Below are 115,343 nucleotides of genomic sequence, written 5' to 3' on the forward strand. Positions count from 1 at the left end.
ACAGCCACCATCTGACCGAAGCAGCGTTAATTTCCCAAAAAATCAAGGCTCCTGTCAAAATGGTCTATACCCGTGAAGACGATATGACAGCAGGCGTTTATCGGCCTACTTACTCTGCTACATACCGCGCGGCATTGGACGAAGACAACAAACTTCTGGCCTTTCATGTGAAGGCGGGTGGGATCCCAGAATCACCACTACATGCCAATAGATTCCCTGCTGGAGCGATAGACAATTACCTGGCCGAAGGCTGGCAGATCGACTCCAACATTACCATCGGTGCTTTCCGGGCTCCTCGGTCCAATTTTATTGCAGGGGCGGAACAAAGCTTCTTGGATGAGCTGGCTGAAGAAATGGGAAAAGACCCGATCGAATTCCGCTTGGAACTGCTGAAAAGAGCAGAAACCAATCCTGTCGGTGAAAACAACGACTACGATCCCAAGCGCTATGCGGGAGTACTGAAATTGGTAAGAGAAAAATCAAACTGGCCCAGTGCACCTGCAGGTACTTCCAGAGGTGTATCCGCCTATTTCTGTCACAATTCCTACGTAGCGGAAGTGGTGGACATCAGCATCAAAGACAACCAACCAGTAGTGGAAAGTGTATACGCAGCGGTAGATTGTGGCGTTGTGGTCAACCCCGATGCTGCCGCCAATATGGGCGAAGGAGCTATAGTGGATGGAATCGGCAATGCATTCTATGGAGAAATGGCCTTTGAGGACGGCGTGCCTACCAAGACGAATTTTGATAAATACCGTATGATCCGGCACAGCGAGTCCCCCAAGAAAATCGAAGTGCACTTCGTGGAGAATAATGAAAACCCCACGGGCTTGGGCGAGCCGCTCTTCCCCCCTATTTTCGCAGCCTTGGGCAATTCCCTGTACAAAGCAACGGGCAAACGGTTTTATGATCAGCCGTTCCAGCCACAGCTATTGCAGATCGAAAACCTGAACATGTAGCCTGATCCCATCTGTTAATGATCAACCTGATTATCCTTTCTAAATTCAAGTATCCTTGTACGCTGATAAAAAAATATACTTAGATTACAATTCCACCACTCCCTGTGATGAAAAAGTGGTCGAGGCAATGTTGCCGTATTTTAGTGAAAAATTCGGGAATTCATCCAGTTCAAGTCATTCTTTTGGGTGGGATGCAGAAGAGGCCGTTGATATCGCCAGGCAGCAAATAGCCGAACTGATCAATTCAAAACAAAGCCAGCTCTACTTCACCTCAGGGGCAACAGAAGCCGTCAACTTGGCGCTATTGGGAACCTGCGAGGCGATCAGAAGTAAGGGCAGCCACATCATTACCTGTACGACGGAACACAGCGCCGTCTTGCGTACATGTCAGGAGCTCGAAAAAAGAGGGTTTAGCGTCACCTTTCTAGATGTGGACAGCAATGGAAAGTTAGATTTAGAGGCATTTCAAAAAGCCATCAGGCCAGAAACCATTTTGGCCTGTATCATGTATGCAAACAACGAAACCGGCTTAATGCATCCTATCCAAAAAATCGCCCAAATAGCGCATGATAACAATGTATTGGTCATGAGTGACATCACGCAGGCGGTGGGGAAAACCCCTCTTGATATTGAACATTCAGGAATTGATTTGGCGGCATTTTCTGCCCATAAAATTTACGGGCCAAAAGGAATCGGAGCCCTATATATCCGCAACAGAACACTTACCAATATATCTCCTGTCCTCTTTGGAGGAGGACATGAAAAAGGACTCAGACCCGGCACCTTGAATATTCCTGCAATAGTGGGTTTTGGCAAAGCTTGTCAACTATGCATGGAAACAATGACACAGGAAAGTCGTCGCTCGAAGGAGTGGAGGGACAGGATCGAACGTGAATTAGTGGCATTGGGGGAGGTAAGAATCAATTCAGCCAGTGAACCTCGCTTGCCCCATATGTCCAGTATAACCATTGACAATATCAACGGCAGCAAGTTACTTCGACAAATGGGCAACTTGGCGATCTCTCAGGGTTCGGCTTGTAGTTCCGGCACCTTAGCTCCCTCCCATGTGCTATTGGCCTTAGGACATTCCAAAGAAGCCGCCCTGTCCTCGATAAGAATCGGTCTGGGAAGACCCACTACTGCCCAGGAAGTTGAGACAACGATAGCCACCATTAAATCAACCGTCAAACGTTTAAGGGAAGTGTTGGTATGAGGGAAATTGAAAATATATTTTTGGCATATAAAAAAGCAAAGTCAACTGGATTGGATTGCGTCCTGGCCACGGTGGTACATGTGGAAGGTTCTGCCTATAGACGTCCGGGAGCTAGGATGTTGGTGGATGAACAGGGGCTTATGACAGGGGCCATTAGCGGAGGCTGCCTGGAAGGCGATGCCCTAAGAAAATCCTTGCATGCCCTCCACCAAAACCGCAATAAGCTCATCACCTATGATACCAGTGATGAAACCGATGCCGTCATCGGTGCCCAGTTGGGCTGTAACGGGATCATACAGGTCCTATTTGAACCAATTGACTATTCCAATCCCACCAACCCTGTTGAACTCTTAAAGGAAGCGCTGGAAACCAATGATGAATCCGTGTTAGTGTCCTTGTTCAATCTCCAAAAAAGACAGCACCAGATGGGCACATGCCTATTATTTAAGGACAACCAAAAAACCATAGGGGAATGCAAACATCCCGAGCTCTATCAGCGGATAAAATCAGACGCTAGATTTACCCTTGCAGAACACACATCCTGCTTCAGGACATATCTATCCAAGGAAAGCGAAGTACAGGCCTTCTTTCAGTTGGTACCCCAGCCGGTCCATTTGGTCATTGTGGGGGCGGGCAATGATGCACGGATATTGGCCAGTATGGCCGACTGCCTGGGATGGAATATCTCCGTAACCGATGGCCGTGCCACACATGCCAATAAAGAGCGGTTTATCGGTGCGTGCCAAGTGATCGTTTCGGAACCTGAAAAAGCACTGGAATCCTTGGATATCAATGCCAATACGGTATTTGTCCTCATGACCCATAACTATAAGTACGATCTGGCAGTCCTGGAATTGCTGTTGCTCAAGGAACCCCTACCCTATATCGGCATCCTTGGTCCCAAAAAGAAATATCACCGTATGCTGGAGGATTTGGCCTCAAAAGGCATCCATCCAAACTCCAAACAAAAAAGCAGGATTTATGCCCCAATAGGACTGGACCTGCATAGCGAAACACCGGCAGAAATAGCGCTGTCTATCCTTTCGGAAATCCAAAAGGTTTTGGTTGGTTCGAGTGGTGACCATTTGAAAAACAAAAAAGAAAGAATTCATATTGATGAAGACAATGAATTTCGACTGGTACAGTTAGAAAACTCCTAATCCAGCACACCAACTACCACAAATACACGAATTTAGCTGTTCGGGATTTGTAATCCCTAACCGGGGTAAAGGGGATTTAAAATCCCCCTAGACCATTTATGAAGAGCACGGACATCAACAAGCATATAGTTTTTCAGCAATTTACATCCGTTAGCCTGCCGGCTATGGTCTAGCGGCCAGATGGAATCGAAAACAGCAGTGTAGCGACTGATTTTTGAAGTAGTTTGCGGATCGTAATACCTGTGCGCCGTGACGTGGATCGGCTTATGCATATTCCGGGTTTAATGCCGTTTAGTTAAGGGGATTCCCTTCTTTTCATATACCTAAAAGTCCTTTTTTTGATTGACTTTGGCGGGGGAAACCTGATCATCTTGGTGGATTTTATCCTTTTCCTTTTTTCCCCCGAAAGCCTTCGGGGCAGGCTATTGATGAAAAAAGAAAGAAAAAATCTAGGCCAGTGGTATTCCTGTTAAAATGGAACATGGATTTACCCTGCGACGGGGATCTGTCACCCATTTTAATTTCCAGCCGATGGCTACGACCTAAAAGGCAGTGGGTCTCGCTGTTCCACGACGCGAGCCAACTCCCTTTCTTAACGGCCTCCACCATTGGCTGGAAAACAGGCATACCAAGGGCCGTCATAAGGAAACGATACCTTTTTGGGACTTATTAACTGAATCCGCCTTGCAGGTATTGGGCGTTAAGAAATAAAAAAGTGGGTGGGCAAGAAGGCAGGCTTGTTTGACGAAATACTAGTCAAAAAGAATGTTGGCTGCTAGAAAAGGAGGAGTTTGCCTGCATGAGGGAAGGTTTTAATTTTAGGCCAATAGATGCACAGCGGCGGGGTTTTTTGGTTACTTTTTTGACCTGCAGCAAAAAAGTGACAAAGGTAAAGAGATGAAAACCATCTTGGAATTTAGCAGAAAAACAATAGAACCAATATTTCCAGGTACACACTAACTAAACGGCATTGATTCTGGGTTTAATGAACCAACCTAGATAATAACAAAAAGGCAACTTTTACTTAACCTATTTCCCAATATCAAGCGGGACATTTGTAGGTTATGAGATATCTAGTTCGCATTCTACTTCCTGCTTTTTTATGGGCCTTATTTATGGGAGGCAAAGCTGGTGCACAAACCGAAAAAGACCTCTTCAAGAAATTAGATTCAGCTCAATTACTCACAAAAAGTAATCCTGAACAGGCCTTTGCTTTGGCAACAGCGATGGTAGAGCAAAGTGCCCATCTAGAGAAAAAAACACTTCTCGGTAAAGCCCAGCTGATCAGAGGCAAGATCCTTTTGCAATTTGGTCTCTTCCAGCCTGCCTCTGAGGCGCTTTACGAAGCAGAACATATCTTTCAAACCAATAAGCATCACTTGTCGCTAGCGCAGGTAAATAATGTACTTGGAGAAGTATATTACAAAGTAAAATCCCCCAAGGATGCATTGGCCCGACACGAAAAGGCCTTAGAGATTTACCAAAAACTCACTGATAAAGAAGGAGAAGCAGAGACAAAGGGATTTATCGGAGGGATGTATGAAAAAATGGGCAACTACCCCAAGGCGTTGGCTTACCAGCACGAAGCGCTGAAGATTTTTGAAAACCTGGAACTAAAAAGCCATTTGGCTTTTGTACGGGAAAATATCGGAAGTATCTATGAAGACCTGGAACAATATGATTCTGCTTATTCAAATTTCGAAAAAGCCTACAGACTCAATGTTGCCATCGGTGATAGCCTTGGCTTGGTAAGCAACCTGAACAACCTCGGCGATGTATTCCGTAAAACCCGAGAACCAGAAAAGGGCTTGGCCTACTCGCGCAGAGCCGCCGAAATAAGTGCCAGATTAGGTTATCTGGACCAACAGACCAGCGCTGTGGTCGATATGTCCAAAGCTTATGCAGCCCTACAGGACTACAGAAACGCCTACAACTACCTGGAGCAAAGCCGTCAACTCAGTGAACTCGTCTATTCTGAAGAATCTGCCCGGCAACTAGCCATTCAGGAAGTACAAAACCACCTTTACACCAAAAACCAACAGATCAGCCAGCTGGAACAAATGCGCGCATTTGATGCCAGTGTAAAATGGCTTTTGGTCTTTCTTGTCGGATTGATGTGCGTGTTGGGCTGGGTGGTCTTCAATCGTCAAAAACTAAAAATAAAAAGCAACAAAGAGCTCCTGGAACAGCAACAGAAAACCTTGGAGATAAAAGAACAACTGATCGCCACAGAAAAGGAAAACACCCAACTGCTGGAATTAAAAATTGAAACCGAAGAGCAGGCCCATTCAAAATCCCTTACCGCCCAGACCCTGCATTTGATCGATAAAAACCAAATGCTCGAAGGTATCCAAGTCAAACTAAAAAACATCTTGGAGGAAAACCCCAAAGACCAAAAAAAGAGAATCAGAAACCTGATCAAAGAAATTGACTTTAATTTTTCGCATGACACTGACTGGGACGATTTCAAGCAAAACTTTGAAAAAGTCCATCAGGATTTTTTCCGAAACATACAGCAAAGGACTGGAGGACTTACCCCTGCAGAGATGAAACTCGCCAGCCTAATGCGCCTTAACCTTAGCTCCAAGGAAATAGCTTCTACCCTTGGGATCTCCTTGGACAGCCTTAGGATTTCACGTTACAGACTTCGGAAAAAATTAAGGCTTGAAAAAGGAGACAGTTTACAGCAATTCATCCTTTGTATATAGTTTACAATTTGTTAATCCAGTTTTAACAATACACAAAACATTGACAACCAATAAGTTAATTAGATGTTAGCGTTTTATGTTTAGATTTTGTTAACGGTCATTATCCACGTTGTTGCCTAAATGATTACAGTAATTTCTAGTCATCCGAGGTACACCATCTTAAAATTGTGACACCAAAAACATTCAAAACTTATGACAAGAAGTAAACTAATCTATGGACTTTGCTCTCTAAGTATCCTCGCAGGATCATGCAGTGAGCCTAGCCAACAAAAAGAAAATGCAACTGGCCAAAACCCCGTCAAGCCCATCTATGTAAGTGACTCCGTCATTCATGACACGGACGATCCTGCCGTCTGGGTAAACCCAGCAGATCCGGCAAAAAGCCTGATCCTAGGAACCGATAAAGATGCGGATGGAGCGCTTTATGTTTTTGACCTAAAAGGAAAAGCCATAGACTCTCTGATCGTACGGAATATTCAACGGCCAAACAACGTAGACATAAGTTATGGTCTGAAGTTAGGGGATCGCACAGTGGATTTTGCGGTTACTGGCGAACGGCTAACATCCAAACTCCGGTTTTTCAGTCTCCCAGACATGAAAGAAATCCATGCCGACGGAATCGAAATCTTCCAAGGAGAAACGGGAACCGAATACCGTGACCTAATGGGAGTAGCGGTGTACCACAACCCTCAAAATGGCAAGCAGTATGTGATCGCAGGCAGAAAGAACGGACCTCAGGACGGCTCCTATCTGTGGCAATATGAAATAAAAACTGCTGACGGAAAGCTTGACCTTGAACTGGTTCGGAAATTTGGTGAATTCAGCGGAAACAAGGAAATAGAGGCTATTGCAGTGGACAATGAGCTAGGGTACATTTATTACTCCGATGAAGGAGTAGGCGTAAGAAAGTACTATGCAGACCCAGCAAAAGGCAACGAACAGCTGGCCTTATTTGCCACGGAGGGATTTACCAAAGACCATGAAGGTATCAGCATTTATAAAATAGATGAAGAGACTGGATACATTTTGGTTTCTGACCAAGAAGCGAACCTCTTCCATGTATTTCCGAGAGAAGGATCGGCTGCCAACCCTCATGAGCACAACCTGATCACAAAGATACCAACCAGTACTGTTTCAAGTGATGGATCCGAGACCATCAGCAGGGCACTAGGTCCCGACTATCCACATGGAATCTTCGTGGCCATGTCTGACGACAAGACATTCCAGCTATATAAGTGGGAAGACCTGGCCAGAGACCTCCTAAAATCAAAAAACTAACCTATCAACCTCACTATTATGAAAAATCAATTACTGAGAACATTTACTTTGCTAGTTGTTTTTTGCCTGGGGCATCAGGCGATATTGGCACAAGGAGCATTACGAGGAAGGGTAATCGACGCCCAAAACCTATCGATGCCTGGAGCAAATGTAATTTTACAAAACACCATTTTGGGTACTGTCACCAACCAAACAGGCGATTACACTATCGTAGATCTTCCGGCAGGTAAATATGATGTTTCTGTATCCTATTTAGGATATGGGTCAGTAGTCCATACCGCCGAAATCGAAGACGGAGAAACTACCATATTGAATTTCAAACTGGATCAAAAGACGATAGAAAACCTGGAATTTGTGGTGATGGGAGATCGGCTAAAAGGCCAAGCAAAAGCCCTCAACCAACAAAAAAACAATCCAAACATCACCAACATCGTGTCCTCAGACCAAATTGGCCGTTTTCCGGATGCCAATATAGGAGATGCGCTGAAACGGATCCCGGGTATCACCATGCAGAATGACCAAGGTGAAGCACGCGATATCATCATTCGTGGTATGGCTCCCCAGCTCAACTCTGTAACGCTAAATGGGGAGAGGATCCCCTCTGCAGAAGGAGACAACAGAAGAGTGCAAATGGACCTGATCCCCTCGGATATGATCCAGACCATCGAAGTAAACAAGGCCGTACTGCCCAGTATGGATGCGGATGCCATCGGAGGCTCTGTCAACTTGGTCACCCGTAAAGCCCCAAACGACCTTAGGGTTTCAGGCACACTGGGATCAGGAGTAAACCTACTCTCGGACAAGCCGATTTGGACTGGTGCCATGATCCTAGGAAACAGGTTTATGGACGGAAAATTAGGAGCCATTGTATCGGCATCTTATAATAATCATAATTTCGGTTCTGAGAATATCGAGTCGGTATGGTACGACTCCGATAATGGCGTAGGTTTGGAAGAGTTCGAAATGAGAAAGTACCTTGTTCAAAGGGTACGACGGTCAGTATCCCTGGCATTGGATTATGAGATCAACCCAAATCACACCCTACTCTTCTCAAGCATGTACAATCACCGGGACGATTGGGAAAATCGCTTTGCCATGAAAGTGGACAATCTAGATGACGTTTTTGACGATGCCAATTATGAAGAGATCTCCACAGGCGTATTCAATACCACTGGCGCCCGAGTGGAGTACGAGACGAAAGGCGGCTTGGATTATGATAGAAATAAAGCAAAAAGACTGGAAGACCAACGCGTCCAAAACTTCACTTTGGGAGGTGATCACCTTTTTAACAAGCTAAAAATGGATTGGTCAGCCACTTATGCCAAGGCATCGGAAGAAAGGCCCCATGAGCGTTATATTGTCTACCGTCAAGAAGACCAAAATGTAAACATCGACATTAACAATCCAAGAAAACCGTTTGCTTCCTTGGTCAACCTGTCGGATAATTTGGCGTTTGGGCTGGACAACTTATCTGATGAGTATCAGTATACCTTTGATGAAGACTTGAATGCCAAACTGGACTTTAAATTACCCTATAGTGACAAAGGCATACTGCAATTTGGCGGACGCTACAGAGGAAAATATAAAAACCGAAGCAACAATTACTACGAATATGCTCCAGTAGATGAGGACGCCTTTGGCGCTACTTTGGGTGACGTCCCCTATACTGACCAATCAGACCCTAACTTCCTACCAGGAAGCCAATACCAAATCGGGAACTTTGCTGATCCGCAGTTTTTGGGAGACTTGGACTTCAGTGATCCGAGCCAATTCGAAGGTGAGGCGATTTTTGAGGAATTTTTACCTGGTAATTATTCCGCAAATGAAACCATCACAGCAGCCTATGCCATGGCCGATCACCAGTTGACCCAAAAGCTTTCTACCATCGTAGGTCTTCGTTGGGAGCATACACAAATAGACTACACCGGTAATCTGTACGATGTGGACAATGAGACCTTCAGCCAAACCACACAGGATGATAGTTATTCCAATTTTATGCCTGGTGTGCATTTCAAATATGATGCTGACCAAAACACCATCATTAGGTTAGCTTGGACCAACACCATCGCCCGACCAAATTACTATGACTTGGTACCCTATGCGGAGTACGTAGCCGAAGATGATGAGCTATCACGGGGAAATCCTGATCTTTTGCCTACTATTTCCATGAACTTTGACCTAATGGCAGAGAAGTACTTTGACAATGTCGGGTTGATTTCATTGGGTGGTTTTTATAAGGATATTGACCAGTTTGTATATGAAAAAACTGACCTGGACTATAGTGACCCGATTTTTGGAGACGGACTGGAATACACCAGACCTGAGAATGGTGGAACGGCCGCTGTCTATGGACTGGAAGCATCCGTCCAAAAACAAGTTTGGAAAGGACTGGGCATTTATTTGAACTATACCTTAACACAGTCTGAGACCACTGGGATAGAAGGCCGAGAAGAAGACAATCTGGAACTACCAGGCACTGCCCAGCACATGTTCAATGCTTCCCTTTCGTACGAAACCAAAAAGCTGGTGATAAGAGCTTCCCTGAATTATGCGGGTGATTATCTCGATGAGCTGGGCGGAGAACAGTTTGAAGACCGTTATTACGATGAGCAAATGTTCTTGGATGTAAATGCCTCTTATGCCTTTACGCCCAAGTGGCGCTTGTTCTTTGAAGGCAATAACCTCACCAATCAACCTTTAAGGTACTACCAAGGCATTCGATCTAGGACCATGCAAGAAGAATACTATAACGCAAGATTGAATTTTGGTGTGAAGTTCGACTTGTTCGAATAGATTAAACCATTACTATCACCTAATATTAGCTGTCCTGTCTTTTCTCTGTCAAGGCTCCACATCCATGAAGAAAAGACGGGACAGCTTTTTTTACCCGCATTTCAAGACATCGAAAAAAGTAACGTCCACAGCTAACTTATTAGACATCCACATTAGGAAGGCACAATAGAGGAAATTCAGTGATCAATATGCCCTATACTTTTCAATGGGACCTTTACGCCAACTGGAGGAATGTATCGAAAGCCTTAAAAACGATTCTAATTTTAAAAAAAAGCGTGTTTGCAGGATAGTTTCTCCCAATGGTAACTGAATACACAGAGAGTTCGACTGGGGGAGTTGCCCTTGTTTCCCATGTGAACAGCACTAATTCAGCCTCTCACCTCCCTCCTCATAAAAAGGAAGTAAGACAAGGCAAAACACAGCACGGTAGCGGCCACAAGACCACTCACTTGAGGCCACACGATCATCAGGCTATCTTTCAATGACAATGGAGAAGGAATAGCCCCAGCCATTTGCTCCATCGTGACTGGCCCTAAACTACGGACAGAGGGAATCAATAAAGTAGTGGTGGCGTCAGTAAAAAGCTGACTGGGAGCCAGCCGAAGAAATGACATGACCATTTCTCGATACCTAATCACCTGCGATTGGGACAGGGCATTTACATCTGGACCAAATGCCCCTACCAATCCTTCCACTACCATTTGGTAAAACACCGTAAAAAACAACCATACACCTATCAAAGAAAGTGCGGAGGTGGACGGTTGCCGAAAAAGAATGGAAAACAAAATGGCCAGTGCCAACCAAAACCCCACGTATATGATACATAAAAATGTAAAACCCAAAATCCTAAAGACCTCTTCAATACTGACCAATATTCCAGTCATCAGTATCCCCGCACCAATCATCAGGAGAACAAGACTCAGCAGGAGTACACCTATGAGAAGTATCGAACCGGTAAACTTTGACAACAGCAAATTGTCCCTGTATACGGGCTGAGCCATGACCCGGGTCAACGTTCCTTTTTGTTGTTCAGAATTGATCGCATCAAATCCAAGTCCAATTCCCAATAGAGGTCCCAGAAAACTGAGAAACACATGAAATGGAGGCAACGTCCCCTCAGTAGTGGTAAGCAGTTTCAGGTACAAGAACAACTGATCAGTATCCTTAACCTTGGCAATAGCTTCGCGGATATTTCCAAATGCTACTGATGTGGTTCCTAAGAATGTAAACAGAATCAGCAGCAGTAGAACTACAAAACGCCAGCTTCGCAGATGATCTCCAACTTCCTTCGCCACCATCACCCAAAATGCACTTGGCTTAGCATCCCCTTGATAGAAAGTGCTTTTATTGAATGTAGATATTTCAGCATTCATGGTATTTTGTTCTCTATTTTATTGTTTTCAAAATAGGTTTGGTAAATTTCTTCCAAGCCATACTCTTTGTTCTGGACAGCTGTAATGCCATATCCCTTTTCCACAAAAAAACGGACGATTTCGGGAGTAATATTATCCTTACTGCCTATTTCCACCGAATGTCCGTCGACTGTCACTTGCAGAACAGCCGTCATCCCCATGAGCTCCTCCTTTTCTTGGGAGGAGACAGGAAGGGCTTCTTGCAAGGTCACTTTTACAGAATGGGGATTTTCCGAAAATAGCCGTTTGGCCAAATAATCTATACTCCCCTCTCCCAAGAGAGTACCTCCCACAAAAATGCCCACACGGTCACACACCTTCTGAACTTGGTAAAGGTGATGGGAGGACAGCAATACAGTCAAGCCCCTCTCTCTGCTCAGCCTGGAGATAAGAGCCAAAAACTCCCTCACCCCACTCGGGTCTATCCCCAAGGTAGGTTCATCCAATACCACCACCTCAGGGTCCTTGATAAGTACCTCAGCCAATCCAAGGCGCTGCTTCATCCCTCGCGAAAAAGCTGATGCTTTTTTGTGTATCACTGCTCCCGATAGACCTACGGTTTCCAATACTGATACAGCCCGCTCTTCTATCTCGGAACGAATAATCCCATTCAGCTCACCTATGTATTTTAGGTTTTCAAGAGCGGTCATATTATCATAAAAACCAATGCTATCCGGCATATATCCTACCCGTCTTTTTACCGCAATGGGATCTATAGTGGCATTGATCCCACATACGTGGGCAGTGCCTGAGCTGGGCTCAGCCAATCCCAGCATCATCAGTATAGTGGTGGTCTTGCCGGCTCCGTTTGGCCCTAACAACCCGAATATTTCCCCTTTTTTGATCCTAAGGTCCAAGCTGTCCACGGCCTTGAACGAACCATAATATTTCGTCAGGCCATCAAGGTTTATGATTGGTTTTTCCATAGGCCGATTATCTTCTTCCAAACTTCCGAACCAAATAATAAACCAATCCTATCGCCATCAGAATGACCATGATGCCAATCCAGCCCGAAAGCAGGGAAGTAGTTACCGTCATTCTATAGCTCGCCTCACTATTGGTTTCATCTGACTTGGCGGTAAACCTCGTGACATAATCCCCAGGCAGGGTCTTGTCTGGAACTGTTAAGGTCACTACGACATCGGCGGTTTTTCCAGGCGCCAACTTTTCAATAGAGGAAGGTGAAAAAGAAGCCTCCCATTTGGGTGGGGTTCTAGAGGAAAGCGAAACACTTTCCAACGCCAAGGACCCGGTGTTTTTTACCTGAAGGTTTATCTCTTTTCGCTTACCCTCGGTAATTTCTCCACTAAGTCTCCCAGATGGTGTGCTCAGCTCCAATTCATAAGCCCCTTCGACAACTGCCTCAAGCGAAAGCCCCAAGGAATCCTGGCCTGCAATGGCATATACTGAAATAGGGTAAGTAGAAGGCTCCGAGCCATGGGCGGGGTTTACTTCGATGCTGACATTTTCCGATTTCCCTTCTTCCAGTTTAAGGGAAGTGACTTGTTGGCCACTTACTTTAAACTTGACCCTCCATCCATCTGGAGCTTTTACGTTCAGGTCATATTGCATCGTTTGTCCTGAGCTGTTCTTAAGGGTAGCTTGATAGCGGAAGGTTTCATTTACAGGTGCCTCAATGTTTACCAAACGAGCGGTAAAAGAGGATGATCCTTCTGGTCCTTGCGCAGCCCACCCCAACGGTGAAGAAAAAAGTACAAAAACCATCATGAGTAAGAACAAATACTGCATGCCCATTTTGGGCTTTCCATTGTTAAAACTATCTACTGACATAATTTAACTAAATAAGTGAAAGATATTAATAGATTAATAGTGACGCTTATCCAATTCAACAGAGATAACTCCAAGAATAGTAACCCCAATTTTATAACTGAAAAAAATTCAATGCAAAAAAATTAACATTTTTTAACCTAGTTTATGCAGTAGAAACCGTAATAGTCTGTTCCAACTGATGTCGAGAAGAACTGAAAGTGTAATCAGTTGGTGGGGAGGTGTGAGCCTAGTACCGCTACAGACCACCCTGCCTGGCCTCCCATAGCCGTCAAGTTAAGGCCTGTAAGTCACTGACATATATATTCTTATTGATATCTGTGCTATCCACAAATGGACTAGGGAGATTGCAAATCCCCATTACACCGGTTCGGGATTACAAATCCCAAACAACTAAGTTCGTGCATTTGTGGCAGTTGGTGTGCTGATAGTCGCTGAAACTGACAGCTATGGTCTAGCTGCCAGGTAGAACCAAAAAACTAAAGCGAAGCGACTAATTTTAAAGTAATTTCAAATCGCAATACCTATGCACCGTGGCGCAGATTTAGGGTGAAAGAGCAATAAACTGAAAAAAAGCCACCCATACTAGTGGACGGCTTTTTCACTGTTAAGCTTTCGGGTTATATAACCACGATGCCTATTATAAAGGGCCGGTTTCTCACGCTCCTTTTTCATGAGCGGCTCTCTTAGCATATTCGATTCCAAGGCCCAATTTCGCAATTCATTAGCTTCTTGCTCATTTAGTATTCCCAAGGCTTTTTGATATTCTTTTTTCCATAGCCTATCATCAAAACGCACCTTTTCCAATATTAATTTATAATAATCCAGATAAGATGTTTTCATAGTAATTTCTGTATTGATGGTTAAAATTATCATTACCGGTAGGCCAATAATATACCCTACCGCCAATCAAGATCATAAAACCAAGCAAAACGGGGCGGTGAATGAACCAGTCGTGATATCCAATTACACTTCAACAGCATAACAAAAAGTTTTTTGACTACACTTTTCCTTATACGATAACCAGCCAAAAACGATTCGTAATTTCGTGAAATTTTTGAACGATTCCCATACCTTACCAAAAGGAGCTTTGCAAATCCGCTTAAGGCAAACGCAATACCTGCCCACCAATAAAGCAAGAATAAAACAACCTCCCACCTATTCCGAAGATCCTACCATAACAATACAGCACTGTTGACCGAAGAAAATCACTTATCTTACCCTCCATATTATTTTCATTCAATCCGGTTTATACATTAGAAATCGTGATAGCCTGCCCCAGCGGATGTCTGAAAGAGCTGAAAGCACAAGAAAATCAGCTGGTTTGGAGGTGTGAGTGTCCGCCGCAGCGGACCATGTCACAATACCTGTGCACCGTGGCGCAGATAGGCTAATGCATATTCTGGGTTCAACATAAAACCAACCTATTCTTAGGTTGTCAAAACAGCTGTATATATTATGCGAACACTTCTCATCCCACTGGTCCTTTTCCTTCTTTCTTTGAGCCCGGCATTAGCCCAAGAAGACCTATTTCCAGATGGATCTCCCATACCAGAATGGTTCAGGGATACGACCCCTACTGATATCAATACCCTTGGCCAGCATTACCGCATCACCGATTTTGGTGCAGTTCAAGACAGTGCGGCCCTGCAGACCGAGACCATCCAGGGCGTCATAGACCAGGCCCATGCACAAGGCGGCGGAGTGGTCATCATTCCGAAAGGCACCTTTCTTAGTGGCTCGCTGTTTTTTAAACAAGGCACCCACTTGTACCTGGAAAAAGGTGCTGTCCTAAAAGGCAGTGATGACATCAGCCATTTTGAACTTCTCGATACACGCATAGAAGGGCAAAACAGAAAGTACTTTGCAGCCTTGGTCAATGCAGATGGGCTGGATGGCTTTACCATATCCGGTAAAGGCACACTTAACGGAAACGGACTGAGGTACTGGAAAGCTTTTTGGCTCAGGAGAAAATTCAATCCAGATTGCACCAATTTGGACGAAATGCGACCCAGATTACTTCATATCTCCAACAGTAAAAACATCCAAGTATCTGGCATCAGCCTGATCAATTCACCATTTTGGACCTCCCATTACTACAAATGTGAAAATGTAAAAATACTGGACCTGTACATCTATGCTCCCCACAAACCGGCGAATGCCAAAGCCCCTAGCTCTGACGCTATTGACCTGGATGTCTGCAAAAATGTCTTGGTCAAAAACTGTTTCATGTCTGTCAATGATGATGCCATTGCTCTTAAAGGAGGCAAGGGACCCAATGCGGACAAAAACCCCGATAATGGTGGCAATTATAATATCATCATAGAGGATTGTGAGTTTGGTTATTGCCATAGTGCCTTGACCTGTGGAAGTGAATCCATTCATAATAAAAACATTATTCTCAGAAGGACTAAAGTCTCCCATGCCACTCGCTTACTATGGCTAAAAATGCGACCTGACACCCCTCAAAAATACGAACATATCCTCGTCGAGGATATCAAGGGAAATGCGGCAAACATGCTTTATATCAAACCTTGGACACAGTTTTTTGACCTAAAGGGCGAAAAAGGTATAAAGCATTCCTCTGCAAGCAACATTGCATTTCGCAACATCGAGCTAGAGTGCAAAAAAGTATTCAATACCCAAGCCTCTGAACAATACCTCATCTCCGGTGTGACGATGGAGCATATCAACCTCACTCTTCCTTCGGCACAAGACCTCCGTTTGGACTATATAAAACCGCTTACTTTGAAAGACATTAAGGTCAATGGGAAGACAGAAGTCGAGTAGCCTGTCGGATGAATACTAAGTCTCCCCCACTCACCATCATGCCAGACGGTACTGTGTAGAGACCCGATCTTTTTTACCCAATTCCATTTGGTTAAGCAAATACAGGCGGTGCCAGACCGAGTCGTGGCCCAACATTATCTTTACTTTCTGAAGGGGCTTAAGCCCCTATTTTTTTCAGTTGTATTTCCCCTAGAAGAAAACACAGAGCAAACGCATTTAAAAAAAAATGTTCCTATTTGCATTTATATCTGCCGTTCCTACGGAACTTACCCTTTTGTGTGTTATCATTTTTGGTGCAGGTTGTCACCTGCACCTTCTATATGACCCTCCGCCAAAGGCGGATGAGGCAAGATGCTCAGTTGCTAACGCCTATTCAGGGTTTAACCTCAACCAAATCAACTAATCATTCTTTCAGCCCATCCAGCCGTTCGGCAATCTAGTGTCAAGCTAAACCTACGTGTAATCCGGTGTGTCTTTTGGCCTATCTCTCCGTTGCAAAAAGACTTCCTTAGCTACGGATAGGGGCGTTTTTTGCGCCTTGACCTCCTCCAAAATACACTACCGCCTTACCCGTCATTTAAGCGTTGACTTGACCCTAGGCTACTGCGGTTTCCAATGTACAAATCGGGGCTAAGTGCCAGCGGCACGATGAATTTTGTAACCTGCGGATTCATCCGCAGGAGCTTAAGCTCTCCTCAACCTCCCGAAGGAGTGCCAGCGGCACGGATGATAGCTATGCCTACACGAAAATTGTTTCCCTTCAAAACACTAAACGCGTTTGCCCTAGAAGAAAACATGATACGCACTGACATTTAGCGGGAATTAATTACCTTTAACTTGGTTTAACTCGGAATATGCATTAACCTATCATACTATTTTTTGATCATGGAAAAGTCACCATCAGATGCACGCCAAACAGTAGCGGAATGGGTCTACCACTTTGGAGACAACTTATTTTCATGGGCATTTCACAAAACCAATGATCGTAAACTAGCGGAAGACCTGGTTCAGGACACCTTCCTATCGGCATTAAAGTCCTTTGCCAGTTTTGAGGAGAAAAGCAGCCCTCAAACATGGTTATTCAGCATCTTGAACAATAAAATCATAGACCATTACAGAAAAAGCACCAACAAGGAAACCGGTGACCTCCACTATCATCACTGTATCAAAATAACAGATGGACTTTTCGATAACAACGGAAATTGGACCAAAAACGGTCTGGAACAAGCCTGGGAGCAAGAAGAACACCTATTGGACAATCCTGAATTTCGCCAAGTCATGGATAGTTGTTTGAATGATTTGCCCGAAAATTGGCACCATGCGTTGGTTTCAAAATTCCATTTGCAAAAAAAAACAGCAGAAATCTGTCAGGAACTTGGAGTTTCCACGTCCAATTATTGGCAGATTATCCATCGGTCAAAGCTATTGCTCAAAAAATGCCTTGAAAAAAAATGGTTTTCAACGTTTAAATGATCCCTTATGCGGTTAATGGAAAAAATCATATTGTCCTGTAAAATGACTACAAAACTGGTGGAAAAAGAACGCATCACCCAATTGAATTTGCGTGAAAAACTCCAAATGAGAATGCACCTCTTTATGTGTACTGCCTGCAAGGCCTATATCAGACAAAGCAAGGCGCTGGAGAGAATCATCAGCAATTGGGCGCAATCGTCAAAAACACCAACGCGTACCTTTACCTTGTCGGATAATGCCAAGAAAGAAATCATAAAAAAAATAGCAGCTTCAGATTAATTATCAGGTATTATTTATCTGCTCGTCTAATTTCTCGATAAACATACAATGAACGAACCATGGACAACACACTGCTGAGCAATTCATTTTTTATCTACAGAGCACTTCTCGGCACCGTCCCACCTAAATTTTACATGAAATGAAACTACCTAATCAATGCATAGAAAACTTGTCCCAGATCAGCGAACTACTGGAAAAGTTATCTCCAGACCAATACAGGCGACCTTGCTCCATACTGTCCGGTGCGTCGATTGGCCAACATGTCCGCCATATTCTGGAATTTTACCAATGCCTTTTGTTTTCGGAGGACAACAGCACCTTTAGCTATGATGACCGCAAAAGAGTCAGTTTCTTGGAATACGCTCCTTCTGAAGCCATTAAGCTACTCGAAGCCATTGTTCATAAATTGAAACAACTCAAAGAAGATGCCCCGCTTAAACTCATCGCCAATTTTGACATTACCGATGACAGCTGCCACCATACCCTTGACACTTCCCTTTTTAGGGAATTGGCCTATAACCTAGAGCATAGCATCCACCACCAAGCACTGATAAAGATTGGTATGAAAGAACTAAAGCTTGACATCCATCTTCCTGATCACTTTGGCATGGCTCCAGCTACTTTCAGAAACAATAACCAACTTCAAGAAACTTCAACCCAGAATATGCATTAGTCGCGGCCTGATCCGCCACGATGGATGCCTCTATCAGCAACCAACCTGATTTTATTGCAGTTTCAAACCTTCCCGATAGCGGACAGGCGATAACGATTGCTAATGCATAAACCAGGTTCAAAATCCTAAATTAAAGACCATGTGCACTGTCACCTATATACCACTACCTAGCGGCTTTGTCCTCTCCTCCAATAGGGACGAGCTCACACATCGAGCGGCCTTGCCCCCGATGTGGCACAGCCCTGGCGCGGCACCATTACTATTTCCTTATGAGCCGACCTCTAAAGGTTCATGGCTAGCGGTCAGCAAACAACTGGAAGTCCGGTGCCTGCTAAACGGTGCCTTCGAAAATCACATCAAAAAACCCAACTATCGAAAAAGCAGGGGAAAAATGCTAGTGGAGAGCTTTAACTCCCCAGCATTGGAGGCCTTCGTGAACGAGTACAATTTTGACGGGATCGCCCCTTTCACACTGATAGATATCAATGAAACAGGCCTCTCAGAAATACGTTGGGACGAAAAGAAAATAACCGTTAATAAATTACCTTCCGATCAAGCCAAAATCTGGTCATCAGCCACACTTTACCCTCCTCCTGTCCGTAAAGAAAGGGAGAGCGCATTTACCCAATGGCTTCATAAAAACCGGGCTTCGGAGGACGTTAACATTACAGATTTTCATCTATCTACCCACGGTATGGATGCCACGAACGACATCCTCATGGCTCGTCCTTCCGGCATCAAGACCACCAGTTTTACGCAGTTCAGAAAACAAGGAAACCACGGCTCATTAACCTTTAGAGACTTAGAAAAAGCTACTATCTCAACGACTCAATGGAAAAGCAACAATCTCTCCACCGTACACTAGGTTTTGCCCTTGTCTTGGCATGGCCCAACACCTATTGCAAACAAGCTGGTGCATGGTATGACCCTATCATGAAATGGGCTGGTTTTAACAAAAATGGCTATTATAAAGCAGGTCATGCGGCGATTGTCCTTATCTGTCCAGAAAGTGGAAAATGCCATTATTTTGATTTTGGGAGGTACCACGCTCCTTTTGGTCATGGCCGTGTCAGAAGTGCCGAAACTGATCCAGAACTTACTATCCTCCAGACCGCTCAAATCATTGGTGACCACATCCACAACCTCCACGCCATTTTAGAGGAGCTTTCCGAAAATGAAAGTTGTCATGGATCAGGGCCTTTGCATGCTTCAGTAAGCCGAATATCTCTCCCCCAAGCCCTCTCCAAAGCAATCAACCTTCAAAAGAAAAGTCCTCTCCCTTATGGGCCATTTGTCCCGCAAGGCAGCAATTGCTCGCGCTTTGTCCAAAAGGTACTTTTGGCCGGATTACCTTTTTTGTGGCATCGAATAAAACTTACTTTCCCCTATTCCATCACCCCAACACCTGCTACCAATGTTCATGCCGTTGGAGCTCCTTTGATAACGGAAAACGCAATAGCCTCTTCACTTCCTCAACACATCAACCTAAGCGAGACATTGCTACCACCTCCCTACGCTAACACACTTCCAAAGAATGCCCACTGGCATAGTGGTGAAGGGGCCGGAAGCTGGTTTCATATCGAACAATGTGAAAATGGATTCCTGATCAGCAGGTATTCGGCCGGAGGAGTTTTAGAGTTTCAGGATGTCTATCAAAAAGCCCAAAACCTACCGTTTTACGTAAATCAACCTTTTAAGGTAGCTTACCCCAGTCACTACGGGCAAATCATCCTCACCCAGTCTACCCGAGAAGTTGTCTTTCTACCCTTGAGCGCAGATAGCGATAATACAGTCCCAAAAACCAACTCTTCTCAGGGCAAAGGCTTTTAGCCCCACATTCCAACACGTATAAAAACAGCATCCCCTTTTGACAAGCACATAGACAACCACATCAGACACCAAAGGGCTAATCCCATTACTTTTTGATCCTATCTGGCTATCAGCTACTTACCCGAGCCAAAAATCATTTGTGTTTCTTGCCCCAAGGAGTTCTTTTGACCATATAGTTAAGTGAGTTTACATAAGAATCCGAGTCATTGCCAAATGCTTCCCTGCTGTCTGCATAAACATTGCTGCCTTGGTCACTGAATACCTTCAAGGAAACGCTACAATCATAATTGATGGTGGTAGTCGCACTTCCGCCCGAATAGGTAGTCGTCTTGGTTTCTTTTCTGTTTTTTTCCTTTTCCTTCTCGGTAGAATAAGCACTTCCCGTGGTAACCGCCCCTTTATTTTCGATATCTGTACTTCCAAACACGACATACTCTACACCTAGCAATACCGCTATTTCCTGAGGATTGGCAGCTGTTGCCAAGTGATGGCCATCTATCCCGTTTTGTTCCAAGATCGAATTGGTAATCATGGGATCCTGAACGGAGATCAAAGAAGTATTTTTTCTGAATGAGTTGGCACATTCATTCTGCGCCTTTGACCGGAGGGCATCCACCATCATCCCTTGATCATTGGTAATGATCTGAAACGGCAGCACCGCCAGCTTGTTTCTTCGGTCCTCAGGGGTGGAGGCTGGACGTTGGGAAGCCGTAGGAACGGCGCTTGGAGCGGCCGGTTCATTGATCGTCTCTGTCCTTCCGCTGGCAAACTCGATCTTATTGATCTCGTCCTTGTTCACTTCATACTCAAGGTCTTCTCCAGCATACTTAAATTTGATAGAGCTGGAGCCAATACTGGTCACTTTTCCTTCCATTTTGGAACCATCCAACTTCACGATTACATCATTTTTTTCTTCTTGTGCTATAGCTTCGAGATGAAATATAGTCAGACTCATTACCATCATCGCCGCAATCAGCAGGTTAATTGACAACTTCATAGCATTTTTGTTTTATTAGGATCAGATAATTTCAAAATCTCATGGCCAGACCAAGTCCATACCCGTTGAACTGAACGTTTAATTGCGGGCGATAGGAAGTGGCGGACTGATACCCAGCATTATGATAATCAATGGCTTCCTTGGCATTTTTATCAAACCATTTGGTAAATGGAATCGATAGAAGGGCACAACCTGCCCCAATATAGGCCAAGGTCCAGTTAGGGTCACTGTCCTTGCTAAAGGAATCCACCACAGGATACCCCACCAGCACTCCTGCAGTCGCAGTCAACAACGTGGACATCAACAAGTTTTTCCCTAGCGGCTTCACATAATCCTGCATCCCTGGGTCATCCCTGAACAGCTTAAAAAGCTGTATGGGTTCCATTTCAATTCCACATTTTTTGTAGACCTTTTTCTTGAACAGTCCCTTTTCAAGAATCTCAATAGGCTCTACGCTAACACTTTGTGCCCTGACCTCTCCTATAGTCATCCCCGTAAAGAGTACGAAAACGACAAGGAATACTTTAATTTCAGTTCTCATGATATTGGTTTATATAAACAGTTTGTTGGTGACACAGACATTAAAAAGATTACATTATTCATCTTTCTCCACACACTTAAGCTACCTAACACCTAATAAAAATAATATAATTTAGGTGAAAAACACATTTTAAATCTGAAAAAACACCACTTTTTTTTTTTGGAGTAAGTGAAAAGGTGGAAGCATGAATCTTATTTCTTTTATAGCCTAAGTTCGGTTTAAAAACCGTCTCCGTACAGTAGTCGGAACAAGCACTGTCAAGGATTGGGCGTAATTTGAAGGCAGGAACTGCGTCGGAAGGGATGACCAGTTAGGGGCATTAGCTTGGTAATGGAAAGTGGATAAAGTAACCCAACAGGGTCGTGGTATTGAGTTAAAAACTCAATGCTAGTGGTTCCGCAGCACAGCTGTCGGAACAACGGGTCACTCCGCAGTTTATTAATATCTGCCGAAGGTCCCTTTTAACACGGCTCTTTTCTGATCCAACCAGCATTAATTTTTGGGACTAAGGATCCAGTGGCTCGTCGCGATCTATCTGAAGGGACATGATGGAAGGGTTAAATTCCAATATGGTGTTGGATATCCTCTTCCCATTGGTATAGGTGTGGTAACCCAATTCCCGCATACACCTCTCCAGCATGTTTTCTATAAAATGGCTTTGGGCGGGAGTGGTTACGGTAACGGATGGCCTGTCCATGGGAAATCCGTACCGAAACATTATCCTAGCGGCATTTCTCATATTAGTGGTGGTATGCCGTGCATGGGGTTCTATGATGATGGCCGACTCGGGAACACCTAATTTCCTCAGGTACCTTTTCATTTCTACAGCTTCATTTTTCTGTACCTTATAAGGGTGGACATACCCACCGGACACCATGATAAATGGCGCCCTGCCTTTTTCAAATTCCAATGCGGCCAATTTACACCTCAATACGCCCCCGGAACTAATACTATCGAGATAGTTGTCCGTTCCTGCTCCTGGGATCAATATCAACGGGTACTCATACACCTCCCACTTTGTCCTTTTGGCCTGACGAAAAGCTGCTTCGTTTTCATGTTTTGTCATGGGCTCAAAATCCCCTGCCCGCTCCATTCTCGCCATCGCCAAAGCATCCATGGCATACCCCAAGGACGGCTCAAAAAACAATTCTGATTTTTGGTACTGGGCATAGGTCAGTTCATTTAGGCCCTGGATATTGGCCTTGTAGCTGTACTTGCCCAAGTCCATTCCAAGCGAATCAATGTTCGGGTAATTCGGTGCTTTCCCCATGGCATAGACACCAATGATATGATTGATAGTGGAAGCATCCAGTCTCCAGGCATTTGCTAGGTACTCAACAGGATCGCTGCTCGCTTGCTGCTGGTACATTCCAGAAGGGACTAAATGTCCAGCAACCAAATCCAACAGCTCTGGGTGGTTTTGGGCCAGTTTCTCCAACCTTCCTGCTATCGTCTCCATCTCCTCAGGGGTAAAGGGCATTGGCCGGGGATAACACGCCCCATCTCTTCCGCAGTCTTCTAAAGTCGCTGCCAGTTCAGAAATTTTGGAAGAGGACACCTTGGAAAGCACCGTATCCGATTCGATGATTCTCCTTACTTCTGGCAGTGCCTCTATGAGACTTAGCAGATACACATTTTTTGATTGGGTATAGGATGCTCCTTTTATGGGCTGGTATGACCTGTCTGGGCCAGTTTGGGTCCACCCATAATGGGACAGTAAAAACAATAACACTATTATTCCTGACGTTTTCATAATCTCATGACAATTTATCGGTTAATAAAATAGTGTCAAGTCAAACCTAAACCTACATGTAATCCGGTGCGTCTTTTGGCCTATCTCTGTGTTACAAAAAGACTTCCTTAGCTACGGCTAGGGGCGTTTTTTGTGCCTTGACCAAGTCCAAAATCCACTACCGCCTTACCCGTTATTTAAACGTTGACTTGACACTAGGGCTGTCTCACTGGCCAGAAACCATGCTTGGGAGACAGCCCTTTGTTGTTGGTGTTAGTAATTTGGATTTTGCTCTACTTCTTCCTCAGGCATGATGTCCAAATAAATCTGGGGAATAGGAAAGTACTCGTGTTTTCCTTCCACAAACCTTCCATTTACCAGATGGGAGCTGACTTCTTTTTCAGTTTCAAAATAACCGTTCATCGTCTCGGCAGCTACACCCCACCGTACAAGGTCAAAAAAGCGATGGCCTTCCATGGCCAGTTCTAACCGTCTTTCCAATCGGACCAATTCCCTGGCGGCTGACGCACTGGTCCAGGGCTGGTCATAAGTGGACAATTGATAATTATCGGCAGGTTCCTCGCTATCCAGTTTGGTAACAGCAGCACTCTGCGCTGCCCTTCCCCTTACTAAATTCACTGTGGCCCGAGCTCCTTCCAAATCTCCCAATTCCACTTGCGCCTCTGCTTTCCACAGCAATAAATCGGCATACCTTATGACGTAATAGTTCAGGGCATTAACATAAGGCCAAGCTTGGACATAAAACTCAGAAAGGGCAGATACAAGCCTCTTTTTGGGGCTATTCGGTCCATAAGTAGCTTGGTCCCGCGCCCAAGAAGCTTCATAAAGTACCGGTAGATCCAAATAAGGAATTCCCGGCCTTGCCAAGGTATGGTCCAGTCTCAGGTCAATATAATCCCCACTAGCCAATTCACCGTCCATAACAGGCAAGCCGTTTTCATTGGTTTCAAAACTATTGATCAAGTTTTGGCTTGGTCTATGAAAACCATATTGAGGATAATACGGTCCTCCCGGGGCTGAGAGGCGGTCACCGATACTTCCATTGTAGTTGCTCGGCTCTCCGTCATTGACAGAGTGCTGAACGGCAAAGATAATTTCTTCGCTGTTGTCATTTTCAGGCAAAAACACCTCACGGAAATCAGGCAAAAGGGCATATTTGCCGGAGGCAATTACCTCATCGGCAGCCTCTAGGCACGCCTGCCACTTTCCTTGGAAGGCGTAAGTTTTGGCCAGGTAAGCCTTGGCAGCAAACTTGGTAGCACGACCAGCATCAGCCTGATCTACTGGAAGGAGGTCAAAAGCTGCATTAAAATCACTTTCTATCTTTCCCCAAAGCTCTTCGTCATTCAGCTCCTTATTGCCTACATAGTAATCATCCACAGTGGACGAAGTTTCATCTATAAATGGAACATTATTATAGATCTTCTTCAGCTCAAAATAGAAATGACCTCTCAAAAACCTTAATTCGCCTTCCCTGATACTTTTACGCTCAGGATCAAACTCCTCACTCTCCAACAAAAGGCGAAGGGCATAATTGGATCGCTTCACACCTTCATAGAGTGCCAGCCACTTACGGCTAATATCCGTAATGGTAGGATTGATATTATAGATCTCCATCTGATGGATTTGATTTTGGTCACCTGTACCGCCTCCGCCTTTATAGGCATCATCGGACATTACATCGCCAAAACTCCAATTGGATGCGGGAGAATTAAAAGCACTCGAAGCACCGTCAAATTGACCATTCAGGATGCTGTAAGAAGCTATAATGGCCCTTTCTATATTTTCAGTTTTGCTCATTTCATCTGGAGCTACTTCACCATAAGGCACCTCCTCCAGGTATTCGGAACATCCGTAAAAACCGAAAGCAGCACCGAGCATAAGTGCATTGAAAGCAATTTTTATTGTTTTAATCTTCATGACTTGTCATCTTAAAATTTCACATTAAACCCAAGCGTAAATGTTCTGGAAGGAGGATAAATCCCCCGGTCTACCCCGATATCCAAATTCCGGTTATTGGTGGAGTAATTTTGGAGGCCGATCTCTGGGGTCATTCCGGAATAACTGGTGATGGTAAACACGTTGGAAGCCTGACCATAAATTCTCATTTCCAAATCACCTCCCATTAGGCTTGGCAGTGAATAGCCTACCTGTAGGTTGTTCAATTTGAAATAACTGGCATTTTCCAAATAATACGATGATGGCCTGATGTTTTGGTTTTCATCATCCAAGGATAATCTTGGAATATCCGTATCGGTATTTTCCGGTGTCCAAGCGTTCAGGACTTCCTCGGACTTGTTATAGGCGGACTGGTTAAAAAACGTATTGTTATACTTGGTAAGGTTATATATCTTATGGCCAAAGGCGCCGTTGAAGAACAAGCCCAGGTCAAACCCTTTATAGTAGAAATTGGTGGTGAAGCCAATAATGGCTTTTGGGTGTGGCGAACCAATGGCCGTCCGGTCATCTGCATCGACCACCCCGTCTTCATTGATATCCCTAAATTTCAAATCACCTGGTTGGGCATCAGGCTGTGCTCCGTAGGCATCCACTTCTTCTTGATTTTGGAATATCCCCATGGACTCATAGCCAAAGAAAGTCCCGATAGGCTGTCCCACCATAGTACGGGAAACTTCCTGACCGAAATTAACACTATGAAGGGAAGAACTCGGAATCCCCAAATAATCCACTCCATCTGCCAGTTCGACTAACTCGTTTTTATAGAATGAATAATTCAATCCAGTGGTATAGAAGAGGTTGCCCACGTTTCCATTATACTTGACTCCCAGTTCAAAACCCCTGTTTCTCATTTTTCCGCCGTTGATCCAAGAGCCGTCATTGGTACCGCCGTAAGTAGGGGGAATCGGAGCGTAAATAAGCAAATCATCCGTTACTTTGTTATAATAATCTGCCGTGACCTGAAGCCGCTCATCAAACATGCTCAGGTCTACACCGACACCGCTTTGGGTAGTAATTTCCCAGTTGAGGTTTTCGTTGGCTACCCGGGTTTCGACTAGCCCGATGCCTACACTTTCCTGACTGCCATTCACGGCATAGTTGGAGTAAGTGATGTTATTTTGAAAACTGGCCAACGTAGAATAGGAAGGCACCTGCTGGTTGCCGGCCTGTCCCCAACTAGCTCTTACTTTCAGTTCGTTGACATTGTCCCCAAGGTTCAAAAAGTCTTCATTGCTTAATCTCCATCCTGCACTAAAAGCTGGGAAAATATCCCATTTATTATTGGATAGTCTGGAGGTCCCGTCATTCCTCAAGGTCACCGAGACCAAGTACTTTTCTTTCCAATTGTAGTTTACCTTACCGAAGAATGACAATAAATTCCACTTGCTCGCATAGCCTGAATTTTGCTGGTTTTCGGTGCCATAATTGAGATAATGAAAGTTATTGTCCTCATAAAGGAACTCCTGCCTTGAAGCACCTTTGGCTTCATAATAATTTTCGATGGATTCTTGTCCCAACAGCACATTCAACGTACCATCTCCCAACACCTTATTATAAGTCAGGGTATTGGTCCATGCCATTTGATAATAAAAAGAGCTGTTATCGGACAGACTGTTGACTACATTTTGGGATAACATTTCGTCGTACATCGGAGAAAAAGCCCTTCTGTTGTAGTTTTCATAGTCCAGTCCGAGATTGGACTTAAAAGACAACTCTTCGGTCAAGGCCACATCTGCAAACACATTGCCCATTAACTTTATCCTGTTCTTGGTGTTGTCCTTGGCCCGGTAAAGGCTCCCAAGAGGATTGGCACCGTCATTTAGGGGATTACCGCCAAACTCCCCATTGATATCATACACAGGCACTATGGACGGAAACCGGTAGGAACTATAGATTATACTCCCCAATGCGCTATTGGTGGTCACATCATTGGTCTGGGTCAAGGAAGCATTGAAATTATGGCCGATTTTAAGAAAATCCTTCACTTTATAGTCTGCATTGAACCGGGCAGAGTAGCGATCAAATCCCGTGTACTTCACTACTCCTTCTTTATTGAAATAGCCTAAGGTAAACACCTGACTTCCCTTATCTCCTCCGCTGGACAAGGTAAGGTTATAGGATTGGACGGGAGCCGCTTGAAAAATCTCCTGCACCCAGTCAGTGTCTCCAGAAGGCAATGTCTGTTCATCATCTAGCCATTCAGGTATTACGGGGCCATTCGGATCAGCACCATACACATCACTAGTAGGGGATTTGCCATCATTCTCAAAAGCCTCCCAAAGCTTATCCCCATATTCTTGGGCTGAGAGCATTTTGGGTAAATTAAATACCTGCTGTACCCCTGCATAAGCATCGAAAGTCACTTTGGTCTCTTCCGACCGGCCTTTTTTAGTGGTAATGATCACCACGCCGTTTGCAGCCCTAGATCCGTATATAGAGGATGCAGCCGCATCCTTGAGCACCTGAAGGGATTCGATATCTTGCGGATTGATGGTATTCAGGCCATTGGTCACAGGCGTACCATCGATGATGTACAGCGGATCATTGTTGTTTACAGTACCAAATCCCCGAATCCTGACGGTGACATTACCACCAGGGCCATTATCGGAAAGCACCTGTACACCGGGTGCCCGACCTGCAAGCATATTTTCCACACTTGCGGACGGAAGGCTCTTCATTTCATCCACATTGACCACTGACACTGACCCCGTTAGGTCTTTCTTTTTCTGGCTATCGTAACCCAACACGACTACTTCTTCCAGCAATCCCTCTTCCTCACGTAGATAGATGGTCAGGGAGCTTTGATTACCGATTGTCACGGTTTTGCCTTCATACCCCAAAAAGGAAACCTCCAGTTCAACAGCTCCCTCAGGGACATCAATGGAAAAATTACCATCCAGATCGGTCACGGTTCCCTGGGAGGTTCCTTTCACGATCACCGTGGCGCCTACGATCGGCTCATTTCGCTGAGCATCCACTACTTGGCCACGGATTTCCTTGTCTTCCTTTTCGACCACTGCTCGGGCTGGGTTAGGGACATCTACGGCCGTCACATAGATATTTTGCTCTACCCTCCTGAACTGAAAGTCACACTGCTCGGTAATCGCTTTGAGTACTTTGCGCAGATCTGCCTCCATATGAAGATTGATCTGCTCCTTGGAACGGTTTACAGCCTGATTATAGGCAAATTCAAAATCAGTCTGCTCCTCCAGCATGGCTAATACCTCCCGAAGAGTAGCATTGCTCGCCTTCAGGCTCACCTGGTACTCAGAAAGGTTCTGACTATTGGACGGGTTGGCGAAGAGCACTTGCATAAAGAGCACCTGCACCATAAAAACCCGAAATGTGTGTTTACTTAATAGCACAATTCGTTTGCGTAAATTAATTTTCATAGTTTTAGTTGTTAAATTCTCAAAATCTCCGGGAACTTTTCCCGGTCTCGGCCGGACTGTTGGCGCAGTCCGGCCTACTTTTATTGGTTTCAGGAAAGGAATCGGGATTTCACATAGGCATAGATGATTAGGATTTTCTACATGATTTATAGGTAATGACAATGCTGTCATCAGCTTGTTTTTCATATTCAAAATCTACCAGCAACTGGAGCCCACTTAGTATAAAGGTCAGGCCGTTGTTTTGGTAGGCTGCCTTGATCATGCAGCTACCATCCTCGTAATTTTTCAGTATGATGTCGGTATGGTAATACTGCTCCAATGTGGCCACTACATCATCAAAAGGTACCATATCAAAATCCAGCTTGCCAGACTTCCAGCCGATAACCTTGTCCGCATCAAAGGGCTGCTTCAACAAGGATGCTGTAGCCCCGTCAAAAACCACCGCCTCATCGGGCAGTAAGAGCACCCTGTTATCAGGTAAATCATGCTGAGAGACTTGTACTTTTCCGCTTTTGACGGTCACCATTTCTTGCTTCCCGTTATAGGCATTTACGTTAAAGGAAGTACCCAGCACCTTGGTTTCGAGCCCTTCCGACCGTACCAAAAATGGACGGACAGTATCACGCTCCACCTCAAAAAATGCTTCTCCTTCCAAGCTTACTGTCCGCAGCCCTTCGCCAAATTCTTGAGGATACGTCAAGGTGGTATTGACATTTAGCTGAACGGTACTGCCATCGGGCAGGGTGATCTTGGCCCGTTGGCCAGCACCTGTGGTCTTTACGATCAGTGGAGTAGCTGGAGCATCGCTTGAGGAAAGGTACCATAGCCCCGCCCCTCCAATAAGGAATACCAATACTGCTGCTGCCACCTTCATCAACTTCCAGAACACAGTAGTTGGAACAGCCTCTTCTACTTGGATGCGTGAATGGATTTTCTCCTGAATGCGCTTCCCCACGCTCTCTTCCTCCTCCTCTTCCCATCCGAAGGGCGCTTGACCATCATGTATCCTTGTCCATATCTGCTGGATCAGCCCGTCTTCTTCCGTGCTGGTCTTGCCTTCCTTCTGGCGCCACAATAACCTCCTGAAATCTTCCTTGTTCATTACTCTCTTTGTGCTTTTGCAAGACAGTAACCTGGACGACTAGAAATACCTGCTCAAAAAATCAACTTAATGAAAGCTTAATTTTAACGATCTAGAGGTAAAGAAAAATTAACACCAAGATATACATATGCTCCAAATCTGCCTTTAGAGATTTCAATGCTCTTTGCAAATGTCCTTCTACTGTCCTTGGGGAGATATTAAGATTGGCGGCTATTTCCTTAGCCGTATAGCCGTGCTTTTTGCTCAGGTAAAAAACCTCCCTGCACTTAGGAGGAAGCTGCTCGATCCGCTCCTCCACTACCTTCAGTAACACCACGTTATGGCCTACTTCTGGTTCATCAGTCACCAAGATATCTTCGAGCTGGACAGTGTTCCAGTCAAGATGCCATTTTTGGTTTCGAATGACATTGGCCACTTGGTATTTCACGGCCCGAAAAAAATACCCCGAAAGATGCTGGATTTCCCTTTTGGGTGCATTTTCCCACAATTGGACGAATACCTCTTGTACCACATCTTCGGCCTGCTCCCGATCCTGGAGCATCTTAAAGGCATATTCAAACAAACGCTTCCAAAACCTGTCAAACAGCTGATCAAAGGCTTCGTGATCTGCCTGTCTCACTTTTTGGTACAATTGTTCATCGCTGTGCAGCTTCATACGGGGGAATAAGTATCCACCAAAACAAGTCAAACGGTTGATAAGAAGCGAAAAAATGGGGTTAAGGTTTGATTAAGTCACCAAGGAGGTTTTGGATAAACAGTATGTGATAAGCTGTTTGATTATAATTTCTTCATTTGCTCATAAAAAATTCAGTATTGAATTCATTTTCCTATTGACAAAATCTATAAAGATTGTTGACGAATGGTTAGTCGAATTTAATGTTTTAGAATACCTTTGCGTTAATTTAAACTTAATCTAAATAAGTAAAAGAAAAAGAAGCCACGCAGCTGCCACTGCATGGCTCTTCAAAATACTACTTCTTAATTCTCCAATTAAAAAGCTATGCAATATAAAAAAATATTGTTGACAGGCTGTTTCTTTGCCTTTGTATGCTGCCTATTACAAGCGCAACAACAGGTAAAAATCACCGGTAAAATCACCGACACTTCGGGAAATCCCCTCCCGGGAGTCTTGGTTCGCGAAACCTCCTCAAACAAGGGCACGGTCAGCAATGCAGAAGGGGAGTTTGATTTTTCAGGACAACCTAATGAGACATACACATTGGTATGTACATTTTTGGGTTTCGAACCGCATCGGGAGACCTTTACCCTAAAGGCCCATCAACCTGCATTAAAAATCACCCTATCCGAGTCCCAGCATGACCTGTCGGAAGTGACCGTCACCGGCAAGTCCATCATTCAGGAGATTGAAGAAAAGGCATTTAACGTCGATGTCATTGACGCCAAAAAATTATACAATACCAACCTGGATCTTGGGCACGCCTTGGACAGAGTATCTGGCATTCGTGTCAGGGAATCGGGTGGCGTAGGGTCCAATATGAACCTTTCACTGAATGGTTTTACAGGCCGACAAGTAAAGGTATTCATTGACGGAATCCCCATGGATAATTTCGGCTCATCCTTTCAGCTCAATAATATCCCCATCAACCTGGCCGAAAGGATCGAAGTGTATAAAGGGGTGGTTCCCGTAAGCCTTGGCGCGGACGCCCTTGGTGGAGCCATTAATATCGTCACGAGAAAATCCGTCAAGAGTTTTCTGGACGCTTCTTATTCCTATGGTTCCTTCAACACGCACCGAACCGCTATCAACACCGCCTATGTGGCCCCATCAGGGTTTACCATCGAGATGAATGCCTTCCAAAACTACTCGGACAATGACTATAAGGTCACCGTGGATGTGGCCGACATCAACACTGGCCAGTATTATCCTCAGCAAACGGTAAGGCGTTTCAATGACCAATACCATAACGAAACCCTCATCACCCAGATAGGTGTCCAAAACAAATCCTATGCAGACCGATTGCTATTTGGGATTACTTTGGGCAAAATGTACAAAGAAATCCAAACTGGAGCACGGCTGGTAAGTGTCTTTGGTGACTGGCACCGCAAAGGGGGCATTATCATGCCTACGCTTAAATACCAAAAAACAGACCTTTTTACCAAAGGACTTAACGTAACCCTGAATGCCAATTATAACTTGGGCACAGAACAAAACATCGACACGGTACACCGTAGGTACAACTGGTTTCAGCAATACCGGGAGTACGACACACCTGGAGGGGAAAGGAGTTACTCCATGTACAAATACCAAAACAATAATGCGGTAGGGTCTTTTGCGGCAGATTATAGCATCAATGAAGCACATACCCTTTCGCTAAGCAATACCTTCAACTCCTTTAGCAGGCAAGGAAGCGACCCGCTCTTTCCAGACCAAGACCGCTACCAACAGCCTAGAGAGACCATGAAAAACATACTTGGTTTAGGATATCGCTACCAGCCCAATGCTGATATTAGCATTGCTGTCTTTGGGAAACAGTATTACCAATCCAATTATTTTGCCAAGGCCTATAACCCAACAGGGGATTATGGAGATGTGGCATATATCAATACGCGCGAGGACTTCAACTATACTGGATATGGCCTAGCTGCCACTTATTTTGTCAACCCCAATGTCCAACTTAAGGCCTCAGCAGAAAAGACCTATCGCCTTCCCGAGCCCCAGGAGCTTTTTGGGGATATGGTCAACCTAGAAGGCAATGTAAGCCTAAAGCCAGAAAGCAGCTATAACTATAACTTGGGTATCTTCTATAACAAAACATGGACCCCAGATCAGCGCTTGGAGATCGACGCCAACCTACTGTATCGGGATGCCAGGGACTTTATCCGCGCCCGATTAAACACCAACCAATCCATGCAGGTAATGGACAACCTCTTCAATGTGACCAATGCAGGACTGGAAATGGATGTCAGGTATTTGCACAATCAAAACTTCACTATCGGAGCCAATCTTACCTATCAAAATCTTCGGAACAATACAAAATTTGACGAAGGACAAACCGTGGAAAGTGTGGTATACAGAGACCGGATTCCCAATATGCCCTATCTCTTTGGCAATGCCAACGCTTCCTATACCATCAATGATGTCTTGGGGGAGCAAAAAAATGTGGTGATCGGTTATAACCTGCTGTATGTACACGCATTCTACCTCTACTGGCCAAGCTTGGGAAGTGACAAACTGGATATTCCCAAGCAAATCAGCCATGATATCAATGTCACTTACACCTTCGGCAATAACAATCGCTTCCAGTTTACTGCCGAATGCCGAAACATCCTTGACAGTAAACTGTACGACAATTTCAGCCTGCAAAAACCGGGACGAAACTTCAGTGGAAAAATCAGATATTTTATTTATTAATTACCTAAAATTATGAAAACAAAATTGAACTCTTGGCTAGGAGCCAGTGCGCTAGCGGCCTTCACCCTAATGGGATGCACCAACGACGATGGACCTGACGGTCCAGGCTATGTTTCGGAAAGGTTTGTCATTGCTTCCACGCCAACAGCCTCTGACGGCGTAGCCGATTACCTTCTTACGGCAGAATCCCTTACTTCCGGTACTATCAGTACGGTAGGGAACGGCATCGAGCAGGATGGGACCTATCGGTATTACATTACTATCAACAACAAGTTCTTCAGCTTGCTTTACGGTCAGGGCAATCCCGGTGCTGTGACCACCTATCAGCTGAACAACCAAGGAGAATTGGCAAAGTTGTCCGACTTTCAGGCTGAAACCGTTCAGGCATTTGCCGAAATCGACGACGATCTATTGATGATGAAAATCCCTCGATCAGGTGCTGAAGATGCGACTTGGTATCAGTTGGACACCGACCTGCTCCAGATCACCAATGATGGGCTTACCAATGTAGTCGACGTAGCAAACAATGGAGAAAGGGCTCATTTCACCTGGCTTACCCAAGTGGGGGACAAGGTATTTGCCCCATATATGAGCATCAAGGGGTGCTGTGACGATACTTTTGGCACCAATAATCCCGACAGTGCTTGGGTGGCCGTCTATGACTACCCCTCCATGGAACTCGAAAAAGTCATTAAAGACGACAGGACCAGCTATATCGGCCGCTACTTTACCGAAGGCCTTACCGAAGTAGAAAATGGAGATGTTTATGCTTTCTCCTCCAGTGTAGCCACTACCAATGGAGATGCATCATCTTCCCTCCCATCTGCATTTGTAAGGATCAAAGCCGGAGAGACTGAGTTTGATGATAGTTACTATTTCAATATCGAAGAGGTGGCTGATGGCTACCATGTCACTGACAAAACCTACCTGGGCAACGGTAAGTTTGTCGTAAATATGCACAACGAAAAGGGTGCCTATACCACTGGCGCCAGACTGGGCATCGTGGACGTATATGAGGAATCTTTCAAATGGGTAAGTGGCACCCCTGATGCTGCATCTGTCCTAAGAGTCACCACTAATAATTATTCCCTGATGGACGGCAACACCGCTTATATCGGCTTCACCACTGAACAAGGAAGCTGGGTATATGAAGTGGATGCCAATGCTGCCACGGCCACACAAGGCCTCAAAGTAGAAGGTGGCACGATCACGGCCATCAGCAAACTGGATGTTGCTGAATAATTGACCTCAATAAGCTGCCAGAAAAGGGATTACATTTTCTGGCAGCTTTCCCTTTCACCCATCCCCTGTTTTCCACATACCTTATGAAACCATCTAAGCCGCATAAAAACACAAAGAAAAACCGTTCACTTTTTTATCGCATATCTGCGTGGCTGCACCTTTGGTTGGGCTTGGCTTCCGGTATCGTGGTGGTCATCATCAGCTTGACGGCTGCACTGTTGACATTTGAAGAGGAAATCAGATTGGCCTTGGAAGCCTCCCGAGAAAAAGTCACCAAGCAAGAAGGCCAAGTCCTCTTGCCTCCCTCACAACTTGCCACAGCAGTAAAGGATAAATATGGCTGGCCGTCGGTCTATGGTGTCATGTACCGAGGAGAAGGCAGAAGTGCCATGATTCCCTACTATAAGGATCGTTCGAATTACCAACAGGCCTTGGTAAACCCTTACACTGGGGAAGTCCTTCATAACCGAAAGTTAAACGATGATTTTTTCAGATTTATGCTGATGGGGCATTATCAGCTATGGCTACCCAGATCAATAGGCAAGCCCGTCGTGGCTTATAGCACCTTGATTTTTGTCATTGCGCTTATCACCGGGCTGGTGCTCTGGTGGCCAAAAAAATGGACACGGGCGACCAAAAACGCCGGCTTTAAGGTAAAATGGCCCGCCACTCCCAAACGCTTCAATTACGACTTACACAATGTAGTGGGCTTTTATTCACTATTGATTGCATTGGTCCTGGCCCTTACGGGAATGGTCTATGGCATGGAGTGGTTCAGGAACACCTCGTATTGGGTTGCTTCTGGTGGCGAAACGGAGGTGTTTGAACGCCTGCACTCGGATACCACACTAGTCTCTCCAAAAGGACAAGTAGATGAGGATATCCTGATAGCTAATCTGCTAAAAAGTGGACTGGATCCAGCTCAAAACCGCTTCAGTATTTTTTACCCTCGGGGAGCAGCTGGAGTATGGAACCTACAAGTAAACCCTAGCCTTATCAATACCTTCCAGAGCCGCAACTATCATTTCGAGCAAGGAAGTCTAAACCTACTAAAAAAAGATCCGGCCTTCTCTAACGCAAATGGTGGAGACCAGCTAATGAAGCTCAACTACGACCTCCATCTAGGAATCATCGGCGGCATATGGACCAAGATCATTGCTTTCTTGGTATGTATCATCTCTGCCAGCCTGCCCATCACGGGTTTTATCATCTGGTGGGGAAAGGAGAAGAAAAAGCGAAAGAATAAGGCAAAGTCCAAGCAAAAAGCGACACAACAAAGAAGAACGCTAGTGCCCGCATAATACGCCAATGAGTTCTTGAACCCGTAATACAGCCTAACAGCTAGGGGCGGTTAAACAAGGTACACCGTAGCGGTGCTAGGCTCACACGTCCAAACCAACTGATTGTCATACACCTTCAGCTCATCCCGACATCCGATGGGACAGGCCACTACGACGCCTAATGCATAAATCGGCTGCAAGAAAAAGAGGGACACTTCTAAAAAGTGCCCCTCTTTTGTTATGGTTCATCCCTGATTAGTACCCTGTATTTTGGACCAAGTTAGGATTGTTTCTGATCTCTGCTGTTGGTATGGGGAAGAGTAACTCCCGCTCTTTAAGGACAGGTCCATATACAAATTGATGGCCCACGTAATCCTCAAATTGTCCAGTGGTTACATTAAACGCTTTTCTCAATCGTACCATATCAAACCACGTTTTGTTCTCAAAAGACAGCTCAAACCATTTTTCTTTCCATATTTCTTCTCTGAGGACTTCCTTGCTCAGCCCCGCTAACGGATCCAGTCCTGCTCTTTCCCTTATTTCATTGACAGCATCATAGGCCTTGGCATTGGGACCTTCTGCTTCGTTAGAGGCTTCTGCAAATATCAGCAAAGCCTCTGCATACCGCATCACTGGCCAATTGAGACCACTACTGGTGGTATTGGTCTGGGCTTCCTCATCAAAATGCTTAAACAGGTAATAATCCCCCAACTCAATTACCTCATCTCTATCTGATCGCAGGGAATAACTTGTGTAGTAAAATGCTTTTTCCTCCGCGCGCTTATCGCCATCTGGGTAAGCCTTGACAAAATTCTCATCAGCAAAAATCCCCCCAGTCTCTGCACTGTAGTTGGATATCCCCCTGTTATAAGGAATTATGGAGACCTGCCAGGTCGAAGGCATCAGGTAAGGTGCAAATTGAATCATAAAGATATTTTCGCCCAGATTTTTTTGGGCAGGCTCATGTAGATCGTCATAGGAAGCAAAAAGGGAAAACTCCCCCGAGTCTATCACTTCTTCAGCCTTCTCAGCAGCCAAGGAATAATACTCATCCCCCATCTGCAACGGATACCCTGCCATAGTCAGATAAACCGAAGCTAACATGGTCTTGACAGCCCCCATGGACGCACGTCCCGTAGGATCCCGAAAAGCCAGACCGGTTTTTTCGGCTTCCAATAAGTCTGCCACTATGGTATTGTAGACATCCGCTGGATCAGCAGGACTGGCCAGTAGCTGATCAGATGACAGATCGATCGGCTCGGTGATCAACGGTATATTGCCGAATAACCTCACTAGATGAAAATAGTAATACGCCCGCATAAAATACGCTTCTCCAAGCAGCTGACTTTTCAGCCCTTCATCCATGTTTATGGCGGGAATTTGGTCTATGGCCAAGTTGGCATTGGCAATCCCCCGGTAATAATTCGTCCAATACGTTTGGCCGTAGCCATTGTCGGAGTTATTGATCAGGTTTTTGACAAACAGGCTGTATTGGGCTTGGCCCAGATCAGTATCTGCTAAGCCCGTGGCAAATTCTGTCATCATCCACGCTCCCCCTCCAAAGCCACTTTGGGTGATCGGCCGTAAGCTTTCATAGATCGCATTCACCACCGAGGTAGCATGTTCTGGCTTGGTGAAGTAATTCTCAAGTGTAAAATTAGAACGGTCTTTTTCATCGAGAAAATCCGTACATCCGCCACCAAATACTGCCACCAGCATTATCAGCACTTTATATTTTAGATTTTTTAGTCCTTTCATCGTTCAGCTTCAGTTTATAGTGTGACATTTACCCCGAGCATAAACACCCTAGGTTTAGGATACGCATACAGGTCCACCCCTTGGTCAAATGCAGCCCCCGAAGTGGATACTTCCGGATCATACCCCTCATATTCGGTGGACAAAAAGAAATTCTGTACCGACACAAATGCCCTGAGATTATAGAGATTTAATCGTTCCAGCAGGTCGCCATTGAAGTTATAGGCCAAGAGCAGGTTTCTTCCCCTGATAAACGAAGCCTCTCGTACACGATCCGAATCATTGTTGGTATTATAGCCAGCTACAAGGGGGCGGATCTGAGCGACGTTCGTGTTTTGGTTTTCGGGTGTCCAAGCATTCAGTACTGTTCTGAAACTATTGGCTATGCCCGTACGGTCTTCAGCAGAGTGCTTGCTCCTGAACAACACATCATTTCCATAACTATACTGAATATCCACCAAAAGCTCAAAACCCTTGTACCTAAACGTATTGGCAAACGTACCAAAGCCGTCCGGAATCCCCTTTCCTATGATCACCCTATCGGCATCATTGATCTCGCCATCTTCATTGACATCCCTGTACTTGATATCTCCGGGCAGCTTATTGTATTCTGCTGCTACGGAAGCCTCATCGGTATCCCAGGTTCCCTCATGGACAAACCCAAAGAAAGACCCTACTGGCTCCCCTTTTCTCACGATGGTCGATCCCAGAAAAATATCCGATCCCCCAGCAAGTTCAGTCACCTTGTTCTTGTTGATGGAGATATTAAAGGTGGTACTCCATGAGAAATTTTCCTTCTCTATATTGACGGTATTCAAGCCGATCTCTATCCCCTTGTTTTCCATACTTCCCACATTTTGGCTCACGACAGTATAGCCACTACTGGAAGGCACTGGCGCACTCAGCAGCATATCTTCGGTGATTTTACGATACAAGTCCAATTCAAGCATAAAGCGGTTCTGGATCAAGCCTAGCTCCACCCCAAAATCCACTTGGGTGGTTTTTTCCCATTTTAGGTCAGGATTGGCCAATCGTCCAACTCCCTGACCTATTTCTCGTTGGTTATCAAAGATTACTGCATAGCTGCCCATACCTGCCAGCGCTTGGTAAGCGGTGATTTCTGAATTTCCGGTCTGCCCAATACTGGCCCTGAACTTCAAATTCGAAATCAGCTTGCTGGCATTCAAAAACTGTTCGTCAGACGCCCTCCAGGCAATGGCCGCAGAGGGGAAAAACGCAAACCTGTTTTCTTCACCAAACTTTGAGGACCCGTCAGCCCGTCCAGTCAGGGTAAACAAGTACTTGTCTTTCAAACTATAATTTATTCTCGAAAAGTAGGAGTTCAATCCGTATGCTGTTGTGCCTGATTGTGGCTGGATCGCATTGGCACCTGCTCCGAGGTTATTATACTGGAAGTAATCATCCTGGAAATTTTGGGACCTCGCCATGGAGTAGAAATCGTCCACGTGCTGCCAAGATAATCCTAGCATGGCATTAAGATGGTGATCATCATTGATCTGCTTATCGTAGGTCAGGTAATTTTCAAACTGCCAAGAATTACGTCGGTCATTTCTCACATAGGCATCGCCACGCTGGTTTTTTGCAATGTAATTCAGGTCTCTTCCTCCGTAATAGTCGTTGCGCTGATTAATAATATTAGCAGAGACACTGGAACGTAGCTCTAGTCCCTTTGCCAAGAAAAAATTGGCATAGACATTACCGATCAATGTTTGGGTGTTGAGCAGGTATTTACGTTCATTGACCACATGGATAGGGTTATTTCCTCCTTCCATACCGGGGTAGTCCTCATTACCGCCCCAAGAGCCATCAGGATAGCGCACCGGGATGATCGGCAGCTCTTCCAGCACCTGACGCATGGCGACGATTCCTCCACCGCCAAGAGGGTCCACTTGACTTTCCTTTTGGTCATTATAGCTGAGTACGCCCCCTATTTTGACCCAGTCCTTCACTTTACTGTCAAAAACAAACCTAGTGGAATACCGCTTCATCCATGACTCAGCCATGAGGCCATCTTCGTCCCTATAGCCCAAGTACAATCCATAATTCCCGTCGGCATTGCCACCGGTGACGCTGAGCTGATGATTCTGGGTAAAGGCCGGTTTAAATGACTCCTCTTGCCAGTCTGTGTCGTAAAGAGGGTTGCCGTTTTCATCAAAAAGACGCGGATCTGTTCTCTTCAATTTTGGGTCTTCATAAATGCCATTTGCCCAGCCTATAGGGTCGTATTTTTGTGCATTTTGATAAGCCAAGTCTTCAGTGGCCAAAAACTCCTCCGAATTCAACAAGGGGATTTTCCTTGGCAGAACACCCACGCTATAATTGCCCTCGTAGGAGATTCTCGCACCGTCTTTCCCACCTCTTTTGGTGGTCACCAGAATAACGCCATTAGCCCCTCTGGCTCCATAAATCGCCGTAGCAGAGGCATCTTTCAATACTTCAATGGATGCGATATCGCCGGGATTAATATAATCAATCGGCGTACTTCCATTGGCCAGTCCACCCGCGTTAAGGATCACTCCATCGATCACATATAACGGATCATTGGCAATGCTGACGGATGTGTTGCCCCGGATACGGATGTTTGCACGACCTCCGGGACGGCCGGAATTAACGGACACATTCACCCCCTGCACTCTCCCTGAAAGATTTTGGCTCAAACTGGCGGAAGGCCGCTCGTTCAGTTCCTTTCCTCCTACCGATCCTACTGCACCGGTAAGGTCCGACTTCTTCTGGGTACCATAGCCGATCACAATCACTTCATCAAGCGCTTCGGTATCCGAAACCAGTTCGACATCGATCTTCTGCTGGCTTCCTACCTGGATTTCTTGCGTCTGCATCCCTATGAAGCTGAAGATCAATACTGACTCCTCTGTGGCTACCTCTATGCGGTAAGTCCCGTCAATGTCGGTGACGGTACCATTGGTGGTGCCTTTTTCTAATATAGAAACTCCTGGAAGCGCTTCTCCAGTTTCATCGATCACCTTACCTTCTACCGAGATCGCTAATGGCTCGGACTTGGCTGCCTGTGATGACGCCTGGGTTGGCTCTTGCTTACGGATCACCACTGTTTGGTCTGATATCTCGTAAGAAAAATTGTAAGGGGTCAATACTTGATCCAATACATTTTCAATCTTTGCTTTTTTTACTTTAATGCTGATTTTTGGGATTTCCTGGATCAAATCAGAGCGATACAGAAAAGTAAAATCACTTTGGGATTTTAGTGCCTTAAATACCTGCTCTGCTGAAGCATCGTGCAGGTCCAGTTCGATGTTTCCTTCTTGTGGTATAGTCCGTGCTGAAACCATCATCACGAACATCACCGAAAGGAATGCTGACAATAAGAGTTTCCCTCCTATTCCTATTGGTTGTTTTTTGGGTTTTTTGAGCATAATTGTTAATTGCTAAATAGTACAAAATTGATTATACAAGGGCTTCAAAAAAAGCCCCTTCTTTCTTAGTGGTCTTACTTTATTATCATATGCCTCCTTTCTAATTTAAATTCCACATCACCTGTTTTCTCCCACAGGTCCACGACTTCCTGTAGATTTTCGTAGCGTCTTACTTTACCTGTAAAAGGGATCTGTTTAGTACTTTCATTTTTGAATTCGAATGTAAAATCATACCATCTCGCCAAGCGGTTCACAATGTCGATCAATGGCGTATGTTGAAAAACAAACCACCCCTCTTTCCACGCTATATATTGATGCACATCCACTGACCGTACATGGGGTTTTTCTTCATGATAGTCCCAAACACTTTGTTCACTTGGCTGCAGCACCTTTTGTACTCCCGGCACACCCGGGTCAAAAACCGCTACACTCCCCTCCACCAGCGTGGTGACTATTTCCGCATCATCCTCATACGAAGTGACATTAAAGACCGTACCCAACACCCGAAGTGTTTGTCGTGCGGTCTTTACCAAAAATGGACGGGAGGGATCTTCTTTTACCTCAAAATAGGCCTCCCCTTTTACCTCCACCTCTCTCGTCGCCCCCAAAAACCGGGTAGGATAGATTATGGAGGAACTGGCATTTAACCAGACCTTGGTGCCATCGGATAGAATCAGCTTAAACTGTCCTCCCTTTGGAGTAATCAAGGTGTTATAAGTTTCCTTTCCATTACTTCCTCCGGTGTCATGGTACTCCAAGGTATTTCCTTGTGTCAGCTGGGCCGCACCCTGCTCTTGAAGGCCTTTGCTCGCTTCGGATGATAAGTCGTATACTCCATTTTCAGTTTTCAGAATAGCCCGGTCCTTCCCCGGCTGCAAGGACACCACTTGATTCCCCTCATTGGTCGAAGGCTTACTTATGGGTCTCAAGACCACGACAGCTACAAAAAATACCACCACACAAGCAGCCAACATCGAAAGACTAAATTGGATCCTCTTCGTCTTTTCCGGACGAACCACCTCGGCCTTTTTTTGCAAAGCCTTCCATGCCTCCTCCTCATGGCTTTTATCCAACGGCCATTTTGATCCATTGGCATAAAACTGCTTTGCCTTCTGGTAATAATTTTCATGGTCAGCACTCAGGGCTCGCCAACTCCGTAATTGCTCTTCCTCTTTTTCCGTAAGGCTTCCATTCAGTTTTTTCCAAACGATCGAAAAATCCATGTACTCTAAATATCTTCCCACCTATTTATCATTTTTACCTAACGACACATACCTCACATCTAAAGGGTGACAAATATTATTTTATTTTTTTTCACTCCACTCAAAATCCTGCATCAACACCCCAAGCCATGGAAAAAATTAACCCAGATTGCTTCAACACCGGGGTTAAAAGCTAACGGTATTGGGCAAAAAAGCCTTATTTCATTCTGGGTCTTCTGTGCGTTCTGTGAGAAATAAAAGCTACTGGCAAAAAAGCGTATATCAAAAAACAAAATGTAAGTTTAATGATTCTTGAAGTGATGCACGGAGCTTAATCTTGGCACGATACAACTGCGTCTTAACGGTGTTTTCCGACACCTCCAGCTCTTCCGCAATTGCTCTGATGGATTTTACATGTTGATACTTGAGCCTAAATATTTCCGCCATTTTTGGGGGCAAATTAAGTATCGACGCTTCTATCGTTCGCGATATCCCCGTATCGGCCAAGTCCACATTTCGGTCATTTAAACAAGCCTCCAAGTAGAGGACATTATGCTTATCACGAATCTTTATGTTTCTAAGGTGGTTAAAACAGCGGTTTTTCACCGCTTGATATAAATACTGTTTTAATGAAGCAGTGATTACCAAATACTCCACCCTTTCCCAGAGGAACAAAAAAATATTCTGCACGATATCTTCGCTGACTTTTTCATCAAAGACTATTCCCTCAGCAAACCTCAAAAGCCCTGAATAATATTCACGAAACAACGCTTCAAAGACCTCTTGATTCCTTTCTTGAAGTTCTTTTAACAGTATTTTATCTTGGACGTTCATTTTAAAAGACAAGCAAATTGATCTACTTTCACCATTATCAAAAAGGTCAACCTAATGGGCGCAAACTTAGGCTTTTCATAAAAACACCCTTTTCCCACGTTGGTTGGTCATGCTCAAAACATGTGCTTATCCTCTCCCTGAAAGGGGTGGAATAATATAATTTTGATCATAACAGAAATACCGCAAAAAAACAGGCCATAAACAACCTCTATATATACCAAAACACTGCAATTATTATCCAAATCAAAATAAATCACCTTTAATTGATAAAATATTGCTAAAAAGTGGTGCTTTTCGAGCTTTCTTAAAAAGACGGCAGAGAGTCCAGTTAACCCGGGTTAAATGATGGGGCCACGATGGCTTTATAAACACGGATCTCTCCAAATGAGCAACTAGCAAATTTGAAGAGATCCGAAATTTCTTTAATGAAGCTATTTCTTCAAGTCATTTACTTATGAATTACCTGACCATTTTATTGTGTCGGAATTTCAAAAAAAGCATCGTAAAAATCACTATCAGTATAGCTGGCAGAATGGCCATGTACATAAAAGTGGAAGCCCCACTGGCTTCATCCATAAACGAGCCCATAATAGGCAGTACGATGGAGACAGACAGCATCCCCAATCCACCCATTATAGACAGCCCGAGAGCTCCGCTCTCTGGAATCCTCTCTGCCACAAAACTCAGCATCGTAGGCCAGAAATAGGTCACGCCAACAGCAAATACAAAAGCAGCTCCAAAAACGGCCGTTCCAGTAGCCTTGCTCAGTAAAATCAAGCCCAGACAACTAAAAACAGCCGAAAAGAGTAACATTCCAGTAGTGTCAAGTCTTTTGACTACGGGACCAGCAAAACCACGACCTATAGCCATAATCCCATTTATAAAGACGAGGATCAATATTCCTGAGACATTGGCGTCCTTCAGCAGGCCTTCGATCCGCTGATTAGTGCTCAGTTCGGTAGATGCGGTAAGCAACATGCAAAAAGCCATAAGCAGGAATAAAGGGGAAATGACACCTTTCCACATTTGTGCATTAGAGACCCCCATCTGTACCCGCTCTGTCTTTGGCAGGGTCTTTCCAAAAAACAAGAATCCGTATGTCAACAAAGGAATAAACAACACGCCGACCAATACTTGCCATGGCAAATTCATCACATCCATGAGCAGGTAACCGATCACGCCTCCTACCACTATACCGCCGGGAAACCACACATGAAACCTGTTCAGCATTTTAGCCTTGTTTTCTGGATACAGACTGGCCACGAGCGGATTACACGCTGCCTCCACCATACCATTGCCAATGCCAATAAACATGGTTCCTACAAAAAACGAGTTGAAATCATAGGAAAATATCGTAAGTAGGATACCGATCGCATGGCTAAAAAAGGCCACCCACACAATCTTTTTTATGCCAAAATAATCAACAAGCGGCCCACCTATTAACATCGCAATGGTAAACCCCCAAAATGCTGGCGCAAAGGCCAACCCTATCTCTACTCCGGTAAGTTGAAAATCAGTTTCCAATACCCCCTCTAGCTTTGCCCTAACGGCAAAAGTCATGGACGTAACAATCAGCGCCAAGCAACTGGCCCGAAAAAGCACATTTCGATTACTAGTTTGATTCATTTTTGTGGTTATAAAGGTTTATGTTAAAATTCAGGAATAAGGCTACTTATAAATGACACCAAGTGCTCCAAGTTAGTCTTTTATGGCTTGGAGAATGTAAAAACATAAGCCTTACAGTGACTATCTCTTTCTTCTCCAAAAATAAGGACCAACTCCACGACCATACTTTATAGCGTTATTATCTATATATAAAGTATTTTCACCATGCAGCCGATACGCAAAATCACATAAAATTCTCGAAATAAAAAATATATTTATACTACATCAACCAATTCATGCTACATCTGTCACTAATCCTTCTAGGAGATGATTTGGGAACACTAGTCAGCAACTTTTATAATATAATATTGACCTATCTCGCATTTGCCTCCTTTAGTGAATTCCATTTATCCCCCACAGAAAGTGGTCATTATACCATAAGTAGGTGAGCTGAACCTAGAACTCCCGAAAACCAACTAGTCATTTTAAACTACAAAAAAAGTGGTTAACACAGCCTAAAAAGCTCATTAAAGCATCTAGTAAAATATACTTTTAATAGTCAAAAAATTATAGTTAATTCATAACAATTACCCAAGCTATTTGGTTAATTAAATCATAAGAACAACGCATAAAATGTCCAATACCAGTAACCAACATCATCTTCAAACAATCCCAAAACCGATTAATTGTAGGTTACTACGATTGGCATTGCAAATCACCCAGGGTGAGTGGGCCTTTATCGCCTCCAGCCATGGAAAAAACCTCAACGTCGTCGCTTCAATCAATGCCAACGCTGAAAAATTAGCAGCAGGAAGAACTGATTTCATAAAAGCCATTCAAGCTTCTTCCTCTGCCGGAAAAACAAACGCCCACCTCAACACCAATGGCAAAGAACCGCTCAGAGCAATAATATCCCCCCTTTCCTTGGACGATAAGAAGGTAAGCAGAGCACTGATCATTGTCAACCCGCCAATCAAAGCAGTCCAAAACAAGGAACTGGAACAAATAAACCTCATCGCAGAAGAAATTTCGGACAGCTACTTTAAAAACCCAAAATCGAGTAGCTTGTCCAATAATCAGTTCGAGTTTTTTTTCCACCAATCAATGGGACTGATGTGCACTCACGACCCCTTGGGGAAGATCCTGCTGGTCAATAATGCCAGTGCAAACAGCCTTGGTTACAAAAAGGAAGAACTGGAAGAAAAATCCCTTTATGACCTTATCCCGAAGGAGCGTCATGTATACCTCAATGAATACCTAAAATCCATCCTGAAGTCAGGCCATAGCCAAGGCACCATGCAAGTCCTGCACAAGGACGGAAGTATCCGGTATTGGCTATTCACTAATGTACTCCAAAAGGACGAAAACGGCGCCCCATTTATACTGGGAAATGCCTTGGATATTACAGAAAGGCACAAGCTAGAGCATGAATATAACCGCCTAAAAGAAATGCTCGAGCAGACCAATAGCGTAGCCAGGGTTGGAGGATGGGACCTTGACCTGGTCAAGGGCGAGATCTATTGGTCGGATGTAACAAGGGAAATCCACGAAGTACCTGATGACTTTGTCCCTGACACAGAAAGGGCCATTGGATTTTTTAAAGAGGGGAAGCACCGGAAAGCCATTCAGAAGGCTTTTGACAATGCCGTCAGTAACGGCCAGCCGTATGACCTTGAGCTCATCCTCATCACGGTCACGGGCAAGGAGGTATGGACGCGCGCCATCGGCAAACCCGAGTTTAAGAACGGAAAATGCATTCGAGTGTACGGGACGTTTCAGGACATATCGGCCCAAAAACTCGCCGAGATGGAAATCATCAAGTCCAAAAAACTCTTGGAAGATGTCCAAAATGCCTCTTCGGAAGTAAGCATTATCTCTACAAACACGGAAGGCATCATCACGCTATTTAACAATGGTGCCGAAAAAATGCTAGGCTACTCTGCTGCTGAAATGATCGGACAACAAACACCCGCTATCATCCATGAGCCCAAGGAAATACAAGAGCGGAGTAAGGAACTGAGCGAACGCTATGGCCAAGAAATCACTGGCTTCAAGGTATTTGTCTTCAAGTCCGAACTTGAGGGTGCGGAGGAACGCGAGTGGACCTACATTCGGAAAGATGGCTCCAAGCTTTTTGTCTCCTTGGCAGTAACCACCATGCGAAATGGAAATGGGGAAATAACGGGCTACCTGGGCATGGCCACCGATATTACAGAACGAAAAGAAGCTGAAAACGCCCTCTTAATAGAACAAGCCCGACTGAACGCCTTCGTGACCCATGCACCTGCTGCGGTGGCAATGTTTGACACCGACATCAAATACATCGCATATAGTAATCGATGGATCGAAGAATACCAACTTCAGAACCAAGAAATCAGAGGAAAGTCACACTACGAAGTTTTCGGCAATATTTCGGAAGGATGGAAGGACATCCACCATCGCTGTCTCCAAGGTGAAGTCATCAGCAATGAAGAAGACCGCTGGCGCCCTGAAGGATGGGATCACGACCAATTCCTAAGATGGGAAGTACGGCCATGGCACCACTACGATGGCAGCATTGGAGGGATCATGATGCTTACACAAGACATCACTGAATCCTGCCTTCAACGAGACGAACTCAAAAAAGCCAAAATACTTGCCGAACAGGCCAGTAAAGCCAAATCAGAATTTCTCGCCAACATGAGCCATGAAATCCGTACACCGCTTAATGGTGTGATAGGGTTTACAGACTTGGTGCTCAAAACAGACCTTTCAGATACCCAGGAGCAGTACCTCTCCATTGTCAACCAATCCGGCAATGCCCTGCTCAATATCATCAATGACATACTGGACTTCTCAAAGATCGAAGCCGGCAAATTGGAGCTGGACATCGATAAGTGTGACCTCTATGAACTCACCGAACAAGCCAGTGATATCATCACCTATGAGGTCCACAAAAAAGGGCTGGAGATGCTACTGAACATCCATCCTGATGTTCCTCGCTTTATCTGGATGGACAGTGTACGCCTGAAGCAGATATTGGTGAATTTACTCGGGAATGCTTCCAAGTTTACCGAAACAGGAGAAATAGAGCTGCAACTCCATCCTCTTTCCCAGTTAAATGAGGAAAATGAAATCACCCTGCGTTTTTCTGTAAGGGATACGGGAATAGGGATCAAAGAGGAAAAACAGAGCAAAATATTCGAAGCCTTTTCACAAGAGGACATCAGCACCACCAAAAAATACGGAGGCACAGGGCTCGGCCTGACCATCTCCAACAGTCTGCTCCAGATGATGGACAGTGGACTAAAACTCAAAAGCAAGGTAGGTGAGGGAAGTACATTTTTCTTTGACCTCACCGTAAAATCAGAACAGGAAGAACCTGATATTATTGAAGAAGATATTGATATCCAAAGAGTCCTTATCGTAGATGACAACGATAACAATAGAATGATTTTGGAACGGATGATGTCCCTCCGGGGAATCGAGTCGGTCCAAGCCAAAAATGGGTTTGAAGCACTTCAAAAACTGGTAGAAGAAGGCAAATTTGATGTGGTCCTGATGGATTATCACATGCCCTATATGAATGGCATCGAAACCATTCGCAAAATACGGGAAATTGTCGAACACCAGCCCATTATCTTTTTGCACAGCTCTTCGGATGATGACCGGATCCTCAAAGCTTGTAAAGAATTGGGGGTACGAAAAAAACTCGTCAAACCCATCAAACTACAGGAGATGTACAATGCCTTGCTTACTATTAACAAAAAGCAGGACCATCAAAAAACAGCCAAAACCAATATTAGTAAAAACCACTTCCCTGAAGGCACCACTGTGCTGGTCGTAGAAGACAATAGCATCAATATGCTTCTGGCAAAAACGGTCATCCATAACCTTTCTCCTACCACCAAAATCCTAGAGGCCACCAACGGTCTGGAGGCACTTACCGTGATGAAAACTGAAATTCCTGAGGTGATTTTCATGGATGTCCAAATGCCTGAGATGAATGGCTACGAAGCCACCCGGGAGATCAGAAAAATATACAACAAACATGATATTCTGATCATTGCCCTGACGGCTGGAAATGTAAAAGGTGAAAGGGAAAAATGCCTACAAGCAGGGATGAATGATTTTATCGCCAAGCCTTTTGTGGAAGCAGACGTAGTCAATTTGCTGAAAAAATGGGAAAGCGACAAAGAAAACGATGCGTCATCTGCCAACAAGACAGTTATCCAGAGTTCCTCCTTTCAGCAGTTTGATCTTGAAAAATTCCAAGCCGTACTCGGATTTCCCGATTTGGAAAGTGAAATGTTTCAAGTGATCCTAAAATCAGGCTTGAAGGAATTGGAAAAATCCAGCGTGCAGCTGGAAGATATCCTTCATTCAAAGGGTGAAGGGCTTTCCATTGCCGCTCATAAGCTCTATAGTACGGCCAGCGCCATGTACCTCACCCGGCTTTCGCAGCTCAGCTCAAAGATGGAAACCAGAAGGAACTTTGATTTTAGTGATCCAAGTCTCGAAAATGAAATAAAGATGATATTGGAGGAAGTAAATAACGCCAAAGTACTGATTGAGGGGTATACAAAAAACTAAAACGAGAAATCACCTGACAAAAAAAAACTTCTACCGGGCCAGAAGCTCCGGTAGAAGTACACATCAAGGCTTAACCTAAAGTCAATATATGGGTGATAAGTCAACTTCTTCTTTAACCAGCCTTAAGTGATTATCCTTCATTTTTTTTATTGTCGTCGCAGTAAAGATTTTGCCTTCGAAGGAAATCCGTCCAAACCCGCCCCTAAACTCCTAAAGAGGACTTTCTGGACAGCCCTTCAGAGAAGGGGATTGATTTCGAAAATCGAATTAATCTTTTCATTTAAACCCCGAATATACTTTCGCCTATCTATTGCGAACCCGGTCAAATAGTCTTTATCGTTGAGGTTGGTTTCAATGATAAACTTGGTGCCATTCGATAGGTATAAAACAACTGAACCAATCGTACTGACACCACTATGGTCTCTTGCAGCTTAAGTCGGCAATCATCGATACCCGACCAGTGTTTTCCGGAAAATTCCAACACCCTATTTTGAAGAGTATCCGACCCTATTGCCTGTTTCAATCGTAAAATTATCTCCAAATCAAACAACATAGACGATCGGAACAGCTTATCAAAGACCAACGGAACTATCGCCCGATGAAATATCTTAGTCCCACAATAAGTATCTCTCAACTTAGGTTCCAGGATAAATTGTATGAGCTGACGAGTGATTTTTCCCATTAAGGACAATTTGACCCGCCGCAAAGCTGACTGCCCAGAGCGGAGCACCCTTTTTCCTAGAATAACACCAAAATTTGATTGGTTCTGTTGACTACATGCCATTTGCAACCACTCTTCCGGAGTAGTCTTTAAATCAAAATCCAAATAACCAAACCGTTGGATAGGGTACCTATCATGGACATACAGCATTCCCTCTCGCACAGCATTGGCTTTCCCTTTTCTTTGCTTTAGATGAAGCACGATAATATTTTCAGATGACTGCAACTGGATATTTTTCAACATTGCTGCGGTATTATCGGTACTACCATCATTCACAAAACATAGGAGAACATTCGGGTTCATCCTTGCAAAGGTTAAATAATGATGATAAGAGAATGCGATATCTTCATTATAACAAGAAATGATTATGGCGAATTGTTGGAATTGTTCCTTTCGTATATTTTTCATCTTGTTGCTGGCTAAATGGGCAAACTACACAACACAGCTATTTTTACACCGCCTTATTGTTAGCTATCTAGGATAGTCAAATTTCACACTAAAAACTCACACCTCTTATAATCAACTAGTTACAATAAACACAGATAGCCAAAATTCCATTTTTTGGAATTCATTCTAGATTCTGTACGAGTGTTTCTCTGAATTTTATCTATATTAGTTCCTATAAAAGGCGTATTAATTGATTTTTATTTGGCATGGAGGCGACGAACGGATTTAAAATTTTTGTAGTAGAAGACGACCCGTGGTATGGACAGATTCTGGAGTACCATTTGGGCCTAAACCCAGATTATGAAGTCAGGAGATTTGATTCGGGCAGGGCCCTTCTCGACCACCTTTACCTTAAGCCCAACTTGGTTACGCTGGATTTTTCATTACCGGACATGAACGGTGATGAGCTGTACAATAAAATAAGGAGTAGCCATCCTGATTTGCCGGTTATTGTGATCAGCTCACAAGAGGATATTGGGGTAGCAGTGAAATTACTTAAAATGGGAGTCAGTGATTACCTATTAAAAGACGACTCCACAAAAGACCTGCTCTGGAACAGTGTCATTCGGATAAGGGAAAACCAGCACCTGAGGAATGAAGTGGAAACCCTCAAGGAAGAACTCGGTCAAAAATTCAGTTTTCAAAACTCAATAATCGGCAATAGCCCTTCCCTGCAAAAGGTATTTGGCCTAATGGAAAAAGCCATCAAGACCAATATCAATGTGTCCATTACCGGCGAAACCGGAACAGGCAAGGAAGTGGTCGCCAAAGCGATCCATTATAACAGCAAACGGAAAAAGAAAAAATTCGTCGCTGTAAATATGGGAGCCATTCCTAAAGACCTTATAGAAAGCGAACTGTTTGGTTACGAAAAAGGTGCCTTCACTGGAGCCGTCACCAGAAAAATAGGGAAATTCGAAGAAGCTATAGGCGGCACCATTTTCTTGGATGAAATAGCCGAAATGGACCTGAACAACCAAAGTAAACTATTACGTGTCCTCCAAGAACGTGAAGTAACCCGTATCGGTGGCCATGAAAAAATAAAGGTCGATGTGCGCTTGATCGTGGCCACCCACCAAAACCTGGCTGAAAAGGTCAAAGCAAACGAATTTAGGGAAGACCTATTTTTCAGGATCATGGGACTCCCGATCGCCCTTCCCCCATTGAGAGACCGAGGAAATGACATCCTTTTATTGGCCAAGTTTTTCATGGATGAATTTTGTAAAGCCAATGATATGGCTCCTATTTCTATCAGTCTAGCAGCCAAAGACAAACTACTTAAATACCAATATCCGGGCAATGTCCGGGAATTAAAAGCCCTCATAGAGCTGGCCATCGTCATGTCCAATGAAAACGAAATTTTACCAGAAGATATCTCCTTTACCAGTATAACCAAGGAAGACCTCTTCCTCATGGAACAAAAAACACTAAAGGAACATACCAAGGATATCATCAAATATTACCTACAAAAAAACGACAATGATGTTATGAACACGGCCAGGCTGCTAGACATTGGCAAAAGCACCATTTATAAAATGCTCAAAGAAAGAGAGCTGTAGCCATTACAAAGTTCGTCACTAACCAAAAACATCTTGCTCACCACCTATAACAACACCCTAGACCAATCGCTTATAGCCTCCGGTGAACTATCCCTTAAACCAACGAACGTTGATCTAAGGCAAAACATGGGGCTGATGGTAAAATTAACCAAGTCGTTGGTAACATCACAAAAGGGCATAGTAGTGAGCAACTCCTATATCGACCCAAAAATCAGCAAGGTGCTCAAGGGAGATTTTTACAGAATCAACCAACTTCTATTATATATAGTGGAATACCTCTGGCATTTTGCTGAAAAAAGAAGATTGGACATTATCTGTGAATTGGCAAAAGAACATCCCCACCATCAGTATATCCACTTTAAAATAAATGGAGTCGCCCACCAGTCGGCACAATACATAGTCTCCTATCTATCCAACGACACACAGCATCAACCAACAAATGCACCTGAAGATCCCAGTACAGCATTAAGCATTTGTAGAGGATTGGTAAACCTTCTCCAATGTGGGGTTTCTGTCAAAAACATCGACAGTAACGGTTCATCTCTGATCATACGCTTCATGCTCAGCAAAGGAACGGCCAGTGGACTCGCTCATTCACATCATTCGGATCACGGTTCCAAAACGTTAAATAAACAGACCATATTGGTCGCTGACAGCAACCCGATCAATCGCTCAATAATCACTACTATCATCAAGCAGACAGGCTTGGTTTCACAGGAAGCCAGTGATGGGGTTTCCGCTTTGCAATACTTGGAGAAAAACCCGATAGACCTCGTGCTGGTAAATCATCACTTACCTGTCATGGACGGCATACAAACAGCACATTTCATTCGTCAAAAAGCCGGTGCCAGCCTCCCTATTATTGCCATGATGGCCTACCCTATCGAAGCAAACGACCCTATTTTTGCCCAAAGTAGCCTAAATGATTTCCTAACCCTCCCCTTTGACGAACAACAGTTGATGAACAAAATACAGTATTGGCTGAATAAAAAAACACCCCCTGAACAGCAAGCGCCTAAAAGGACACAACAACTTTATGACCTGGACAGACTGGACGCCATTGCTCCTGGCAATAAGGATTTTAAGCAGAAAATGGTAGCGCTTTTTAAATCCGTATCAGAATCCTCCGTTCAAGAACTGAAAGAAGCGCTGGATAAAAACGATGAAGATAGTGTCCGGAGAATTGCCCATCGTCTAAAACCCACGATAACGACCATGGGAATCGATAGCCTAAAGCAACCCATAACCGATCTGGAAAAAGGCATACTGCCTCAAAATGAAAAAGAAAAAGCCATTTTAAACCTTGAAAATGTATTGACCAAGGTGAACGAAGAACTCGAGAAAATGGAATGGTAACCTCTTGCATTCCCTAAAATTTAAAAAATGCTTGCACCAAGCACGCTTCTACTATCAGGAATTTTTTCCGTTAAGTGGAAATTTCTCCACTCGTAAAACGCTCCAAACACAGGCCCAGCACCGATTATTCATTTTGGCACACAACTGGTAGACCACCTTCCAGAATCCCTTCGATGTTAATCTCACCAACATCGTGATCATCCTATCACACACCTTTACCAAAAGGGTGATCTTCTGGGGTGTCCGAACAATGAACAATGCTCTTGCAAGGACACCCTTTCATTGACGATAGGTACTCCACTGTGGGAGTATCACTGCGCCCAACCATTTCGAAATTCATCCCTACCAACACACAAAAATAGACCAACTGCTTATCACAATCTTACTCCGATCTCTTCAATTTTTAACCATTTAAAAAAAATTTAAAACTTTTTTTAATTTATTTTTTACGCTTTACATAATATTTATTACCAAAAAATCAAACATTCATTTGATTGGCATTCCAATACTTATGACTTTCCTCATAAAGAATGACCACATCCGCAATATTCTATTTTACAGCAAGTTATAAAAACCACAAACTGATATTTTTTGCCCCCTCACTTCTACTTAAACAAGCGTTTAATTCATTACTACCTTTAAATAATTACCAAAATCTGCTAAATAAATCAAGTGTAAAATTGAGCGTATCAATGTGACTTTTTTATAGATCATGTGTCCTAATTATGAAGACACAAAGTAAAAGAAATCGATAACCATTTAAATAATTTGTTATGAATAACCTTGTTACTCAAAATTTCGCAGTGGATGCGACACAGTATTTAAACACCGATCCCCGTAAAGACCTTAAGGCACTCATAGAAAAAGGCGATCTCTATTTTTTATCAGAATTCAATGAGATCTATCCAAACTTCATTACAATGATCAAAAACACCAGTTCAAAGCTGAATGCAATGGACATCAAATTTTGTGTACTTTTAAGAATGGGGTTTTGCACGAAGGAAATTGCAAGAATTACCAAAAGTACTATCCGTGCGGTACAATCCAGAAAATATCGGATCAGGAGACGTCTAAACGTACCCAATGAGGAAGACTTGAATCTCTTCATGGTGACGTTTTCTTGAGTAATTATAACATGTAAGAAGGTATAAAAAAAGGACTACAAACACGCTACTCTTGACGGGAATTCAATAAATGAATTTTCCGTCTTTTTTTACTCCCTCTCCGCAGCAAACAATTCCGGTCAATGAACGGCTTCTTTGGAATGCTTAGTATTTTCTCAAAACTCTCACAATTGAGGTTAAAAATGCTTACCTTATCCTTAATCAATAAAGTTCGACTTTTCTTAAAAACATAACCGTATTCACTGGCCTCTAAGAATAGAACGGAGATGGTAAAAAAAACCAAGAAGCTATTCCCTCTACAGTAATTACGCTTTCTGTTGCTATTAAACAGTGTACCAGAACCTAAAAATGGTATTTTATCAAGTAAAATAGTACTTACATCTTTTAAATTACGTATGTTTATGTATAAGAACAGCTGCCACACATATCACAGCTTGACGAGACCGGAATTGGTTTCTACAGTACCTTTCAGGGAGTCCAGAAACTCATGCGATAGCATGTCATCAGTTAGGAAGAAGCATTAAGGACTGTATCCATGACGATCTCAAAGAAAGAGGATAAGGAACTAAACTACTCAGCACTGGAGGATGCCCAGCTAGTCGATCACATTGTCAAGCACAAAGAATCCAAGGTCTTTGGGGTATTGTATGACCGATATTCCAACATCGTGTACAATAAGTGCCTCAGCTTTGTAAAAAGCAAGGACGAAGCTCAGGATTTAACCCATGATATTTTCATAAAGCTGTTTTTCCAGCTTAAGAAATTCAAAGGAGATGCAAAGTTTTCCACTTGGCTATATTCTTTCACATACAATTTCTGTGTAAATTATATACAGCGGAAACACCAAAAAAAGAAAGAAAAATTTCAAAGTCTGGACAACTTGGAAAATCACCCCTATGAAGAAATCGATGACAATGAAATATATAAAATGCAGGCGGAGCGTCTCCAAAAGTCGCTCCAGTTACTTGATCCCAATGACAAGATGATCTTGTTAATGAAATATATGGACGGGATGTCCCATAAAGAAATCCAGCAATTAACTGACTTGGGTGATTCTGCTGTAAAAATGAGGATAAATCGTGCTAAAAAACGATTGTTGGATATTTATAAAGATATTGACTGATGGCCAATCCTTTTCAAGAAATTATCAGTGATGAGAAATTACCGGAGTATATAAGACAAAAGGTAATTGACGATATCAATTTGATCAAATTATCGATTGATATGGCAGACCTTTTTATGGTTAAGAGCCCTGGGGTACTGGGGACTTTATTTGACGATTCTGAAGAAAATTCATAATGTTTGATTTTATTATTTTATCTATGGAAGAAGTTTTTGACAAAACTAATTGGAGTTTTTATCTTGTTGACAACACCTTAAAGGAGATCAGTGCATTCCTGCCCACGCTTTTAATGTTTGTTGTTTTTCTGATAGTAGCTTGGTTGATACTTCGACTGATCCTCTTCTTGTTAAAGAAGCTACTGACCCTTTCAAAAATAGATGAACTGGCAAAAAACTTAAGTGAAAGTGAGCCTTTTCACCATATCAACATCAAACCATCCACGATCATATTGGCATTTGCCAGATTTTTTCTGGTGCTACTGATCATTATTTTCGGTGCGGATTTCCTTGGTCTCCAAGCTGTTTCCGAAGAAATAGGTAAATTCCTTGCCTATATTCCGCAAGTTTTTGTTGCTATCATTCTATTCGCACTAGGTATTTACTTGTCTGTCGTGGTCAAAAAATTCATCAGAGAACTTCTGAGATCATTTGGCTGGTCAGGCTCCAAGGTAATATCAAATATCATCAGTTATATCATACTGATCCTCGTAGGTATTACAGCGCTCAGCCAAGCAGGAATAAACACCAAAGTCATTACCGATAACCTTTCTCTCGTTCTTGGTGCCTTTTTAGCTTGTTTTGCCATAGCCATTGGACTGGGATCGCGGGAAGTAGTACTTCGGATTTTATATAGCTTTTATTCCAAAAAGAACTATCAAATCGGCCAACGAATACAGTTTGGTAAAATTGAAGGAGACATTCTGGCCATTGACAATATATCCATCATCTTAAGGACAAACTCTGGTAAAATGATCATCCCTATCAAAGATCTAGTGGACTCCCAAGTAACTGTCATGGCCAACAAGTAAAACGTAAAAGAAGGCCTTTTTTCATAAGGCCTTCTTTTATCCCAAACTATAATTGGTAAAAAAAACGGCAAGAAAATCAGCTGATTTTCTTGCCGTTTTTGTAGGGCACAGATAGTCATATCGACATTTGGATGCTTTTTATCGCCCCATTATCAAACTACTATATAATTTATTCTCTCCATCCCTAACCATTCATTTTCGAATGTCTCCCCTCCTTTTACAATTAGAATTACACTTGCCTTGGGGAAGTTTGCGATCACGTATTTCGCAATTTCGTAAGTTTCATCGTACAATCCCAATATAATGATATCAAGAGAGGTAGAGCAGGCTCTCAACTTTTTCCTTACACGTACCTTGGTATCACTGTCCCCCAAACAAAAGAAACTACCATGATCCAACATACCTTGTATTTTATTTTTGGTATCATCGTCATTTTCTATAATAAAATAATTGCAAGGCTTATTAATTCTGTTCGTCATCATAACAAATAAGTAATATATTAAAGGCGATTAATTTCTTTTATCTAAAGAAAGAAAAACACCATCCAACGAGCAAAAAAAGCAATACGCACATGTACGCAAAACATATTTTTTTTATTCTCAGCCATCTAACCATTCACCTCAAACAGCCACAAGCATCAAAACACTACAACTCCCTGATCCAAAACTCCTTAAAACCATCCCTTTTAAATCCATCCAGTTCCGCATTGGCTATGGTCATGTTGGTGTATCGCCCGATATAGCAATAATAAAGTCCAACCTCATCATCCCAAAAGTAGTTGACCGTTGCACAGCCTTCACTTTCTAATTTATCCAGTTGGATTTTTGCATTTTCTTCATTTGAAAATACCCCAGCAACGATAAGCAGCTCATTCTTCATCTTGTTGTCACTGTTTCCCTTTACTGTTTGGCTTATATGATCTTCGTTGACATTTTTCCCCTCCACCATAATCTTGATTTCAGTTCTTCTATTGAGCTGGTGTTCGGCTTCACTACATGGACTATCGCTACAATCGTGGACAGGCTGCTGCTTGCCAAACCATTGATAGGTCACCCTGTCTGGCGTTATCCCTTGCTCAACAAGGTAATCCCTGACCACTTCAGCTCTCTTTTCAGAAAGTGCCTCATTATATGCTTCCGGACCTCTGATATCTGTATGTCCAGCCAGTGCTATGGCCATTTCGTCCCGCTCCTTTAGCAAAAGGCCAATCCGATTAAGATCGTGAACACTTTTGGGCCGCAAAGTAGCTTTATCAAAATCAAAATAGATGATTGGCACATCCATCTGAACGCCTAGATTTGGCAAATCACAGAGCTCCATCAAGTCCTCTGGCAACTCATACTCTCTTCCTTCTTCCGAAAAAGCCACCAGCACCAATTCACTTCGTCGGTTTTGCTGATGTTTCCATTCGGGGCAGGGCTGCCCATCTCCACAGTCATTGACCAAGTCTTCTTCTCCAAACCACTCTTCATGGACCCTACTGGATGATATTCCTTTTTCTGACAAGTATGCAGCTACAGCTTCCGCACGTGAATGGCTAAGTTGTTGATTGTACTCTTTTGACGCCCTGCTGTCTGTATACGAGCGGACAGAAAGGTCCAAATAGTCACGCTCCCCCATCAAGGTTGCCAGCTTATCCAATACTGGCTGAGCATCCTGTCGGATCATGGACCGATCGAGGTCATAATAGACCAAATCCACAAAAACGGTCTTACTATACGGTATGGGAATAAGTCTGTATTCCCTTTCTATCACTCCTTCCGACATACCGCCAGTGCTGATTTGACTATCACGAACAGTGAAATACCCCTTACCACGGATTTCCAATTGGTATTCCTGATCTTTGGAGACGGTTGTTTCCAGCTCACTCTCCTCATTCTCCGAGAGATCGATAGGTTCATTGCTCTCTTTAGCTGCAAAATCCACTACAAAACCAGCTGTCAGCAGGTTGCCTTCACAGTCTATGACCCGGGCCAAAAAGCGGATCAACTCTTCCTGAATGGTGTAAATATCATCAAGGCCTTTGCCTCCTGGCCGATTGGAGGACAGGAATGTATCCCCGCTACCATCAAAACGCATGGCAAAATCATCACGCGAGGAATTATAGGGCACTCCCATGTTTTCTACTCCACTTATCCCGCCACCATTATAGACAGATCGAAAAATATCCATGCCTCCCAAACCAGCATGGCCGTTTGAAGCAAAGTAAAAATGCTCCTCTACCAAAAAGGGATCTCTTTCGTCAAGAGCCGTATTGATTTCAGGACCTAGGTTCTTTGGCTCGTCAAAATTAAACTCTTCATCATACCCCATCACATAGAGATCAAACCCACCGTATCCACCCGGCATATTCGAGGCAAAATACAACTGTTGGTTTGCTTCATCAACATAGGGGGTAATCACCGAATACTCCAATGGATTGTTTAAGGGAAATGGCTGATAATCTACAAAATTCCCTTCTTCATCCAACTTACTGAAATACAGTTCGGGATAATAATCGACGATATCCTCCCTCGGTTGTCCATAATCCATCTCAGGATTCACCCTGTCTTTAGCCCTGACTTTTTTACCATTATATCGCTTGAGTTTTCTCGTAACGGTATAAAATACCACAGGACTTTCTGCAAGGAAAAATGGATCTGAAAAATGAAAACTTTCCGGAACAGGGGACGACAAAGACGACACCTCTCCATCCTTCTGGACCTTGTAGATTTTCAAAAAGTCCCTGCCTGTCCATTCATAAAGGGATTCATTGAATTTTTCAGAAACATCAAATCTCAAACCAGCCTTGGAGGGATTACCTGAGGCTCCCCGATCCGAGACAAAATACTTATTGCCCTTCCTATCATTGGCCATGATAAAGTCAGATGAAGAAGAGTTAATGGAGTCCATCGCACTGAACCGTACATCAGCAGCCTCTTGGTACCAAGCTGTTAACGAGTCCAGCATCAGCCCTTCTGGGAGCAAAGCTGTATCCAAGGTATCCAGAGCATCCATGACTTCTTCCAGTTTTCCTTGCTGGTTGGCGGCCCCGATATAATACGTATAATCCTCAGGGCTGGCATTTTCGAACCCCACTGTTTTCTCCCACCATTCGTAGGCCTGACCATAATCATTCATCTTTTCATAACTCATCGCAGCACCTTTGGCAGCTTGGTATTTGCCACGTTTTTCAAAAGCCTTCACATAGGTGTCTGCAGCCTCTTGAAAATGAAACAGGTTGTATTCCTTTTCAGCATACCGGAGCAATCCTTGCTGCCCATAACTTTGCTGGAAAGAAAACATAATAAAAATGAGTACTAACGCTAATTTGATTTCTTTCTTCATAATTAAAACCATCTTTGGTTACGCATTCTACTATTTCTCGGGGAGATGTAATACCCCAGTGATATTTCGTGGGACTGGTTGCGGTAATTGTTCAGCACGTTCAGGTTATGGTCATACGCATAGCCTATTCGGAGCTGATCCGTCGCAAAGAACTCAAACAGGAACGCCACCGCATTCCGGTTGTTCAGGTTTTCCGGCAGGTTGTCCTTCCACAGGTCCAGGTTAGAGCGATAGGAACTCCCCAGCCAGATACGGTCAAAGAACAACAGCATCAGGTTCAGGTCATAGTTCGTCGGCGCCCCCTTCACTTCCTTCACCAGGAACGATGGCTTCAGCTGGACATCATCCGACAGTGGCACCAACAGCCCCGCTGTCAGGTAATAATGGAAATCGTGGTACGCCAAGGCGATGTCCTCTCGCTCCAGCGACTTCTTACCCACCATATTGAAGGCGCTCAGCCCTGCATAGAAACGTGGCGTATTGTAAAAGACCCCCGCGTTCAGCGTTGGCGTGAACAGGTTTACCCGGCCCTGGGGAAGCTCCATGTCCGGATGGTCGTTCGGGTCCAGCTCCGAGCCGTCGATCACGTACTCCGACACTCCCGCACTCACTCCCAGCCCCAGTTGGCTCTCACCGCCAGTCCGGATACGGTACGCATACGTCAACAGGATATTGTTCGTGTTCGTCGGACCCAGCGCATCGGTGAACACCGACAGACCAAAGCCCATCTTGCCCTCGTTCGCACTCAGGTCCGCAGAAAAACTGAACGTCTCCGGCGCCCCAGGAAAGCCCACCCACTGGCTACGGTAGGTCGCCTGCACATAAGGCTCGCCCTTATAACCCGCATAACCCGGATTGATGTACAGCCCGTTGAACATGTACTGGCTGTACTGCGGGAGCTGCTGGGCCATCGCCCCCCCAGCCCCCAGCAAACACCACAGCAGCAATGTCAATGCACCTGTTTTTCTCATTGACTTTTGTCTTTCTTTCATATCCAATATTGATACTTGCATCTTGCTTTTCTTTCTTCTTTCCTCTTTCTTCTTTCCTCTTTTTTCTTTGCTCCAACCTTGATACCAAGCTATTTACTACTTGTCCCCGGAATTAGCGAAAAGGAAATGGCACCAGGACTGCTTCCGCTGCTAATGCCCCTAGGATTCGCTCCTTTGATTACCGTGGGCTTCACCCACGGCCACTAAGCTTTCGCCCCGCTGGGGCCTGACTCCTTATCCTGTTTCTTACTTGCTTTCCCATTTGCCCATCGTTATCAATTCTTGTCCCTGTCCTTGTTCTTAACTCCAAAATAACCCCACCTAACCTCCCCGCCGCAGAGGGGAGGAATAGATACTAAATACCAGCTACCAAATACTGCCTACTCCTTTATCACCTGGATCCAGCCCTTGAACTCGTGCTTGGTACCGTCCTCTTCGTAGCTTTCCAGCACATAGAAGTAGGTGCCCGCAATCAGCCCTATCGCCTCCCAGTCGTTATCGTAATCCTCCGATACATAGACATGGTCACCGTACCTGTTGAAGATCACCAGCTCGTTGCGGTCAAATTTGTCCATGCCCAGGATCTCGAAACGGTCATTGTCGCCGTCGCCGTTTGGCGTGATCACGTTCGGGATGCGGAAGGCAAGCACTTCGTTCATGTCCGTCGAACTGTTGTCTGTCGGCGTAGCATCTGGGGTATCAGAGGATACCTCCGCCGTGTTCACCACGTTGCCCGGTGATTCGGCCTGCACACTGAAGTGGACCACCACCTCACTGCCAGCCGCCAAGCTGCCTATCGCCCAGCGTACGCTGCTGCCGTTCACCGTCGGCTCCAAGGTGATCGCCTCGCCGTCCAGCTCCGCTTGGCTGTCCTCATAACTGATGTTCGCAGGGAGTTCATCGCTCAGCACCACGCCCGTCGCAGCCGAAGTGGAGACGTTGCTCACCGTCAGACGGTAGGTAAAGATGCTGCCCTCATACACCGTCGCTCCTTCTGAAGTCTTCGTCATCACCAGGTCGACACGCTGTACAGGAAGGTCCACTTCCGTCGGATCATCACCGTCACCCGTGCCGTCATGGTCAATGTCCGCTGGATTGTCCGGATCATCGGAGAAATCACTGACAATATCCCCGTCTAGCGTCCTGCCTGAAACAGTTGCATTTTTCATGATCATACCTTCCTCAATATCAGCCTCTGTCAAAACATAATGGCCAATGAACGAGGTATTGTCAACTCCCCCTGGTTCCAGCTCATTAAGAGGTCCACCTACAATCACCACTCCTTCTTCACTGGTAATTTGAACACCCCTGAGTGCCATAGCTCCAGTATTCGTCACAGTAAAGGTATATTCTATGACCTCACCGGCCTGCGCAAAACCGTCACCATCGCTATCGATCCAACTACCACGCATCAATAGGGATATATTGGGCTGCTGAGGAAAATGTGTTTCTGTAACATCCTCACCATCTCCATCACCATCTTCATCGACGTTGGTTGGATTATTAGGATCGTCAGAAACATCTGTTACGATACCACCCTCAGGAGTCGTACCTGAAACTACCGCTTGGTTGCTTACACTACCTGAAAGAACATCATCAGCACTAATGACATATTCAGCACTGAATGTAGTATTATCCACTTCCCCAGGAGCAAGCGTTGACAATGGCCCACCGTTTACAGTCACTTTCTCATCACTGATACTAATATCATTTAGTGTGACATTTCCCGTATTCTCTATTGTAAAGCGGTAGATAAGTCGCTCACCTGCATCAGCATATCCATTGCCATTTTCATCCTGCAACTCTCCTGTTTTACTCAGGGCCATATTGCCAGCCACTGGCGTCGTGGCCGTTTCGGTCGGATCCTCGCCATCGCCATCGCCGTCTTCATCGACATTGGTAGGATTGTCAGGATCATCGGATATATCCTCCACCGGAGTGCCGTTCGGGTCGATGCCTTCCGCTACCGCACTGTTGGTCACGCCGCCGGATAGGATGTCCGCCTCCGTCACCACATAGCTCGCCGTGAAGGTCGTGTTGTCAGTGGCTCCTGGCACAAGGCTCGCTATCGGCCTGCCCTCTACGGTCACTTTATCATCTGTGATGGTAATGTCACTCAGCGTTACATTACCGTTGTTTTCCACTATAAAGGTGTATTCGATCGTCTCGCCTGCATCTGCCGTGCCGTTGCCATTATCGTCGATCAACTCGGCACGTTTGCCAAGAGACATATTGCCTGCAACTGGCGTCGTCATCGTTTCGGTTGGATCTTCACCATCGCCATCATCGTCTTCATCGACATTGGCAGGATTGTCAGGATCATCGGATATATCGTCCACCGGAGTGCCGTTCGGATCGATGCCTTCCGCTACCGCACTGTTGGTCACGCCGCCCGATAGGATATCCGCTTCCGTCACCACATAGCTCGCCGTGAAAGTCGTGCTGTCCGTGGTGCCCGGTGAAAGGGTTGCAAGAGGACCGCCTGTCACCGTTACTTTATCATCTGTGATGGTAATGTTGCTCAGCGTCACGTTACCGTTGTTTTCCACTATAAAGGTGTACTCGATCGTCTCGCCTGCATCTGCCGTACCGTTGCCATTATCGTCAACCAACTCGGCACGTTTGCCAAGAGACATATTGCCAGCAACTGGCGTAGTGGTCGTTTCGGTCGGATCCTCGCCATCGCCATCGCCGTCCTCATCGACATTGGCAGGATTGTCAGGGTCATCAGATATATCCTCCACCGGAGTGCCGTTCGGATCAGTGCCTTCCGCTACCGCACTGTTGGTCACGCCGCCCGATAGGATATCCGCTTCCGTCACCACATAGCTCGCCGTGAAAGTCGTGCTGTCCGTGGTGCCCGGTGAAAGGGTTGCAAGAGGACCGCCTGTCACCGTCACTTTATCATCTGTGATGGTAATGTTGCTCAGCGTCACGTTACCGTTGTTTTCCACTATAAAGGTGTACTCGATCGTCTCGCCTGCATCTGCCGTACCGTTGCCATTATCGTCAACCAACTCGGCACGTTTGCCAAGAGACATATTGCCAGCAACTGGCATAGTGGTCGTTTCGGTCGGATCCTCGCCATCGCCATCGCCGTCCTCATCGACATTGGCAGGATTGTCAGGGTCATCGGATATATCGTCCACCGGAGTGCCGTTCGGATCAGTGCCTTCCGCTACCGCACTGTTGGTCACGCCGCCCGATAGGATATCCGCTTCCGTCACCACATAGCTCGCCGTGAAAGTCGTGCTGTCCGTGGTGCCCGGTGAAAGGGTTGCAAGAGGACCGCCTGTCACCGTCACTTTATCATCTGTGATGGTAATGTTGCTCAACGTCACGTTGCCGTTGTTTTCCACTATAAAGGTGTACTCGATCGTCTCGCCTGCATCTGCCGTACCGTTGCCGTTATCGTCGATCAACTCGGCGCGTTTGCCCAGTGACATATTGCCGTCCACTGGCGTAGTGGTCGTTTCGGTCGGATCTTCACCATCGCCATCATCGTCTTCATCGACATTGGCGGGATTGTCAGGATCATCGGAAGTGTCCTCCACAGGTGTGCCGTTCGGATCAGTGCCTTCCGCTACCGCACTGTTGGTCACGCCGCCGGATAGGATGTCCGCTTCCGTCACCACATAGCTCGCCGTGAAGGTCGTGTTGTCAGTGGCTCCTGGAGCAAGGCTCGTTATCGGCCCGCCTTCTACGGTCACTTTATCATCTACGATCGTGATGTCGCTCAGCGTTACATTGCCGTTGTTCTCCACTATGAAGGTGTATTCGATCGTCTCGCCTGCATCTGCCGTGCCGTTGCCATTATCATCAACCAACTCGGCGCGTTTGCCAAGTGACATATTGCCTGCAACTGGCGTCGTGGTCGTTTCGGTCGGATCTTCACCATCGCCATCATCGTCTTCATCGACATTGGCAGGATTATCAGGGTCATCGGATATATCCTCCACAGGCGTACCGTTCGGGTCGATGCCTTCCGCTACCGCACTGTTGGTCACGCCACCGGACAGGATATCCGCCTCGGTCACCACATAGCTCGCCGTGAAGGTCGTGTTGTCAGTGGCTCCTGGCGCAAGGCTCGCTATCGGCCCGCCTTCTATTGCCACTTTATCATCTGTGATGGTAATGTCACTCAGCGTCACGTTGCCGTTGTTTTCCACTATGAAGGTGTACTCGATCGTCTCGCCTGCATCTGCCGTGCCGTTGCCATTATCGTCAATCAACTCCGCACGTTTGCCAAGAGACATATTGCCAGCAACTGGCGTGGTCGTCGTTTCGGTTGGATCTTCACCATCGCCATCGCCGTCCTCATCGACATTGGCAGGATTGTCAGGGTCATCGGATATATCGTCCACCGGAGTGCCGTTCGGATCGATGCCTTCCGCTACCGCACTGTTGGTCACGCCGCCGGAAATAATATCCGCCTCGGTCACCACATAGCTCGCCGTGAAGGTTGTGCTGTCCGTGGTGCCCGGTGCAAGGCTCGCAAGAGGGCCGCCTGTCACCGTTACTTTATCATCTGTGATGGTAATGTTGCTCAACGTTACATTGCCGTTGTTTTCCACTATAAAGATGTACTCGATCGTCTCGCCTGCATCTGCCGTACCATTGCCATTATCGTCAATCAACTCGGCGCGTTTGCCAAGTGACATATTGCCTGCAACTGGCGTCGTGGTCGTTTCTGTCGGATCTTCACCATCGCCATCGCCGTCCTCATCGACATTGGCAGGATTGTCAGGATCATCGGAGGTGTCCTCCACAGGCGTACCGTTCGGATCAATGCCTTCCGCTACCGCACTGTTGGTCACACCGCCGGAAATAATATCCGCCTCCGTCACCACATAGCTCGACGTGAAGGTCGTGTTGTCAGCCGTGCTCGGCGCAAGGGTCGCAAGAGGACCTCCCTCTACGGTCACTTTATCATCTGTGATCGTGATGTCTCTAAGCGTCACATTACCGTTGTTTTCTACTATGAAGGTGTATTCGATCGTCTCGCCTGCATCTGCCGTACCATTGCCGTTATCGTCGATCAACTCGGCGCGTTTGCTCAGTGACATATTGCCGTCCTGACAAAGATCAATGGAAGTAGGTGCATCATTATCAGTATCGGTACCAGACAGTTCTGTAACCGTATTACCGTCCAATGCCAGCCCTTCTACAGTGGCCTGATTACTTATATTTCCTTCATCAATATCATCTTGTATAATCGAATAATCGATTTCATAACTCCAAGTTTCCAGCACATCCAACATGCCATCCCCGTCCGTATCACCACTAATCAAGCTGATCGGAGAAGTGCCAATCAATGGATCCAGTAATTCTACCTCATCGATAGAGACATTTCCTGTATTGGTAAGTGTAAAGAGATAGGTTACCGTTCCCCCTACTTCTGTACATCCATTGCCATTCTCATCATTAAAGGAAGCCTCTTTTACCAGTGCCATGTCACTTTCTTGGCAAAGCTGAATAGTGGTGGCTTCATCATTATCCAATGCGGTTCCCGACATATCCGCTACCTCTGTACCCACGGGGGAGTTGCCGCGGACGGAAGCTTGGTTACTTCTTGATCCATTGTCAATTTCAGCTTGGGTAATAGGATAATCAGCATTGTAAATCCAAGTTTCGGTTACATCTAGCTCTCCATCCGCATCTGTATCCCCGCTCACCAAACTGATCAATGTGGCATCTATCATCGGATCCGATAGTCTTATTGTGCCAAGTGACACATTCCCTGTATTGCTTACTGTCAACGTATAGCCCAAGGTCTCGCCGACATCCGAACAGCCGTCACCGTTTTCATCATTAAACACCACTTCCTTCACCAGTCCGATTGCCGGTAATTCAGGAATAACGGTAACCGTGGAATCATTTTCGGTATTGCCATCACTATCATCACCATCATCTGACTTATCTGCAAATGGAATGTTATTTGGACTCATGGAGTTGGCATAGGCCGTGTTCCAAACCCCTCCTGCGTCAATATCATCTTGCGTGAGGGTGTAAGAAGCGGTGTAGGTTGCCACTTCTCCCGGCAGAAGCGATCCTTCTGAACTGGATTGATCAGCACTTACAAAGCTCGGCCCATCATCCAGATTCAGTAGCTCATCGTTATTATTTCCAAGTGTATCCGAAAGGATAATATTTCTCAATGTCACATTACCGGTATTGGTCACTGTAATCTGATAGGAGAGCAGATCTCCTGGATCCAATGTGGTATTGCCATCATTTTGGGTAATGTCCGGTTGGGCTTTGACCGTTTCTATACCTGGGTTTTCTTCGATGACCAACTCGGTATTATCACTAGTGGTATTACCGTCACTGTCATCACCGTCATCCGACTTATCGCCCACAGGAGTTCCTTGGACACTCGTACCTGTTACCTGAACACTGTTGCTGACACCTCCAGCATCGATGTCCTGTTGGGTAAGGAGATAAGTAGCTTCATAGGTAGCGGCTTCTCCAAGCTGAAGGGTTCCTTCAGAGCTGCTCGCACTGCTTGAGATCCAGTCTGGTCCTGAGGTGAGCGTCAACGCCCTGCCCCTGCCATCGACAAAGTCCTCTACCATGTCCACTCCATTGAGGGTAACACTTCCTGTATTGACAATTTCGATAGTGTAAATGATTTGGTCTCCAGCTGTTGGTGTGGTGCTGCCATCTATGTCGTTCATCGCCATAGTCTTGGTAGCTTCCATTGCCGGACGTTCCGTTATCACTATTTCGGTTGGGTCATTTTCAGTGTTGCCATCCGTGTCATCCCCATCATCAGCAAGGTCTGTCGCAGGTGTATTTTGCAAGGTCTCACCAGATACGGTAAGACTATTGGTCACCCCACCCACATCGATATCACTTTGGGTCAAGGTATAGATAGCCTCATAAGCAGCGCTTTCCTCTGGCAGCAATGTTCCTTCAGCACTTCCTTCTGTCGATGATTGGAAAGCAGGGGCACTCATCGTGAGCGGATTTCCGTCCATATCCTGCAAGACGTCATCCAAACTTACCGAGAACAGTGATACATTTCCAGTATTGGTCACCGTGATCGTATAGGTGATTTCATCTCCCGCGTTCACTGTGGTGCTTCCATCTGTATCAGCCACCACTGCTTCCTTAGTGGCTTCCATGGCTGCCTCCTCTTCAAATTCAACACTTGTACGGTCATCGGTAGTATTGCCGTCGCTATCATCTCCATTGTCAGAGACATCCGTCTCAATCGAGGCATCAGGAGCGGTACCTTCCGCCGTGGCACTGTTGCTCGCTCCACCGACATTGAGCACATCTTGGGTAATGGTATATACTGCCGTATAAACCGCCACTTCTTTTGGTGCCAAGGCACCTTCCACATTATCGGACTGGGAACCGTCAAAATCAGGCCCGCTGTCCAAGGTCAGCGGATCCCCATTGGCATCTTGGAAATCATCCGTAACGCCCACATTGGTCAGGGTTACGTTGCCGGTATTGGTCACTGTGATACGGTAATGGATTTCATCATCCACTCCTCCAGTGACACCATCTCCATTGGTATCATCGATGGTTTGAGTTTTTTCTGCTTCTATTCCTGGCAATTGATCCAAGCTCGTGTCAGTCGGATCATCACCATCACCGGACCCGTGATCAGAAACATCTTCCACTAGAACTCCTGATGGATCAGTACCATTGACCGTGGCGGAATTGGAAATGGTTCCAGCGTCCAGGTCTGCTTGTGTCAGTGAATAGGTGTATTGTGCAGTACCTTGTTCGCCAGGCCCAATCTGCTGAGGAACCACTGCCAAGTTGCTTACAGGAAGCCTAGGATCTGCAATGGTAATAATATCTACTGTCACGTTACCGTTATTGGTCACCGTGAAGGTATATTTGATCGTGTCTCCTGCATCCAGCATGCCGCTGTTATTGGCGTCCCCTGGAGCGCTGGACACTTTGATCAGTTCCAGCTCAGGAGCTGCGACAAATGTCTGGTCAAATTCTCCCGTATCGGTCACCGACACCCCTGCAGGATCTACTCCTTCCACCTCTGCAATGTTGAGGATTCCACCAGCGTCAATATCTTCTTGGGTAAGGGCATAGTCCACTTCTGCCAAAGCTGTTTCGGCAGGATCAAGGCTTGTCTGTGACAAGGTCAAATCCAGTCCATCCGGCAAGAAATCATCGGTCAAGGACAGCTCGTCCAAGGTGACATTCCCGGTATTTTCCACTTCAAATGAATACGTCATCGTCTCACCGGCATCAGCAAAACCATCGCTATTGGAGTCATTGTGTACCCCTGTTTTGGTAAGGCTAATACTCGCTGCTTTAGGAAGAGGGGTAACCGTAGGATTGTCCGGGCCTGTGGCAGGATCACCTTCATCCGATAGGTCGGTGACCGGATCACTATTTACGGCGTCTTCACCGGTGATGGTAGCCGTATTTTCTTTCCTGCCAAGGTTAATATCTTCTTGCGTAATCACATAACTCGGCTCGCTGCCAACAGGCAAGGCTACCGTCTGCCCAGGATCCAAGGTTGCGGCCATTACCAAGCCGTTGATACCCATATCCGGATCGTCCAACACCAAGTTATTGACCGTAACATAAGCCGTGTTGGTCACTTCAAAATGGTAGATGATGGTCTCACCGGCATCTACACGGCTGTTGCCATTTTCGTCATTGAGCGTGTAGGTCTTGTTCAGTGCCAACCTCGCTTCAGACGGTAATTTGGTGATCGTCGGATCATTGCCCGGATTACCATCAAAATCCGTATCAGCATCATTGCCATCATCAGACAGGTCACTGACTTCATCACCTGATGGGGACGTCCCGGTAACGGTCGCCCTATTGCTCACCTGACCATTATTGATATCGTCTTGATCCATTGCATAGCTCACCTGCACCGAAGTCACTTCGCCAGGACCGAGGGTCGTGGTGGCCAAGGTAATTGGTGAAGGCAGCATATTATCGTTCAGTTCAAGACCGGACACGGTAACGTTACCTGTATTTTCTATCCTGAAGGTGTAAATAATATTGTCCCCCACATCATTTGCACTGTTTCCATTGGTATCCTCGATCGTTGCCGTTTTGACCATGGTCAATGCCGGTTCCTGATCAAAAGCCACAGGGGTCGGTGTATCATCGCCATTGAGCGGATCATTATCATCAGAAACATCATTCACCGAGGTGCCTTGAACGGTCTCTCCACTCACATCTGCCGAATTGACCACGCCACCAGCATCTATAGCACTTTGGGTAAGGACAAAGGTCACTTCATAAGTAGCTGTCTCTCCAGGCACGAGTGTTCCTTCACCGCTTCCTCCGTCTGCTCCTATGAAATCAGGACCACTGTCCAATGTCAATACCGTACCGTCAATATCCGTAAAGGTATCATCCACGACGAGGTTATTGACCGTGACATTTCCGGTATTGGTCACGGCAATGGTATAAGTAAGGACATCTCCCTCGGTATTGGAATTGCTTCCATCGGCATCATTGATGCCTTTTAAGGTTTTTTGTGCTTCTATTTCGGCGGTTTCAGGGATGGCGAAGGTCGTCGGGTTATCCACGCCATTGGCCGACTCCCCATCATCCGAAACCACTGTCTCTGTCATTCCCGAAGGAGAAGTAGCTGTGACCGTGGCCTGATTGGAAAGTCCACCTGCATCCACCTCATTTTGGGTGATCAGGTAAGTGGCTATGTAAGTTGCGATCTCTCCTGGTTTCAGGGTACCTTCCAAGCTTCCCTCACTGGAAGCGCTAAAGGACGGCCCACTATTCAAGCCCAGTGCATTGCCCTGCGAATCTTCAAATGTATCGCCGGCTATCCCTACGCTGGACAACGTAACATTTCCGGTATTTTCGACCGTAATGATATAGCTGATCTCATCGTCCACACCACCAGTAACCGCATCCATATTCGTGTTGTTGACGGTTTGGTCTTTGATGACGACAAAGCCAGCAGCCTCTTCCAAAGGTGTTACCGTTGATCCGTTGCCGTCACCATCGTCGGAATCATCGGTTACCATATCCCCGTCAGGATCATTACCACTGACAGTAGCTGTGTTTGCCACTTCTCCGGCATTGACATCGGCTTGGGAAATGTCATATAACGCAGTAGCCGTGCCTATTTCTCCCGGAGCCAATGTGGATGGCGTAATGCCCAGGTTCGAAATCCCCAATGGTGCATCAGCGATTTTCAATAACGACACCGTCACATTCCCGGTATTGGTCACCGTAAAGGTGTACTCGATCTGGTCTCCCACATCATCCACTCCACTACCATTGGTGTCTTTTACCTCTGATGTCTTGATCAATTCAAGTGATGGAGCTTTCGCCAATTCGGTGGTCACCTCATTGGAAATAACATCCACTGGATCGCCATCAGGAGCTTCACCTGTGGCAGAAGCACTATTCGTCACCAAACCATCATCCATATCCTCCTGGGTAATCACATAATCTATTGTCAGATTACCTTGCTCACCTGGCCCCAGCACATTTGGCTGTAGATTTTCACCTGGTACTTCCACCCCTATCCTGCTGTCGGTGAGTGTAATTGCTGAGACGGTCACATTTCCTGTATTGGTCACGACAAAATCATAGGTAATTTGATCGCCGACATTCACGACATTGTCTCCATTAAGATCCACGTAGGTGCCTGTTTTTTGCATTTGTAGAGAAGCACGCTGCACAAAATCGGTTCTGGTAGGATTATCGGTTCCATTGTTGATATTTCCATCATCAGAAATATCCTCTACAGCACCATTACCATCTACCCGGTCGGCATTAGCCAAAGCTGTATTCGTCACAAAACCATCATCAATATCCTGCTGGGTAATCGTGTACACCGCAGAAGCACCGGTTCCGGTCTGATCGGGGCCTAGTCTTGAAGGTGTAATAGCGCCTCCTGAAATCCCTAGATCTGGATCATCAAAGGAGATGTTTTCGACCGTGATATTACCGGTATTTCTTACCGTAAAGTCATAGGTAATGGTCTCCCCTGCATTGACAAAGCCATCCCCATTTTCATCATTGAAAGTGGCCAGTTTATCAAAGCTAATGGACGCTTCAGTGGATAAGTTGATAACCGTTGGGTCATTGTCCCCATCAGCATCTGGATCAATCGGTGAATCTGCAGGGTTACCGTCATCCGAAATATCCGATAAAGATTCCCCGTCAGGGTCTTCACCACTTATAGTTGCTGAGTTTACAATTTCACCGTTATCAATATCCACTTGGGTAAGTGCGTAATCCACCGTCACCACGGCTTCTTCACCCGGCGAAAGTGTCGCTGGAGAAACTGTCAGATCAGCACTTCCTGGCAAAAAGTCATCCGTCAGCAAGAGATTATCAATGGTCACATTACCGCTATTGGTAACAGTGAACAGGTATGTCACCACATCTCCGGCGTTATTGTCTCCACTACCATCGGTATCAGCGATATTGCTGACTGCTTTTATCAAGGTCAGGGAAGGCGCTTTGGCTATCAAGCTTTCGGTAGGGTCGTCCTCTGTATTGCCATCACTATCATCGCCATCATCGGAGCTATCAGCTACATCTCCTCCCTGCGAGTCTGTTCCTTCTGCAAGTGCGCTGTTGATCACCCCACCTGCATCTATTTCGCTCTGGGTCAGGGTATAGGTAGCCGTGTAAGTGGCCGTTTCACCTGGGGTAACCGTTCCTTCCGCACTACCACCGTCTGCACTCACAAAAGCCGGAGCACTATCCAATGTCAACGGATTGCCGTCCGCATCTGTCGGTGTATCGGTAATAGCAATGCTGGAAACGGTGATGTTACCAGTATTTAGGACCGTAATCGTATAGGTAATCACATCACCAGCATTGGTACTATTACTATTGTCCACATCAGCAATGGAGGCAGTTTTCACCGTTTTCAAGGAGGGATCAGCCGGGATGACCCAGTCAGTAGTATCGTCTTCCGTATTGCCATCCGCATCATTTCCGTCATCGGAGACATCCGTAACAGTACTTCCATCTGGTGCCGTCGTGGTCACTTCGACGCTATTGCTCACCCCTCCTGCATCCACATCACTTTGGGTGATGGTATAGAAGGCAAAATAGGTCGCCGTTTCACCGGGCAATAAGGTGCCTTGAGGGCTTCCCGAATCCGCTCCGGCAAAGAATGGTCCGCTATCCAACGTTAGTGTAACACCAAAGAAGTCCACAAATGTATCCACTACACTGACACCTGTCATGGTGACGGTTCCGGTGTTTTCGACCATGATGGTATAAGAAATCCGGTCGCCTACCCCTCCAGTGACCAAGTCGCCGTTACTATCTGCCACTGCTTGGGTTTTTCTGGCATTGATGCCCGGCTGCTGATCCAATGGAGTAATGGTCGGGTTATTATCTCCATTTCCATTATCACCATCATCGGAATCTTCTTCGACAGTCCCACCCTCTGGATCAGTCCCAGAAACAGTGGCTTGGTTAGTGACCTCCCCTGCATCCATATCAGCCTGGGTAATCGTGTACTCGCTGGTGGCAGTGCCGACCTCCCCAGGAGCCAAAGTAGATGGTGTGATTCCCAAATTGGAAATTCCTATCGAAGGATCTACAATCTTCAAGAGATTGATGGTCACGTTACCGGTATTGGTCACGGTAAAGGTGTAGGTGATTACGTCACCGGCATCGTTTCGGGTAGTAGCATTGGTATCTTCGATGGTAGCGGTTTTGACCAGAGCCATGGAAGGTGACATTTCCAGTGGCACCACAGTGGCTCCGGTGCCGTCACCATTATCAGATTCGGCAGTGACCTCCTCATCATTTGTCCCTTGGCCAGTCACCGTGGCCAAGTTACTCACCTCACCGGCATCCATATCGGCCTGGGTAAGGGTATATTCCACGGTCGCAGTGGCCGTTTCGGTAGGCTCAATACTTGTAGCAGACAACGTCAGGTCAGTCCCTGCGGGCAAAAAGTCATCTGTTAAGGTGAAGTTATCGACGGTGACATTCCCACTATTGGTCACCGTAAAGGTATAGGTGATGATATCCCCTGTATTGGTGACACCATCGCCATTTTGATCGCTATAGACACCTTCTTTCAGTAATGAAAGGGCCGGTTCCTGATCAAACTCAATAATGGATGGGTTGTTTCCTCCATTGGTAGGGTTACCGTCATCGGAAATATCCGTTACTTCCGCACCATCATCCATTCGCTCTCCTGTTACGGTAGCGGTATTACTGAACTCGCCTGCATCAATATCCGCTTGCTGGATGGTGTACGTGGCATCTGCGATCGTCCCTTCTTCTCCAGGGCCAAGGTCCACTGGAGAAATCGCTGCCCCACTAATCCCCAATACCGCATCATCAATCGTCAGGTTGTCGACAGTGATATTGCCCGTATTGGTCACCGTGAAGCTGTACGAAATGGTTTCTCCCTGTTGAGCTAGGCCGTCATTATTTTCATCATTGAAGGTGGCGATTTTCACTAATGACAATTCCGCCTCTACCTCAAGATCAACAATCGTGGGGTCTGCTCCCGTATCACCAGCATCAGTATTGCCATCATCGGAAATATCAGTAACGGCTCCTCCATCGGGATCCGTTCCATTTACTGTAGCCGAATTGGTGATGGAGCCACTATCTATGTCCTCTTGTAGGATAAAATAGGCAACTGAGAAATTACTCACTTGTCCCGGGATGAGAGATGTCTCGTCCAGCACAAGACTTGTACCAGCAGGGAAAAGGTCATCCGTAAGGGTCAAATTGCTCACTGTAACATTTCCGGTATTCTCAATTCTGAAGGTATAGGTGATCCGGTCACCTTCATCCTGCCCATTATCATCAAGGTCATCTACCGGTCCGGCAGTTTTCACCAAGGTAACAGCGGCTACGGGCGTTACGGTAGTTTCCGTAGGGTTGTCATCACCATTTCCAGGATCACCATCATCAGAGACATCCGGTACATTGGTTCCTTGATCGGTAGTGCCCTGCACGGTAGCCGTGTTGCTTACGCCACCTGCATCAATATCGGACTGGGTCATTTCATAAGTCGCCCGATAGGTAATTTCTTCTCCTGGGGCAATAGTAGTACCGTCACTGTCACCCGTACTTCCCACAAATGCTATCGGTGTCGTCAGCGACAGGGCTTGGCCTTCCTGATCAGTCAGGGCATCTGTCACGGTCAATCCACTCACGGTAACATTGCCAGTATTGGTCAGCACAAAGGTGTATCGGACCACATCTCCTGCTGATATCGCCCCATCTCCATCAGGATCGGTCATCGAAGCAGTTTTTATCAATTCCAAGGAGGGTGCTTCGACAATTGTCAATATCGTTGCGTCGCTTTCAGTATTGCCATCGGCATCATCCCCATCGTCGGAAATGTCACTTACATTGGTCTTGCCATCTGCACTCGCAGCTTCCACTACCACACTATTGGACAATCCCCCTGCATCCACGTCTTTCTGGGTGAGGGTGTAATTGGCGGTGTAGGTAGCTGATCCATTCGGCGCCAAGACACTGGCACTGCTACCCGCACTGGCGCTCTCGAAGGTAGGCCCGCTATCCAACGTCCTCCCTGCCCCAAGGGCATCGGTAAAGGACTCCGTAAAGTCAATATTCCTGAGCTCCGCTGTACCTATATTGGTAACGGTTATGGTATAACTGACCCTATCTCCAGGAGCGGTGCCCCCATCGATAAGGGTCTGGGTTTTTTCGGCCTCGACACAGTACTGTTCGATAATCACGGGGAATGATACTGGGATCACACAGCCGTTATTATCCCTCACCAATACGTCGTACTGCCCAGCAGGCAAGCCGGTGAAGGATCCAGTGGTATTCGAAGTCGCAAAATTATCGATACTGTATTCATAACCCGTTCCCGAACCTCCTTCTGCTTCCACCGTAAATGCTCCTGTATCAGGGCTCGAACAAGAAACATTGGTATGTGCTGATTGTACCTCTTCCAATACCAATTCCGGAGACTCAATTAAGGTCACGTCAATGGCCGTAGGGTTGGTACAGCCATTGGCATCGGTGATGACCACGGTATAAGTCCCTACGGTAAGGCCACTAGGGTCTTCGGTAGCTTCCTGCCCGGCAGGGATAGTGCCATCGGCAGTACTCCAAGCGTAGGAGTAAGCTCCTGTACCTCCTTCAGGTGTCAGGTCAATGGCTCCCGTAGCACCGCCGCTACAGGCAATGTCCGTCTGAACGGTACTACCTGATACGGGCGCAGAAGGCTGCGAAATGGTCACACTGACAGGAGCAGGATTGGTACAGCCATTGCCATCGGTGATCTCCACGGTATAGGTACCTGCCCGAAGACCAGAAGGATCTTCCACTGTACGTTGCCCAACGGGGATATTTCCATCTGCAGTGCTCCACCTATAAGAATAGGTTCCCGAGCCTCCAGTAGGCGTCAGGTCAATGGCTCCCGTATTACCTGCAAAACAAAGGACATCGGTAGGTGTGGCAGTACCCGACACGGCTTCAGCAGGCTGACCAACTGTAATATCTGAAAGGGTGATTGCACAAAGGGTATTGTCATCGGTCACCGTTACATTGTACACACCAGTCTGCAAAGTGGATTGGTCTGCAGCTCCTGCTATAATCCCTCCACCACTGGTGGCTGTCCAGGTATAGCTGTAATTCCCACTTCCTCCGCTGGCCGTAATATCGATGAGTCCATCGCTTCCTCCAAAACATTGTACATCGACAATTGCTGTTACCTCCACTAAAAAATCATCCACAAACTCAGGAACGACTGTAACAGCAGGATCCTGCACCACTGCTATACAAATAGAAGGGTACAATGTAGAGGTAATGGTAATGGAGGTATATTCTCCCGGCACCAAATCGGGAATGGCCAAATCGCCATTGGCATCCGTCGGAATGTTTACCGGAGCAGAGGCTGCTCCTCCGTCCAGCACGTAGGTTACACTATATTCCGTAGTTGGCAGCATATTGCCACCCGAAACGGTGATCATGCCATCATTGGCCGGAGAGCAAGTCGTAGGGCCAAATGGCGCCGCCACCAAGGTGCTTTCGTCCAACTCACAACAGGCGTCACTGATGGCATCATCTATCCAATCGGTGCTGGAAGGACTCGCGCAGCCCACAAGGAGAACGATACCATTGGCATTGATATCACTTGGAGTAACAGTGGAGAAATCCCCTGTATTGATGGAGGTAGGATCATAGCCTTCTTCAAGCCCATCAGGGCAGGTATCATTATCACTGTCCAAATCAAGGAAGTCGGGATCATCGGCTCCATCCGTATTGATCGGTACGACCAAGCCTTCGGCCGGTGCGCCTGACTCACAGAGGGTGCTCGGGTCGATGACATTTCCATCCCCATAAGCACAGACAGCCAAGGTATTGTCCCCACCTGCTTCTACACTATCCGGTATCCCGTCATTATCGCTGTCCAGATCAAGGTGATTGGCAATACCGTCTCCATCCGTATCAAAACCCGGCTGAACCAAGCCATCCACATCACCAATAGTATTATCAGCGTCATTGTCATCTAGGTAGAGGAATACACCGTCTGCATCCGCATCAGTATAAGGGTCCAGCCCACTGGTATATTCCTCCACATCGGCGATGGCATCATTATCACTGTCCACGTCCATATAATCCGGCACGCCATCGCCATCGGTATCTGTCCTATTGTTATCGAAACAGTCACAGTCATCACCGACATTGTCATCGTCCTCATCCAATGCCGGAGTAGTGCTCTGTCCCAGGGTCTGTCCACCTGATGCCACTAGGGGCACTCCATCACTATCCACATCATTGCCCAGGTTATCTATGACAGGACCAGCGTAGCCATTATAACTACCACCTGAGTTTCCTCCCTCCATTGCTGAGGTCGCTAGGTCCAATTTGGTCAATCCTCCATCACCTTCCGTGGCATCTGGACAGCCGTCCCCATCACTGTCAAGGTCATAGTGATCAGGAATACCATCTTCATCCGTATCTATTTCGACACATTCACTGGAGTACGAAACATCCAAAACAAAGGCAAACACATCCGCGGCCACCATCATCGTCTCATCGGTACCGATAGTGCTTGTGGTTTCATTATTCGCAAAGATGGTAGCGTCAGGTATAATCACTACTCTTCTATCCCTATCCTGTACCAAAGTGGACTTGCCTTCATCATCCACCATGGCTGTAGTATAATTACGGGTCAGGGAATTTACGGTCATTTGTACCGTACCTGATTGACTGAATGAGCTCACCGGCCAGTATCCATTGGTAAATACCTGATCACCGAGTGTACCATACGGCACATCGGGGTTTTCATTGTTTGCGTTCAATAAAAAACCATAATCCACGGCATTGTTTTGAAGGGCGACAATCGTCTTATCCCTATTTTCCGCCCATGACAATAGCACATTGTTTAAGGCAGAAGAAACCTTTTCAGAATAGCTTGGGTTATTTCCACCATTTCCAGTACCGGATCCGACGTAAAAAATATCCACTTCATTTTCAACTAGACTAGCCTCCGTAATATCTGCCTCACTTGCAAAAGGAACAAATTCAATTCCGCCTATCTTATCATACGTTCCTGTCGGGCCAAAATTATCCGGATTGCTTAGCATGTTGATCATCAATCCATTTGCGCCGGTAGAAGTATCCAGGTATCCTATTCTGACAAACTGCTGCTGGGATGAGATACAGCTATGTCCCTCTGTCTCATCAGGGATACCGTCATTATCATCATCGATATCGACCACATCAGGGATGCCATCACCATCATAATCAAAGCACGCATTTCTAGTATCATCAAGCCCTTGCAATTCATAGGTGCTATTATAATCCGGAAGACCGTTTTGGTCTGCATCTACGATATCCGCCAACCCGTCACCGTTTTGGTCGGTCGTTGTACCTACTTCCGTCGCAAACGAAAAATCTCCTGGCTCAGCTGGATCGCTGATGGCACCCGACTCATAGGCGTCACTACAGCCATCCCCATCACTGTCCGGATCCAAATGGTCTGGAATGCCATCTCCATCGGTATCACGGGTAGTACAAATAGGCGCCAACACCCTATCCAGCACATAGCTCCAAGTATCAGCGATCACTTTCACATCATCAGTATCGGGCTCAGCGGTATTTCCCTCATTGATATAAATGGTCGCATCTGGAAAAATCACCAAGTTATATTCCAAGTCAGAGACCACTACAGGCCTGCCATTGGCATCTTGCATCAGCACCTCATACGGGCGCGTATTGGATCCAATGGTCATCTGAACTGTCCCCGTTTGGTTAAGCGAACTTGCTGGCCAATACCCATTGGTAAACACATCATTTCCAATTGCACCTACGGGTACGTTAGGATTGCTATTATTATTGGTCAACGTATAGCCAAAATCAATTGCATTGTTTTGGATAGCAAATATTCCTTTCCCGTGATTTCTTGCCCAGCTTTGGAGAGCATTGTTGACGGAAGAGGGGACTTTTCCTGAGTACGTAGGGCTATTATCCCCATCTCCTGCAGTAGACCCAACATAAAACACATCAATCTGGTCAGTGACCAAACGGGACTCCGTGATATCCCCAGTCGCCGCATAAGGTACCAAGGTGATGCCACGCACATTATCATAAACCCCTTGATACCCAAAATTATTCAGGTTCAGCAATAGGTCTTCGGTCAAACCGTCATCTCCTGCTCCTGTGTCCAAGTAGCCGACACGTATATTTCTACCTATTTTCTGACAGTAATTTCCTTCATCGATATCCAGCACGCCATCGTTGTCATCATCGATATCTTCTACGTCATTCAGCCCATCACCATCGGTGTCCAAGCATACATTTTGGAAACTGTATACGCCGTATTTTTGGTAGGTGGAAGTGTAATTGATCACTCCTGAATCTGCAGCGGTCTCCAAGGCATCCACCAGCCCATTGCTTCCCACCTCTCCAGTGATCGTTTCTATACTTGAGTCAGTCGTTGCACTTGCCTCGAAGGCATCGAAACAGCCGTCCCCATCAGCATCGGTATCCCAGTGATTAGGGACCCCATCTCCGTCCAGGTCACTGTCACAAGAAGCCTTGGGGTATTGGGAAGCACTTCCGGCGACATTGATAAAAATCTCCTGTACCCTGGCATAGTACACGATTCCTTCCTCTCCTGTAATCCGAAATTTGAAAAACTTGTCGTTTGGATGAAGGGTGTTTTCGAAAGATTCGATATCATTGGTCTCCGTACGATTGGCAGCAGGTCCTAGGTCGACCCATTTTATTCCATTGTATCCCTGCAGCTTTACGGTATTGGCCGTCCCGCTGGTAAAGGCATAGTTGTACATCGAAAAATCTATCGAGGAAATGGCGATCGGTGTAACAGGAACAATTTCATAAATCGCCCTATCGATCGCATTTTGGTTATTCCGAACTCCTGTATAGCTACTGGTAGAGTTATCACCATCGTAGGCATTGGTAAGGGGTCTGGAGTCACTTTCCAAATTCAAGTCGGAAGTAACCTCCAAAACCCTGGAAGCCTCACTCAGGGAATAAAAACAACTCGGGCTTTCCATCGCATCCAAGACACCGTCATTATCATCATCGATATCCAACAAATCCGGCACCCCATCGCCATCCACATCATCACATAGCCTCACCGTACTATCGTATGCATAGGGCAGGTATTTATAATCTGGCAAACCGTCCGCATCGGGATCTACCCCATCCCCTTCATGAAGTCCATCACCATTGGTATCGGTGATGGTTTCTCCGAAGGTAAAGTCGGCCGATTCTGTCTGAATCACACCTGCTTCATAGGCATCACTACAGCCATCGCCATCGCTGTCCAAGTCAAGGTGATCCATCACCCCGTCACCATCGGTATCCCTACCTGCACAATCATAAAAACTATCCACCTCCACGGGTAACGCCACGGTAAGACCCGACCAAACTTCACTCTGATTGGATACCATGGAAAATTCCGTTCCATTTACTTTCACCATCACACTACCATTCCCCTCTCCACCGATAAGCCTTCTTCCCGGTTGTTTCACCAGATAATCATTGCTGGCAATAATATCAAAATCAATACCCTCCGGAAAAGTAAAGGTCACCACTCCCGCGTTATTGGGATCCACGGTATTGCCTCTTCCCAAAGAATAGACCTGAAAAATAGGATTCTGTATAGGTCTGGAAAACGTAAAAGTGTGGGTAACGTCCACTCCGTTATAGCTGTAAATAATTTGACTTGCCCCCGTTTCTGAAGGGACAATACAGTATTGATCAGAGTCGGAAATAACACTGGCACCTGTAAGGCTCCTTACATCTCCTTGGTAAGTAACGTCAATTTGTTCACCGTCGATGATGATATAACCAACTGCCGTATTGGTAGTGGTATTATGAGAAGTCCACTGCACTGCCCTATATTCAGGTAAGTTTTCACAGGTAGGATCTGTACAGCCGTACCCTTCGTTCACATCCAGGATGCCGTCATTGTCATCATCCACATCTGTAAAATCATAAACGCCGTCTCCGTCCGTATCGGCGCACATTCTCAGCGCATCATTCGCCGCATAATAGTAGGTATAAAAATTATTATAAAGACCGCTTTCGGGAGCCGTCTCAAGGGTATCCTCAAATCCATTTGCCCCGACATTGGACCCATCAAAACTGATGAAATCAGGATCAGTAGTGACCCCAGCTTCGAGGGCATCCCAACAACCGTCCCCATCACTATCCGTGTCCAGTCTATTGGACGTTCCGTCTCCATCGGTATCAATGTCCTCACAGGAATAGGTCATGTTTTCAGGGTTTCCAAAAACCATATTGCTATAGGTCTTTGGCGTCGTATTCGACGTAGAAAGCACCAACCTGAAATGAGTACTGGAAACCACATCAGCATAGACTTCCTCACCATTGCGCTTCATGCTCAAGTTACCACTCTCATCCACCTCTATACTAAAAACATCACCTGACTCGTAAGTGCTACCATTAGAACTCCCCCCAAAATCCTTGATATCATAACTGGTACTATTGCTGAAATTGAACTTATGACTCTGGTCGTTCCAGTTGGTCGTGGTTTGATTGGCACTTTCCCCGATGATCCCTATCATGGAAGCTGAATTCACATTGTCCACCGTAAATTCAAGATATAAAGGAGCACTTACAGTTTGATCACTATAGGTAGAAACCCATGATCCACTGATCCTGTTTAGGGTAAGGTTATTGTCGGTAAAATCCGCATTGACCTGTGTATCGTTATTGAAAGTGTACCTTGACAGATCATCTCCGCCAAGGTAACCACAATCATCGCTCGTCTCTTCCGAATCCAGCACCCCATCATTATCATCATCGATATCCAACAAATCCGAAATCCCGTCACCGTCCGTATCGGCGCACTTATCCAGCGCCATATTATCAGCCATGAAATAGGTAGAGGTATAATCCACTAGTCCGTCTCCATCACTGTCCACGGCATCCACCAAACCGTCACCGTTACTGTCCGCTCCCGTAAACTGGTGATCGGTGACTTCAGCATCAATGGCTCCTGCCTCATAACTGTCACTACAGCCATCACCGTCACTATCGGGATCCTGATGATCATACAGACCATCTCCATTCGGGTCATTGTCACATTCCTCTTTAGGATAACTTGAGGAGACAAAATTGGTCACATGGGGAACGATCTCATAAATTCGGTTATAATAGGTATTTCCAGATATGCCCAATAGCCTGTATCTGGTATAAAAAGCACCCGTTTGGGAAAAGGCATAGCTGAAAGTGTTATTGGTAGTTTGTGTTTCACTCAGCTCCCCTGTCACATCCACCCAAGCCGCACCATTAAAGGCTTGCCATTTGAAGGTTGCTCCATTTTGGAAAATGCTATAATTGAAAATAACATCAATCGAACTCAGCTCCGTAGCAAAGGCCAACTCCAGCTCATAGATCGTTTCTCCGGCTATCGCTGTCCCATTTGACCCATAGCTTGCGACATCATTGGTGATACCATCATATAATTCCTCAAATGAATAGGCTGTATTCGTATTGTAATTGGTCAGCGAGGTGGTCGCATCCACAAAAGCTACCTCAGAAGCTGCATAAAAACAATCAGGACTTTCGGTAGCATCCAGCACCCCGTCATTATCATCGTCAATATCCTCGATATCCCCTATACCATCACCATCAGTATCTGCACACAGGTCAAGGTTATCACTTAGGGCATAGAATCCGTAAGTACTGGTATAATCAGGGATGCCATCTTGGTCAGCATCCACGGCATCCACCAATCCATCACCATTACTGTCCGCTCCCGTAAATTGGTGATCGATGATTTCAGCATCAATAGCCCCTGCCTCATAACTGTCACTACAGCCATCTCCGTCACTATCGGTAGCTTGGTGATTATACACGCCATCCCCATCATAATCATTGGTGCATTCGGCTTTGGGATACAGTGATGGTACAAAGTTTTCCACATGGGGAACGATCTCATAAATCCTATTTTCATAGGTATTTCCTGATATGCCCAATAGCCTGTATCGGGTATAAAAAGCACCCGTTTGGGACAAGACATAGCTGTAAGTGTTGTTGGTCGCCTGACTCTCAGCCAGTTCTCCTGTCACATCCACCCAAGTCGTACCATTAAAGGCTTGCCATTTGAAGGTTGCCCCATTTTGGAAAATGCTATAATTGAAAATAACATCAATGGAACTCAGCTCCGTAGCAAAGGCCAACTCCAGCTCATAGATCGTTTCTCCAGCTATCGCTGTCCCATTTGCCCCATAGCTTGCAATATCATTGGTGATGCCATCATATAATTCCTCAAATGCATAGGCCGCATTCGTACTGTAATTGGTCAGCGAGGTGCTCGCATTCACAAAAGCTACCTCCGAGGCAGCATAGAAACAATCAGGACTTTCGGTAGCATCCAGCACCCCATCATTATCGTCATCGATATCCACAATATCCCCTATGCCATCCCCATCGGTATCTGCACATAGGTCAAGGTTATCACTTAATGCATAGAATCCGTAAGTACTGGTATAATCAGGAATTCCATCTTGGTCGGCATCCACGGCATCCACCAAGCCGTCACTGTTTCTGTCCGCTCCCGTAAATTGGTTATTGACATTTTCTGAAGTTATAGCCCCTGCCTCATAACTATCGCTGCAAGTATCTCCATCACTATTGAGATCATGGTGGTTATATACCCCATCCCCATCATAATCATTGGTACATTCTGCTTTGGGATATTGTGAGGATACAAAATTTTCGACATGGGGAACGATCTCATAAATTCGGTTATAATAGGTGTTTCCAGATATACCCAATAGTCTGTATCGGGTATACAACGTGCCTGTTTGGGAAAAGACATAGCTGTAGGTGTCATTGGTAGCTTGAGCTTCACTTAATTCCCCTGTCACATCCACCCAAGCGGTACCATCATAAGCCTGCCATTTAAACGTTGCACTACTTTGGAAAATATTATAACTAAAAACCACATCAATGGAAGTCAGCTCAGTAGCAAACTCCAACTCCATTTCATAGATCGTTTCACCGTCTATTGCTGTCCCATTAGCCCCATAACTTGCGATATCATCGGTGACACCATCATATAGTTCTGAAAATAAATAAGATGAACTCGTACTGTAATTGGTCAGTGTAGTCGACGCGCCTACAAAAGCCACTTTTGAATAAAAACAATCAGGGCTTTCGGTAGCGTCCAGCACCCCGTCATTATCGTCATCGATATCCACAATATCCCCTATGCCATCTCCGTCGGTATCCGCACAAAGGTCAAGATTATCACTTAGTGCATATAAACCGTAAGTACTGGTATAATCAGGGATTCCATCTTGGTCGGCGTCCACTGCATCCACCAATCCATCACCGTTACTGTCCGCACCTGTAAATTGGTGATTACTAATTTCTGAAGCAATGGCTCCTGCCTCATAACTATCACTACAGCCATCGCCATCACTATCCAAATCTAGTCGGTTTGGAATATCATCCCCGTCTGTATCAATATCTGCACATTGGCCGCTTACAGAAGCCAGGTCTATTGCAGAAGATCCGTTAGCGAACACCAACTCATGAATCATAATCCCTCCGGTATCATCCGTGGTCACCACATGCTGCTGACCATCAGGATCCATTCTATCTACAATCACATTTCCATCGACATCCCTAGCGATTACCCTTACATTACCTGCTGGCGACGGATCGCTGTAAATAGCAAAACGCTTGGTCACTTCTTTTGTCACCCCGTCATGGCGATTGATAAACTTAATACTAACCCCCGTTCCATTGTAGATCATTCTGCCATCAGCATCTCCGTACTGAGCCCATGAAGTATGATTTATCACATTAAAATAATCTGTATTGCTGGTATAGGTAGTGGTTTCCACATGAGTAATGCGAAGTCCATATTCAGCTAACCAAGTATCTTGATCATGGTTTCCTGTCCCCAAACCTTCCGTTAGGTTTACATTTTGGACTTCAAGGCAGGTCATCTCATCCAAATCCAACACCCCGTCATTATCATCATCGATATCTACGTCATTGCACACACCATCACCATCAAAATCATCTGTATCCGCTGTGCCACCTACCACACCTGCACACTGTAAATTGCCCGAGAAATTCTTAAAAAAACGAGCACCGTTCTCCTGCCCTACTTCCAAAAAATAATCCCCATCCACCCCAGTAAGGTCTGTAGATGCGGCAATGATGATTCCTAACTTTTCTTCTAAATAAGCTACCGCCCTTTTTCCCTTTTCTCCTTTGGCAAACTCACATCCATAGATATTGACCTGATGTACGGATTGACGGGACTGCGCTAGCTTCTCCTCCAAAAACTTGGATATCACTGTCATCCCCTTCCACTCTCCATCCAACAACAGCTCCCCGCTCTTGCCATGGCTGAAAAGATGGAAAACGCCCGATTCATTATTATCCGAAACATAGGCAACGTCAGTTACCTTGGCATCAATATAAAACAATTCAGTCCCCTCACTGCCCAATACAGGATAAGCTCCTCCTACCAAAAAATACAGTAGAAATGAAAATGCACTCAAAACAATCTTCATAGTATAACTTCTTTCAAATAGACACTTTTCGATTTCAAAAATTATTACTCCGCCCCATCACTTCCTCGCCTCTCCAATATATTTCTGCTCACAAATTTACCTTGTCCAAACGCCCTAACACATGCACTTTAAGTGTTCAAAAACTGACAAAAATCAGTTTTTGAATGACTGTGCTTGATATAATCTCTTTTTATTGATCGCTGAAAGCTTTCTAAACACAGGATTCCGCGTACCCATCTTGGCACTTGTCCCTTACTTATCATAAATTTTCCTTCCCAGTAAAATAGCGTTGGAAGGTGTTGGCATTAGTTTTCAAAAAAACTCCTTGAAAGTAGTAGCTCACTATTCACCCCAATTACCGGGATGTATTTCTCTTTCGTTTAATTATTTTATAGAACAAAATATTTCAAACACTTAATATTTCACTAATCGTGATTTCAACTAAAAATCCTTTTCATCCATTTTGACAACTTTAGCAGCTGTCCCCGTTAGGTGCACACTTGCGTTAACCACCATATGGATCAATATACTAATTCTAGGATAATTATACTATATAATATAATAAATAACACCAATTTTAAGCAATTAATTACTTAATCCATAAAATTATTAGCCTGTATAAAACCAAAACATAATTAAATAATTGCTTCAACTACATTTTCACTCCGATGGCACCCATTCCTGCTTCTTCCCCATCAACTTTCAAGATGGGCAAGCAAACTGCTCTAGAACCATCTTTGGTTACGCATTCTACTATTTCTCGGGGAGATGTAATACCCCAGTGATATTTCGTGGGACTGGTTGCGGTAATTGTTCAGCACGTTCAGGTTATGGTCATACGCATAGCCTATTCGGAGCTGATCCGTCGCAAAGAACTCAAACAGGAACGCCACCGCATTCCGGTTGTTCAGGTTTTCCGGCAGGTTGTCCTTCCACAGGTCCAGGTTAGAGCGATAGGAACTCCCCAGCCAGATACGCTCAAAGAACAACAGCATCAGGTTCAGGTCATAGCTTGTCGGCGCCCCCTTCACTTCCTTCACCAGGAACGATGGCTTCAGCTGGACATCATCCGACAGTGGCACCAACAGCCCCGCTGTCAGGTAATAATGGAAATCGTGGTACGCCAAGGCGATATCCTCTCGCTCCAGCGACTTCTTACCCACCATATTGAAGGCACTCAGACCAGCATAGAAACGTGGCGTATTGTAAAAGATCCCCGCATTCAGCGTAGGCGTGAACAGGTTTACCCGGCCCTGGGGAAGTTCCATGTCCGGATGGTCGTTCGGGTCCAGCTCCGAGCCGTCGATCACGTACTCCGACACTCCCGCACTCACTCCCAGACCCAGTTGGCTATCACCGCCAGTCCGGATACGGTACGCATACGTCAACAGGATATTGTTCGTGTTTGTCGGACCCAGCGCATCGGTGAACACCGACAGACCAAAGCCCATCTTGCCCTCGTTCGCACTCAGGTCGGCAGAAAAACTGAACGTCTCCGGCGCCCCCGGAAAGCCCACCCACTGGCTACGGTAGGTCGCCTGCACATAAGGCTCGCCCTTGTAACCCGCATAACCCGGGTTGATGTACAGCCCGTTGAACATGTACTGGCTGTACTGCGGGAGCTGCTGGGCCATCGCCCCGCCAGCCCCTAACAAACACCACAGCAGCAATGTCAATGCACCTGTTTTCCTCATTGACTTTTGTCTTTCTTTCATATCCAATCTTGATACTTGCATCTTGCTTTTCTTTCTTCTTTCTTCTTTCCTCTTTCTTCTTTCCTCTTTCTTCTTTCCTCTTTTTTCTTTGCTCTTTTTTCTTTGCTCCAACCTTGATACCAAGCTATTTACTACTTGTCCCTAGCATTAGCGAAAAGGAAATGGCACCAGGACTGCTTCCGCTGCTAATGCCCTAGGATTCGCCCCTTTGATTACCGTGGGCTTCACCCACGGCCACCAAGCTTTCGCCCCGCTGGGGCCTGACCCCTTATCCTGCTTCTTACTTGCTTTTCCATTTGCCAATCGTTATCAATTCTTATCCCTGTCCTTGTTCTTAACTCCAAAATAACCCCTCCTAACCTCCCCGCCGCAGAGGGGAGGAATAGTCTTTCTTTTTTCTTTCCTCTTTCTTCTTTGCTCTTTTTTCTTTGCTCTTTTTTCTTTGCTCCAACCTTGATACCAAGCTATTTACTACTTGTCCCCGGCATTAGCGAAAAGGAAATAGCACTAGGACTGCTTCCGCTGCTAATGCCCTAGGATTCGCCCCTTTGATTACCGTGGGCTTCACCCACGGCCACCAAGCTTTCGCCCCGCTGGGGCCTGACTCCTTATCCTGCTTCTTACTTGCTTTTCCATTTGCCAATCGTTATCAATTCTTGTCCCTGTCCTTGTTCTTAACTCCAAAACACCCCCACCTAACCTCCGCAGAGGGGAGGAATAGTCTCTCTTTTTTCTTTCCTCTTTCTTCTTTGCTCCAACCTTGATACCAAGCTATTTACTACTTGTCCCCGGCATTAGCGAAAAGGAAATGGCACCAGGACTGCTTCCGCTGCTAATGCCCTAGGATTCGCCCCTTTGATTACCGTGGGCTTCACCCACGGCCACCAAGCTTTCGCCCCGCTGGGGCCTGACTCCTTATCCTGTTTCTTACTTGCTTTTCCATTTGCCCATCGTTATCAATTCTTGTCCCTGTCCTTGTTCTTAACTCCAAAATAACCCCACCTAACCTCCCCGCCGCAGAGGGGAACTCTTCTTTGCTTTTGTTCAATATGCCAAGAGCTATGGCCCTTCTACCTGAGCTACAAGCTCAATGCTAATCGTACCGGGGCACAGCCCTCGGTACAACACCATTACAACCATTCTCTTTGCTCTTTCTTCTTTGCTCTTTGCTCCAACCTTGACACTAAATACCAGCTACCAAATACTGCCTACTCCTTTATCACCTGGATCCAGCCCTTGAACTCGTGCTTGGTACCGTCCTCTTCGTAGCTTTCCAGTACATAGAAGTAGGTGCCCGCAATCAGCCCTATCGCCTCCCAGTCGTTATCATAATCCTCCGATACATAGACATGGTCACCGTACCTGTTGAAGATCACCAGCTCGTTGCGATCAAACTTGTCCATGCCCAGGATCTCGAAACGGTCATTGTCGCCGTCGCCGTTTGGCGTGATCACGTTCGGGATGCGGAAGGCAAGTACCTCGTTCATGTCCGTCGAACTGTTGTCTTCCGGCGTCGCGTCAGGGGTATCAGAGGATACCTCCGCCGTGTTCACCACATTGCCCGGAGATTCGGCCTGCACACTGAAGTGAACCACCACCTCGCTGCCTGCGGCCAAGCTGCCTATCGTCCAGCGTACACTGCTGCCGTTCACCGTAGGCTCCAAGGTGATCGCCTCGCCGTCCAGCTCCGCTTGGCTGTCCTCATAACTGATGTTCGCAGGGAGTTCATCGCTCAGCACCACGCCCGTCGCAGCAGATGTGGAGACGTTGCTCACCGTCAAGCGGTAGGTAAAGATGCTGCCCTCATACACCGTCGCTCCTTCTGAAGTCTTCGTCATCACCAGGTCGACACGCTGTACAGGAAGGTCCACTTCTGTCGGATCATCACCGTCACCCGTGCCGTCATGGTCAATGTCCGCTGGATTGTCCGGATCATCGGATAGGTCGCTGACGACCTCGCCGCTTGCTCCCATGCCAGTAACTTCGGCACTTTTCACCACTGCTCCACCTTCCACATCTTCTTCGGTAAGGATATAATGCCCTATGAATGAAGTATGGTCCTGGATACCAGGAACCAGCCTGTCCACTGGGCCTCCCGACACCATTAGCCCGTCACTTCCAGTGATGGTCACGCCGTTCAGCTCTGCCATTCCAGTATTGCTCACGATAAACGTATATTCTATCACTTCTCCTGCTTGGGCATAGCCATCTCCGTCACTATCTACCCACCTTCCTGTCATGGAAAGTGAAATAGCAGGGCGCTGCGGAAGCAATACCACCGTGATATCCTCTCCATCGCCATCAGCATCTTCATCGACATTGGTTGGGTCGTCTGGATCATCAGAAAGATCACTAACCAGTTCTCCTCCTTGGGTAGTACCGGTCACTTCCGCCTGATTGCTTATGCTGCCCGCAAGGACATCCGCTTCAGTGAGGGTGTGCACCCCTCGGAAAGTACCGGTATCTACTGCCCCCGAAGCCAAACTCGCGAGTGAGCCACCTTCGATCGTCGCATTTTCATCAGCAACAGTCAGGTTATGTAGCGTTACATTGCTGGTATTCTCGACAGTAAACGTGTACACCACTTGCTCACCCGGGTCGGCATAGCCATTGGCATTGGCATCTGCCAGCACACCTGTTTTGCTCAGCGAAAGGTTCAGTGACTGACAGAGGGCAATAGTGATGACATCATCTGATTCGCTGTCCGTTCCTGACAGGTCACTCACTAGTGTTCCATCAGGCGTGGTAGCTTCCACGGTAGATTGTGTCGAAATTTCTGCCAAGTCCAAGTCATCTTGAAGCACTGTATAAGTTGCTCGGAATTCCCAAACTTCATCCACGTCGAGCAACCCATCACCGTCGACATCTCCTGCCTGATAGATGATATCAGATGGATCAACTATCGGATCATCCACCACCACATTGGCCAGAGAGACATTACCCACATTGGCCACCGTATAGATAAAGGTGATTTGTTCGCCCACTTGTGGACATTCAGCTGCTGCTCTCCCTTGGTGCAGGGTATAAGCTTCCACCAAGGCCACTCCCCCTGCTGGCAGAGAGCCGTTACCGTTTCTTCATCGTTTTCGAAGGAGGTTCCTGAAATATCCTGCACCTCTTTACCTCCGGCGACTCCAGAAATAACGGCCTCATTAAGGACCTCACCGGCATCAATATCCGCCTGAGTGATGGCATATTGACCTGTATAAGTCCATATTTCCTTCACATCCAAGGCTCCATCACCGTCATCATCACCTCCTTGGAATGTTAGGTAATTTAATCCCACCAAACTATCCGACAAGCTCAAGTTCGAAATGGTAACATTTCCGGTATTGGCCACTAGGAAGGTATAGTTAATGGACTCATCCAGGCTAGCACAGCCATTGCCATCGGCATCATTAAATTCACCTGTACTGAGCAAGGCCACGCTAGGCTCCTGACAAAGCGGCATTATGGTCGGATCATTATTCTCATTCCCTGTTCCGGAATTATCCCCAACGATGACGCCGGCAGGACTTACGGCGATCACAGAAGCTTGATTGCTAATTTCACCATTGTCCATATCCGTCTGGGTGATCACATATTCCCCGGTGTAGGTCCATGTTTCGGTCACATCCAGCTCGGCATCGCCATCTTCGTCCCCAGAGACAAACTGCAGGCTGCCTTCTGCCAACATGGTATCCGTCAGCCTCACCGAATCCAAGGAAACATTGCCGGAATTGGTCAGCGTGAAAGTATAGGTGATGTTCTCTCCCAAATCGGTACAGCCATCACCATCTATATCATCAAAGCTGGAAGTTTTGACCAATTCGATACCTGCTTCTTGGCACATCGGCAAGCTCGAACCGGAATCGCTACCGCCACCAGAAGTACCCGCCACATCCTGTACTTCCGTACCGTCTGGCGCTACGCCTGTAGCGGTGGATTCATTGACCAAATTACCCGAATCGATATCTTCTTGGGTCAAGGTGTATGGGGCAGTAAATGTCCATACTTCTTCTACATCCAGTTCATTATCTCCATCATCGTCTCCACTGGCCAGCACTATACTTCCCTCTTCCAGTATATCGCCTATGATGCTAATGCCTGTCAAGGAAACATTACCGGTATTGCTCAGGGTAAAGGTATAAGTCACTAGTTCTCCGGCATTCGTACAGCCATCGCCATTTTCATCTTCATAGGCCACTGCACTTACCAATTCAATCCCTGCCTCTTGACATAGTGGCAATTCACTCGATTCGTCATTGTCCGCAGCCGTACCGGACACCTCCTGCACTTCCACTCCCTCAGGGGAAATGGCCGTCACATTGGCTTGATTGCTCAGGTTACCGGAATCGATATTTGCTTGTGTCAAAGCATAATCAGCCACGTATATCCACGTTTCGCTCACGTCCAGTTCACCATCACCGTCCAGATCGCCGCTGGTCAACGTTAGTGGCTCCTCTCCAATAAGCGGATCGGTAAGGGTCACTTCGCCAAGCGAAACATTTCCCGAATTGGTCAAGGTGAGGGTGTAGGTTACGGTTTCCCCGGCATCCGTACAGCCATCGCCATTTTCGTCGGCAAAGTCCATGGTTTTGATCAAGGTGAGTGCAGGATCTTGGCACATCTCGATTACGGATGCTTCGTCGTTGTCCAGGGCGGTTCCTGATAGGTCTTGGACTTCTGCTCCATTGGGATCCATTGCGCTGACAGTGGCTCTGTTGGAGACATTGCCATCATCGATAGCCTGTTGGGTAATGGTGTATAGACCAGAATAAACCCATGTTTCGGTCACGTCCAACATCCCGTCACTATCGGTATCTCCACTTTCGAACACCAAAGACCCGGCATCCAGCATCGGATCACTCAGTTGCGGTTGACCCAATGACACATTTCCTGTATTGTACACTTCCAAGGTATAGGCTATGGTCTCTCCGAGTTGAACACAGCCATCACCGTCTTCGTCGTTAAAGACGGCCGTTTTGACCAATCCAATGCCTGTTTGCTGACATAGCGCAAGTTCGGTGGTGCTATCATCGGTAGTGGACGTGCCAGAAAGGTCTTCGACGACCGTTCCATCTGGTGACGAAGCTGTGATGGTAGCCTGATTGGAAACATTGCCTTCATCGATGGCTTCCTGATCCAATGTGTAACTGGCCGTGTACCTCCAAATTTCGGTCACGTCCAACTGGCCATCACTATCAGTATCTCCTTCTATCAAGGTCACCGCTCCATCAATAAGCGCATCTGTCAATGCCAGCGCACTGAGCGTGACATTTCCGGTATTCACAGCCTCAAAGGTATAGGTCACCGTCTCTCCTGCTTCGGCACAGCCATTTCCATTGGTATCATTGTGCAGGGCGGTTTTCACCAAACTGATGCCCGGCTGAGTGCACAGTGTCAGTGCTGTCGTATCGTCGTTATCGGCTGCTGTACCCGATAGGTCCTGTACTTCGGTTCCGTCGGGAGCATTAGCGGTCACGGTCGCTTGGCTAGCAACCACTCCGCTATCCATATCTTCTTGGGTGAGGACATAATCAGCCGTATACACCCAACTTTCATTTAGGTCGAGGAGACCGTCATTATTGTCATCACCTCCTGCAAACGATAAGGTATTTTCAGGGATCAATGGATCAATCATCTCCACGCTGCCCAAGGTCACATTGCCCGTATTGGTTACCGTGAAGGTGTAGCTCAGCGTCTCTCCGGCTACTTCACAGCCATCGGCATTTTCGTCATTGGACACCAGCGTTTTCACTATGGCAATGCCTGGAGTAGCAATAATTTCGGTTTCTGTCGGATCATCATCCACGTTGCCATCGCCATCATCCGCATCATCGGAAGTGTCGAGCACCGGCATATTATTTGGACTCATGGAGGCTACATAGGCGCTGTTGATCACCCCTCCGGCATCCACAATTGCCTGGGTCACGAGGTAGGTAGCGGTATAGGTGGCTGTTTCGTCCGGAGCCAAAACACCTTCCACATTATCGGAAGCTGCCCCATCAAAGGCCGGCAGCAAGGCTGGCGCAAGCACCATTCCGCTATTATCCCTGATCGTATCGGACACCGCCAAGTTTCTCAAGGTCACATTACCGGTATTCGTTACCGTAATGGTGTAGAGCAGTTCGTCCCCTGCATCGATGGTGGTATTGCCATCGTTTTGGGTGACTGTCGGCTGTGGCTTCTCGATGGCTATCTCTGGTGTTTCTGGGATAAACAAGTCCGTATTGTCATTGATGGCATTGCCATCGGCATCATCACCATCATCGGAGCGGTCTGTGACCGCAGTACCTTGGATACTTGCCCCTTCGGCCAGCACGCTATTGCTGACACCACCAGCATCTACATCGCTTTGGGTAAGGATATAATCAGCCAAGTAAGTGGCCGTTTCGCCAGGAAGAAGTGTTCCCACGGCACTTCCTTTGCTAGAAGTATCGAATGTAGGTTCACTATCCAGTGTCAAGGTATTTCCTCTGGCATCCACGAAGGTATCGGTCAGCACCACTCCCGTTAGGGTTACGGTTCCGGTATTGGTCACTTCAATGATATAATTGATCTGGTCGCCAGCATTATCAGCTCCATCGCCATCGGTATCGACCATATCCTGCTGTTTCACCGCCTCGATCGAAGGCACTTCCTGCACCAGCGTTTCCGTTGGGTCATCTTCAGTATTGCCGTCTGTATCGTCGCCATCATCGGACAGGTCATTGACCAATGTTCCCTGAGGGCTTTGGGCATCGACTTCGACGGCATTGATCACACCTCCCCAGTCCACATCGGTCTGGGTCATGGTGTATGCCGCCCCGTACACGGCTACCTCTCCAGGAGCCAAGGTACCCTCTACATTATCAGAAAGTGCCGGATCAAAGTCTGGGGCTGTCGTCAAGGTCAGCACATTGCCATTGGCATCTTCAAAGGTCTCGGTCAGCGCCACTCCAGAAAGGGTGACGTTGCCCGTATTGGTCACGGTGATCGTATAGGTCAATTCATCTCCGGCGGTAATGGTACCACTGCCGTCCACGTCGGTATCGGTCACTTCTTTCATCACTTCCACCGAAGGCATTTCGATGATCTCCCAAACGGTAGGATCATCCTCGGTATTGCCGTCGTCATCCTCACCATTGTCGGAAACATCGCTGACTACGGTAACCGCATCAGGAGCCGTACCACTGGCGGTGGCGGAATTACTCACCCCACCTGCATCCACGGCTACTTGCTCTATGGTGTAGGTCGCGGTGTATACAGCATCCTCGTCCGGTGCCAAGACGCCTTCTACATTATCAGAAGCTCCCGGATCAAAGGCCAGTACCGAAGTCAAGGTCAATGGATTATCATTCGCATCAAGCAGCACGTCGGCCACTTGCACGTCGGTCAAGGTTACATTACCGCTATTGGTAACCGTAATCTGATAGCTAATTTCATCACCGATAGCTCCCGTGATGCCATCACCATTGGTATCGGTAACCGTTTGGGTTTTGACCGTTTCTATGGCTGGAAGCTGATCCAGCGGAGTGATGGTTTCATCATCTCCATCGCCAGTACCGTTATCCGAAATATCACTTACAGTTTCTGCATCTGGGTCGGCACCGCTGACAGTGGCCGAATTAATGATTTCGCCATCATCCATATCTGCCAGCGTGATGTTATAAGTGTAGCTTGCCGTGCCCGTTTCTCCAGGAGCCAATGTGGACGGAGCTACCGCCAAATTATTCACTGGCAACCTTGGGTCGGAGACCGTTATCGTGCTTATGGTTACATTTCCTGTATTGGTCACCTCGAAGGTATATACCACTTGGTCTCCTGCATCCTGCTCACCACTTCCATTCGTATCTGCTGGTGCAGCAGCAGTTTTGATCAGCTTAAGTGATGGTGCTTTTGGCAAGTCCACGGTGCTGTTTGCATCAGCTGTGACTGTTTCGGCATCAGGATCCGTACTGGAGACTTGAGCCAAATTCACCACTTCCCCATTGTCCATATCAGCTTGGGTGATGGTGTATTGGACGATAAGTTGGGTGGTGGCCGCAGGGGCCAATGTCGTCTCCGGTAAAGTGAGATCGATCGACCCCGGCAGGTAATTATCCGTCAAGGCGACTTCATCGAGGGTAACATTGCCCTCGTTCGCAATATCAAAAGTATAGGTAATGATATCCCCGGCATTGACCACTCCGTCGCCGTTGTCATCACTGTAAAGACCTGTTTTCTGAAGAGAAATCAAGGCATCCTTATCCAATGGGGTCACCGTAGGATTGTCTCGTCCATTAGAGGCATCACCGTCATCGGAGATGTCGGTCACAGGGCCCGAGTTCACTACATCTGTGCCATTTACTGTAGCCGTATTGGTTACTTCTCCACTATCGATATCCCCTTGGGTCAATGTATATGTCTGATCAGGAATGGTACCTGCTTCTCCAGGGTTCAGCGTGGCAGGAGTCACCGCTACCGCTGTAAGACCGAGGTCGGGATCATCTATGGTAATATCCTGCACCATCACAAAACCCGTATTGTTCACGGTAAAGCTATACGTAATCGTCTCGCCAGCATCCGGTCTTCCATTGCCATTGGCATCATTCAGGACATTGGTCTTATCCAGCCACAGCTCTGCTTCGGTCGGCAATGGTGCTATGGTAGGGTCATTTTCCGGATCCCCGTCAAAGTCCGTGTCATCCGGGTTGCCATCATCAGAGATGTCAAACAACGGATCACCAGCAGGGGCGGTGCCATCTACACGTGCCCTGTTCACCACTCTACCATTATTGATATCATCCTGTGTCATGATATAGACTTCTGTAACCGTGGTCTCGGCCGCAGGCTCCAGTGTAGTCACCGGCAGGGCAATCGGCGATGGAAGCCTATTGTCACTCAGCACGATGTTATCAATGGTAACATTACCAGTATTCTCTATTCTGAAGGTATAATGGATCTCATCACCTGCATCATTGACATCATTGGCATTGGCATCCACCACTTGGTAGGTTTTAATGAGTGTCAGTTCTGGCAGGCTTTCCAATGGCACCACCGTAGGATTATCCATGCCGTCGAGGTCATTTCCCTCATCGGAAATATCGCTCACAGGATCACCTTGCGGACTATCGGAAGTCACGCTTGCAGTATTGCTGAGCCCACCGGAATTGACATCGGCCTGTTGCAGGGTGTACACGGCCTCATAACTGGCCGTCTCGCCCGGAGCCAATGTACCTTCAGCGCTTCCCGCATCGGCACTTTGGAAGGTCGGCCCACTATCCAAGGTCAACGAAGCTCCGTCCAAATTGGTCAATTCGTCGGTCATGGCCACATTGGAAAGGGTCACATTTCCGGTATTGGTTACCAGGATATCAAACGTCACCACATCTCCCGCCGTATCACTGCCTGAGCCATCGCTATCTACCAGCTCCCGTGCCGTCTTGATGACTTCGAGAGAAGGCATTGGCGCAATATCCAAGACAGTAGGATTGTTACTTCCATTACCGATAATTCCATCATCAGTTACCGTGCTTATATCTGCACCGATCGGTGGTGTAGCGGTAAAGGCCACCTGATTGCTCAGCCCAGCAGCGTCTACATCTGCCTGCGTAATGGTATACGTAGCCGTATAAGAAGCTGTCTCGCTCGGCACCAATGTACCTTCAGGACTTCCGTTATCGGCAGTGACAAAAGATGGCCCACTAGCCAAGCTCAAGGCTGTTCCGGTCAAATCCTCGAAAGTATCCACCAGACTTATTCCCGTAAGGGTCACGTTACCGTCATTGTAGATATCGATGGTATAGGTCACCAGGTCATCCACTCCGCCAGTCACTCCATCTCCGTTGGTGTCCGATACATTTTGTTCTTTTACAGCAGTCATGGATGGTGCAGGTGTCAGCGGCACCACTGTGGCACCTGTTCCTACTCCATTATCAGAGTCATCGCTCACCGCACTGCCCATTGGATCCTCTCCTTCTACAGTGGCGGTGTTAACCACTTCGCCTGCATTCAAATCTGCTTGGGTAATGTCATACACCGCTGTAGCGGTAGCGGTCTCTCCAGGGTTCAGCGTAGCAGGAGCCATTCCTAGGTTGGTGACGCCGAGTTTCACGTCTGCAATGGACAATAAAGATACGGTCACATTGCCCGTATTGGTCACCATGAAGGTATAGGTGATCCGATCACCTACATCATCCCGTCCACTTCCGTTGGTATCGTTTAATGTTCCCGTTTTGATCAGCTCCAAGGAAGGCGCTTGCTCCAAGGTCACCTCGGTCAGATTAGAGGTGGTGGAGACCACACCGCTCATCGGGTCGGCACCTACTGCTGTGGCGGTATTGGTCACCAGTCCGGCATTCAGGTCATCTTGTGTGATCGGGTAAGAGACAGTCAGTGTCCCTACCTCTCCTGGAGCCAGTGTATTTGGAGAAATGGCCTGCCCCGGAGCCGGTACCCCAATCCTATCATCGATGACCTCGATTCCCGAAACTGTCACGTTCCCGGTATTGGTCACTGTAAAGTCATAGGTGATATCATCGCCCAGGTTGGCCACGCCATCGCCATTGGTATCCACATAAGTGCCTGCTTTCACCAATGCCAGCTGCGGGCTTTGGGCCAAGGTGGTTTCCGTAGGATCATCGATGCCGTTTGCCGCATTTCCTTCGTCGGATACATCCGTGACGGTAGTATTGTCATCTAGCCTATCACCAGACACGGTCGCCTGATTGCTCACCATGCCTGCGTCTATATCCGCTTGTGTAAGCGTGTAATCTACTACTGCTCCGGTGCCCGTCTGGTCCGGACCGAGCAATATCGGAGTAATGGCGGCATCGACCAAGCCCAAGTTGGGATCATCGAAGGTGATATTGTCTACAGAAATATTCCCTGTATTCCTTACGGTGAAATTGTAGGAAACTGTCTCCCCTTCATCCGGTAGTCCGTTGTTATTTTCATCGTTAAATGTGGCCTCTTTGGTAAAATCCAGATGGGCCTCCGTAGTCAGGTCAAAATAGGTTGGGTCATTGTCCCCATCGGTGTCGGGATCTAGGTCAGAATCCGCTGGATCACCGTCATCGGAAATATCCGACACTGCGGCATCGTCAGGATCAGTGCCCTCCACCGTAGCAGAGTTAAGCACACTGCCGGTATCAATATCGTTCTGGGTAAGCGCATAGTCCACTTCCATCAGCACGCTTTCTGTAGGCTGAAGGATAGCAGGAGTAACGGTAAGGTCCGCAGTTCCCGGTAAGAAATCATCCGACAACACCAGGTTATCCACGGTCACATTTCCGGTATTGGCAATACTGAAGTTATACTGCACCACATCTCCTGTGCTGTTATCTCCACTGCCGTCCACATCGACGATATCGATAATGGTCTTGATCAAGGTCAGTTCAGGCATTTTCGGAATCAAGGTTTCCGTAGGATCGTCTCCGGTATCGCCTGCACCCGTATCGCCATCATCAGAAATATCGGCAATAGCAGTCCCTGCTGGACTGGTCATGGAAGCAGTAGCAGTATTGGTGATACCTCCCACATTCAGTTCACTTTGGGTCAAGGTATAGCTAGCGCTGTAAGTGGCCGTTTCATCTGGCGCCAACGTTCCTTCCGCACTGCCACCATCGGCACTGACAAAAGTCGGTGCCGTGTCAAGGGACAAGCTTGCTCCATCCAAATCGGTCAAATCATCTGTCAGGGAGATATTATCCAAGGTGACATTTCCGGTATTTCGAACCGTAATGGTATAGTTGACCACGTCCCCGGCGTTGGTGGTACCATCACCGTCAATATCGCTTATGTTAGCATTTTTGATCACTTCTACAGCAGGTTCTTCTGCGATCGGGAAGGTAATTTGATCATTTGCAGCAACCGGCTCTACTGGAGATACCGCATCAGCCACCACGCTATTGGTCACTCCTCCTGCATCCACTTCAGACTGGGTGATGGTAAAGAGCGCGGTATACGTCACCGTTTCACCCGGCTCCAGCGTCCCTTCGATATTATCCGAGTTGGCCGCATCATAGGTAGGGCCATTGTCCAAGGCAATGGTATTGCCGTCTTGATCTGTAAAGGTATCCGTGATGGCCACTCCGGTGAGGGTGACATTTCCGGTATTCACTGCTTGGATGGTGTAGGCTATCTGATCGCCCACTCCACCAGTAACGCCATCTCCGTTGGTATCGGCGACCGTTTGGTCTTTGGTTATAGCAATTCCGGAGATTTGTGGTAGCGGAGTGACCGTAGGCACATCGCCATTATCCAGACTGGATCCATCATCGGAAACGTCGGTTACTGTATCGCCGTTGGAAGCCTCTCCGGTTACGGTGGCAGTATTGGTAATGCTGCCATCATTCATATCCGATTGGGTCACCGTACGTGTCATCTCGGCAGTCCCCACTTCACCTGGAGCCAATACCAGCGGGCTGATCGCCAATGCCGCTACTGAAAGCCTTGCATCATTGATCACCAAGGAATTTACGGAAGTATTCCCGGTGTTGGTCACGGTAAAGGTATAGGTGATGACATCACCGGCACTTGCCCGACCATCGGAATTGGTATCGGCCAGAGCAGCTGTTTTCACCAGTTCCACAGCAGGGGTCACATCGAAGGTAATCACCGTCGGACCATCCCCATCGCCATTGTCCGAATCGATGGTCTCTTCACTTCCGTCAGGTCCCGTGCCGGTAGCGCTTGCGGAATTGGTCACCTCTCCTGCATCCATATCGGCCTGTGTGATGATGTACTCATACACCGCATAGCCCAACTGGCCAGGAGCCAAGTCTGTGATAAGCGTAGTCTGTGAAATATCGGTATAGATGGGCAGGTCAAAAGCACCTACCAGTGCATCATCGATCGTAATATCACTGACGGTAACATTTCCGGTATTCTCAACGGTAAAGGTGTAAGTGATGACATCACCCGCATTTTGTGTTCCATCTCCATTGGTATCGTCATAGGCAGCTTCCTTGAGCAGTGTGAATTCCTGGTCTTTTGGCAGCTCCGTGATCGTTGGATCATCAGATCCGTTGGTAGGATTACTGTCATCGGAAATATCGGTCACCGGACCTTCACCATCAGTCCTATCTCCTTCTACATCCGCCGTATTGCTTACTTCTCCAGCATCGATATCCGATTGCTGAAGGGTGTACACTTGGTCAGGGATCACACCTGATTCGCCGGGGGCCAACGAAACGGGAGCAACAGCTACATCCGTCAATCCTAAGCCTGTGTCATTTATTTGGAGGTTTTCTACGGTAATACTGCCCGTGTTATTAACGGTAAATGCGTAAGTAATCGTCTCTCCCGCTTGGGGCACTCCGTCCCCATTTTCGTCATTAAAGGTGTCTATTTTGAGCAGTTCCAATTCGGCCTCAGTGAGCAGGTCTACGATGGTCGGGTCTTCCCCGGTATCGCCATCGCCTGTATCCCCATCATCGGAAATATCGCTGACCGCTTCACCATCCGGGTCTGTACCATTTACAGTAGCAGCGTTTTCTACATTGCCTGCATCTATGTCTGCCTGGGTCAACAGATAATCCACGGAGAGATTGGTCACCTGACCTGGAGCTAGACTCGTTTCAAACAAGCTAAGATCGGTTCCCGCTAGGAACAATGGATCATCAATAGTAAGCCCATCAATGGTGACATTACCGTTATTTTCTACCCTGAAGGTGTACGTGATCCTGTCTCCAGCATCATTGTCACCACTTCCGTTGACATCGAAGACCGCACTGGCCGTTTTCACCAGTGCCAAGGAAGGAGCCTTGTCCACCAAGGTAGGCGTAGGGTTATCGTCCCCATTATCAGGATCGCCATCATCAGAAATTTCCGACATGTCAGTTCCTTGTAGTGTGGTCCCCGTTATCGTCGCCGTATTGATCACACCACCGGCATTGATATCTGCTTGGGTCAAGGTGTAAGTAGCTGTATAGGTAGCAGTTTCTCCTGGCAATATGCTCGTTCCCGTGCTGCCAGCTGTGGCACTTTCAAAGGTAATAGGCGTAGTCAGCGTCAAAGCAGCTCCTTGTGCATTGGTCAAGTTATCCACTGCCACTAGGTCCCCGATGGTCACATTGCCCGTATTGGTCAGGTCAAAAGTATAGGTAATGATATCTCCCGCAGAGGTGCTGAAGCTATTGTCCACGTCATTTACAGCGGCCGTTTTGATCAGTTCCCAAGCAGCTTGTTCTTCGATAAAGTACTCGGTAGGATCGTCTTCCGTATTGCCATCATCGTCCTCCCCATCATCGGAGACATCACTGAGGACGACTCCAGCCGGAGTGGAAGCCCTCGCCAAAAGGCTGTTGATCACCCCGCCGGCATCCACATCCGCTTGTCTCAGCACATAGGTAGCCCGATAATAAGCGGTTTCTTTAGGCTCAAGGAAGCCTTCTGTACTACCGCTATCAGAAAAGAAATAATTCGGTCCGTTTAGGGTAAGAACTCTTCCTTGTGCATCGGTGAAGGTATCTTCCAGTTCTACATTGTCCAACGGTTCATCTCCATTGTTAAACACCCAGAAAAGATAGCGCACTTCTTCTCCCACGCCCGGATTTCCTGAAAAGTCAATGAATTTGGTAACTTCCAAACAATTTGAATAGATGGTAATCGGCTGCGGCATGGTCATCACACAGCCATTGGCGTCTCTCACTTGGACTTCATATTCACCAGCGGCCAGCCCGTTAAAGGTGCCTGTTGTGTTTACGCTGCCAAAATCATCAATGGTATATTCATAGCTTCCTGCCCCACCCGTGGCGAGGACTGTAAATGCTCCGATATCTCCAGAGGTACAGCTTACATTTTGATGATCCGCTACCTGTTCATCGAGGGTCATTGCCGTAGGCTCTGTAAGTGTCACACTTACTGCAGCTGGGTTGGTACAGCCATTGGCATCGGTGATCACTGCGGTATAGGTGCCTACCGTAAGGCCGCTTGGATCTTCGACCGTTTCCTGACCCGCTGGGATCAGTCCATCGACCGTAGTCCAGGCATAGGTATATGGTCCCACTCCGCCCGCCGGACTCAGGTCGATCGCTCCACCAGCATCGCCATTACAAAGGATGTCCGTCTGGGTCGTCGTTCCCGAAACCACTGCTGCGGGCTCTGTCAAGATCACCTCAATGGTGGCTGGGTTGGTACAGCCATTGGCATCGGTGATCACTACGGTATAGGCGCCTGCTGTCAGTCCACTTGGATCCTCCACCGTCTCCTGTCCTGCCGGAACCACACCATCCGTGGTACTCCAAGCATAGGTATATGGCCCGACTCCACCTGCTGGGCTAAGGTCGATCGCTCCACTGGCATCTCCGTTACAGAGAATATCCGTCTGGGTCGTCGTTCCCGAAACCACTGCTGCGGGTTCGGCTAAAGTCACTTCAATGGTGGCTGGATTGGTACAGCCATTGACATCCGTAATCACAGCGGTATAAGTACCCGCTGTCAGTCCGCTCGGATCTTCCACCGTTTCTTGGCCTGCCGGAATCACTCCATCTGCGGTACTCCAAGCGTAAGTATATGGGCCGACTCCGCCTGCTGGACTGAGGTCGATCGCTCCACTGGCATCCCCGTTACAGAGGATGTCCGTTTGGGTCGTCGTTCCAGAAACCACTGCTGTGGGCTCTGTCAAGGTCACGTCAATGGTGGCTGGATTGGTACAGCCATTGGCGTCAGTGATCACCGCGGTATAGGTCCCTGCTGTCAATCCGCTCGGATCCTCCACGGCTTCTTGGCCTGCCGGGATGGTTCCGTCTGCTGTTGACCAAGCGAAGGAGTAGCCTCCCACTCCTCCAGCTGGTGTAAGATCAATGGCACCAATGGCGGCTCCGTTACATAAAATATCGGTCTGTGCCGTGGTACCGGAAACTGGCTCGGCAGGTTGGCCAACGGTCATGAAGAAGTAAACATAGGTACACTGGGTGGCCACATCCGTCACCAGTATGTTATAGCTACCGGCAGAAAGTGTCGTTTGGTCTTCGGCGCCTTGGACGATTCCACTGCCATTGGAAGTAGACCAGTTGTACGTCAATTCTCCTGTTCCTCCGGTCACGAGGATGTCAATCGCCCCGTCATTTCCTCCAAAACAACTGGCCGGCTGTATGCTCGTGACAGAAAAATCCAAATCTGAATTAAAACCTGGCACTTGGATGACTGCCGGGTTTTGTAACTGTACCGAACAAATGGCCGGGTAGCGCACAGAAGTAATGACAATGTTCCCATAATTTCCCGGCGTCAAGCCAGGAATGATCAGGCTACCATCAGGCTGAGTGGTCAGGGTTATCGGATCTACTGGGGTTCCCTCACGATCATAGGACACGGTATAGTCCGTATCGGCCAGCAATCCCCCATCGGTAATGGTGATAAAGCCGTCATTTTGGGGTTCGCAGGTGGTAGGTGGAGTAGCGGTGGCGGTCATGGTGGATTCGTCCAGCTCGCAGCAATCATCACTAATGGCGGAATTGATCCAATTCGTATCATCGGGAACGGCACAACTCACAGCGGTCACCTGTCCATTGCCATCCACGCCTGTAGAGGTCACCGTCGTAAAGTCGACCGTATTGATAATGGTTTCGTCCAAATTGGCTTCGATGCCATCCGCACAACCGTCATTGTCACTGTCCAAGTCCAAAAAGTCAGGCTCATCGGTACCGTCCGTATTCAAAGGTGAGGCTACCAAGCCTTGGGCGGATTCCCCGGTTTCGCATAAGGTGACTGGGTCGATCACGTCGCCATCAGCAAATGCACAGCCCGCAGGGCTCAAGCTGCCCGTAGCTTCCACATTATCAGAGATGCCGTCATTATCACTGTCCAGGTCCAGGTGGTTGGCAATACCATCACCATCTGCATCAAATTCCGCTTGTGGCAGGCCGTCAGCATCCCCAACAGTATCATTGGCATCGTCATCATCACGGTACAGGTAGACACCGTCGGCATCCCCATCGGTATAAGGATCCACGCCGCCATATTCTACCGCATTGGCCATGCCGTCATTATCACTGTCCACGTCCGCATAATCCGGTACGCCGTCACCATCCGTATCGGCCTGTGTATCGTCATAGCAATCACAGGAATCACCTATCAGGTCGCCATCCACATCATCGGATTGCTCCGCACTTGTACCGACGCCTTGTCCACTGGAAGCAACAGTAGGCACCCCATTGGCATCGACATCATTGCCCAGGTTCAGCTGCACGGGATCCGCAAAACCATTGTACTCTGCGCCCGTATTCCCACCATCCAAGGTGGAACTGACCATATCGGCATTGGTAAATCCTCCATCACCTTCCAAGGCATCGGGACAGCCATCTCCATCACTATCCAAATCCATATGGTCGGGTACCAAATCTCCGTCGGTATCCAAGTAATGACATCCGCCTATCTGTACATTGATGGCAGTGGCCGGGTTGCCCACAGTCGCATACACATACACTTCTGAACCAAAGGTAGTAATCTGAAAATCAGGATAAGTTGCCTGAACAGCAGCCCCATCGTTAGGTCCACGAAAAGATAGCTGATCCTGATCTTGGGACAATATCGTCACCCTTTGCGGATCAGGGTAAGGATTGTTCACGGTAAAGCCTCGTCCACTGTTATTGGTCATCCACCAGGTATCGCCATAATCGAGCGAACCTCCAATACCATGTTTGTATTTTACGGCCACTTGTATTTGTTCCCCATTGGGAGTGGATATTTTGACCCCAGTAGGGACACCTCGAGGTGTGGCATTGATATCTCCGTCCGTTCGTGTAGCAGGTTGGTCATTCGAAAAAGAGCCAGCCCCTTGGAAATAAGTCTCTATGATCACCGACACCAGCTCACCCGTATCATCCAAAAAGTACCCTTGGACAGGGTTGCCTACGGCTATTCCCTCAAAGGAAACGTTCATGACCGAAGAGCAGTCGTAGCCCTCATCGATATTCAGGATGCCGTCATTATCAATATCCAAGTCCACATCATCTGTCACACCATCCCCATCGGTATCGGGATAGCATGCTGAGGCTTTTAGTTCTTTATCCTGACTGGAGCCTATGGCTTGGCCTCCTGAAACGGCCGTCGGCACACCATTACCATCCACGGCGGTACCCAAGTTAGTAGTGACTGGCTCAAAAGAAGTACCATTATAGCCCGTTCCCGTATTGCCACCTTGGATATTGGACGTCGTTAAGTCAACTAAGGTAAGGCCTCCATCTCCCTCCACGGCATCTGGACAACCATCACCATCTGAGTCCAGGTCTATAAAATTGAGCAGGCCGTCTTGGTCCACGTCCATGCATGTTCCTGATGAGAGCGTGGCAAAGGGCAAGTCGATCTCTCCAAACGAGGTACTGGAATAGCGGACCCTAAGGGTTTCTCCACCGTCACTTTCGAAGTAGACAATCTCTATCGGGTACAGTCCGGGACTGAGGTAAATATTGCCTCTTTTGGTAGTCGTACCTCTGACGCCATCATTGTCCACCACCAGCGTATTATTGATATAGAGGCCGGAGCCGTCATCTGATTCGAGCGCAAAGGTGTATTGATCCGATGTGGTGATGCGGATAAAGCCCTTGTAGCGAATGGAATAATGGTCGCTCACCCCGGGGTTTACGTTATTCTGTAGTTGGGAAACGTTAAATTCAGTTACTGTCCCTGTCCCCATGGCACCAGAAGTAGGCACATTATGGAAGGTATCATCCGTAGGCGATCCATTATAAAATTCATAATCCAGGCTTCCCGCACAACCTGCGATCTCCACGTCATCCAGTATACCATCGTTATCATCGTCTAGATCTTCAGGAGCATAGAGGCCGTCCTCATCGATATCATCACAATCATCGCCAATATTATTACCATTGATGTCAGGGGATTTGCTCAAGCCATTGCCGCTTCCTTGACCTGCACCAGCAGCCAGCGGTACACCATAGGAGGCGCTGGCAGGATCTGTCTCCACGTCAATGCCCAAGTTCTCTTGGACAGCGGCGGCATAGCCATTATAATTGTCCCCTGTATTTCCTCCATCCATCTCCGAGGTCACCATGTTCCCAGAGGTAAAGCTACCATCCCCTTCATAAGCATCCGGGCAGCCGTCACCATCACTGTCCAAGTCGAGGTAATTGAGCAGGCCATCCTGATCGGTGTCTGTACAGGACATTGGCATAAAAACACTAAATGGCACTGACGTTTTACCAAAAGATGAGTTTTCGTACCTTAAGTCAAGGCTTCCTCCCCCTCCATTATTATAATAAAGCATTTCGATACGGTGATATCCCTCACCCAAGTAGATCGTGCCATTGGCGTTTTGGGAAGGTCCCACTCCATCATTGGAGACGACCAATTCCCCATCGATATACAAACCTGAGCCATCATCTGACTGTAGCTCAAACGTATAGGTATCCGCTTCTTCTATGGCTATAAACCCGGTGTAGCGGATAGCGTAGGTCTCGCTATCACTTGGGTCTACATCCCTTTGTAGCTGGGACACATTATAGTCACTTACTTCTCCTACAGAATAGGCCCCTTCCGTTGGGATATTGACAAATTCATCATTGGCTGGATTATCCTGATAAAATTCGAAGTTCAAAAAGCCTTTGCACAAGTCCATCTCCGCTTCGTCCAGAATACCGTCATTATCATCATCCAGGTCATCCAAATTCGGAATGCCGTCACCGTCACTATCTTCGCAGGCATCTCCCAGTCCATTACTGTTCAAGTCTACGGAAGCAATAGCTGAATTCCCGATTCCCTGACCGCCTCCAGCCACGATGGGCACCCCATTGGCGTCCACTTCTGTACCAAGGTTTTCTTGGACAGGTGCTGCATAGCCCGTATAAGAGTCTCCGATATTACCTCCGTCCATGGAAGAGGTAGTGAAATTAGCGGAAGTAAGCCCTCCTTCTCCTTCCAAGGCATCTGGACAGCCGTCACCGTCCGTATCCAAATCGAGACTATTCATGATACCGTCGCCATCTGCATCATCATAAAAATATCCTTCACACTGAGTCGTACTTCCTGTAAAAATGGTTTCGTTTACCTCTGTATAGCCTTCTTTTACAGGGCTTCCCGACAATCCAAAATCATAAAAAGCAATGGGGTTACCGTCAGTGTTGTAAATCCTAACACCTACTACCGTAACATCAGCTCCAGAATAAGTCACTGTATGATTGGTTTTTGAGGATGACACATTCTCAACAGAAGTAAATTCTCCAGTTCCTGTATTAAACGCTACGTCTGTTCCATCTACCGTAACGGTTCCTGATCGAGCGAAACCATTATCTCCGATAATCGACTCTATCCGAATAGCATATGGAGTCGGAAACTCGAAATTAAAGCTCCAAGTATCTATTCCCGAACTTCGGTCAAAAATTAAATCCCTAAACAAATCATCATCTGGCTCCCCTCGGTCTCTAGAAGCAATAATAGCTCCCGGTTTCTCAGTCGTAAAACTGTGGTGTACAATAATACAGTTTTCATCACTATCCAATATCCCATCATTATCATCATCCAGGTCATCTCCGTTAAGTACCCCGTCTCCGTCAGAATCATCACAGGAATCAGCTATGCCATTTCCATTAATATCTGCACCAGCTAGTGAACCTGTCCCCACTCCTTGGCCAGCAGCAGCGGCTATTGGCACCCCGTTAGCGTCCACATCAACACCTAAGTTGTCCTGTACAGGACCTGCATAGCCGTTAAACGTATCTCCCGTATTCCCTCCGTCCATGGAAGAGGCGGTAAAATCGGCAAAGGTAAAACTCCCATCGCCTTCAAGCGCATCCGGGCAGCCATCACCGTCACTGTCAAGGTCTATTATATTTGGTATCCCATCGCCATCAGTATCTACAGGAGTATCACAGCCAGAGGTTCCTTCCATGTAAAGCTTCACTCCGTCAAGTGCCATGTATTCGTATCCTGAACTCCCTCCGGCACCATCTGCAGTAAAGGTGAGATCTTGGGTGGTGGACTGTGCCGTAAACACTAGCTCCACCGACTCCCATACCTGATTGCTTTCTCCCAAATAAGCCATTGCCGGCGCATATTGGACTTCATCACCAAACTCCACTTCCCACCTCGCTTCATCTCCTATCGAAGTATCACCCTGTAAACCTGCATTACCTTGATAAAAGAATACACTGTATTGCTGTCCTACGACCAAATCGAGGATGGTAGCCTTGAAACTTTCTGTATTGGAACTGCTCACCCATGCTCCCACAAACACCCCCCCGTCAGGTGACGAAGGCATTCCGTCCGCCAGTCCTCCCCACTGACCGCTTCCTGTGGTGGGCATGGGAGATCGCCAAGAGTCAGCGGTTCCTTGTACATCGATCCAACCGGAATTATTGCTTGTTATATTACTATTGTAACCATCGGTACTGGCCACGCTCTCTAATGACTCGAAAGAACCATCGGCAGGTAATATGGAATTACAAACTCCAAACTCATCCGCATCCAATATCCCATCGTTATCATCGTCCAGGTCATCTGCATCGCTTACCCCATCCCCATCGGAATCCTCACAAGAATCGCCGAGCCCATTGCGATTTTGATCTGGGGAAATTTGGGAGGCAGTCCCTAAACCTTGGCCAGAAGCAGCAGCCACTGGAATACCATCAGCATCTACAGCGATACCCAGGTTATCCTGGACAGGAGCCGCATAGCCGTTAAATGTATCTCCCGTATTACCTCCGTCCATGGATGAGGCCGTAAAGTCCGCAAAGGTAAAACTCCCATCGCCTTCAAGCGCATCCGGGCAGCCGTCACCGTCGCTGTCCAAGTCCATATGATCCAATATCCCATCCCCGTCAGTATCCCTAAATCCACACTGCCCTACTTGGAGGTTGATCGTCTGGGCAGGATTCCCTACATCTGCCACCAAATAGACTATTGTCCCTGAAGTAATGATCTTGAAATCAGGGTAATTGGCATTGGTTACAAATTCATTAACAGGCCCCCTGAAGTCGATCCTGCTCTCATTCTGGGACAGGATCCGTATTTTGGTATTATCATCGAAATCATTCCCTTCTACAGTAAAGCCAGCCCCGGTATTCGTCGTCATAAAGAAAGAATCCCCCGCATCAAAATCACCGGGAACATCATATTCCGCCTTGGCAATGACCGTGATCGGCACTCCATTGAGTGAAGTGATCTTCACACCAGCATTTCCTGTCCCTGGAGACATGCGTAAATCCCCGTCTGCTTCACTGTTCACCAGACTTCCATTTCCTACAAGGTACCTTTCGATTCTTACAGGCACTACAGTACCTGTGGTTTGGTCGTAGATTTCCCCTTCCACCACTGTTCCTGAAGTCAAGCCTTCTAGGGAAATATTATTGATTACCGAACAGTCAAACCCTTCCTCTACATCCAATATCCCATCATTATCATCGTCCAAATCATCGTCAGCATACACCCCATCGCCGTCAGCATCTTCGCAAGCATCCCCTACGCCATTACCATTGGCATCTGGTCCCAATGTGGCGCTCAGTCCGAGTCCTTGTCCTCCTGAGGCGATCGATGGCACTCCGCTAGCGTCCACATCGGTACCGAAGTTTCCGGTCACCGGCCCAGCATAGCCATTAAAGGTGCCGCCTGAGTTGCCTCCGTCCAAGCTGGAGGGGCTTATATCTGCGCCCGAAAAGCCACCGTCTCCTTCAAAGGCATCCGGACAACCGTCACCATCGCTGTCCAGGTCATACCTATCAGGGAGTCCATCTCTATCGGTATCCTTGTTGAAATTACACACCGTCACGTAAATCTGAAAATTTTGCAGGGGCTCGGATCCTGTACTGGAGTTAGGTAGACTATAGGTGACACGCGTTGAGCTTACCCCATCGGTAGCAGAAAAAATGCTGGTAAACCCACAGGTATTATAAGTGGCTACTGCTGGAGGCACTGGGGTCCTGAAAAAGTGGCTAGCCTCCCCTACAGTAGTTACCATTTGGTTATAAAAATTGGAAGCACCACAAGTATTGGGGTTTTGGGTGGCAGTAGAGGTTCCCACGGTTCCGTTAAATCCATACTCTATCGAAACTGCCTCACTTTGAACACCGCCTCCCGTATTTACCCCATAAAGATTATTCAAACTATAAACCCGCACAGACTGAGGGATGACCGTTCCGGTAAAAGAAACTTCGAACGAATTTTCTGACCCAGCAGGACTGGTAATCTGATTATTGAATCCACCGGCTGTCCCCAAAGTAGGTGCTGGGTTAACAAAACTACCCGAAGTAGAAACGGTAACATCAAACCCCTGTATCCTGTTGACATTGGTAAAGGTCACTGGGAAATCGGTGATATTGGCAGAAAAATCCAATGAAGCCCCGTCCAACAACACCTCTTCTGTGGTACAGACCGTCTCATCAGCATCTGTGATCCCGTCATTGTCATCATCGGCGTCATCTATATTACATATCCCGTCACCATCGTAATCGTCTTCTGGCTCCATCCCTCCTACCGTCCCGGCACAAGCCTGAAGGCTAAAGGTATATTCTGGAAAGGACAGCGCAGCCAAGGTCTTCCCAACCTCCAACTTCCAATCACCTTCATGCCCCGTAACATCCGTAGAAGCAGCCACGGTCACTCCCAAGACCTTTTCCAAATAGGCTACAGCTGCCTTTCCCTGAGGGCCTTTCGCAAATTCACAACCGTAAATATTGATGTGGTGGATTCCTACCGGAATATTCAAAAACCGCTCTTCCAAAAACTCCGCAACCTCCTGAGGACCGCTCCAGTGACCATCGATCAGCAGCTCCCCACTTCGTCCATGGGTGAAAAACTGGAAAATCCCGCCAGTGGCATCACTACCACTCTTCAAATGGGACGCCCCCTCCACGTCCTTATCCACAAAAACAGTGGGGTGACCATCAAAACCGTATACTGTACCTTTGCTGAATGATAGAAAAAAAATCACTAGTAGTGCAATCAACAACCTGTAAACAAGCCTCATATTCTTCTTAAATCAAATGACAACATCATTTTATATCGAAAAGCTCATGGAATAAAATAGCTTAAATAGACACATATCACCTTTTATAGGTGATTTATGCCTATTGATAAAACCACCACTCCTTGTTGACCACAGGTGGTCAAGGAAGTTCTATTCCGTGGTATTAGTTTGTGGTAAACATGAACCCATACCAATTGCTTTTATAAATTCTTTGTAAAACTACACTAGGCCAAAGGACCTACAACTGACAAAAAATCGACTATAATCTGACTTTTGTCATGCGGATTATTGCATTAATCACCATATACCATCTAATTCTATCTAAAAATGGTATCTACAACTAACTAAAATCAGTCCCTACTTATTCAGGAAGCCCCATCATTTCCAGGACTCCCGGTCATATTCATCATTGAAATCCAAGGTGAATCAATGTACTAGTGACTGTACTCTATATTACTATGTTGGTCAGTTTTCTAAAACCCCCTGTGCTTTGGGGTAAAATTCAAATTGATTAACTCAATCAGTCTGTAAACAATCAAATGCTACTTCTAAAATATCGTGTCTAAGCAAAGTGGCATTGTACCACCAAACGTTACGCTTCTTTTCTAGCTGCATTGGCAGCTAGGCTAAAATCTATCTGTAAAAGGAATAGTGTATCTTTCTTTCTAAAAACTCCGAATATGCTCAATGACAAATCATGACACTATAACCCCGAGTAAGCCGGAACTATTTTTTTTAATAAAATCATACTATCAGGATTTCAAAAGCATATCTACGACATTAAGTTACATTTTTTACTATAATTATACCAAACTTATACATAAAAGATGATGAAACAGCCCAAGCAAAACGGTTAAAAAAAGCCATTTTTCATCAACCATCGGCACATAAAAAACAATGAACAGACTGTAATCAAAAATGAACGAATCAGAAAATTCTTCTCGTAGGAAGAAAAAAAACTATTAACCTCGCCACTAAACCTGGTTTCAATGCCGTTTAGTTTAAACCTGGGAGATGCATTAGCCTACCTATTGCTGTCTAAAATCAGCTCAAAATCAGCCGATTGGCTTTAGGTTTAGAAGGGATCCCGCCAAAATATACCCCTAAATCCCCTAAAGGGGACTTTCTGATTACCCTTTCAGAGGACGGGGGAGGTTTTGGGAACCGAAATTATCTTTTCCCATCTCGGTTAGACTTACTTTTCTGGCGGATTAGGCCATGCACAGGTCACTGTGATAAAAAAATCTTCTTCTTACTCTTCTACGACCCAGTAATTCAAATAACCGGAGGGTGTCTCCAACACCACTTTCAGCAACTTGGAGTCTAGCCCATCCAGCGACACCGCTGCCGCTTCATCATCGAGATTTACTGCGCCAAAATCCCAGTAGTTGTCAAGCCCTCCCTTTTGGAAATTATTGGAAGAGGCAATCCACACCCGGCCTTTCTCACCTTTTGCAAAAGCTTTCCATGTCAGCTTTAGGCTTTCCTTTGCACGATTCACCTCAAAGTCTGCCGCCGATACCTGCCCTACGAAAGAAACTCCGTCCAACTCCATCGCTTGGCCTTTAGGAAGCGAAAGCTCCAAATGATGGGCTATCGAGGGAAATATATCCACCATCTCTGGTTCGTTGTCCTTAAAGTACCCGTTGAGATTATCGGCATTGGTCGCTATCCATATGGCCCGTTCCCTTTCACTTTGTCCCCCATGTCCATCGCCGCTTTCTGTACGGCCATGATCTGTAGTGACCACCAGCATCCAGTCTTCCTCAAAATTGGCTTCTCTGTACTTTATGGCCTCCCAAATCCTTCCTATCTGAACATCGGCCTTCTTTACACCATCTATCATTTCGGGGCTATTGCCGTATTTGTGTCCCATATCATCCGAGTATTCTAGGTACACCCAAGCCAAATCCGGCCCTTCTTTTCTGACATGGGTAGCCGCCTCCTTGGATACCACTTCATCAATCAAATGGATAAACTCCCGCTGCTCATCATGTGGGAAATGAAGCGTGTCGATCTCCATTCCATCATAATAGTAATCAAACGAAAAATGCCCCGTGGCAGGCAAATTGGCGCCGACAAGCTTCGTCCGATTATCCAGCCACGTAGAGTATATGGCTGTTTTCTTGGATGGGTATGCTGTCTTAAACGCCCTAAAGATGGTGGGGTAATAATAATTGGGCTGTTTGATGGAGTTGCCCCAGACATTGTGTTTATTGGCCCAAGTGCCTGTAAGCAGGGAATTGTAACCTACCGCAGAAATAGTAGGTGTCTCACTATAGGTCTCCGGATCTCCGCCCATAATGGCCTTCGTAAATCCCCCTTCAGCAGCTACCGCATCGATATTGGGTGTATCCACCGTGTCGACCACATCTTTAGGGATGCCGTCCACGATGACAAAAAGTGCCTTTTTTGTCTTTTCTTGGCCCTGAACCTGCATTACCAACATCAGTAGTAGAATTGAAAGATAGGTTTTATTCATAGGTACTATTAATTTCATATCAAATATAGACTTATTTTCTAACCTGAGTTCGACTTATTATTGGTATTAAAATTCATTGCGAACCTGTCAATGGATTAATCACAAATTAACCTTTAACTTTAAATAAACATCCACCTACCACCTACCCGACATTAACCATGGCCAACCACAACAGCATTTCCGAAAGGGCAATTAAAGCCGCCCAAAGTAGTATGAGAGCCGACTTGGAAGTTTACTTTGAAGCCCTGGATAACCTCTACGACCCGACTGAAAATCCCCTAGGCACCTTCCCTTTAAATATGGCGGAAAATGTCCTGGGATGGCACCTGCTAAAGGATAAAATCCAAACCATCCAAGAAACCGTAAAAATCCCCGACTGGGCTTCCAAATACGGTAACACCCTGGGTGTGGATACTTTCCGGGAAACTGTCGCCCAGTTTCTCTCGGAATTTCATATCGGCTGCCCCGTGAGCAAAGACCATTTGGCTTTTTCTTCTGGCCTGACTTCGGCCATTGACCTCACTGCCTTTTTGCTTGCCGATCATGGCGACACAGCTATTTTTCCCGCTCCTGCCTACCCGGTCTACAAAAACGATATTGGTGCCATTCCGGGTATCAAACGCTTTGACCTGCATACCCACCATGCTATTGACGAGCTGAAAGACGGTATTCCCCTCACTATAAAACACTTGGACGAAACCCTTCACACTCTTACTGAAGCTGGAGAAGTATTCAAAATTTTGGTACTGACCAGCCCGGACAATCCCACTGGAACTGTTTATTCGCATAAGCAACTCCAAGAAATCACAGCATGGTGTATCGATCACAAGATCCACCTTATCGTCAATGAAATTTATGGGCTTTCACTCATTGACACGACGCACCCGGCCATAGCCGGTGATTACAAAAATCCGGAACTTTTTAGTTCGTTCGGAAAGATCATGGCCAAACGCCAAAGTCCTTATCTCCACCTTTGGTATTCATTCTCCAAGGATTTTGGCATTTCGGGTTTTCGGGTAGGCATGGTCCATTCCCATAATGAGACCTTTCTAAAAGCCTATGCCAACACCAATCTCACCCACTCGGTCTCCAACCACACCCAGTGGCTCCTACAATGCCTGCTGGAAGACAGAAACTTCATCGGAAATTATATCACCCACTACCAAAAAGAGCTGACCGATTGCTACGTAATGGTCGTCGCGTCACTGAAAAAACTCCAAATCCCCTATGTACCTTCACGCGGAAGTC

General features: G+C 46.5%; 49 protein-coding genes (2 of these 49 cut by a window edge). 23 read left to right on the forward strand and 26 right to left on the reverse strand.

The window, feature by feature from the left end; genetic code table 11:
• The 3 genes in view from DN752_RS05835 to DN752_RS05845 are tightly spaced (at most 55 nt apart) and all read left to right on the forward strand, a layout consistent with a single transcriptional unit that may run on beyond the window.
• Positions 1–959, forward strand: the 3' portion of a protein-coding gene (locus DN752_RS05835; RefSeq protein WP_112783078.1) for a xanthine dehydrogenase family protein molybdopterin-binding subunit. It extends 1,312 nt beyond the left edge of the window; the window shows 959 of its 2,271 coding nt (coding positions 1,313–2,271); its start codon lies off the left edge, out of view; its stop codon occupies positions 957–959.
• Between the two features lie 55 nt (positions 960–1,014).
• Positions 1,015–2,172, forward strand: coding sequence for a cysteine desulfurase family protein (locus DN752_RS05840; protein WP_112783079.1), 1,158 nt, complete (start codon positions 1,015–1,017; stop codon positions 2,170–2,172).
• The gene (locus DN752_RS05845; protein WP_112783080.1) at positions 2,169–3,332 is read left to right on the forward strand and encodes an XdhC family protein; all 1,164 of its coding nucleotides are present in this window, start codon (positions 2,169–2,171) and stop codon (positions 3,330–3,332) included. Before DN752_RS05840 ends, DN752_RS05845 begins: the two co-directional genes overlap by 4 nt.
• Before the next feature lie 381 nt (positions 3,333–3,713).
• Here the strand turns inward: DN752_RS05845 and DN752_RS24400 are convergent, their stop codons facing one another.
• Positions 3,714–3,959 carry a hypothetical protein gene (locus tag DN752_RS24400; RefSeq protein ID WP_162633131.1) on the reverse strand — a complete coding sequence of 82 codons (246 nt, stop codon included), beginning with the start codon at positions 3,957–3,959 and terminating at the stop codon, positions 3,714–3,716.
• Between the two features lie 437 nt (positions 3,960–4,396).
• Between DN752_RS24400 and DN752_RS05850 the strand changes: the two genes are divergently transcribed.
• From DN752_RS05850 to DN752_RS05860, 3 genes are all read left to right on the forward strand, one after another.
• Positions 4,397–6,040 carry a tetratricopeptide repeat protein gene (locus tag DN752_RS05850; RefSeq protein ID WP_112783081.1) on the forward strand — a complete coding sequence of 548 codons (1,644 nt, stop codon included), beginning with the start codon at positions 4,397–4,399 and terminating at the stop codon, positions 6,038–6,040.
• Between the two features lie 192 nt (positions 6,041–6,232).
• Complete coding sequence (locus tag DN752_RS05855) at positions 6,233–7,318, forward strand: phytase (protein ID WP_112783082.1); 1,086 nt, start codon at positions 6,233–6,235, stop codon at positions 7,316–7,318.
• A gap of 18 nt (positions 7,319–7,336) precedes the next feature.
• Positions 7,337–10,111 carry a TonB-dependent receptor gene (locus DN752_RS05860; protein ID WP_112783083.1) on the forward strand — a complete coding sequence of 925 codons (2,775 nt, stop codon included), beginning with the start codon at positions 7,337–7,339 and terminating at the stop codon, positions 10,109–10,111.
• 368 nt (positions 10,112–10,479) lie between these two features.
• On the opposite strand, the gene DN752_RS05865 is transcribed toward DN752_RS05860, so the two are convergent.
• From DN752_RS05865 to DN752_RS05880, 4 genes are all read right to left on the reverse strand, one after another.
• The gene (locus tag DN752_RS05865; RefSeq protein WP_112783084.1) at positions 10,480–11,484 is read right to left on the reverse strand and encodes an ABC transporter permease; all 1,005 of its coding nucleotides are present in this window, start codon (positions 11,482–11,484) and stop codon (positions 10,480–10,482) included.
• Positions 11,481–12,449: an ABC transporter ATP-binding protein gene (locus DN752_RS05870; RefSeq protein ID WP_112786441.1), complete on the reverse strand. Its 969-nt coding sequence runs from the start codon at positions 12,447–12,449 to the stop codon at positions 11,481–11,483. The genes DN752_RS05865 and DN752_RS05870 overlap by 4 nt, the downstream gene beginning before the upstream one ends.
• Positions 12,450–12,456: 7 nt before the next feature.
• Entirely contained in the window at positions 12,457–13,314 is an 858-nt protein-coding gene (locus DN752_RS05875) for a COG1470 family protein (RefSeq protein ID WP_112783085.1), read from the reverse strand.
• A gap of 582 nt (positions 13,315–13,896) precedes the next feature.
• The gene (locus DN752_RS05880; protein WP_112783086.1) at positions 13,897–14,154 is read right to left on the reverse strand and encodes a hypothetical protein; all 258 of its coding nucleotides are present in this window, start codon (positions 14,152–14,154) and stop codon (positions 13,897–13,899) included.
• Positions 14,155–14,769: 615 nt separating this feature from the next.
• On the opposite strand from DN752_RS05880, the gene DN752_RS05885 reads away from it, so the two are divergent.
• The 6 genes from DN752_RS05885 to DN752_RS05910 all read left to right on the forward strand — a co-directional run bounded on the left by DN752_RS05885 (position 14,770) and on the right by DN752_RS05910 (position 20,356).
• Complete coding sequence (locus DN752_RS05885) at positions 14,770–16,101, forward strand: rhamnogalacturonidase (RefSeq protein WP_112783087.1); 1,332 nt, start codon at positions 14,770–14,772, stop codon at positions 16,099–16,101.
• Between the two features lie 885 nt (positions 16,102–16,986).
• A complete protein-coding gene (locus DN752_RS05890; protein ID WP_112783088.1) occupies positions 16,987–17,574 on the forward strand; it encodes a sigma-70 family RNA polymerase sigma factor in 588 nt (195 codons plus the stop codon).
• 42 nt (positions 17,575–17,616) lie between these two features.
• Complete coding sequence (locus DN752_RS05895; protein ID WP_162633132.1) at positions 17,617–17,853, forward strand: zf-HC2 domain-containing protein; 237 nt, start codon at positions 17,617–17,619, stop codon at positions 17,851–17,853.
• A gap of 139 nt (positions 17,854–17,992) precedes the next feature.
• On the forward strand, positions 17,993–18,526 hold the full coding sequence (locus tag DN752_RS05900) for a DinB family protein (RefSeq protein WP_112783090.1): 534 nt from the start codon (positions 17,993–17,995) through the stop codon (positions 18,524–18,526).
• Positions 18,527–18,665: 139 nt separating this feature from the next.
• Positions 18,666–19,391: an NRDE family protein gene (locus tag DN752_RS05905; protein ID WP_112783091.1), complete on the forward strand. Its 726-nt coding sequence runs from the start codon at positions 18,666–18,668 to the stop codon at positions 19,389–19,391.
• A complete protein-coding gene (locus DN752_RS05910) occupies positions 19,358–20,356 on the forward strand; it encodes a DUF6695 family protein (protein ID WP_112783092.1) in 999 nt (332 codons plus the stop codon). Before DN752_RS05905 ends, DN752_RS05910 begins: the two co-directional genes overlap by 34 nt.
• 133 nt (positions 20,357–20,489) lie before the next feature.
• Here the strand turns inward: DN752_RS05910 and DN752_RS05915 are convergent, their stop codons facing one another.
• From DN752_RS05915 to DN752_RS05945, 7 genes are all read right to left on the reverse strand, one after another.
• Entirely contained in the window at positions 20,490–21,353 is an 864-nt protein-coding gene (locus tag DN752_RS05915; RefSeq protein WP_112783093.1) for a hypothetical protein, read from the reverse strand.
• Between the two features lie 31 nt (positions 21,354–21,384).
• Positions 21,385–21,894 (reverse strand): hypothetical protein, encoded by a 510-nt coding sequence (locus DN752_RS05920; RefSeq protein WP_162633133.1) that lies wholly within the window; start codon positions 21,892–21,894, stop codon positions 21,385–21,387.
• A gap of 505 nt (positions 21,895–22,399) precedes the next feature.
• Positions 22,400–23,647 (reverse strand): YdcF family protein, encoded by a 1,248-nt coding sequence (locus DN752_RS05925; protein WP_112783095.1) that lies wholly within the window; start codon positions 23,645–23,647, stop codon positions 22,400–22,402.
• Between the two features lie 252 nt (positions 23,648–23,899).
• Complete coding sequence (locus DN752_RS05930) at positions 23,900–25,567, reverse strand: RagB/SusD family nutrient uptake outer membrane protein (RefSeq protein WP_112783096.1); 1,668 nt, start codon at positions 25,565–25,567, stop codon at positions 23,900–23,902.
• A gap of 11 nt (positions 25,568–25,578) precedes the next feature.
• Complete coding sequence (locus DN752_RS05935; protein ID WP_112783097.1) at positions 25,579–28,998, reverse strand: SusC/RagA family TonB-linked outer membrane protein; 3,420 nt, start codon at positions 28,996–28,998, stop codon at positions 25,579–25,581.
• Positions 28,999–29,125: 127 nt separating this feature from the next.
• Positions 29,126–30,100 carry a FecR family protein gene (locus DN752_RS05940; RefSeq protein WP_112783098.1) on the reverse strand — a complete coding sequence of 325 codons (975 nt, stop codon included), beginning with the start codon at positions 30,098–30,100 and terminating at the stop codon, positions 29,126–29,128.
• Between the two features lie 91 nt (positions 30,101–30,191).
• Entirely contained in the window at positions 30,192–30,755 is a 564-nt protein-coding gene (locus tag DN752_RS05945; RefSeq protein ID WP_112783099.1) for an RNA polymerase sigma factor, read from the reverse strand.
• 345 nt (positions 30,756–31,100) lie between these two features.
• Here DN752_RS05945 and DN752_RS05950 point away from each other — a divergent pair, with 345 nt between their 5' ends.
• The 3 genes from DN752_RS05950 to DN752_RS05960 all read left to right on the forward strand — a co-directional run bounded on the left by DN752_RS05950 (position 31,101) and on the right by DN752_RS05960 (position 36,016).
• On the forward strand, positions 31,101–33,473 hold the full coding sequence (locus tag DN752_RS05950; RefSeq protein WP_112783100.1) for a TonB-dependent receptor: 2,373 nt from the start codon (positions 31,101–31,103) through the stop codon (positions 33,471–33,473).
• 12 nt (positions 33,474–33,485) lie between these two features.
• Positions 33,486–34,715 carry a DUF4374 domain-containing protein gene (locus tag DN752_RS05955; protein ID WP_112783101.1) on the forward strand — a complete coding sequence of 410 codons (1,230 nt, stop codon included), beginning with the start codon at positions 33,486–33,488 and terminating at the stop codon, positions 34,713–34,715.
• Positions 34,716–34,798: 83 nt separating this feature from the next.
• Positions 34,799–36,016, forward strand: a complete 1,218-nt coding sequence (locus tag DN752_RS05960; RefSeq protein ID WP_112783102.1) for a PepSY-associated TM helix domain-containing protein — start codon at positions 34,799–34,801, stop codon at positions 36,014–36,016.
• Positions 36,017–36,250: 234 nt separating this feature from the next.
• Here DN752_RS05960 and DN752_RS05965 read toward each other — a convergent pair whose 3' ends face one another.
• From DN752_RS05965 to DN752_RS05985, 5 genes are all read right to left on the reverse strand, one after another.
• The gene (locus DN752_RS05965; protein WP_112783103.1) at positions 36,251–37,753 is read right to left on the reverse strand and encodes a RagB/SusD family nutrient uptake outer membrane protein; all 1,503 of its coding nucleotides are present in this window, start codon (positions 37,751–37,753) and stop codon (positions 36,251–36,253) included.
• 14 nt (positions 37,754–37,767) lie between these two features.
• Positions 37,768–41,160 (reverse strand): TonB-dependent receptor, encoded by a 3,393-nt coding sequence (locus DN752_RS05970; protein ID WP_112783104.1) that lies wholly within the window; start codon positions 41,158–41,160, stop codon positions 37,768–37,770.
• Between the two features lie 74 nt (positions 41,161–41,234).
• Positions 41,235–42,404: a FecR family protein gene (locus DN752_RS05975; RefSeq protein WP_162633134.1), complete on the reverse strand. Its 1,170-nt coding sequence runs from the start codon at positions 42,402–42,404 to the stop codon at positions 41,235–41,237.
• Between the two features lie 240 nt (positions 42,405–42,644).
• The gene (locus tag DN752_RS05980) at positions 42,645–43,196 is read right to left on the reverse strand and encodes an RNA polymerase sigma-70 factor (RefSeq protein WP_112783106.1); all 552 of its coding nucleotides are present in this window, start codon (positions 43,194–43,196) and stop codon (positions 42,645–42,647) included.
• Positions 43,197–43,655: 459 nt separating this feature from the next.
• The gene (locus DN752_RS05985; RefSeq protein ID WP_112783107.1) at positions 43,656–44,822 is read right to left on the reverse strand and encodes an MFS transporter; all 1,167 of its coding nucleotides are present in this window, start codon (positions 44,820–44,822) and stop codon (positions 43,656–43,658) included.
• A 687-nt stretch (positions 44,823–45,509) separates the two neighbouring features.
• On the opposite strand from DN752_RS05985, the gene DN752_RS05990 reads away from it, so the two are divergent.
• On the forward strand, positions 45,510–49,373 hold the full coding sequence (locus DN752_RS05990; RefSeq protein ID WP_245949474.1) for a PAS domain-containing hybrid sensor histidine kinase/response regulator: 3,864 nt from the start codon (positions 45,510–45,512) through the stop codon (positions 49,371–49,373).
• 322 nt (positions 49,374–49,695) lie between these two features.
• On the opposite strand, the gene DN752_RS05995 is transcribed toward DN752_RS05990, so the two are convergent.
• Positions 49,696–50,502 (reverse strand): glycosyltransferase, encoded by an 807-nt coding sequence (locus tag DN752_RS05995; RefSeq protein WP_112783109.1) that lies wholly within the window; start codon positions 50,500–50,502, stop codon positions 49,696–49,698.
• Between the two features lie 245 nt (positions 50,503–50,747).
• On the opposite strand from DN752_RS05995, the gene DN752_RS06000 reads away from it, so the two are divergent.
• From DN752_RS06000 to DN752_RS06020, 6 genes are all read left to right on the forward strand, one after another.
• On the forward strand, positions 50,748–52,100 hold the full coding sequence (locus tag DN752_RS06000; protein ID WP_112783110.1) for a sigma-54-dependent transcriptional regulator: 1,353 nt from the start codon (positions 50,748–50,750) through the stop codon (positions 52,098–52,100).
• A 33-nt stretch (positions 52,101–52,133) separates the two neighbouring features.
• A complete protein-coding gene (locus tag DN752_RS06005; protein ID WP_211324164.1) occupies positions 52,134–53,456 on the forward strand; it encodes a response regulator in 1,323 nt (440 codons plus the stop codon).
• Positions 53,457–54,229: 773 nt separating this feature from the next.
• Complete coding sequence (locus DN752_RS06010) at positions 54,230–54,580, forward strand: helix-turn-helix transcriptional regulator (protein WP_112783112.1); 351 nt, start codon at positions 54,230–54,232, stop codon at positions 54,578–54,580.
• A gap of 535 nt (positions 54,581–55,115) precedes the next feature.
• Positions 55,116–55,703, forward strand: a complete 588-nt coding sequence (locus DN752_RS06015; protein WP_112783113.1) for an RNA polymerase sigma factor — start codon at positions 55,116–55,118, stop codon at positions 55,701–55,703.
• Positions 55,703–55,879 (forward strand): hypothetical protein, encoded by a 177-nt coding sequence (locus DN752_RS24670; protein ID WP_170134443.1) that lies wholly within the window; start codon positions 55,703–55,705, stop codon positions 55,877–55,879. The genes DN752_RS06015 and DN752_RS24670 overlap by 1 nt, the downstream gene beginning before the upstream one ends.
• Before the next feature lie 23 nt (positions 55,880–55,902).
• A complete protein-coding gene (locus DN752_RS06020; RefSeq protein WP_112786442.1) occupies positions 55,903–56,730 on the forward strand; it encodes a mechanosensitive ion channel family protein in 828 nt (275 codons plus the stop codon).
• A gap of 152 nt (positions 56,731–56,882) precedes the next feature.
• Here the strand turns inward: DN752_RS06020 and DN752_RS06025 are convergent, their stop codons facing one another.
• From DN752_RS06025 to DN752_RS06060, 8 genes are all read right to left on the reverse strand, one after another.
• The gene (locus DN752_RS06025) at positions 56,883–57,212 is read right to left on the reverse strand and encodes a hypothetical protein (protein ID WP_112783114.1); all 330 of its coding nucleotides are present in this window, start codon (positions 57,210–57,212) and stop codon (positions 56,883–56,885) included.
• A gap of 163 nt (positions 57,213–57,375) precedes the next feature.
• Entirely contained in the window at positions 57,376–60,057 is a 2,682-nt protein-coding gene (locus DN752_RS06030) for an OmpA family protein (protein ID WP_162633136.1), read from the reverse strand.
• Positions 60,058–60,059: 2 nt separating this feature from the next.
• Complete coding sequence (locus DN752_RS06035; protein WP_262511695.1) at positions 60,060–61,049, reverse strand: PorP/SprF family type IX secretion system membrane protein; 990 nt, start codon at positions 61,047–61,049, stop codon at positions 60,060–60,062.
• Between the two features lie 380 nt (positions 61,050–61,429).
• Positions 61,430–86,035, reverse strand: coding sequence for a DUF7507 domain-containing protein (locus tag DN752_RS06040; RefSeq protein WP_112783117.1), 24,606 nt, complete (start codon positions 86,033–86,035; stop codon positions 61,430–61,432).
• A gap of 725 nt (positions 86,036–86,760) precedes the next feature.
• Complete coding sequence (locus tag DN752_RS06045; protein WP_245949531.1) at positions 86,761–87,669, reverse strand: PorP/SprF family type IX secretion system membrane protein; 909 nt, start codon at positions 87,667–87,669, stop codon at positions 86,761–86,763.
• Positions 87,670–88,958: 1,289 nt separating this feature from the next.
• Positions 88,959–90,734, reverse strand: coding sequence for a DUF7507 domain-containing protein (locus tag DN752_RS06050; protein WP_162633137.1), 1,776 nt, complete (start codon positions 90,732–90,734; stop codon positions 88,959–88,961).
• Positions 90,650–111,592: a DUF7507 domain-containing protein gene (locus DN752_RS06055; protein WP_211324172.1), complete on the reverse strand. Its 20,943-nt coding sequence runs from the start codon at positions 111,590–111,592 to the stop codon at positions 90,650–90,652. Before DN752_RS06055 ends, DN752_RS06050 begins: the two co-directional genes overlap by 85 nt.
• 1,273 nt (positions 111,593–112,865) lie before the next feature.
• Positions 112,866–114,095, reverse strand: coding sequence for an alkaline phosphatase family protein (locus DN752_RS06060; RefSeq protein WP_112783120.1), 1,230 nt, complete (start codon positions 114,093–114,095; stop codon positions 112,866–112,868).
• 158 nt (positions 114,096–114,253) lie between these two features.
• On the opposite strand from DN752_RS06060, the gene DN752_RS06065 reads away from it, so the two are divergent.
• Positions 114,254–115,343, forward strand: the 5' portion of a protein-coding gene (locus DN752_RS06065) for an aminotransferase class I/II-fold pyridoxal phosphate-dependent enzyme (protein ID WP_112783121.1). Its footprint extends 224 nt past the window's final position; only the first 1,090 of its 1,314 coding nucleotides appear in the window; its start codon is at positions 114,254–114,256; the stop codon falls past the right edge of the window.

The organism is Echinicola strongylocentroti (assembly GCF_003260975.1).
Taxonomy (GTDB): Bacteria; Bacteroidota; Bacteroidia; order Cytophagales; family Cyclobacteriaceae; genus Echinicola; species Echinicola strongylocentroti.

Bases quoted from the DNA above. Each gene is read 5' to 3' on its own strand.
- DN752_RS05845 (WP_112783080.1), top strand. From the start codon at position 2,169: ATGAGGGAAATTGAAAATATATTTTTGGCATATAAAAAAGCAAAGTCA.
- DN752_RS24400 (WP_162633131.1), bottom strand. From the start codon at position 3,959: ATGCCTGTTTTCCAGCCAATGGTGGAGGCCGTTAAGAAAGGGAGTTGG.
- DN752_RS05850 (WP_112783081.1), top strand. From the start codon at position 4,397: ATGAGATATCTAGTTCGCATTCTACTTCCTGCTTTTTTATGGGCCTTA.
- DN752_RS05855 (WP_112783082.1), top strand. From the start codon at position 6,233: ATGACAAGAAGTAAACTAATCTATGGACTTTGCTCTCTAAGTATCCTC.
- DN752_RS05860 (WP_112783083.1), top strand. From the start codon at position 7,337: ATGAAAAATCAATTACTGAGAACATTTACTTTGCTAGTTGTTTTTTGC.
- DN752_RS05865 (WP_112783084.1), bottom strand. From the start codon at position 11,484: ATGAATGCTGAAATATCTACATTCAATAAAAGCACTTTCTATCAAGGG.
- DN752_RS05870 (WP_112786441.1), bottom strand. From the start codon at position 12,449: ATGGAAAAACCAATCATAAACCTTGATGGCCTGACGAAATATTATGGT.
- DN752_RS05875 (WP_112783085.1), bottom strand. From the start codon at position 13,314: ATGTCAGTAGATAGTTTTAACAATGGAAAGCCCAAAATGGGCATGCAG.
- DN752_RS05880 (WP_112783086.1), bottom strand. From the start codon at position 14,154: ATGAAAACATCTTATCTGGATTATTATAAATTAATATTGGAAAAGGTG.
- DN752_RS05885 (WP_112783087.1), top strand. From the start codon at position 14,770: ATGCGAACACTTCTCATCCCACTGGTCCTTTTCCTTCTTTCTTTGAGC.
- DN752_RS05890 (WP_112783088.1), top strand. From the start codon at position 16,987: ATGGAAAAGTCACCATCAGATGCACGCCAAACAGTAGCGGAATGGGTC.
- DN752_RS05895 (WP_162633132.1), top strand. From the start codon at position 17,617: ATGACTACAAAACTGGTGGAAAAAGAACGCATCACCCAATTGAATTTG.
- DN752_RS05900 (WP_112783090.1), top strand. From the start codon at position 17,993: ATGAAACTACCTAATCAATGCATAGAAAACTTGTCCCAGATCAGCGAA.
- DN752_RS05905 (WP_112783091.1), top strand. From the start codon at position 18,666: ATGTGCACTGTCACCTATATACCACTACCTAGCGGCTTTGTCCTCTCC.
- DN752_RS05910 (WP_112783092.1), top strand. From the start codon at position 19,358: ATGGAAAAGCAACAATCTCTCCACCGTACACTAGGTTTTGCCCTTGTC.
- DN752_RS05915 (WP_112783093.1), bottom strand. From the start codon at position 21,353: ATGAAGTTGTCAATTAACCTGCTGATTGCGGCGATGATGGTAATGAGT.
- DN752_RS05920 (WP_162633133.1), bottom strand. From the start codon at position 21,894: ATGAGAACTGAAATTAAAGTATTCCTTGTCGTTTTCGTACTCTTTACG.
- DN752_RS05925 (WP_112783095.1), bottom strand. From the start codon at position 23,647: ATGAAAACGTCAGGAATAATAGTGTTATTGTTTTTACTGTCCCATTAT.
- DN752_RS05930 (WP_112783096.1), bottom strand. From the start codon at position 25,567: ATGAAGATTAAAACAATAAAAATTGCTTTCAATGCACTTATGCTCGGT.
- DN752_RS05935 (WP_112783097.1), bottom strand. From the start codon at position 28,998: ATGAAAATTAATTTACGCAAACGAATTGTGCTATTAAGTAAACACACA.
- DN752_RS05940 (WP_112783098.1), bottom strand. From the start codon at position 30,100: ATGAACAAGGAAGATTTCAGGAGGTTATTGTGGCGCCAGAAGGAAGGC.
- DN752_RS05945 (WP_112783099.1), bottom strand. From the start codon at position 30,755: ATGAAGCTGCACAGCGATGAACAATTGTACCAAAAAGTGAGACAGGCA.
- DN752_RS05950 (WP_112783100.1), top strand. From the start codon at position 31,101: ATGCAATATAAAAAAATATTGTTGACAGGCTGTTTCTTTGCCTTTGTA.
- DN752_RS05955 (WP_112783101.1), top strand. From the start codon at position 33,486: ATGAAAACAAAATTGAACTCTTGGCTAGGAGCCAGTGCGCTAGCGGCC.
- DN752_RS05960 (WP_112783102.1), top strand. From the start codon at position 34,799: ATGAAACCATCTAAGCCGCATAAAAACACAAAGAAAAACCGTTCACTT.
- DN752_RS05965 (WP_112783103.1), bottom strand. From the start codon at position 37,753: ATGAAAGGACTAAAAAATCTAAAATATAAAGTGCTGATAATGCTGGTG.
- DN752_RS05970 (WP_112783104.1), bottom strand. From the start codon at position 41,160: ATGCTCAAAAAACCCAAAAAACAACCAATAGGAATAGGAGGGAAACTC.
- DN752_RS05980 (WP_112783106.1), bottom strand. From the start codon at position 43,196: ATGAACGTCCAAGATAAAATACTGTTAAAAGAACTTCAAGAAAGGAAT.
- DN752_RS05985 (WP_112783107.1), bottom strand. From the start codon at position 44,822: ATGAATCAAACTAGTAATCGAAATGTGCTTTTTCGGGCCAGTTGCTTG.
- DN752_RS05995 (WP_112783109.1), bottom strand. From the start codon at position 50,502: ATGAAAAATATACGAAAGGAACAATTCCAACAATTCGCCATAATCATT.
- DN752_RS06000 (WP_112783110.1), top strand. From the start codon at position 50,748: ATGGAGGCGACGAACGGATTTAAAATTTTTGTAGTAGAAGACGACCCG.
- DN752_RS06010 (WP_112783112.1), top strand. From the start codon at position 54,230: ATGAATAACCTTGTTACTCAAAATTTCGCAGTGGATGCGACACAGTAT.
- DN752_RS06015 (WP_112783113.1), top strand. From the start codon at position 55,116: ATGACGATCTCAAAGAAAGAGGATAAGGAACTAAACTACTCAGCACTG.
- DN752_RS24670 (WP_170134443.1), top strand. From the start codon at position 55,703: ATGGCCAATCCTTTTCAAGAAATTATCAGTGATGAGAAATTACCGGAG.
- DN752_RS06020 (WP_112786442.1), top strand. From the start codon at position 55,903: ATGGAAGAAGTTTTTGACAAAACTAATTGGAGTTTTTATCTTGTTGAC.
- DN752_RS06025 (WP_112783114.1), bottom strand. From the start codon at position 57,212: ATGATGACGAACAGAATTAATAAGCCTTGCAATTATTTTATTATAGAA.
- DN752_RS06030 (WP_162633136.1), bottom strand. From the start codon at position 60,057: ATGAAGAAAGAAATCAAATTAGCGTTAGTACTCATTTTTATTATGTTT.
- DN752_RS06035 (WP_262511695.1), bottom strand. From the start codon at position 61,049: ATGAAAGAAAGACAAAAGTCAATGAGAAAAACAGGTGCATTGACATTG.
- DN752_RS06040 (WP_112783117.1), bottom strand. From the start codon at position 86,035: ATGAAGATTGTTTTGAGTGCATTTTCATTTCTACTGTATTTTTTGGTA.
- DN752_RS06045 (WP_245949531.1), bottom strand. From the start codon at position 87,669: ATGGCCCAGCAGCTCCCGCAGTACAGCCAGTACATGTTCAACGGGCTG.
- DN752_RS06060 (WP_112783120.1), bottom strand. From the start codon at position 114,095: ATGAATAAAACCTATCTTTCAATTCTACTACTGATGTTGGTAATGCAG.